Consider the following 115,343-nt stretch of genomic DNA (forward strand, 5'->3'; position numbering starts at 1 on the left):
TTGTCATTTAACACCTCAATATTAGAACATTGTCCATTATTAAAGTGTCCGGCTCAATTAAACCAGTTCATAAGTCGAATGTTTGGTATCAGTGAAGCTTCTCGAAAAATAAGGGGTGATGACTTTCATAGTCCATCGGTTATTGAGAAAAGAGCAGATGAACTTTCAATAGAGGCTTGGTTTACCTTTCCCGAAGTCGAATCTGAAGGTGACATGATCGCTGTTGCAGGAATATTTAACCAGTTATGTTTTAAGTCTTCAAACAATGAGATGATGCTTAGGCTGAGGCTTGAAGCAAAGTTAACAGTTGACGATATCTCTCCTGAAGGTGTCGTAGATGAAACCGTCTACTATATACTGAGTGATAGTAATACTTACAATAGCGATAAACGTCGAGAGCTGCGTAGATCTGATAGGAATAACATTCAGGTACATTACATTCCAGCAAGTAGAAACCCTTTCAAAGAAATTAGCTCATCTACCAAGATGCTATTGGGTCGATTGTTAAATGCAATTCAGTGGGACCAAAGTAAAAATGGTGAGCTTCAAAAGGCGCTGGAGCTTACTGAGAAAGCAAGTGAAGAGATTTCTAAGAACAGTGCAATAAAACTTATTGAAAAGCAGCTACAAACTAGTTGGCGAGAAATGTACTCTGGTGACTATCTTAGCAGGGCGAAGGTTAACTTCTTGCCATTGCAGACTGATGAGCTTTTGAAAACGATCACTCTCTCTTTCGAGTCTGAAACAAATAACAGAAAGGCTACGATGGATAGGTTGAGTGATGGCCAACGCTCGCTATTACATATCTCCATAATTCAAGCAGTGCATGAGCTTGAGTCAAAAGCACTTCGAGAACAAGCTAACCGAGTTCATTTTGATTCTAAAAAGCTAAATACTCCAATTTTTACCCTTCTAGCGTTAGAGGAGCCAGAAAACCATCTAGCCCCTCACTTTTTGGGGAGAATAGTTAAATCTATGAGTTCTTTGGCCAAATCAACAAATGCCCAAGTTTTAGTCACTACTCACTCCCCTAGTTTAGTAGGAAGAATCGAACCTACTCAAATTCGTTACTTTAGGTTGCATAAAGCAACTAGAAATACAGTTGTCTCAAAAATACCCTTACCAGATAAGCAAGATGAGTTGTACAAATTTGTTGCTGGTGCAGTTAAGGCTTACCCTGAGATCTACTTTGCCCGTTTGGTTATTTTGGGGGAGGGTGAAAGTGAACAGGTAGTCATACCAAAATTGTTATCCAAATTCGGTATTGATATTGATGATAGCTTCGTGTCTGTTGCTCCTTTAGGTGGTAGGCATGTAAACCATTTTTGGAAGCTTTTAGATGGGTTAGGTATCCCATATGTTACACTTTTAGATATGGATTATGGTCGAAGTGGTGGCGGCTGGGGGCGTATAAAGTACGTCGTTGATCAAATGGTTAAGCTAGGAAAAAGTGAAACCATTACGAGTATTCCCGGTTGGGACACGCACAACCCTAACCCTATGACTGATGAGCTATCCAACATACAAAATACTACTGCAGAGAGTTTATTGAATCAGCACGGTGTATTCTTTTCTACACCTCTAGATTTAGATTACTCAATGCAACAATCTTATCCTAAGAATTATAATGAAAAACTGGCGGGTGAGAATGGTCCACAAGATAAAAAATGGGAATCGTTAAAAGCCGCTGTTTTAAAGGCCAAGTATTCAAAGGATATTGCTGATAATTATTATGATGAGATGAAAGATAAAGATACTTTCCTATGGTACAACTACAGGTTCCTCGGTAGTAAAGGCAAACCAGTTTCACACATAAATGCTTTAGAACAGATTGATTTTAGTCTAGCTGAAAATATCGAACGAATCCCAAAAGGGATTAAGGAAATGATTAAGCATATAGAAAAAGAAATTTCTGAACTCTCGGAGTAATATTTAATGATTGATACTTCAATGTGGGAACCAAAGGACGGCCTAGAGTTTGATAAAAAATCTTTAGATATAATTAAGTGTGAAAATAACATTGCAATTATGGCTGGACCTGGAGCAGGCAAGACTGAAATTCTTGCTCAAAAAGCTTGCTTCTTACTTGAAACAGAACTGTGTTCGTGGCCATATAATATTTTATCTATATCTAGGAAGCGAGAATCTGCTTCAAATATAAAAGATAGAGTATCTCTTAGATGTGGTAATGTTCTATCTGATCGATTTTATTCGTTTACGATTGAAGCTTTTACAAAAAGCATCGTTGATAGGTTTATGCACATTTTACCTAAACACGAACAACCGAATGAAGATTACAAGTTAGTTTTTAATTCCAAACAAAGCAACTTCAAAGACAAGTTAACTTTTGACCAACTTACTATTATTGCTTTAAAAATTGTAAAGTCTTCTTCGACTTTAATGTCATCGATCAGAGCGACATACAAGTTTGTTTTTATTGATGAATTTCAAGATTTAAATGGCCATCAATATGATTTTGTAAAGGAGCTTTTTTGTGAATCACAAAGTGTTATCACGGTTGTAGGAGATACAAAGCAAGCGATAATGAAATTTGCCAACGCTTTGCCTGATGGATTTGTTAGGTTCGAGTCAGATTTTAATGCCGACTTAAAGAGAATTTATACCAATTTTAGGACAACTCCAGAACTTAAACAGTTTATTGATTACACCGGTAATAATTGGTGGCCTATTGATTCTAATAGTGTAATTTATAATACAGAAGGAATCCCATTGAACAAAAGAGATTACTCCTTACTTATATTTGATGACGAAGCTCATGAGGCTAAGCAGCTATCTTTGAAAATAAAGAAATGGATCGTCGAAGATAGAATAAAACCTGAAGAGATAGCTATTTTATTTAGAGCTAATACAAACAACACCTATAGTAAAAACCTAAATATTGCCTTATTAGAGCAAAATATCTTAAGTGTAAACGAAAGCAATATCCAAGACTATATTTCCGAACCCTTAGGCAAAGTCCTAGTCTCATTGTTGTGTTTATTGACCCGTCCTAGGGATGTGAAAGCGTGGGAGTGTCTTAGAGACTCTTATGTTTACTGCAGCTCTAGTAACTCTCGCCATAACGATTTTGTGCTAACAACAATACTCAATAAAATAGGAAAAGCTAATTTCTACGGAGAGGGTGAAGCTAAATCATTCGATGAGCTATTTGATATAACTACCAAAATTATGAATGAGTTCTTCGATGAGAACCTCAAGAAAAATTGGGTGCAATATCAACAAGGTACACTAATGAAAGAGACTTTTCATGGTGTGTTAGAAGAGCTAAAAGAAGCAAAAAAAATAAGTTGTTCGTGGGCAAGTGCCGTTGATCTTATTTCTGGAGTCGGAGCCGTTCGAATGATGACAATTCACAAAAGTAAAGGATTAGAATTTGAGGCAGTAATATTACTAGGACTGGAAGATTACTCATACTTTAGATTTGGTATGAATCAAAAGAAGTTGGACGAGGAGCGTTCTACTGTGTTTGTTGGATTGTCTAGAGCTAAGTCAAAACTATTGATATCGAGTGCTATTCACCGACAGCATTCTGGGCCTTCTTCATACGCACACGTAAATAGTATCATAAGTGATCTAGCTAAATTCGGCATGAATAAATTACGTGTTAATAAGATAGATATTTAGAATATAAGATGTTTAGTCGCGAACCAAGCTTCATTTGCCAGTCAGTGCTTAAAATGATCCTTATGAGGCCCGTTTAAAATCCCTGCCCTCATATATTTCCATAAATTCTCATTATGATAAATATCTAACTATCTTACTCTTATTTTGCGACGTAACTCGTTTTGGGGCAGAAACGAGTTACGCCAGAAGGTCTGATTTTGGCACAGATTGTGTGAAAACTGACCGTATTATCTTCACTGACGTAATCTTCCAACGATTCTGGAAATAACGTTGATTGGTCACGACTTTCACCGCTTATAAACTTTGACATATTGCCTCAACCCTCGACTGAATCAATAGTCTTATTATATAAATATCAGTATATTAAGTGAACTAAATGTATAGATTAATCGATCATAAGCAGCAGATACTTAGACCAAAAGGTGATCAGAGTTTTCACACAGTCTGTGCCATGAGCGGACAGTCAGTAGTTATAATGTCTGAAGTCAAGATTTGTCCCTTGGCTTTTGACTTTGATTTTTATACCTAACGGTGGATTTAGAGTATTGGATCCGCCGTAGGATAAGAATGTGCTACTGACGGCAATGACGCTTTTTATAAAGGTATAGCACGCACTAAAGTACGCAGTTTAATGAAATTGGGTTTTAGCGAACGACTTGCCATAGCCTGCGGTATCAACCGCAAGGGCCCTTGTAGAGGCTCAAAAAAAAGGAATTAACATTGCGCTAGATAATGACTATTTAGCGTCACAAGGTTTAGTGTCATTGAGAGATATTTGGATCAATATTCATTACGGGAGATGAAGCGCCCATTGCGGACCCGCATGATGGGTGGTGTGGGGGCTGGAGGTTAGAGACCTCCGGCTACCCGATTATGTGCTGGCTTAAAAAGGTAATTAACATAAATAATATTAATACATTGATATTTATATATTTAATTAGAATTTAAGTGATTTGTGTAAAGTTAAATGGAATTATTACACATTTACCATGTTAATTTTCAGCCCTTTCTTTACAAAAGTAAACTGTCTAGTGAAAACTGGGAAGTCCAGTCACACCATAGTTATAGATTACTTAAACTAACTTTTAACCTATAAAGCCTTGCCGCTGTTTAGCAGTATCAAGTTTATTTTTAAGCCCTACGGCATATCCATACTCGACTAATTTCGCATGGTTAACCAATCCCAACACGTGCTCTAGCATACCTAAAACTGAATCAAATTTTTTGTGCTTTGCGTGAGCAATAGCACCAAACTTTTCTACTCCTCGAATATGTGATTCCAGCCTCTTTTTGTAGGCTTTAGTTAGCTTAGGTTCATCATGATCAACATTAAAACCAAGTACTACTTTTCTAACTCCGGGAGGAATAATTTTTGTTTTTAATTTTTTGGTGGCGTAGCCATTGGCACGTAAAACACTTGAGCAATAGCTTACCACTTGTTGAGCACTTTCCCTGTTAAAGCTTTTTTCATGAGATGAAAAGCAAATATCATCAGCATAACGAGTATATATAAGGTTATTTTTTTCAGAAAAAAACTGAAACTCTTCATCTATACCTTTAAAAACCAAGTTTGAGATACTTGGGCTTGTTGGCGCTCCTTGAGGCAATCTGCCAAAGTACTTCACATTGCGACGTGAATAAGGCAATTCATCTGAACTAGTATTATAGTTTACCCACTTTGCAGCCATTTTTTTATTGATACGTAACGGCTCAATTGTACTAACTCTTGCTAACTCAAATGATAATAATGGATTATAGCCAAGCTCTCTAAACAATTTATAAACTGCAATTTCAGATACAGAATCAAAAAAGTTTTCTATATCCAATTTAATTATCCACTTAGAACCGCAATGCTCTTTTGCCGCATTATAAATAGAAGCTTCAGCATGATACGAAAAGCAACGCCAATGTGGCTTAACATTTGATAATACATACCTATTAATCCAGCGCTGAACGTCTTTTAATTCGTCTTCAGGTGCCGATATGTATCGACTACCACCACTTCTCTTTGCAATAGGATAAACATCATAACAGTCTATCTCTCTTTTTATTACACGTCGGAGATAATGGTAATTTACGCCCGAGAAATGACAAAGGTGACCTAAACTATGAATATAAGTCTGAAAATTACGTTTTTGTGGAAGTGAGGAATTATAAATAGCTAGAAGATTTTCTTTTTCTATCCCTTTTTCAATTCCCTTCTTCAAATATATATGAGCCGGTCCAATTGCCATAAAACTACCTTTGATGCTTGCATTTTACTGCTAAAGCAAATGACCAAGGCTACGACCGAAATTGCTTTAGCAGTAAAACGCGAATTAAAGCGAGGCCTTTTCCATTACTTTAAATTAACCTTAAAGCAAAACTGTATTACAAAGCGAACTTTGGAATACAGTTCATTTAACAAAAAGTTAAATGAGAACACTACAGGTTTCCCTGTAATGCACCATACGTAAGCCGCATGGTTAACACTAGTCTTCATGCCTCATGGCCCGACTCATACCGTTAGGGTAATAGTTATCTTCATTGTTAGCAATGATTTTTAACTTGTTAATTTTATTTATAAATCTTAGTTCTTTTTTACCATTTTCTGTTAGAGCCAAGTGTGCTCTATCTTCACGCAACCAGCCGAAATTTATACATCTATCTTTACACAAATTTAATTGAGCACCCGTTCCTGAAAATTGTTCATTTAATGAAATAACACTAATTTCTGGGTTTAATCGAACAATTTGAAGCAGTTCCATTAATAAGTATTTTATTGAAGTGACAGGCTTTACTGCTGATAACTCGGCTTTTAACGTTTCTACCAGTGCTCGCCTTGGAAATAAAGCTTTCCAAACCTTTACTTTGCTTCTTAAGCTAGTATCTTTTGCCTTTAATTTAGCTTTATTTCGATACAGAATTGCGGGTAAGTTATTTGGCGCTGAATGAGCGAAAACAACCCTAACAGGGTTACTTCCATATCCTATTGGCAACTTTTCTCCTTTATCTGCATATCTTTTACACAAACTTATAAGGTCTAGATCACTCATATTTAGCATAGGGCACTGGTTTAGTACGTGTAATGTTGAATTACGATATTGATTGCACCACTTATTTATCAGTTTTTCGCCTTTTTCAGATGCCATATAACTGACAATATGTATTTCAATTTGCTTTCCAGACAACCAACTCTTTATAGTTGGATGCTGATAAATTGATTCGAGAAATTCTTTAGTTCTATTTCCAGAACCAATTAAATCATCGACAAGAATAAGTGCATCGACCCGCTCTGCTCGTAGGTTATTTAAAGTCGGGTTTAAACCATTACCTTCAGGTGAAATAACTTTACCTCTATTCCTCCGACCTAACTGAGTAATTAAATTTGATACAAATGCTTCACTACCTAAAGGAATATTATTTGGTTGAACAACTGGTATTGCATCATCATCATCGAGTGGAAAATAGCTTTCTGTCTGTTGCTGTGCCTCTTCCAGCCCGTCAGTTTCATCCTCCTGCACCTGTATTAATTCTCTCACAGGAAAAATGGCTACTTTATTATAACCTTCAATTAGCTCATTAATACGAACCCCTAAAGTATTTATAACATCATCTGTGGTGATATAAACAAGTTGATCCAAAAGGTTTTCTGCTATTTTCCTATCAATAGGAAGAAACTGTTCTAACCAACTTTGAGCGCTTGGAATTGCCGATATTTTCACTCTAATGATACTCCATTAAATACCAAATTCATTGTCACTACAGATATACCACTTAAACAGATACTTTTCTTGACCGAATCATATGCTCTCGAAGGTAATAAGCCCTCGCAGAACCAGTCTTTACAATTCCATTAAGTAACTCCAGACATGAGTTATGGACTTCCCATAGTTTGCTAGACGGTACCCGCTAACTTACTTTGGGGCATAAACGAGTTAGTACCATAGTCCGGTTTTGGCACATAAACGCCCCCCCCAACATCGTCTCTTTAGTTATTGCCATTTGCCTTTTCAGCAAACTTTTTAGATACTAGTCAGGTACTACTACATTTTACGAATTCGTAGCACAAATCGTAGCACAACATTGTAACAGACTGTTTTAAAAGACTTTGGGTGGAGACTAATTAACTATCACAGTTAATGCATTTACTATTTATGAGTAAAGCCACTCTCTAACCTCATTAATTAGAGCTAGTACTTCTAGCACAAAATTACAGCCGCGAATTATGCCTATTCTCCTATGTTGTTTTGTTGATCTCAATCAATAAAAATCGCCGCAAGGCCTTAAGTTTAAACAGCATAAAATGTTCATTATTCATTGTAAAACCGCCATAAAAACATATAAATAAATCTCAATCTGCTGGTATACTGTTCTTAATCACAGGAGGTATTATTTTAGTATGGTTACAATTAAGCAAGTAGCAGCCCACGCTGGTGTTTCATTTAAAACTGTATCTCGTGTAGTAAATCATGATTCCACAGTAAAAGATGTCAATCGTGAGAAAGTGCTCAAAGCAATTAAAGAGTTAGGTTATCGCCCGAACAGAGCTGCAAGCCTAACAAGGCGGAAAAACTCCAATATTTATGCGATCATCGCCGATGAGCTGCTCAGTGTTCCGTATACATTTGATATAATCCGCGGTGCGCAAGAAATTGCATGGAAAACAAACAAAGAACTACTCATTCTTAATGTAAACGACAGCCAAGAAAGTATAGATAGAGCAATAGAAAGCCTCTTAGAATACAGAGTTGAAGGCGTTATATATTCAGCTATGTATCATCGTGCTGTTCAAGTTTCTGATGAATTAAAAAAAATCCCAACCATTTTAGCCAACTGTTTCCCAGTTGATAATAACTTACCCTGCGTGGTGCCCGATGAAGTGCAAGCCGGTGAAGAAATTGCCTCAGCATTAATAAGTAAAGGCTATCGTAGAATTGCGTTTCTAAATTTGAATGAAGACATTGTGGCTGCAAAAGGCCGAAAAGAAGGCGTAATAAAAGCATTTAAACAGCACGGTTTACCATTAAGCGATCTGTTAATAGAATCGGTTATAGTGACGCACGATGATGGCGTTGAGCGCTCAACATCTCGAGAGTCTGCGGCCAGGATTATTGATAACTTCAAGCCCGATGCAATAATTTGTGGACAAGACCCTATGGCGATGGAAATTTACTTTGTAGTCCATGACAAAGGCATGATTATAGGTGAAGATATTGGTATCGCTAGTTTCGATAACTGGGGCAGCATCCCTGAGTTATTACAACCAAATTTAACCACTATGGCACTACCACATCATGAAATGGGGCGCTGGGCTATGGAATATCTCATTGCATGCCGCACAGATATTGTTCATCAACATTTACCGTTTAAGTTGATCAAACGAGATTCTTTTTAGCAATATCAGCTTTTAACACAAAACACGATACCACAATGAACACACACACAATCATTCCTAAATATTGATAAGTTAGCGCATACCCTAACTGGTCATATATTCCGCCAACTATAATTGCTAATATTGATGCCATAAGCTGTACCGTAAATTGAAAACCAATAATATAAATCATGGCAGAGTACTTAGCCTCAAAGTGCATATTTATGTATTTAAATAGTGCAATCAACATCAGCGGAAGCTCTATTGCATGCGTTAACTTTAAAAAGCTTATACCCCATGCATCCTCAACAACTCCGGAAAAATAAATTCTTAACGCCATTAGCACGCCACTTAATAGTAATGAACTCTTTACGCCTAATTTATTGACCCATTTAACGGCTAAGTACATAGCAAAAGCTTCTAAAATCACTTGTGCGGATGTTAAGTAACCAAAGTATTCACGCCCTAGTTCTTGTGTTGCAAAAAATGTCGTGTAGTAAATTGCAAACTGCTGATCAAAAACACCATAAATACAACTAACACCAACCACAAATACACTTAACCGCCAAAGACCTGTTATTTCAATAAACTCTTTACATTGACGAGATATTGAAACAAAACAAGGTTGTGATACGTCTTGGTTTGGTAAGTTAACTTTAACAAAAAATAACAACCCGATTAAACAAACGGCAGCAATACTAGACAGCCAATAATTTAGATTGGGGTCAAGGTTAAACGAGAGTCCTGTAAAATAGCTTGCCAGGGCCCAACCAAACGATCCCCACATTCTTGCTTTTCCAAATTCAAAATTGGCAATTCGGCTTTGTTTATCAATATAACTTTCTAAAACACCGACGCCTGCTAAAAATGCAAATGAAAAGACCAGTCCCCCTAGTACCACTGCAACGTAAAAGTAGTTGTGTAATAAAGGCTCATAAACATAATTAACAAATGGGCCAATTAACAACATGAAAGATACAATAAAATACAGGAGCGTTTTTTTAAGGCCTAACTTATCTTGGAATATGCCGTAGTAAGGCATAATAAATAAAGCCATAAGTGAGTTAATACTAAAGACGATACCAACTTCTTCGCCACTAAGGCCAACTTCTTGACTAAGCCAAATAGGAAAGAGCGAAAATGAAAAAGACCATGCCATGAAATACACGAAAAAAATTGCACTTAATAGCCGGTAATTGCTACTCATAAATCGCATAGCCTCAGACAAAAAATAGCGGCGCTAAATTATTTTAGAGCCGCTCAAAAGTTAGTTATTTCCAATAATATTATTTAGTTGGATTTCACTCAGAGATACTTCCTGTGCTGCATTTACATTCACTTTATGATAAGCCTGCGTTGGAAAAACAATAGATGTCATTGTACCTATCCCTTGATTTACAAATACTTCTATTGAGGCTTTATCAACCCATACTTCAATATCATATTGCTCAAGACCTTTGTCGAGTGGCCCCGTTTGAATAGATGCAAAGCCTGGCTCAAAGTCACTTAAGCCTGCTTGCGTCCTATCTAAGGTCATAACTCCCTTCACAGGGTCAAGTGTTAGCACTGTCTGCTCACCTGAGTCAGCACTCAGTATAATATCAACAGCTTGGTTGTCATTTATAAAGTTAAAACTAAATTTAAACTGCCCTGGGATAATATTAAATAATTCATCAAGTTGATAACTATTTTTACCCGTGAGCTTAGTCTTAATTTGAGGCTCGGACAGAACACTTTGTAGTTCTTTAACTGGCTCTGATGCTACACGAACCCCTTGAGCCGTATCCACTAACTTTAGTTCTCGGGGAATTGTCATAGCGCTACGCCATGTAGTTGTTGGCACAACATTAGCGTATTGCCAATTACTCATCCACCCCATAAACAAATGACGGTTCTCTTGAGTATCAGAAAAAGTTACACCTGCATAATTATCAGTACCATAATCTAACCAAATTGAAGGTTCAACCTTTGCTTTGGCCGCTTCGTCTGAGAAAGTTATATCTGCAACTTTGACATGCCCCCAGTCACCTTCCTCGGTATCAATAATTTTTATTTGTCCTTGTTTAGCTTTAAGATTACTAACATCCCACGCTCTCTCAACCATATTACCTGAATTATTCCCCTTAGCACTTTTAACTATTTCACCATTAATTAATAGTTGCATTACGGTGCTATTTTCATGCTTTCCACCAGCTATTTTAAAATTGATATAGTCATGGTTGATTGTAAAAGGCTGAGATAATATCGTACCCGTTGCTTTATCTGATTGATTAAAAGAGCTGAGCACTGCATTTCCTTGCTGGTCATTTTCTACATGGAATGCATTACCTGTTACCTGCCATTTACTTAAGCCATTTTTAAAGTCTGAAAAATTTAGTCCTTTAGGAAAGACAGCAGGTGTAGAAGCCAGCTTCTGCTGATATTCTTCGTCTAAAGTAAATTGTTTTCCATCAAAATCGCCAACAAAGTACTGTGTTCCCGAGCCACCATTTGGTGCCCCTGGATTAATACTAACTAATAAAACATATTTATATTGATCCGTTCCCTCTACTTTCACTCGAATCAAGTCTGGACATTCCCATACTCCAGCGTGACTCCCCCACTCCAGTCCAAAATTACTTTCAAACTGCCAATCTTTTAGGTTTTTTGATGTATAAAAACCAATATGATCATCCTGGGCAAGCACCATTGTCCACTGCTGAGTTGGTTCATGCCAGTTTACTTTGGGGTCACGAAAATCACGAATGCCAGGGTTTTTTAAAACTGGATTATTTTCATATTTTTTCCACGTGCGCCCTTTATCTACACTGTATGCTAATCCTTGGGTTTGGAAATCAATCGCTCCTTGTGCAGCTTTTTCCTCATCATGATAGGTGTACATCGCAACCAAAGGTGGATTTTCTTTACTGCCAAAACCACTACTGTTTTGCCAATCAACTACAGCGCTACCAGAAAATATAGTTCCATGCTCATCTGGATAAAGCTTTATTTCTTGATGCTCCCAATGAACCATGTCTTTACTTATAGCATGCCCCCAATGCATTGGGCCCCAAACTGATGAATCTGGGTTATGTTGATAGAAAAGGTGATATTCGCCTTGGTAGTACACCATACCATTGGGATCATTCATCCAATTTTTAGGTGGTGTAAAGTGATATGCAGGACGAAACAACTCTGTATCAGGCTGCTCAACTAGTTTTTGGTTGCTATCATTAGTCTGATTATTCATACCACACGCCGTTAAAAATGATGAAATTAAAATTAAATTAACCGTTCGCATCTAATACTCCATGCTTATCTTTTGAATTAAGTGAAATGTCCTCTAATGAGCGCCCCTTTGTTTCAGGCATAAACCAAGCGACAAAAATCAATTGCCCTAACATCATTAAAGTGAAAAAACCGAAGACTTCTGCTGGGCTAAATTGCTCTAAGAAAAATGGCATCAGTAGTGTAATAGCAGCAGCAAAGAACCAATGTGTACCTGAGCCTAGAGACTGCCCCTTTGAACGTACTGTGTTAGGGAAGATTTCAGCAATAAAGACCCAAATCACGGTTCCTTGGCCTATCGCATGCGCCGCTATAAATACAAAGACAAACGCAACAACCGTCAAACCACCAGTCCCCGTACTAAACGCCCATGCGATAACAGTTAACGAAAGAACATAACCGATTGACCCTATGTACATCAGCGAACGGCGTCCAAATTTATCGATTAAAGATAAACCAAGCATGGTAAAGCATAAGTTAACCATACCAATACCAGCACCAGACAATAAAGATTGGTTCACATCTAGACCCGCGAGTTCGAATACACGTGGTGCATAATAAATAATGAAATTAATACCTGATAATTGGTTGAAAGCAGCAAATAGAAATGCAAACCAAGCAGCTTTTTTGTAAGCGCCACCAAACAGTTTTGACTCTGTATGCTGTTTTTTATCACTTTCAATCGCCGCTAAAACGCTATCAGGATTTGCTTCACCTAAGTCAATCAAAATTGCTCGCGCTTTACTTATTTGATTTTTCTTTTGAATCAACCAACGAGGACTTTCAGGTGCTTTTAAAATCATTAGTAAATAAATTAAAGCCGGAATAGCCTCAACCCCAAGCATTAAACGCCAATCAATCGCTGACGTACCCGCTATTAAGAAATTAGAAACAAACGCAACTAAAATACCAAACACAATTTGAAATTGATAAAGAGCGACTAAGCGGCCACGAAACTTGGCTGGCGCAATTTCTGAGATATAGGCAGGCACAACAATTGATGAAATACCGACCCCAACTCCGCCAATAAATCTTAGCAAGGCAAAAGTATAAGGGTCTTGAGCCATTGCAGATCCAAGTGCTGAAATAAAAAATAGCACGCCAACTAAAATTAACGTTGGTTTTCGACCCCACTTATCACAAGGATAATTTCCACCTAATGCGCCGAGTAATGTTCCCCACAATGCGGATGACATAATAAATAAACCGTGAAATAACGAACTTGTATTCCACAAGGCTTGGATCGGTTTATCTGCTCCAGATATAACCGCCGTATCAAAGCCAAATAAAAAGCCAGCTACAGCGACCGTTATTGACCAATAAATAATTTTTTTCATAATAACTCTTTTTGACTTAATGTTGCCGAAGGTGAGCTAGGCTCACCTTCGCCTACAGATTAGTAATTTGGGTTTTGTGTATAAGAGCCACCACTCAAAATCATTTGCTGATTTGGAATAGGTAAATACTCATGCTTCCCTTTGGTAAAAATAGCGTCAACTAAATAAGGTTTTCTTACAGCCTCAACTGATAAGTAACCGTCAATAGTTTCTTTTGCTATCCCCCAACGTACTAAGTCAAAAAAGCGATGGCCTTCTAATCCTAATTCAAGGCGGCGTTCAAATCGCAATGCAGTGCGCGCTTGCTCTTTAGAGTCAAAGCTGGTGTATAAGCCGATGTTATAAATACTCGCATTGTGTAATTTTCCTGTGCTCTGCTGAGCTCTTGAGCGGATGCGGTTAATGATTGTCAAGGCTTCGTCAAATCGATCTAATTCAATTAACGCTTCTGCTTTCCAAAGCAGAACATCTGAGTATCGAATTAATGGCGTATTAAGCGAGAAGATAGGGAAAGGACCATTTTCTCCACGGCAGCTACAATCAGGATGTTCTAAGTCTTTCATCGCTGTAAAATTGCCATAAATTCCTGGCGCCCTCGCCCAGCTATCCCCACCATGAATTAACGTTTCATCGTATTTAAACGGTTTACCTTCCATTGCGACGGTATGATCCAAACGAGGGTCAACAGAGTCACTGGTCATGTCATAATTAAAGTCATTAAATGTTTCAAATTGTGGTAAACCCTGTTCGTCGGTTTTAAAAGCATTGACAAAGTTTTCGGTTGGAACATGAAAACCACAGCAACCAAAACCTCCAGCCATTGGCGCGTTTAACGCACTCGGCCAACTTCCTCTGCCATCGGGTGAACCGTCATTTAAGGAGCGCTGAATGGCAAACACTGATTCTTTGCCATTTTCGCTTTCAAATAAAAAATTATCAGCGTAATCCTCAAATAAGTCGTATACGCCCGCTGCCTCAATTTCATCAACAAGCGTCACCACTTTCGCTAATTTATCCTTATTAATATTAACTACTTGGTGTAACTCATCTTGTTCATAGGCCTGATACAATAGTGTTTTAGCTAAATAAGATTTAGCAGATAAAGCTGAAGCTCTACCAACATCCTCTTGGGTATTTGGCAAGTTATTGGCTGCGAACTCAAAATCTGCTGCAATCTTGTCCCACAGTTCTTGGTCCGTGAAATCACGGTTAGTTGCAGTTAATATTTGATCTTGACTCATGCTCTCATCAATCCAAGGAATATGCTTGTGATGAATTTTCAGATCAAAGTAAAAAATGCTGCGGATAAATCGTAATTCAGCTTGTTTAGCTGCACTATCTTCGATCTCTGGTGAAGCATTTTGTATAACGGACAAAGCGGCATTGGCACGAGATATACCTGTATAATTCCGCGTCCACTTTTTGTTATTCAAGTCAATTAGATCTGGCGGAAAAGACTCCATATCAGGCACTAAAGGTTGATACAAGGATAAGGCATGATAAGCAAAAATATCTCCTGGCCCGTTTCCACCTTTATGAGCATCACCTGCACGTAGGTTACCTGTCGGCCAAAGAAAGTTTGGCGCAGTGTAATGGTCATTACCTAAATATGAGTAAGCTGCAATAATTAACGCATCTATATTTTCGCTATTAGAAACCTGCTCTTGTGTTAATACTCCTGATGGTGCCACATCAAGATCAGAACCACCGCACGACGCTACAGAAAGGGCCAATGCTGTCGCTGCAAAAACTGTTTTAATTTTATTCATAATTTGTGCTCGTATCGTTGTCGTTTTAATTAAAAAGAAAGGTTCACGCCTAACGTGATACGTCTTGGAATAGGGAAAGTACCATCTGGTGTCTCTGGATCTTGGCTAAGCATCCCAGAAGGTGTAATTGTTAATAAATTACTACCCTGTAGATAAATACGCGCAGAACTTATACCGTATTGGCTCAACCATTGTTCATCGGGGCTGTACCCTATAGATAAGTTACGTAATTTAAGGTAAGTTCCATCTTCCCAAAACAGGCTCGATTGACGACCTTCCCCATTATTATCAATGGCAGTTAAAGCAGGAACATTAGTATCAGTATTATTGATTGACCAAGCATCAAGTACGCGATCCCCGTAATTAGAACCTATATTGAGTGAAGTGAAGTCTGTGAACCCACGCCAACCATTACGAATTTGGCCGCCTTCAACACCTTGCCAAAACATCGTAAAGTCCCAACCTTTGTATTTAAAGTTCATATTCAAGCCATACATAAAGTCAGGATCGGTATCTGCAAAGAATGTCTGATCGTTCTCATCTATGACACCATTGCCATCAAGATCTTGCCAACGCACTCTTCCTAAGCCGGCACCAGATTGCGTTGCATGTGCATCAATTTCAGCTTGATTTTGAAAGAGACCATCGGCAACGTAGCCATATACAGAGTTAATGGAATGGCCAACAATTGTTTTATCAGCTCCATTGCCACCAAATGAATTAACAACATCTTCAGGAAGGGAAACAACTTTGTTTTTAGCGGAGGAAACGTTAAAACTTATATCAACATCAATATCATCATCCAAGCTATCGAATGTAAGATAATCAGCATAACCTATAATAAATTCAAAGCCGCTGTTTTCTATCGTGCCACCATTGACCCATTGCTGTGCACCTTCGCCAAGTGTCGCAATTGGGTTAGTAAGCGTTAAGATATCGTCAGTGGTTTTTTCAAACCAATCGATGCTGCCGTAAATCGTGTCATAACGCATACCAAAATCAATGCCGATATTTGTTTGCGTTGAAGTTTCCCATTTTAGGTCATCATTGCCTGTTTGTGCTTTAACAAAACCTGATGGTAGCGTTCCACCATTTGCACCGCCTATATCATAAGCGGTACCTTCATCTTGTAAGTCAGTAAACAATGATTGCGTAGCATAACGACTAAGATAGGTTGTATATGTTGCGTCAGTGGGAATTTCTTGATTACCTGTTTTACCCCAACTAGCTCGTACTTTTAAGGTGCTTAAAAACTCAATATCATAAAATGATTCATTACTTACAACCCAGCCAGCTGAAGCCGCAGGAAAATTACCATAACTGTTATTACTACCAAAACGTGACGACCCATCGCGACGAATTGTAAGCCCAGCGAGGTAGCGATCATCATAGTTATAGTCCATTCGAGCAAAGTAAGAATTAAGTGACCACTTGTCACCATCACCTTCAACACGCACATCTCCCGTTGCTTGTGATAAATGTGCATAGTCACGATCATCAGAGGCAAAACCAGAACCAAAACCTACCGAACCTTCGTACTCATAATCTATTTGTTCCGTGCCCGCTAAAAAAACAAAGCTGTGATTATCACCAACATCTAAATCATACTGTGCTGTATTTGTCCAAGTGAAGCTGCTATTCCAGTTTTCAGTCACTGAAAGCTGATCTCCATAGTTCAATGAACCAGCTTGAAAAGCGCGGGTATAGTTTCGAAAGTAATATTGACCATAATCAAGGCCCACGGTGCTTTTTAGAGTTAACCCTTCTATAGCCTCATATTCAACAAATATATTACCCATCAACTTATTGAAGCGACTAACATTATCGCGATTCATTTCAATTATTCTAACTGGATTATCACGGTCAGTAACACCTGGAACAGGCCCACCCCAGCCACCTTCATCATTGTAAACAGGCACAATAGATTGCTGTTCAATTGCCAGACCTAAAATCTCACCCGCTCGGGCATTTATTAAGTTAGATTCTTGATTAGTGACAGTGAAGTTTTCACCCACTTTTAATTTATCGGTTAGTTGGTAATCAGAGTTAACCCTAAAACTAATGCGTTCAAACTCCGATCCATCAACAACACCTTCTGAATTAAAGTAACCTAAGGAACTATAAATAGAGGCTTTTTCAGAGCCGCCTGATAATGAAAAATTAAGATCTGTGACCTTAGCTGTGCGAGTAACCTCATCAAACCAATTAGTATCAGCAGGACGCTGAACTTGTTGTGGGTCTGTATAGGTAGGAATGATCACTGAATTTAATTGAGGGTTATTGTAGTCACCATTCCAATCATAGCTGTATAAAGGGCTTGCTGCGTTTGGATCTGAACCATCGTTAACAGCCGCTTGCCATACAACCTGCCCACGCTGTTTAGTATTGAGTGGATTTAGATCATAGCTGTAGTCATCTTGAGACTGATTAACTGAAAAATTAAAATCCAGCCCTTCACTGCCCTTTTTTGTTGTAATAACAATTACACCGTTACCTGAACGCGCACCAAATATACTTGCGGCTGCGGCATCACGTAAAACCTGAATATCAGCAATATCATGACTATTAAGCTCATGCATTCCTGACTTTGTAGGAATACCATCAATTACATACAGCGGGTCGTTATTTCCAAGTGGTCCTAAACCTTGACCACGTATCCTTACCGTTGCAGTAGAGTCAGGAGAGCCATTAGTTGTAATTTGTAAGCCAGGCACTCTACCTTGTAGATTTTGCATAATATTACCAGAGGGCATATCAACGACATCTTCCAACTTAACCGTACTTATTGCGCCGGTTAAATCATCTTTTTTAACACTGCCATAACCATAGGAAACTTCGATAATTTCAATTCCATCATCCTCTGCTGGCTCTGGTGCTTCCTGTGAAGCTACTATAGAACTGTACGGTAAGATCAAACCTACTAATACAGTACTTATGCTCGTAGCAAGTTGCTTTTTGCGAAATCTTTGCATTGTGTGTGTCCCCATTTGTCAAATTCATTAAGGTAGATACTTACAGATTAACAACGTTGTCTTTTTGCTTTTTTATAATACCCAAAGTTAAAAGCTTTACTAGGTGAGTAAAACGATAATACTTCCAGCTCATTTTAAACAACGTTGTCTTTTTAACACTAAGAAAACATAACTTCAACATAAATTACAAATTCTTTTAGGATATCTTTACTCTAAGACGCTATTGTTCTTTATTGCGGTTCAATAAATGCATTTATTAATTGATGAGATAAAATTGGCGTAGCCCCTTGTTGTTGAGCGACCATTGCCCCAACAGCACAAGCAAAATTTATAGCTTGTTGTGGTGGGCTTTCCATGCAGAGTTGATATATAAGTGAGCCTAAAAAAGAATCCCCAGCTCCAACCGTATCAACTACATCAACGTGATAACCTGAGTTATAATAGTTTTTACCTTTTATAGACAGCAAAGCCCCGTGATTCCCTTTGGTAACACATAAATAGTCTGTATGTGTTTGTTTAGCTATAAATGCTAAATTCTGTTCAAGTGAATGATATTTACTCCCCATTAACTTAGCAATCTCATATAACTCATCGTCATTGAGCTTAATGAAATCAGCTTGATTCATTAAAGCGACTAATTTTTCTAATTGATAGTGAGGTGCACGTAAATTAACATCAAAAACTTTAAAGTTCGCGTCAGCTAGCAGTTGATTTAAGGTATTAAAAGACCCCTCAGTTCTAGCAATTAAGCTACCAAAAACAAAGATATCAGTATTTTTAACTGTATTCCTGATCTGCTCAGTTAAACTAATATTATCCCAAGCTGTATCTGTAATAATTTGATACTGAGCAGAACCATTTTTATCAAGTACCACTTCAACAAGACTTGTTGGCTTAGATTCATGAACAGAAATTAATTCTGTAGAGAGCCCTTTTTCGTTAATTTCAGATAGTAATGCTTGACCTAATTCATCGTTTCCAACCGCGCTAATCATATGCGCTTTTAAACCAAGTGAATTAAAGCGAAAACACATATTTAATGGCGCACCACCTAAACGCTTACCAGAATCAAAACAGTCCCATAGCACTTCACCAAAACATGTTAAATTGATTTCTTCAGCTCTTTTTTTGCTTATTACAATACTCACCGAGTTGCCCTCTTATATTATTTAGGTCATTTGCCAAATAAGTTTTTACACCATAAATCAGCAACGATATCTTCGAGCCAAGTCAAGGGAAATGGCGACGAATAGTAAAGTTGTTCTCGCAACATGATTAAGATTATTATGTAAAATTCATGTTGCAAAAAATAAAGATACCATCTACCTTAAAAAAAGACAACGTTGTTTATTTGCTGAATTAGCCTTTTATTAATGGCAAAAAAGCTACTCGCAACTAACGCAGCTCTTGTCTAATTAATTGATTAATAAAAACAATCACACACAAGCACAACAAAAAGTTGTCGAGGAATTAACATGAAAACAAAGCAAAACATCACTCTTTGCTGGAAAAAAACAGGGCTTGCGGTATTACTATCTTTAACAGCGGCTTGCTCTGGTGATAACAAAACCCAACAAGAAGATGATTATGCACTCATCATTCTTGAAGACGGACAAACTGTAGATGACGTCATAAATAAAAATGAAAATGATAGCGATGACGAGGCAAATACAGATGACATTCCAATAACCAGCAACCCAGAAAGCGAAGGTCAGCCATTATTTTTCAACCCAGAAAATTCTGAGCAAGCACTGTCTGGCTTTGAATTTTGTTGTGGTGGTTATAACACTTATCAAGCTCACGGGTTTGATAAGCTAACAGGTGATTTTGCACAGTTAGACGGTGGTTTTTGGGCTGCAGATATCTCAGGTCACTTAGGTGAGCGCGTATTTTCTAGTTTTGCAGATGGCTTTAACTTAGAAGGTGAGGCACTTGGCCAACTAGGCTTTGCGTCGACAGGTTCGATGGTAAGTCCTAAATTTACAATACAATCAAACTATATCAATTTTTTAATTGGTGGTGGTAATAATGGTGTAACAGACGCTAATACAACTGCAATTGCGCTTTTAATTGATAATAAGATAGTTCGCCAAGCAAGTGGAACCAATGCTGCTATGCAAGTTGATTGGCAAACATGGGATGTTAGAGAGTTTAACTCTCAACAAGCGCAAATTAAATTTATTGATCATCACTCTGATGATAATTCAGATACTGACTTACCTTATTTATTGGTCGACGAAATTCGCCAAGCTGACAGTGCAGCCAAAGTGCCTAGTCAAAATAGTAAATTAATAAAGGCTATACAAACAACCACTGCGCCTGCGAGTACGGGTCAAACCGCATTTTCTCGCGTGTCAAATGCAGAACAGAATATTGCGGGATTTGAATTCTGTTGCGGTAAATTTAATACCTATGCAAATCATGATTTTAGAGCGACTGGCGATATGGCCAAATTAGATGGTGGTTGGTGGGCTGCAGACATCACGAATCATGTTGGTGAAAGAATTTTTTCTAGTAGAGCGGATGGTTTCCTCGCTGACGGGACCCAGCTAGGTTGGATTGGAAACGAAGCCACTGGCACGCTATCTTCACCCCCATTCACGATTACACATAGTTATATTAACTTTCTAATTGGCGGTGGTACAAACACATTTGATAGTGAAAAAGCAACGGCAATTGTCCTACGAATAAATGGCAAAATAGTTAGGCATGCTACAGGTAACGGGCTATCAGACAAGCTCGACTGGTTTACTTGGGATGTTAATAGCTTAATCGGTGAAACGGCTGTTATTGAAATCATTGACCAAGATAACACTGCTGACGAAGCAGCACTGGCTTTTATTATGGCAGATGAATTTAAATTATCCGATTATGCCGCCGTTGAGCCTTCAAGTGAAAGTATCGTCACCCAACTGAATCAACACTCGATACCGTTACCATTAACTATGGCAGACCCTAACCCGGTATTTTTAAACGGTGAGTTTTATATTTATTACTTAATTGACACAGCATTTCATGATTGGTATCTAACGCGTACTACGGATTTAATTAACGGTACTTTTCCACAACGAGTGCTAGAAGCGACGGGCGATGCACAAACACAAGACCAGTGGACGGGCTCTGGGAGTGTTATTAAAGATAATGACAACATGGCTCATTTATTTTACTCAGGACATAACCTCGATTTCTCTCCTGTTGAAGCTGTTATGCATGCAACAGCAACAGATAACACGCTGACTAAATGGGAAAAGCAAGTTAATAACACATTCAGTGGTACAGGATCATACAGCGACTTTGATTTTCGTGATCCTGAAGTCTTTTATAATGAACAAACTAACAACTACTGGATGTTATTAACGAGCCGCTATAACGAAGATGCAGCTATTGCTCTTTATACTTCTAGCGATCTCAAAACTTGGCAGGCACAACAGCCGATTTATACTGCAGATAAACCACTTAACTTTGAAGTTCCTGATTGGGTGAGTTTCAATAACGGACAAGCAATCATTTATTCTGATCAAAATGATCATGAGCGAGATGTAAAATATTTAGTAAAAAATGAAGACTCGTGGATAACTGGTAAATACCCTTCACTCGATGGAGAATTTTACTATGCAGGGAGAACTACAAGCTCCCCTACTCAAACCTTGATGTTTGGTTGGGTTGCCCATAAAAATACTCGTTCGAATATAGGCCGCGCTGATTTTGGCGGTGACTTAGCAATCCATCAAATATCAATGACTGAATCGGGAGAACTAGCGGTATCAATACCTGAGCAGTACTTAAGCGCATTAGCTACACCAGTAGATGAAGATACACAAACCCAATCAGCACAAACCAATAATGATAATTCACTATTGGTTTCACCAGGTGATCAAGTGCTACTAGGTAGTAACAATAAAATCAACCGTCTTCATTTTAATATTTCAAGTGACGATACCGACAACCGATTTGCTCTGGTCTTTCCTGCCTATGAAGAGAGTACGCAAACGGCTAGTATAGAAATAAACACAGCCACAGAAACAGCCACTTTTTATTTCGGCGATTCACTCTCTCAATCAAGCTCTAACGTCACCCTCACACCTGAACTAGAAGGTGAACCTTTATTCCGTCGTGAAGAAGATCTAACTCAGCATATAGCTGGTTTTGAATTTTGCTGCGGCGGTTATAACACCCTAGCAGCCCACGGTTTTACTAATCTAACCGGAGACTTTTCTAAGCTAGATGGAGGTTGGTGGGGTGGCGATGTAAGCAACAATGTTGGCGAACGAGTTTTCTCGAGTTTTGCAGATGGCTTTGATGAAGATGGCACAGCATTAGGCTGGATCGGAAATTCTGCAACAGGAACAATGGATAGCCCGTCATTTGTGATCTCACAGCAATATATTAATTTCAAAATAGGTGGGGGTTCAAACCAGTTCGACCATCCAAAAGCAACTGCAGTTGTGCTTGTAGTTGACGGCCAAATTGTACGCAGTCAATCAGGTAAAGATACGCAACCCGATGAGAATAATAAACTCAGCATACAGTGGACAACCTGGGATGTTGAAGAGTTCATTGGAAAAACAGCCTTTATACAGTTTATTGATCTACATAATGACGACGGCTCAGACAACAGCTTAGCTTACCTTCTAGCTGATGAATTTAGAGCAGCAGCATTACCTGCGGTACTGGGTGAGCAATCAGCACCTACTTCAGAAAGCCGAATAGACTCACAAGTTGTCGTTCCAATTGATTTAAAACAGGGCATAACAGTGGATCTTCTTTTACAACCAGAAAGTGGCTTTGGCACCGCATATATCAATGATTTTAGAGCACTAAGCTTTAGACTTTATGATTTAGACAAACGTCAAGTTGGCATCTATAGTAAACAAGGCACACTTAATATAAGTGAAATGACGCGTTTCACTGAGGCAACAAAACCTTAATAAACTACCTCTGAGGTTTTTAACTAGAACCTCAGAGGTTTCTTAAGAGTTCAACTTTAAAACATTTAGTTCACCAAGCTAGCAGCGCTATCTACATGACCTTTTTATTTAAATCTACTTCTTAAACCCAATTTAAATATGACAATGATTTTGTTGATTAATATAATATATATGGAAATTCAAAATCCATTCACATTTATAGATCAAATCATCAGAACTAATGCACGCTCTAAGATTAACTTTACTGGCCAATAATTATGTTTATTTACTCTATAATTAAATAGAATTTTCGCTACTTAGTGCGAGAAAGCATTTATTAATTACTTATGACTAAGCAGAAGTGATTTGCTGCGGTAAATGCTGTACCATTACAAGGAAATCAAGCCTGTAGAGGTGGAAAATTATTAGCCATATTTAGCGATTAAAAGTGTTTAAAATGATAATAATACTTAATTAACTTAGATAATTTTAATCAATGCTAACGCCTTGTGTTAAATAAAAAACAAAAGCAAATTGACAAGGTAAAATAAGAAAGGTAACTTACCAATTAAGGTTGTTTTTTTACCAATTTATTTACCAATTAAGCGACGTAATTTTCTCTTTATCTGTCGCTTACTAATTTAACTCACTAACATGCAATCGCAGTATATAAAAAATGGGGAATGTAAAATGAAGAGGCGCAGACGTTTTTGGAACGTTGTTGATAAGTTAGAAGCCGCGATAGATCAAGGTGTCTATCATGTTGGTAGCCGCTTACCAGCAGAACGTGAATTAGCAGAAACTCACCAAGTAAGTAGGCCAACAATTCGCGAAGCGATTATCGCGCTTGAAGTCAGAGGTCGTGTTGAAGTAAAAACAGGCTCTGGGGTTTTTGTCACTGATAGCAACAAAGTTACCGTTAGCGACCAACCTATCAGTGCATTTGAATTGACGCAGGCAAGAGCATTAGTTGAGGCAGAGGCAGCTGCATTAGCCGCAGCAACAATTCAAGAGCACGAGCTGGCTGCTTTAAAGCAAAGCCTAGCCGATATGCAAATACCTGAGCTTGCTATTGAGGCAGATCAACGTTTTCATGAAATAATTGCAAAATCAACGCGCAATAACGCTATTGTTATGTCTATCCAAAATTTATGGAAGCTCAGGCGCACTGAATCGCAAATTATTGCGGCTTATGATGATGTATGTTCACAAAGTGATGAACAACGTTTACAAGAGCACACATCTATCTATGACGCTATCGCAAGTCATGATTCATCAGCGGCGCGTAAAGCGATGCATAATCACTTTAACCGCCTGATCAATGCGCTTTTCGCTGCCAGTGAGAAAAAAGCATTGGAAGAAATAAAGCGTAAAACCAGTGAAACACGTGGTTTGTATTCTATCTCTCATTTAACACAGTAAAAGAAATTTAAATCCCCTTAAAAGGCACATTACTGTGCCTTTATCTATTTGTATCCTTGTCGTTCTATATCTGCACTAAATCCCCTGATATATTCTGCGACTAAGCTAAAAATAATACCAATCGTGTTAAGTTACTGACCATTTATAGCGACAGATAAATGGAGTGATAACAAGGCATAAATTTTGACATGTAGTTGTTCTACATGAAAAATTTATAACGCAGTTAGCGCTTTATTTAGCCCGCTAGAATGGTTAAATATTTAAGTCGATTGGTATAAATCATTGTGCGACAGTAATACCTAGCAACTTGTGTTGCTATAACTGTTCAGTAACTTAATAGATTAAAAAGTGGTTTAGGGCTGAGAACAAAAAAAAGCAAGCCTTAATAAAGGCTTGCTTTAATATCAATTATCCTAATTGATACTCTCACACACTGTTTTTAAAAACGGTAGCTCACACCAAAGGTGATACGGCGGTCAGTTAAACCTTGGTAACACAATAGCGAACCACCATTTACACAAGACTGGCTTACTTCTGATTCAGTTAAGTTAACTGCTTCAACACCAATATTGAGCTGATCATTAACATCGTAGCTCACACTCGCATTCAGCTGCCCACGGTCTTCTTGTACCACTGGGAAACCCCATGGGTAACTTGATGTACTACCGAAGTCTTCTGAGCGATAACCTTCACGCCATGTATAACGTGCACGCGCTGAGAAACCATATTTTTCATAGTACAAAGTAAAGTTATAGGCATTTTCAGATAAATCTATCAACGGTTGTTTAGCTGAAACTTCAATGTCTGAGATACCTGTAGTCAGTGCGAATACTGCATTAGCACGGCTTATCGCATTATCAATTGCTTCACCACCTGATGACTCTTGATACGTATAATTTGCCATTACACCAAATCCAGATGCCCAGCCTAAGTCACTCTCAAAGCTAGATAAATCATACTGAAACGCAAGTTCAATACCTTGTTGTGTACGAGTATCTGAATCATTCACGGTTGTTTGTGTTGGTACACATACACCTACACCAGGCTCAGGACCAAATACATTGATATCGGCAATAGGGTTAAATGTACCACCACCTTCACAAGCAGGACCTGTGGTGTCGCGGAAACCCGTCGCTGGATCTTCGTATGGGTCAACTTGCTTAGTTACATGTAAGTCTTCACGTTTTTTATGGAAATAGCCTACACTCACTAATGCTGATGGTGCGAAATACCATTCAGTAGAGATATCAAATGAAGTTACTTCTTCTGGCTCTAAACCCGGATTACCAATAGCTACCGCTGTATTTGGGCTTGTGCTATATGAAACTGAGGTAGATAGGTCATCGTAATCAGGACGACGAATATCTTTTGACCAACCAAGGCGAACAATTAAGTCTTCAGCAACGTCAGCAATAATATTTATACGTGGTAATAAGAAATCATAATCAGCCTCAGACACAATCTGCGAAACGACTTGATCGCCATTGCCATCAATTGTTACTGAATTACCAGTAGAGGTGATATCTGTTTGTAAGTAACGTACACCAAAGTTACCGCGGAACATTTCATATTCAAAGTTTGCCTGTGCGTATAATGCATGTGTGGTCTCTTCAATATCAAAGAACGCACTAACTTGTGATGTAGGTGAACTGATTGGTGCACGATCAGAGCCTGTGATGGCATTGTTAGCAACGATTGCATCGTTTAATACATCAAGCACATAATCAGGGTTAGAGCCGGCCAGCTCAGGATTCACTAATAAGAAGTCTTTAATAAATAAAGAACGACCATCTGCAGCGTTAAAGTTATCAGGACCCGCTACCAATAGTTCTGCAAATAAGTCACCCGTTGGGCTCTCAGCCATACTTCTCAAACCAACATTATCACGAATTTGGTCTGATGTGCTGCTTGACTTGTTATAGCGATAACCAAAGTCAACAGATCTAATAAGCTCATCAAAATAATAAGTAAAATCAGCTCTGAATGCATCTTCTTGGTTTTCTGTGGTATCACGTCCTTGGTTAACATCACGTAATACAACATTAGCTGGGTCTAAAAGCTGAGCACTTGTTGGTGCATTTGCTTCACTTTGAGCAATACCAAACGCCAATGCCCCGCCACTTAAGTCATACTCAAATGGTGTACCATTTTCATTCGAATCGTTCACAGCAACATTAGGGTTAATAAAGTTTAATGTTGTGTTGAAACTCGGTGTTGTTGAATTAGAACGAGAAGTTGAAGCTTCTACGCTAAATAGTAAGTCATCGCCTTGCCACTCACCACCAAGTCTAAATATTTGGCTATCTGTTTGGCGTGAGTTTGTGTCACTTGAAAAACGTAAGTTAGCATCACCACCACCATCTTCAACTGGGATCACACCTTTTAATGCCGCTTTTATGCTGCCTAAGTCTTGACCATCTAAGACACCAAAATTAACATCTTCAAACTCAGTTGGCACAGATACATTGCGTAAATCACTTACGCCTGATGCTTGCACACGCGAGCTCTCTTGACGGCGGTCTTGGTCATTCACTACGGCATCAAAAAAGAATTTTGTATTACTAGTCGGCGCCCACTCTAAGCTACCTGCAAAGTTCATGGTTTCTGATTCATAGTTATCATAATCTTGAATCAAAAATTGGATTGGTAAGAAATCGAAAGATTGTGCACTTGCCGCACCACTATCAGCTGCTACAACATTGTCGCGGTCTGCACGTGGGCGAAATGCGGTTACATCTTGCTCGGCGTAGCTGGCACTCAATACCACACCAAATTCACCACCTGAGTCTAATTCCCAGTTATCTCCCCACGCAGCTGATACACGCGGTTTAATACCATCAGTTGATAAGCTGCTATCTTCACCTTGAATACGAAACGATCCTAGCGTGCCATCTAACTGCAGTGGGCGAATTGTACGTAAATTAATAGTTCCACCAACAGAGCCTTCGATTGTTTTTGCTTGTGGTGATTTAATCACCTCAACAGCAGAGATCATCGATGCAGAAACATCTTCAAAACTAATACCAGTACGTCCTGAACCTGAACCAACAGTCGATACCCCATTTATTTCTGTACGATTGGCATTAGTACCACGAATTTGAACGCCTGTACCAACACCCGCTTCACGGGTGATCTGTACGCCTGTAATGTTTTCTAATACCTCTGCTAAGTTTTGATCTGGCATTTTACCAATATCAACAGCTTGAATAACTTCAACAAGGCTATCTGCTGAACGCTTCTCTGCCAAAGCATTGGTGAGTGATTGTCTAATCCCTGATACTTCAATTATTTCGACATCATCTGCAACTTGTTTTTCTGTTTCTTGTGCTGATGCAACATTTAATGCCGTAGCTGAAAGTATCGCTAATGTAACGCTAGATAATTTGTGCTTCATAGTTTTTCCTGTGTGATCGAATGCTATGTTTATTTACTTGTTGTCTTGTTACCGTTTGCCTTCACAAAAGGTTAACCAAATAATTACACCTGAATGAAAAAAGATCAACCCCTTTGGTAATAACATTTTAAAAAAACATCAACCAATTGTTATTACCAATAATACAAACTAACAAAAACCTTTAATAACCAATTGATTATTAACATCAAATTAGGATTTGTTTTTTTGTGGAGCAGGAAAAGTTTTATGTTATAAGACTAATGTAGCGGTTATAAAGGCTTCACAACATAAATTGGCTAACCAATTATTTTTAGTTGTAAAAAAAGGCGGTTACCCGCCTTTTTTGTTTACTTTCAACTAATTAAAACTTGAAAGATACCCCTGCAAATAAGCGAGGGCCATAATCATTAACTTCACCTAGGTTACCTTCAGTAAAGTAATCTTGAGATTTAGGCTGGCTAAATAAGTTAATTGCTTCGAGTTTAACTCGTACATGTTCATTAACTTTATATGATGCACGCGCTTCCCATACACCAACCGCATCAACATAACGTAAACGGGTTGAGTTACTCGTGTAAGGTTGGAAATACTCACTACGATATTTATAGATAATCGCTGTATCGAAATCGCCAATTTGATAATACAACTGGCTGCTCAGTACATGCTTTGAGAAACCAGGTACCGATGCAGGTGATACAATACCAGCTGTTAGCTGAGTTGTATTACCATCTAAGTCAGTAACGTAAGTATCACCATATAAACTGTCTTCATACTCCATGTCTGTATCAGCATAGTTATAACCAAGCTTAATACCAATACCGCTATCCCAACGATAGGTGATTGAGGTTTCAATACCAAATAGGTCACTTTCTTCATCTGTGGTTACAGAGTTAGTAATTGGCAATGTTACCGTTTGCCCGCCAACGATAAAGTCTTCTAATACCGTTTGTTGCTGGAATCCACCTTGGAATTGTTTATAGTAAACACCAAAGGCGAAGATAGCATCTTCATTAGGATACCATTCAAAAGCAGCATCGTAGTTCCAAGACATTAACGGTTGCGTGTTAGGGTTACCAGAACCATTTACACCTACGAATAAGTCACCAAGTGATGTTGGTGCCGATTCTTCATCCGTTTGGAAAGTACGGCTATAACCTAAGTTCGCTGGATCAGGACGTGACATACCACGGTATATACCACCACGTAATAAAATATCTTCACTGTAATCGACTACAAGGTTGAAGCTGGGTAGTACTTCAGTGTAACCACCACCGCCTTCAATTTGCTCAAGCGATTCACCAGGCACGAGTGTCAATGAACCATCTTCATTCGTAACTACTTCAAAGGTGTTTCTAAAACCTAATGATGTAACATCAGTATCAACTACACGCACACCAAAGTTACCACGAATATATTTGCCGAACATTTCAGTGTCATAATTCGCCATTAAGTAAACTGAGGTGGTTTTTTCTGTTACATCAATAGTACCTGCATTTTCATACTCAAGTTCTGGGTAAGCAAACGCACCGCCATTAGATGCTGCCAGTGCTTGTGAAAAACAGACATTGTCATAGGTTGCCCATGATGAACCTGTGCCGCTAGCAACTACGTTACCATCGCTATCTACATGAGTCAGGATATCACCATCTGACACACTTGATAAAAAGCCTGATTCAGGGAAATCAATTTGGCAGCTTTGTAGTACATCTAACGCAGGCGTCACACTCTCATCCAGTGTATATTCAGTACGAGAACCATTACCTTGATTACCACCATATTGCACAAACGTCAGCTCTGAGGTTCTTACACCACCTTGGATACTGGTAAATACGTCGCCACCTAATGTGTATTCAAAATCAACGCGTGCACCGATAACTTCATTTTCACGCGCATTTTCGCGGTCAAGACGTGTACGTAGGCTATCGGTATAATTTGAAATATCCGTTACATCAAAATCAGTAAGTGTAAAGTGTGGAATATGCTCTCCCATATCCCAGCTAAAGAATGGGCGGTCAACAGTTCTACCACGGTTTGAAATTTGCAACTCTTCACGCTTAGTTTGTGAGTAAGAAACATCAAAATTTAAATTTAGGTTATCTGTCGCTTGATAATCTACATTCAAGCCATAGCCACGGTAATTTTCTTCACGAGAAAATTGCTCGCCTGCAGATTCAATTCGCTCTTCACCTTCCCAATGTAAAATACCACCTGCTTGGTTAGTCACCAACGAAGGGCCGGTGATGCCAGGTGTCGCACGTTTTTGTAAGAAAAGTAAATCATGGCGAGCTTCTGCTTGAGTTCTATCAGAAATCTGCGCATCTAAGTTGATATCCAATACATCTGAAGGTTGGTATTGTACCGCCATAAAGATTGCATCACGTTCGTCTGATGTTTCATTTTGACGGAAACTGCGGCTACTGCCGGTCCACGCATAAGGTGTACCATCGCTTTGAGCTTTTCCTGTATCTGGATCAATCGCGGTCTGATAGCCTTGATTGCTACTTCCACTTACCTGATCTTCACAATCACCAGCACTACTGCGATAGAAACCTTCATTGGTATTGGTTGGATCGTTTAAACACGCCCATAATGAAGAGCCAGTTGGGCTTGAACTTCTGTATTCCGCTTCTGGTTGACTGATGTCTTGACGCTGCACGCCAAACGACACACCTACAGCTTGACCATTATCAAACTCAAACTGATCTACATAACTAAAAGTACCGCGAAAGCCCACATCACTTTGTAATGAGTTCTCTACATTACTTTCATCAGGGTTGTAGTTGACTTTAACTTCACCTTGAATGCGCTGCTTACCAAAATCAAGTGGCTGAACTGTCTCAAGTGCAATAACACCCGCTACACCACCTTCAATCATTGATGCATCTTGGGTCTTATAAATCGCTATTTTTTTAACTAACTCTGATGGAAACTGTGAGAAGTTTACTGAGCGATCACCACTACCATTTGTCGCTTCACGACCGTTAATATGCGTTGCGCTTAGGAATGGGCCTAAACCACGAATCGTAATTTCAGTCGCACCACCATTTTCACGGTGTGATGCAGCCCCTGTGATTGACTCAAGTGCTTCACCGATAGAAAGCGCTGGTAAATCACCAATGTCATCAGCAGACAGACCATCTACTACAGTCGTTGCTTCACGTTTAATCGCGATTTGATTTTGAATCGTTCTACGTGAACCCGTTACACTAATAATTTCAATGCCATCATCTTCAGCCGCCACGTTTTGTGCAGGCGCTTCCTGTGCATGAGCGCTAAATGCAAGCGAACCTGCCACACCGGCAAACATTGTGGCTTTAACTAACTTAGCAACAGGACGCAGTGCAAACCGAGTGCGTTCCTGTATATGTAATTCAGTAATCTTTGTGTGTTCTTTGTTCAACGACATGTCGAGATCTCCGTTGTTATTATATAAGGTAGCTTGTCGCTACCTTTTTATGTTGTCTAAAAATAAGTGCGGTACTTACTCAGGTTGTACTTTCCAAGTAGAACCAACACCCACTTCTGAGGCTTGAATATAGTGTAGGCCTTTAGCACCAGCGATTGCTTGAGCACCACTAAGCTCTGTTTCAGTTAATGTATTATCTGCGGTGATAAGTGCGGGCGCTTCTTTACCGTTGGCTGCTGGGTCTTGGTCGACGGCACCATCAGAATCAAAATTACCATTGCCATTTTCTTTTCTAAAATCTACCCAGAAGTCATCTTCAACATCACCAGATGCATAACTATCTGTGAAACCATAGTTATTTGAGAAGTTAGAAACGGTGTGATTAATTAAGTCACAATCATATTCAAAAGCATGGGCGCTAGGTGAAGAAGCATAATCAAAGTTTAGAAAGTAACCTTGGCTTGTTGCTAGTGAATTGTCTTTTTCACCAACACCATTAGCAATTAAGTTAGCGTCAAAATTAATTTTAAAGAAGTTCTTTGTTAAGCCATAAAGTACGGCATTGTTATCAGGAGTTAGTTCATCACAGTCGCCAACCCCCGCTTTAGAGCCTACTTCAGTACTAAACACAATAGGTTGGATAGAGTTAAGCACAGTGTTATTTTTTACAGAAAGCGTAAAATCACCTGAGCCATCAAGAATTGCTTGGTTGCCCGAATTTGGCACACCACCCGTAGCTTGTGAGAATGGGTTTGGTGTAAATACAATGCCTCCTGTTTCTTTACCATCAGCACGAATACCCGCAATATAGTTATTAGTAATTTTATGACCTAAAGGTGTTACTAACACACCACTAGGACGATCATTACTATCTTTAACATCTGTAGTGCGAATGATAATGTTATCGCTTACGGTATTAAATGCACCGTCTTCTAACGAAATTGCGCCGTTAGGGTTGATAATTGTATTACCGTGAATTTTCGCGCCAGATGTTTGCACGCGCATTAAACGTCGGCCAGATACAAAGTTATCAATGCGATTGTATTGAATAGTGAAATTTGCTGTATCAGCTGCATCAGTACCTGTGGTACTACCTACATTTAATAATAATAAGCTAGAATCAGCATAATTAGGGTTAATACTCTCACCAAACAAATTGTACTGTACAAGGTGATTAGCACTCGATGAAGCCATTTTAATCACTGACCCTTTTGCCGCATTATTACGATTACTAAAGGTATTGCGCTCTACGAGTGCTGAATTACCTTTTAACACCAGCCAATGATAATCAGTTTTATTTAAATCAGCTTGGTCGCCATCCATGGTGTTTTCAGAGAAAACAAAGTTATCTCCTTCTGAATAGATAACCGCATTTTCTTCATTGGAACAAAATGAACTTGCTTTCGTATCTATGTTTTTAAAAGTAAGGCCAGTCACAGCGGCACCATCAACTCCCGCAGCTACATGGATACACGCTTCACCTAAAATAACCGGTGTTTGCCCTTCAACAGCACGAATAGTAACAGCGTTTGTTAATAGTATTTCAGCTGGATCGGCGTATTGATTTGAGTTCAAACCAATCACTGACCCCGCTACCACACCATTTAATGCGGTAGCCAACTCAGCAGCGTTATTAACCACTTGCGTATAAACTAATGAGTCAAGTGAGCCAGTCACTGTTTCTGGGTAGCCATCATTATCAGTATAGCTTGCAGTTACAGATATTATCGCTCCTGCATAATCAGTGGGTGTAAACGTTTTACTGTTACTGTTGGCAATCTCAACACCGTCAGCGGCCCATGTATAAGTGACACCCGCTTCATCAAAACCATTTTGCTCAACCAATTCTGCAGTTAACACGGCGTTTGATAAATATGGCGCAGAACCAATAATATTGAGCGTACCATCGATATTAACCGCTTCTTCCGATACCGCTAATGTCGCTGCCGAGACATTTTCTTCTGTAAAACCATTGTCATCGGTATAGCTAACTTTTACCGTAATGACTTGGCCTAATTGCGCTGGTGAAACAATATATTCGCTTGCAGTTTCACCACTAATAGCAACATCATCCGCTAACCATTGGTAAGTGATTGTGCCACTTGCACCGTCTTCATCGCTAACTACTGCAACCATTGTATTACCAATAGTGGGTGTGCCATTAATTGTTACCATTCCTTGAGCGTTAACTCGCTCAACCGCGCTGGTAGCAGCAGACGTTGCTGACTCACTAAACCCACGATCATCTACAAATGTTGCAGTTACCGTGATCACGGCACCGACATGTGCTTCAGTTAATACCAGCTCAGGTAATACTTCACCATCAATTTGCACACCATCAGCAAACCAAGCATAAGCAACGGTTTCACTATCAAAACCGTTTTGATCACTGACTGTGGCTGTAAGGGTAGAACCAATCAATGCATTACCAGTAATGGCGACTGCTGCATCATAAGCAATTGCGGCAACCTCTGCGGTAGCGTTACTAACGCGCGATTCATTCGTGCCGCCATTATCGGTGTAGCTTGCCTGAGCTGAAATCGCAAAGCCAACTTGTTCATCAGTAAGTGTGAATGATGCGCTGTTCGCACCTGCAATTAATTGACCATCTGCATACCAGTAATAATTGATATCTCCTGAGATACCATCAGCATCAGTAACAGACGTGTTTAACGTTTCGCCAGACAGGGGAGTACCAGTTAGAGCAATAGAGCCCAAAGTGTTATCATTATTTTTCGAGTCTGAATTACAACCTACAATTGCCAGCGCGACGGCACAAAGTGCAAAGTTTTTTAAGTTCATATGGCTCTATTCTCCAAATTCATGGTTTAATCTCTAATAGTTATTGTGTGTTATTACCAAAATACAGCTTAAAATTATTACCAAAAAGTCAATTTTATAATGAATTGTTAACTTGTTTGGTAATATAACCATAATCGAAAAGAATTTACCACTATATCCGCTCAAAAAACATAACATTTAATTCACACCACTGCTAAAAGTCAGAAAACCACTACAACATCGGGTATGACCAATAAGCAGTGACAACTCACCAACAAGGTAAGCACACTGTTATTACCAATTAATATTAACCAGAATGTAATTTTAATAATGGGATAAAACGCTTTTTGAACGGGGAGCTAAAAGGTAAACAGCGCACTCTGTACTTTGTTTACCTTTTGGAGGGCTTTTAGTGTTGGTTACTTAAATGATAAAAAGTAGCTTGAACATAATCTTGGGGGTTGCCTGTGTTGTTTTGGTTATAAACACCGGCTTTAAAGTACATATATTGATTGTTTTTGCTATAACCGCTATCACTCATATCCATAGATTTAGTAATGTTAGGCTTTCCTTGACGGATCAAGGTTACAAACAAAACATCATTTTCCACAGTAATTTTATAACTAAACTTTTCATTTAATTTAATACCGTCAGTGGGATCAGCCAAAGTGTGGGAGCGGCTACCAACAAGATCTACCCATACATCATCGCCGTCGTTGATCTCATGAGCAAAATAAATAGCGCCATGCTCATTATCAGGTAGCTTACGATAGTATAAGCGGATTGGTTCATCATCAGTCGCATGTATTTGACCAATAATAACGCGCCCTACTTTTTTTATGTCTCCGGTTACAGATACACGGTTAACTGCGAGCGTTGCTTCCAAGCTGCCTTCGACTGCCCCAGCTTTTCTTTTTACTGAGCTATGAGCTGAACTAAATACCCAATTATTTTCCGTGATCCCTTGAGTTTTTACTCGCGTGTTACCTCGTCTGAGCATTTCACGTAATTCAGTACGGGCATACTTAGTGTTTTTAGAGGTTTTGGCACCTTGGTTAGGACAGGCAAATACCATTCCACCATCTGCAGCCGTGTAAAATAATGGCTCTAGTTTAAAACCATCACTTAATGGCTTTTCCCAAACGATATCTGCTTTTTGATCTTTATTAAGATCTGTGGGTAAAGTTAAATACCAATTAAGTAAATCAAAGTTTTCGCTTGGTGTTTTACTTGCATCTAACTTAGTAAAATCACCTAACAATACACCTGCAGTTAATTGCTGGTGCGACTGTGGAATAGCAGCTGCTTGCTGTTGTGCATTCACACCACAATGCCACGCAACCGTCGCTAATAATGTTAATGCAGGCAGAAATATATTGTGTTTTATCATTGCATTCTCCGCGCGGATAAGCTGCTTTTGTTATTGCTCAAAAACAGCGTTATTGAAAACACTCACACTCGCAGGTGAGCCCATTACAACGGGTACACGCTGATGAAGGCTAGTCGGCTCTATGGTTAAAATTCGCTGACCGCGAGAGCTCGCTTGCCCACCGGCGTTTTCAATCAACATCGACAAAGGGTTGGCTTCATAAAGCAATCTTATTTTGCCATTTTCATTACCTTGTCGTTTATCTTCAGGGTAAAGAAATGTACCGCCTCTTGATAAGATTCGATGAACATCCCCCACCATAGCTGCACTCCATCGCATTGAGCTTTTTTCAAACTCAGGGCCTGCGTAGAGCACTTTATCAAAGTAAGCCTGGATCGTTTCATGCCAATAGCGGTAATTCGCCATATTGACTGCAAATTCTTTACTATCGGGTGCGACTGACATTTTTTCTGTTGTTAGTAAAAACCCACCGTGAGTTAAGTCCAACGTGTAACAACGAGTTGGGCCGCCGGTACTCATCACTAGTAAGGTAGCAGGACCGTACAGTACATAACCTGCACATAACTGCTTGCTACCTGTTTGCACAAACTGCTCATCACTGTCATAAGGCACATCATCACGTTTTTCGTAAATAGTAAAAATAGTCCCTATCTGACCATTTATATCAATGTTTGAGGAACCATCTAGCGGATCAAACGCGACAATATACCGACCAGCAGGGTTACCAGGAACAGCATGATCTTCTTCTTCAGATGCAACTGCTGCCACACAGTCTTCCTCAAGTAACATATCTTTAAGTAACTGATTGGCGATCACATCAAGCTTTTTTTGTACCTCACCTTGGATATTTTCATCCAAAGTCGATCCTAAAACCCCAGCGAGCTCACCTTGGCTTACTCGAAATGCGATTTCTTTACTGGTCGCTAAAATGGTGCGGATCAACATAATTAAATCGGTTTCCACACCATCGCTTTTTAACACTGGAATTAGTCGTTTCATGATGAGTACCTGTTAACACAATTAAGATCAGTAAAACACTGCAATAATCGCATCGTCATGTTTTGCTCTGCGTGACTTAGCCAAACTCGCGGATCATAATATTTTTTGTTCGGCTTATCGTCACCATCAGGGTTACCTATTTGTCCCTGTAAGTACTCTTTATTGTTTTGATAGTAATTCAGCACACCATCCCAACACGCCCATTGCGTATCGGTATCAATGTTCATTTTCACTACGCCATAGGTTAGTGACTCTGCAATTTTATCTTGCTCTGAGCCACTGCCACCATGGAAAACAAAATTTAAACTATTGTGCGGTAAACCAAACTTCTGTGAAACATAAGCTTGGGAGTCTTTCAAAATGCTAGGGGTCAACACAACGTTACCTGGTTTATAAACACCATGAACGTTGCCAAATGAAGCTGCAATAATAAAATTAGGGCTGATTTTTCTTAATTTTTCATATGCATAGGCAACTTCTTCTGGTTGTGTATAAAGAGAAGAACTATCGAGGTGGCTGTTATCCACTCCATCTTCCTCACCACCTGTGCAACCTAACTCAATCTCCAAGGTCATGCCTATTTTTGCCATACGTGCTAAATAACGTTCACAAATAGCTATATTTTCTTCTAATGGCTCTTCAGAAAGGTCGATCATATGCGAACTAAAAAGCGGCTTCCCTGTTTGCTGAAAGTAACGTTCGCCTTCATCTAACAAACCATCAATCCACGGCAGTAACTTTTTCGCTGCATGGTCCGTATGCAACATAACTGGCACGCCATAATGCTCAGCAACAGTATGAACATACTTAGCCGCACTTACAGCACCAAGCACAGCACTTTGTTGCTCAGGTAAAACAAGGCCTTTGCCACAAAAAAACTGGGCGCCACCGTTCGAAAGCTGAATAATAACGGGGGACTGTACTTTTTTTGCCGCTTGTAAAGTGGCATTAATCGAAGATGTGCCGATCACGTTAACTGCAGGTAATGCATATTGATGCTCACGGGCATGTTCATACACCTTTGTGACATCATCACCAACAATGACTCCTGGTTTTACTTGTGCTAGTAGATAACCCATTCTGCATAGACCCTTACGCTTTATTCGCCTCAACACAGGCATCAGTGATCGCCTGCCAATTCTCTTGTTCAACCCACTCTTTAGGTGCTATCCACGTACCACCTACAGCAATGACATTATCCAAGGCAAGGTATTCGTGTTTATTTTGTGCATTTACGCCGCCAGTCGGACAAAAACTGACACTTTGGAACACGGTTGAAACTGCTTTTAAAAATGGTGCGCCGCCTGATAGTGAAGCCGGAAATAACTTTTGCTCTGTAAAGCCAGCTTCTAACGCCAGTAAAATATCAGCCGTATTAGATACACCAGGAACAACCGGTACAGGGCATTCTTTCAACGCCGCAAGCAAGGTTGGAGAAACAGCGGGTGTAACAATAAAGTCAGAACCTGCGTCAAGTGCTTGCTGTAAAATTTCAGCATTGATCACTGTGCCAGCACCCACTTTTAACGATGGTACAGCTTCTTTTATAGCTTTAATTGCAGCTAAAGATGCATCGGTGCGCAGCACAACTTCAACCAAGCCTAATCCTGCAGCAGCCATTGCTTTGGCTATATTAACGCCTTGCTCAGCAGTATCAGCTTGAATTAAAGGAAGAAGTGTTTGTCCCGACATGAGTTCAGTAAAGCGAGTCATAGCTATATCTCTCTTAATATTTATTATGTGTTGAGACGAAAAGGCACCCCATTGAAGCCTTTTCGTTTAAATTCTATTACTGTGAGTCAACCATTGCCCGATTGAAAATATCTTTTGCGGTAATTGCGCCAGGTTGCTGAATAACAATGGCGGCGGCTTTAGCAGCTTTACTTACAGCATCGCTAACACAAGCCCCGGATAATCGTGCACCTAAGTAAACACCATTAAATGCATCGCCTGCCGATGTTGTATCAACTACATTTTCCACCGGTGTGATCTGATGACTTTGCAGCTGGCCGTCAACCAAGGTTAATACTGATTCGGGGCCATTTTTTACAACAATTTCGTTGATATCGAATTGACTCATATGGGCTAACACATCGTCTACCGAGTTCACCCCATACAATACCTGTAAGTCTTCAACACCCGGCAAAGTGATATCAGCAGACTTAAATGCAAGCTCATATTGTTGCTTTGTTTCTTCTACAGATTGCCACAACCTTGCTCTATAGTTAGGATCAAAAACTACTGTAACACCCGCCGCTTTTAAATCTCGAACGGTTTGCCAAAATATATCTCGTGCTCTAGGTTCAATCACGGCAAGTGAAATACCAGAGAAGAACAACATGTCACCAGAGGCGAGTTCATCAATGACTGCAGGATTGAAAAAATCTACAACTTTACGCGCTGCAGAATCGCTTCGCCAATAGGTAAAGCTGCGCTCTCCATGTTCGTCAGTTTCGATATAATACATACCAGGCACTTTCTCTGGGTGAGCAAAAACTAATTGCGTTCCCAGCTGCTCAGCGGCAAAACAATGTCGCATTTTCTCACTGAGTACATCTTTACCCAGCGCAGTAACAATAACTGAATTAATTTCATTAAAACAACGTTTTAGGTATACAGCAGAGTTATACACATCACCAGCAAATGCTTGGTTGAGAGTCGTATTATCAACCGCTCTCAGCTCGACCATACACTCACCTAAAAAGAATATTTTTTTCATTTTTTAACTTACCTTTGTTGTAAGTAAGCGGCAGACATTGGTTACTCTGCCGCTAAACGAACCGTTACTTAGGTTCTTTTAATGGTTCAATTTTTGGAATTAAAATCCACACAGCCAGCATTGCGGTAATAGCTAATGAAGCACCAATAACAAACGCAGGGGTATAGTTTCCGCCAGCAGTTAAATAAGGCACTAATGAAGTTAAACCAACAGCACCCAGCTTCGCTGCCATTCCAGAGAAACCTGACAATGTACCAACCGCTTTTTTACCGAATAAATCACTTGGTAAAGTCTGCACATTGCCAATTGCAGTTTGGAAACCAAATAGAATCACCGCCATAATTAAAACCGCTACAACAGGTGCACCAGGGTTTGCCATAGCAAGTAATGCAGGCAACATTATTAAACAGCCCAGCGTAATCGTTAGCTTACGGGTTTTATCTGTACTCCAGCCGGCTTTTAAACGATTTTGTGCCAATAAGCCGCCAAACCACGCACCAAACATTGCACCAACATAAGGAACCCAGCCATAGATACCTATCGATTTAACATCCATGCCATACACTTCATTTAAATAAATAGGGATCCAGAACACGAATAACCACCAAATAGGGTCAATAGCTGCCGATGCGATGATCACACCCCAGCTTTGCTTGCGACTTAATAGTTCTTTGGTTGAAGGGTTATATTCTTCTTCTTCCTGTCCTTCATCATTTATTTCACGACGTTGGCCAGATAAAATATAGTGCTTTTCTTCTTCAGTAAGCCAAGGATGAGAGCCTGGTGGTGCTTTAACTAATATTAACCAAGGTACTAACCACAAAAAGCCCATTGCGCCCACAACCACAAAAACCATTTGCCAGCTAAAATACACAGTCAAATAGGCAATCAGAGGAATAGCAATAATGCCGCCAATCGCAGCTCCAGAGTTAAAAATCCCCTGTGCTAAAGCACGCTCTTTAGTTGGAAACCACTCAGCATTCCCTTTGGCAGCACCAGGCCAGTTACCAGCTTCAGCAACACCAAGAATAGCGCGGAAAATACTCAAACTGAGTATCCCTTGTGCAAACGCATGAGCGACAGTAGCAAGTGACCACACACCTATTGATAATACAAAACCAAAGCGTGTACCGACCCAGTCAAATATTTTGCCAAAAATTGCCTGACCAAATGCGTATGCAAATACAAACACAATAGAGATATTGGCATAAATTTGCTTACGTTCAAGTGCCGACTCATCTGGGAATAATTCTTCAACTATATCAGGCCATAGAACACTTAACGCTTGGCGATCGATGTAGTTGATGATGGTTGCAAGTGCAATTAATGCAATCACCCACCAACGTAGTCCTTGGAGTTTCATATTATTCATCCTCTAAAAAATCTTCACGAGCAGGACTAAACGTATCAATTAAAATCCCGCCTGTAGGACACGTTGCACCGTGATCGGCAAACGGTGGAATAAAACAGCTATCGCCTGGCTTTAGAATTTTAGTCACACCATCAATATTAAAGTGAAATTCACCTTCAACTACATAAGTAACTTGTGAATGACGGTGTGCATGGTTATAGCCAATTGCACCTTCTGCAAACCAAATTTTTACCGCCATTAGCTCTTCGTTATAGCCTAGCATTTGGCGTTTTAAACCATTACCTAGGTCTTTAATTTCGGCTTCATTGGCAAATGTAAAATGCTCACTTTGCTTGCTCATCGCAACTACTCCTAAATGTTGTTAATCAAATAAACGCCTAAACGGCCGTTTAATGAATATGATTTATTTTGATATTTAAATGATTTCTTACTTGCAAGCTCAGCCTTGTTAATAGCGATCAAATAGTGCTTGTCGGCAATTTCCAGCTCAACAAATACCAGCTCACCTTGCTGTGAGTGTATTAAGTTTGTCACTCTACTTTCGGCCACTAGGGTATATTCCTTACTTGGGTTATATTCACCATGCGGTTCAAGTACAGAAATAAACTGATGCTGCTTTTTATCTGTTACGCGACGGATAAAACCATGCTCATTACGCAAATTAAAGTTAGGATCGTCGGCACCTAGTTGCGTGAATAAGAAGGCTTCATCACCTTTAACTAAGCTGGTTAAAGTGTAAAAACGGCCGTTGTCGTTAAGCCAAGACACGCGAGCAAGCCCTTGCTCTGGTTTTGCTGTGGCTTTTAACCAAAGGTGCTGGTAACCATTTTTGTCACCCAGCGCCGATAACTGTTTAGTGTTGGCTTTTAGCTTAAAATTGGTATCAATAAGCTGCCCTTTATAGTGTAGCGGTAAATCAAGTTGATGTGATTTATCAGCAGCCACGCTAAATAAATCCAGAGCGACAGTACTGTTCAACTCTTTTAGATTCACTAGCGCTAATGTACGTTCAAGTTCAACACCTTTATACACGGTGCTAATTTCACCACTTGATACTGTGCCGTACTCAGATGTTTCAAAGAAATTAAGTGTTGGCGCATTTTTATTGCCCACTTCTACGTCACCATTGAAGTGACTTGTTTCATCAACCACCACAGTATTATGAGCAACTGTTTGCTTAGCGTAGCTATTATTCTCTGGCAGATAGCGACCACCGAACTTAGCTTCAACATTTAAAAACCGTGCAGCACCGTAGTCAGAGACAATCTCTTCGCCTTTATCATAAAATTGCCATGTTAATTTATCGAAATGGCCATGCCCTAAACCTTGTGCTGCAGGCTTAAATAACAGTGCTTGGTCACCATCAAGTTGGCTACGCATAATAACTAATGCGCCTTCTTTACCATCACTACCGTCACCAAATGCCACTGACTTAAACGTGTAAGGTGTTGCTAAGCCTTTATCTAGCGCCTGAGCTACTTTTAGCCCATCACCCGATAAAATAATTTGCCCTTGTTGTTTGGCAATATCTAAGTAGCCTGTGTCATTCGTTAAGCTATACGCAACCGTAACACCATGAACAAGCTCAATGGTATCAATGCCTTTACTCTTAATAGCATCATTAATTGGGAAGAATAAACCGTTGTAGCTAAGTTGAATGGTTGTATCAATTGCTTTTAGCAATACACCGTCACGGTGTTCTGCAATTTTTCGTTCTGGCTCATTGTGTGCAATTGCTTGTGCAAAAGTTACAAATGGCAGCAACGCAAAACGTTGATAATATGGGCCTTCGTTATAATAACCTTGTGGTGAAAACAACATATCCAGTTGCTTTAAGAAACCACCTTCACCTGACTTATCTAAATCATATAACGCTTTTTCAACCCACTCAGGTTCATTCATAACGTAACCTGCCATGCCCACGCCAGCCGTAGCCCACGTACCATGGTTATGTACTTTATTGAAGGTTGTTGGCTGCCCTTCCGATAAGAATAAAGCGACTGGACGAAGTAGCTGCTTCTCAATGGTAGCACTTTGCTGATCTGTCAATGCATCATGGATCAGATCATACGCTTGAATGGTGTATACCAACCACATTGCCTCATTCAAGCTTTGCCAAAATAACTTACCTGGGTTTTGAGATTTTACTTTACGTTTAGGGTGAACATCTAAACTTGGGTAAAGCGTGGCATATTCAAGTAACATATCGCGAACATAATCAGCGTATTTTTGTTCTTGGCTAAGTTGATAAATGATCCCCGCACGATACATCAATTGGTAATTTTTCTTATGACGTTCGTGAGTGTAACCGCCGCCACCATCTTTTGGCACAGGGACAACGATAGGAAAGGCTATTTCTTGATCAACTTGCGCTTTTAAACTGAGATAGCGTTCACTAAAAAAACCCTTGTTATCAAGTGCGCCACGCATTTTGACAACATCATCTTCAGTGATCACTAAATTTGGATGCGCAGCTAAAGAACTAAACGTTGTGACAGCAAGCGCAATTGACATTACACCTGCTTTTAATTTTGTTTGTAGGCTTGAGAATGACATCAACAACACTCCACTAATTCTTAATTACTTTATTGTTTTTTAACGTGGCCGTGTGCGGCCCTGCAACTCTAAGCTCAGTAACACTTGGCTCTTCTGTGCTATCGAAGGTATTATTAACGATCAGAGTGTTTGGCTCACCCACCGTATGCTCAATCACAATAGGTGCTGATTTAACAAACGTATTGCTATCTATGTTAGTAACTTGCACACCATGTAGATAAACACTAGCATTACTTTTATTACGTTTTCCAAGCCCTACATTAGCCAAGGTATTATTTGTCATCGTAAGATGCGGACCAAACGTACTCTCGTCTGTACCACCGCGATAAAGTTTGATTAAGCTGCCACTTACATTACTGAAGCTATTATCTGTAAACGTAACGTAATCAGCATTGTAGATCCCTAGATCTTCAATCTCGCTATCAAGTCGTAAAATGTCGCCAGAGACTTTATTAAACTTATTATTGATGAGCGTTATTTCATCCGCGAGTGCACCTTTACCCGTGGTAAAAAAATCAAAGGTGTGATTAATGTCTAAATCAACGAGCTGACTATTCATCATTACTAAACGATAGTTATTAACCATTCCCCACTTCTTCGTTCTAACAACGCTGTTGCCAGCAGAATCAGGGCTGCTTTCTCCAGAGATTGATAACCCATCAAGCTTTAAGCTTCCGCCATCATGAATTTCAAATAGTGAGGAGCGTTGAAAAGTAAGTGTTACCTTAGCGTGTTGGCCTGCTTTGATAGTGAGGACTTTATCGATAATGACCAGTTTAGACACATCGTACTGGCCAGCGGCAAGTTCTAACACATCCCCTGACGCTGCATTTTCAATAGCGCTTAATAAAGCCTGTGCAGACCCCTTAACCGTATGAGTTTTGCCAGAATCAAAAGCAATAATCGCAGGAACTTTTGGATACCAAGTAACACCTGTTTCAGCCTTGCTAATAACCGTTAGATCAGTTTTTGCGCCCGCTTTTACTTTATTTGAGGTCGGTAACAGTAATCCTGCATCGTTACGCTTTAATGCTACTGCTTGTTGCTTAACGCCATAATTAACATTGCTCAACACCTTAGTATTGGCAACATTACCAGAGAATTTGATCCCACTTACATCGTCAAAAACAGTAAAAGGCTGCTGGTTGTTTTCATTAATAATTAAGTTGTTTTTCATTACGCTGTTAATTGGCACAGCGCTGCGCTCAGCATCGCTACCTGCCGCTAACTGAATATGACGCACGTTAACAAAGGTATTATTTTCTATTTGTGCGTTTTCTACTTGATGGTAACGGTTAATTGACGAGTTAGGCACACCATTCATCACAGTAAAACCACTGCCAAAACGAAAGCCTGTTAACCCTTCAAGGTAGTTATTGCGAATAATTTGATCTTTATTGATAACACGAATACCACCGGTATGTTCCACACCGTTACCAAAAAATACGTTTTCTTCAATTAAATTACCGTTGCCATGGCGCATGGTAAGTGTGCCACGCGCTTCAAAAAACACATTATTTCGAATGATGTTTTTACCAGATTTAATTGAAATAATTTCGACTTCACCATTGGTTTGCTCAAAATAATTATTTTCAACCAAAGTATGAGAGTCCGTTAATGAGTAATGACTTGTACCAATACGTAATGTTTCACCGCCATTAGAGCCAAAAGTTGGTCTGTAACCAAAGTAGTTGTGATCGATCTGATGATAATTCTGCTGACTCTGCTCACTATTTAAGCGCACGGCTACCGTAACACCTTTGTTACGCTTGCCCACTAAATGGTTATGATCAAAACGGTTATGTTGGCCATATAAAGCAACCCAGTAATCAGATTCACGCTTGTCAGGATTGTTGTAATTATCAATAACTATTTCAGAAACACGTGAGTGATAAGCAAGTTCACTCTTATTACGACGAAACTCAATCACTGCTGAAGTTGGCGTATAGCCGTTTTTAAATACCAAACCGCTCGCATGAAGATAGTGTCCAGCAAGACGTAAATTAGACTGCCCAGATAAAATAACTTTACCTTTCGTTTCTGCAATTAATTGTATAGGAGATTTTTCTGTACCTTGGCCTTGCAATAAAATTTCAAAATCGGTCCAAGTACCATTTTTCAGAATAACTTTATCACCAGCTTTTAAATTACTGGCAATGTCAATGTAAGCTTGTTTACTGTCAACAAAGTAGTCTTTGGCTATTGTCGCTGTTGAAATACAACCTAGGATGATTAGACTAAGCTTTATTATAGTTAAATTTATCAATCGCATAGTTAACTCTTTTTACTGGATCAAACAGATACCCACAGTGAGAGATTCTGCTATACCAACTTTTATAATGTGTGTGTTTAGACGCTAAACAGCGTGTCTAGCGTCTAAAATTTACAAGAATTACTTGTTTAGTTTTTTAAAGTAATCAAATATTTCTGGAACATTACCTTGACCCATACCCGCATCAAATGCAGCTTGTAGGTTAGCTGATGAACCTTCAGCAATTTTCGACTCTGTACCAAGGTCAGCAACCATTTGTAGGAAATAACCAAGATCTTTATTTGCATTAGCAATTGAAAAACCTAAATCACTGACATTATCTACAGCGTAGTTTTTACAGAAATGCATAAACGGTGAGTTAGAAGGACCAGTAGACATGATGTCGAATAACTGCTGACGATCAACGCCGGCACGATCTGCCACAGCAAAGGCTTGCGACATAGCGCACACAGTTGTCATACCCATAAAGTTGTTGATTAGTTTCGTTGTGTGACCAGCACCCAGCTCACCTAAATGAAACACATTTTCGCCTTGATCGTCTAACACAGGCTTCACTTTATTAAAGGTTTCTAGATCACCCGCAGCCATAATATTTAGCAAGCCATCTTTAGCATGCGCTGGAGTACGACCCAATGGCGCATCGATCATACCAACACCTTTTGCCGCTAGATCTGCACCAATTTTCTTGGTAGAAGCAGGAATTGATGTACCAAAATCAATGAGTACAGAGCCTGCTTTAAAACCAGCAAGCAAACCATCGTCTGCATAAACAACTTTCTCAACAATTGCTGACGTTGTTAAACAAAGCATAACAATGTCTGTAGATGCAGCGAGTTCTTTAGCAGTTGTGACTGTTTTAGCACCACGCTCAACACATTTAGCAACAGCATCTTTATTAAGATCCATTACAACCAGCTCATAGCCTCTATTTTGTAAATTTTCGACCATATTGCCGCCCATAAGGCCTAGCCCGATGAAACCGATAGTTGGTTTAGACATGAATAACTCCTAAATTATTGAGCGCTTATTCCCGCGCTATTAATCAGCTTAGTGACAGTGACACAGCTTCGCTTTATTAAACCTCTAATAAGTTGCCCCTCAATACGGCGCAACTCTGAATTTTTACTGTTAGGTAAAACACTCTTTCAAACAGACTTTACCAATCAGCTTGTAAAAACAGTATTATTTAGCGAACCAATTGTCAACCAATTTGTAAAAAAACAATTATTACCGGGTAAAAACAAAGTAACCAATTTAATATAGCTTCATGCTTAAAAGAGGGGGAATGGAAGCTAAAGGCAACATAAACAGCCCATAACATACTGATTAAAATAAAAAACAAAATAAAAACTTGTGATAAAGCCAATTAGCAAACACGGAAAAACAATTGGTAACAACAAAAATAAAAACAGGTAATAACACTTACACTTATTACCAATTTAGAGTTACGCTATGAACCATAACGTGATCTGAAATGCAGAAAGCGAGGATTTTACGTGGAAAAGTTAAGGTGTGAATGAACTAGTCAGCACCATTGCTGCTGGTGTGAGCCACTAATAACCAAGAGTCAGTTGTTCTTTCAGGTTAATTTCATCCCAAAAGAACAACAAACGCTGAATATAAGCGGCTATTTAGACAACTAATGCTTACGTAAGATGGTGTTCAAACCACAGTTTGTTTGAAAGGTTCACGTGTGTTTTGATTTTCATCAAGATTACGCATCAATATTGCGTGCTCTAGATGGATAGTGTCAGGTAATGGGATTTTTACAATATGGCCAGAGCCTTTGGCATCTGTAATTGCTTCGCCTTTTTTGTTTTCCATCAATTCAAGTACAAAGCTAATATTACCTTGTGGCGTCATCAGCTCTAGTGAGTGGCCTACGCAAAATTTATTTTTTACCTCGATTTCTACTAAGCCATTTGCATTTCGCTCTATAACTTCGCCAACAAACTGTTGTTTGTCTGATACTGAATGGCCGTATTCATAGTTTTGATACTCTTGATGGGCGTGGCGTTTTAAAAATCCTTCGGTATACCCACGGTGCGCTAAGTTTTCTAATGTTTTAAATAAGTTTGCATCAAATGGGCGACCCGCTACGGCGTCGTCAATTGCTTTGCGGTAAACCTGTGCAGTACGCGCTACGTAGTAAAAAGATTTAGTACGGCCTTCTATTTTTAAGCTGTGGACGCCCATTTTTGTTAATTGCTCTACGTATTGCACAGCGCGTAAGTCTTTTGAATTCATGATGTAAGTGCCATGCTCGTCTTCAAACGCAGGCATGTATTCACCGGGGCGACCTTGCTCTTCAAGCATCACAATATCGTCGCTCGGTGCGCCTTCGCCAAGAGTTGGGATCACTTTTTTAGGATCAAACTTATGCACCATTTCGCCTGTTTCACTCTCAACGCCTGTTTTTACATCATAGTTCCAGCGGCACGCGTTGGTGCAGGTGCCTTGATTTGGATCGCGTTTATTAATATAACCGGAGAGTAAACAGCGCCCAGAATACGCCATACATAATGCGCCATGGACAAACACTTCAAGCTCAGTGTTGGGACACAGTTGACGAATTTGTGCAATTTCTTCCAGTGATAATTCACGAGACAAAATCACCCGCTCAATTCCCTGTTTAGCCCAAAAATTCACAGTTGCATAGTTTACAGCATTTGCTTGTACTGAAAGATGAATAGGCATATTAGGCCATTTTTCGCGCACTAACATAATCAAACCAGGGTCTGACATGATCAACGCGTCCGGTTTCATGGCTATAACAGGTTCAATATCACGTAAATACGAGTTAACTTTGGCGTTATGCGGCGCAATATTTGATACCACATAAAACTTTTTACCCTGTGCATGCGCTTCGTTAATACCTATTTTAAGTGTATCAAGGTCAAACTCATTGTTTCTCACTCGCAAACTATAGCGAGGCTGTCCCGCATAGACAGCGTCTGCACCATAGGCAAATGCGTAACGCATGTTTTTTAAACTGCCCGCAGGTGAAAGTAATTCGGGCGTAAAAGGGGAGATCATTGACGACATGCGCGCTCCATACATCGAACTGGGATCAGGCCAGTTGCATGAAATAAGTAACCTGATCAGGTTAAGTAATAAAGCGCGGCAGTATAGGGTTAGTTAAATAACGATGTTTTGATCGAAATCATAAAACTCACTTTAATTGATTGGCAAATTGACTCACTGCATCAACCACTTGTTGTGCGCCTTTTTTAATACTCGTCATCACAGCTCCAGACTCTGTCGACAACTCGAGTCCTTCTCGCGCTTTGTTCTTACCTTGTTCAATTGCTTTTACAGTGGATTGGGTGAGTGTACGGTTTTGTTGCACCACCTCTACAATTTCTTCGGTGGCTTTACTGGTTCTTGATGCTAATTGACGAACTTCATCAGCTACTACAGCAAAACCGCGGCCTTGTTCACCTGCACGTGCAGCTTCTATCGCAGCATTGAGGGCCAGCAAATTAGTTTGATCGGCAATGCTACTAATACTTTGTACTATGCTGGCAATTAATTGCGACTGTTTATCCAGTGCTGCTATTTCATCTCCCGCTTGCGACATCTGCACCGCTAATTCATTCATCACTTGCACTGTTTGTTGGATCACCGCTGCCCCTTGGTCTGCAAGATGATCCGTTTCAGTAGAGGTACTGTATGCAATATCAGCCGCTTTTGAAATTGCTAGCTCACGTTCAACCTGCTCAGTGATCACCGTCGCAAATTTCACCACTTTATAGAGTTCGTTTTGCTCATTAAAAATCGGGTTATAAGATGCTTCAAGCCATATAGTCTGCCCATGGCGGTTTAAACGCTTAAACCTGTCAGCAACATACTTTCCTTTTTTAAGCTGCTGCCAAAAAGCTTCATACTCCTGCGAATTTGCCTCCTCAGGCTCACAAAATATTCGGTGATGCTGACCGACAATCTCTTTGAGCGAATAACCCATTCCCGCTAAAAAATTTTCGTTTGCAGTCAATACAATGCCATTGGTATCAAACTCAATAACTGCCATGGCTCGGTGTAACGCCTTGATTAAATCTTGATGCTCGCGAGAGGTTTCAATAGTGCGGGTTAATGCGCTAGAGTGCAGTGTAAATTCAACCAGATTGCCTTGTTCATCGACTATTGGTTGAAGAATACTCCTTAGCCATGCTTGTTCACCATTGGCATGTAGAAATTGCAATGCTCCAACCCAATGTTCATGTTGTTCCAGCGCATTTTTCAAACCAATAAAGTGCGCTGTCTGTTTCGCATTATCCGGCACAAAACTCAGCAAACTTTTACCAATAAGTTGCGATTGGGCATACCCTAGCTCATGTTTAAAATTATCATTTTGCGTAATTATTCGACCCGTCTTATCTATCGTTAACACGAGCATCTCTTCATCTAAACTTTTTTTAACCTGAGTAAGCCTAAAAAGCTTACTTTTTAATTCAGTTATTTGAGGGCTTAAAGATTTATTAAAAAACATACTCACTTCCTGATAAAAACATTGATCACTTGAGCCAAAAAAGCCACGCGGAAACTTATTAGCATACGTTAGTGTAGACGAAGTTGTTCAGTTTGATACACATTTTAGGTGATCAATGATTAAACCAAAAAATAATGACGGCTTATTTTGTCCTATCCCAACACCTTTAGTTTTCAGCGATTAATAGTTCCGTCGTTTCAAGCAAAATTTGCTGCTCATCAATGCCTATCTCTATATAAAATATATGGCTACTTTCAAATTCCGGTGCCTGATTGAGTTTTAAAGTAAAGTATCGAGGTGCATCAAACGGCAATGAATCTTGTAACTGAGCAAGCGTAGGGGCATCACCATCTTGATAATAGCTTTGGAGGTCTCCGGTATCAATACTTGCCACTGTGAATACCTGATTTAAGCTCGTTCCAGCAGTGAGTGCTGAATTAAAATCGGCGGTTGAGTATATATTGAATTGCGTCAAAGAATTGTTTGTGCCGATTATCACAGGCGCTGTGACACAATCAGTTCGATATTTTTGCTGCGGATCGTATTCGTTGCCTTTAGCGTAAACAGGCACACCATTTGTTTCAAAATCAAAGGTAAGCTCGTTAAATACAATTAAACTGTTTGCTTGATAGGCACCATCATTAATTGACAGATCAACAGTATTTACATCTATAGCAATCGGTGTCGGTGGACACGGCAGTTCTGAGTCTTTCTCAGAGCCAGAACCGCATGCCGATAATAGACCGACTAATAAACCAATAGTTATACTTTTGTTCATTTATATTTCCTTATAATTTTTATTTCATTAAAGTTGCATTAAATAAACCACACAATTTATTCTCGCCAAGTAAGAAGCTACCTTATAAATACTATATTTAGCAATTCATAAAATTGCCATCAAAGTGCTTTCTAATAAAATTAGGCTTTTTTGTTTAAAACACGTATAATTCGCGCCCGTTAATATTCAACCTTTTATTTAAAAATTATTGGAGCATAAAGATGGCTTTAGAGCGTACTTTTTCAATCGTAAAACCTGATGCAGTTGCTAAAAACCACATTGGCGCTATCTACAACCGTTTCGAAACTGCGGGTCTTAAAATCGTTGCAGCTAAAATGGTTCACCTTTCACAAGAGAAAGCTGAAGGTTTCTACGCTGAGCACAGCGAGCGTCCTTTCTTTGGTGCTTTAGTTTCTTTCATGACGTCTGGCCCAGTAATGGTTACCGTTCTTGAAGGCGAAAACGCTGTTCTTAAGAACCGTGAAATCATGGGCGCTACTAACCCAGCTGAAGCACTAGCAGGTACTTTACGTGCAGACTACGCTGATAGCATCGACGAAAACGCTGTTCACGGTTCTGACGCTGTTGAATCTGCTGCTCGCGAAATCGCGTATTTCTTCGCTGACGAAGAGCTTTGCCCACGTACTCGTTAATTCGAGTTTCACAGCTAACCCTGTGATGCAAAGTAAGAAAAGGGCTTTCGGGCCCTTTTTTAGTCATTAGCTAAGTAATTAAACAACTGTTTAGCTAATGACTATTTTGGTTGAATTGTGTACAATTCGCCTCCGTAAATTTTTATCACCACCGTCACTGATTAAGGTTGTTTCATGACCACTGAGCAAAAAAAGATTAATTTATTAGATTTAAACCGAGATGCAATGCGCGAGTTGTTTGTATCGTTCGGTGAAAAGCCATTTCGTGGCGATCAGGTGATGAAATGGATTTATCATTTTGGCGTTGATAACTTTGACGAAATGAGCAATGTTAACAAAAAGCTGAAAGAAAAACTCAAAGCTGAGTGTGAGATTGTTGCACCTGAGATCACCGTACGCCAACAAGCCAGTGACGGCACAATTAAATACGCATTGATCCTTGAAGGCGGACAAGAAGTAGAAGCTGTTTGGATCCCTGAAAAAGAACGGGCTACCTTATGTGTTTCTTCACAAGTTGGCTGCGCACTTGAATGTACGTTTTGTTCAACCGCACAACAAGGCTTTAACCGTAACTTAAAAGTATCTGAAATTATTGGTCAAGTGTGGCGTGTAGCAAAAGACATTGGCCTTGATGGCAACAGTGAAAAACGCCCAGTAACCAATGTGGTAATGATGGGCATGGGCGAGCCTTTGCTGAACCTTAAAAATGTTGTGCCGGCAATGGAATTAATGATGGATGATTGGGGTTTTGGCTTATCAAAACGCCGCGTTACCTTAAGTACGTCAGGTGTAGTGCCTGCACTTGATTTATTAAAAGAAAAAATCGATGTGGCATTGGCTATCTCTCTACATGCACCAAATAATGAACTGCGTGATGTACTAGTGCCAATTAATAAGAAATACCCAATTGAAGAATTTTTGGCAGCGTGCCGTCGTTATATTGATGGTTCAAAAGCAAATAAAGACGTGACCATTGAATACGTGATGCTTAACGGCATTAACGACAGTACAGATCAGGCCCATGAACTTGTTAAAACGTTAAAAGGCACCCCATCAAAAGTGAACCTTATTCCATTTAACCCGTTCCCTGGTAATGAATACACACGTTCGAGCAACAGTCGTATTGACCGTTTTTCTAAGGTATTACAAGCCGCCGGGATTACCTGTATTGTACGCCGTACGCGTGGAGATGATATCGATGCCGCTTGTGGCCAGCTAGTCGGTGACGTTGTTGACCGTACTAAGCGTTTAGCGAAAAAGAAAATGCGTGATGAGAATGCGATTGCTGTAAATATTCATCAAGCCTAACTCTTTAACCCGCCATAAGCCCTTAGTGTATGTTTATTTTTAAATAAATGATGCAACATAAGGGCTTTTCGGTAATATAGCGCCATGGACAATAATAAAGAGACGAAGTAATGCGATCTTTACTTGCTATAACTATCAGTGCATTAGCTTTAACAGGATGTGTAACTGAAAATAGTTATGATGGCAATGACAAACCCGTTGTTGAAAATAAAATCAATAATACCGGTGCAGCACGCACCCGTATTGCCTTAGCACTAGAGTATTTAAATACAGGGAACAGCTCGCAAGCAAAGTATAACCTCGAACGAGCCGCCGCATTTTCTCCTGATCTTCCTGAAGTCCACTACTCTTTTGCCTATTATTATCAACAGGTCGGTGAGAACGCACTAGCAGACAAAGCCTATCTCACAGCGATTAGAATTGATCCCAACGATCCAAACACACGCAATAACTACGGGGTATTTCTATGCGGTATTGGTGAGTACGACCGCGCCACAGAGCAACTATTAAAAGCCATTGAGATCCCAAGTTACATTCGTGTTGCCGAAAGTTATGAAAACTTAGCATTGTGCGCCATTGAGTTTGATGATTTTGATAATGCAGAAAAATATTTTAAGTCAGCAATTAATCACAGCTCAATGCGTGCTTCATCACTGATCAGCTTAGCCGCTTTGTATTACGCAAAAAGTGACTTACATAAAGCAAAAGAAGTACTGCAGCGTTATGAAAATAGTGGTCAAGTCTCCTCTCGTTCATTACTGCTGAGCTATTTAGTTGAACAACGTATGGGGCACATTGAAAAAGCCGAGACAACTGCTGCCACTTTATTACAAACCTACCCGACGTCCAGTGAAGCGGGCCTTATTCGTGAGCAACAGACCAAACGAAGTGAGTTTGAAATACTGCGCTCACAATATCGCCAAGCCAAATTAGATGCATTACAAGCAAGTAGCCCAGCGGGTGAGGTGGTCTCAGCCCCCAAAATACGCATTATAAAAAAGAAAAAAGCGCCCGCAACTAGCGCGCCGGCGCAGCTAACCCAAACCATGACTACGACACCGGTTACAGAACCGACAAGCAGCGATGAACTAAGTAACGTTTCCACTGAGGAAACTATTACTGCAAGTGATGCAAGCGCAATGACAGAACAGCCCACGACGCCTGCAGTTAATACACAAGCGCTTGCCGATACGGGGGCTATTCTAGCGGCCTTAAATAGCGCACAACCACACACAACAGCGTTAACGCAAAGTGAAGCGCCGATAAAACAACAGCATGACAGCGCAAGCAGTCATGATCCCGCTGCTGTTATGTCTGCACTCACAATTCAATCAGCATCAACGCAACACACAGCAACGGCACGTTCAGACCTTGACGTTGAAAAAACGCTGGCCGTCCCTACAGTGCATTTAGCTAAGGTGCCGGCAAGTTCAGCAAACAACACAACACCTACAGCAACTAAACAAGTAACAAATAAGTCGCAGCCTCAGGATGGGGTAACGATTGTCTCATTTAGCGCCCCAGCGCAACAACACACGAGCACTAAACAAGCGCAAAGCTCAGCGACTAAACCTGCGCAATTAAAAAATGAATTAGCCGATAATGAAAAAGTTGTTTTTTATCAAGCACAAAAGAACGAAGCTGTCTTTGCTGAACCAAGTTATAGCAGCCAACCTGCAGTTCGTTTTCAAGATCCGCAGTACAATAGCCAGGCACCGCTATTGAACCCGCAGATCCCGCAATTAACAACCCCTTACCATGTTTTACAAGATGGCGAAAACCTATTTAGCATTTCAGTGCGATACAATGTTAAACTACAAAAGTTACTGCAATGGAACGCGCTGAAAGAATCTGATCGGTTGGTCAATGGGACAAAGGTTTACCTCAATGACCCTAATATATATTACGAGATTACCCCTGGCGACACTTTATATAGTATTGCCACCAAGCGTCGCTTGTTAATTGATCAGTTAATGCGATGGAATAAATTAAGCCCAGATGTTGCACTTAAACCTGGGCATAGACTGTTACTAGTGGACCCTGAATCATACGCTTTATGAATGATGAAAATACAGAATCAACAACGTTAAGCCTCGGCCAAACTTTAAAAAGTAGCCGAGAGCAAGCGAATGTCAGTCTTGAAGAACTGGCGAAGAATTTAAAATTATCGGTGTTGCAATTACAACGTCTAGAAAACGACGAACACCATTTAATTGGCCCTGCAACTTTTGTTAAAGGGTATGCTAAAAGTTATTGTCGTGAGTTTAATTTGGATACGGCGACCATTCTCGCCTTATTTCCTGAGCCACAGGAAACCTTAAAAAAAACCAAAATGCAAAGCTTCTCTAAGCGAACGGAAAAAGAAGCTCATGATAATCGCCTGATGCTAGTGAGTTACGCTATTTTAGCGATTGTTATTGGTTCGTCAGCATTATGGTGGTGGCAAAACTCAGCTCCTATAGACAAACAAGTTATCACGCCCGCTTTAAACAACGTACCTGAAAGCAGTGCTGATTTACCTCAGCAAAAGCCGGTCACTGCGCCCTTAGCGCAACTGGAGCAAGCAGGTCCTGATGAGGCTGAAGATGATTTTTCGACAGCAACAGACGAACAGCTCGATGAGCAACAAGCAATTCACGCTGATACTACAGAGTCAGAAGTAATCGCGAGTGAGGCGACAAGCCAGCAGCCACACAGCGATGGACTCGGTACTATTGTTATGCATTTTAATGAAGAAAGCTGGGTTGAGATCCACGATGGTAAAGGCGATAAAGTCGCGTTTGGCGTCAAAAAAGCAGGCTATGAGATGACCGTTTCAGGGCACCTTCCTTTTTCTGTTGTGTTAGGAAAGCATCAAGTTGTTGATATCACGCTTGATGGGGAGAAAATTGATATTTCAAATTTCCCAAAAAACCGTTTAGCAAAATTTAATTTACCGTTAGCAGAGTAGTCGCTATGTTTTCAGAATCTCCAATTAAACGCAGAAAATCAACTCGGATCAATGTAGGCAATGTCCCTATTGGTGATGGCGCCCCCATAGCGGTACAGTCAATGACCAATACTGATACGATGGACGTTGATGCGACCGTTGCACAAATTCAAGCAATCCAAGATGCTGGCGCCGATATAGTTCGCGTCTCAGTACCGACCATGGATGCTGCGGAAGCATTTAAAAGCATTAAAGAGCAAGTCACTATTCCATTGGTCACCGATATCCACTTTGATTACCGGATTGCACTTAAAGTGGCGCAATATGGGGCCGATTGCTTACGTATTAACCCTGGTAATATAGGCAGTGAAGATCGTATTCGAGCCGTCGTAGACTCGGCCCGTGAACACAATATTCCTATTCGTATTGGTGTAAATGGCGGCTCTCTTGAACGAGATCTACAGGAGAAATACGGCGAACCAACGCCAGAAGCACTCCTTGAATCAGCCATGCGTCATGTTGAAATTTTACAGCGCCTCAATTTCGACCAATTTAAAATATCGGTAAAAGCCTCAGACGTATTCTTAGCCGTTGGCGCATACCGCCTACTGGCGAAAGAAATTGATCAACCTTTGCACTTAGGCATTACTGAAGCTGGCGGCATGCGCTCAGGTTCAGTAAAATCAGCGGTTGGCCTTGGCATGTTACTCGCTGAAGGCATCGGCGACACGTTACGTGTATCACTGGCGGCAGATCCTGTACAAGAGATCAAAGTCGGTTTCGATATATTAAAATCCCTGCGTATACGCTCTCGCGGGATTAACTTTATTGCCTGCCCCAGCTGTTCACGTCAAGAGTTTGATGTGGTTAGTACCATGAATGCCCTTGAAGAACGTTTAGAAGATATCATCGAGCCAGTATCAGTCTCAGTTATTGGTTGTGTAGTTAATGGTCCAGGTGAAGCCTTAGTAAGCGATATTGGTTTGGCCGGCGCAAATCGTCGCTCTGGGCTTTATATCAATGGCGAACGGCAAAAGGCACGTATCGATAATAATAATATTGTTGAACAGCTCGAAGGCTACGTACGTGATTTTATCGCCAAAAAAGAGCAGCAAACCCCAATCGATATTAAAATCGTTGAATAAAGTTAATATAGTCGGCAAACCGGGTGGTTTGCCGCGCGCATGCCAGCTATAATGGCGGGTCAATTTTTAGCATTCTTGTTGTGTAGTCGTTTTTTATTACACAAAAACAGTTTTTAGGATTTAGCAGTGGCAAAACAAATTCAGGCAATACGTGGTATGAACGATTGTCTGCCGGGCGATACTCAAGTTTGGCAGAAAGTAGAAAGCATCTTACGCGAGACTGTAGCATCTTTCGGTTATCAAGAAATTCGTTTTCCAATTGTAGAATCAACTGATCTTTTTAAACGATCAATTGGCGAAGTAACTGATATTGTTGAAAAAGAAATGTACACTTTTGCCGATAATAATGGTGATAGCTTAACCCTTCGTCCTGAGGGCACAGCGGTATGTGTACGTGCAGGTAACGAAAATGGTTTACTTTACAACCAAGAGCAACGCCTTTGGTATATGGGCCCAATGTTTCGCCATGAACGTCCACAAAAAGGCCGTTATCGCCAGTTCCACCAATTTGGTCTTGAGACATTTGGTATTGCCAGTGCAGACATTGATGCTGAGGTTATTTTATTAACAGCCCAGCTATGGCAACAATTTGGTATTAGTGAGCATGTTCGTTTAGAACTTAATTCGTTAGGTTCAAATGAGGCTCGTGCTCAGTACCGCGACGCTTTAGTTGCTTATTTAGAACAACACGTTGATGTCCTTGATGAAGACTCAAAACGTCGTATGTATACTAACCCACTGCGTGTATTAGATAGCAAAAATCCGGATGTACAAGCTATTTTAGGTGATGCACCTAAGCTATCTGAGCACTTAGATGCTGAATCAAAAGAACATTTCGAAAATTTATGTGAACGTTTAGACGCCGCTGGCGTCATATACACGGTCAATGAAAAGTTAGTCCGTGGCCTCGATTACTATAACCGTACTGTTTTTGAGTGGGTAACAGATAGTCTTGGCGCACAAGGTACTGTCTGTGCCGGTGGTCGTTATGATGGCTTAGTTGAGCAACTAGGTGGTAAAGCAACGCCTGCGGTTGGCTTTGCTATGGGTCTGGAACGTTTAGTGTTAATGTTACAAGCGTTAGAGTGTGTAGGTGACATTCGTCGCAACGCTGATGTATATTTAGCAACGATGGGTGATAAAGCCAGCATTCAAGCCCCAATTATTGCAGCAAAATTACGCGCAGAAGTACCAGGCTTACGCATAATGGTTCATGCCGGTGGCGGTAACTTTAAGAAACAACTCAAGCGTGCAGATAAAAGTGATGCACTCGTTGCACTCATTATCGGCGAAGATGAATTAGAACAAGGCGTCGTGACAGTTAAGTATTTGCGCGAGCGTAAAGAACAAGTCACCTTAGAATTAGAACAAATTAAAACGCTTTTAGCTGAGCTTGTGAACAGCTAAAAAAGACGAGGTAAGAATGGATATTTATTCAACAGAAGAACAACAAGCAGAAGCGATCAAACGTTTTTTTCGTGAAAATGGTGTATCGCTGGCACTCGGTGTAGTCATTGGTTTAGGGGGCCTGTATGGCTGGAAAGCGTATAACCAACACCAAATTACTACAGCAGAAAACGCATCTGATGCGTATACCCAGCTTGTTGAAGGTGGTGCAGTATTAGGTGCCGCTGATACCTTTATCACTGAGCACAAAGACACAAATTACAGCGTACTTGCAGCCTTTGTTGCAGCAAAAGAAGCCGTAGAAAAGAACCAGCTTGAAGTTGCTAATGAGAAGCTAACTTGGGTTATGGCAAATGTTAGCAATGCAGATTTAAAAGCGACTGCAACAACTCGTTTAGCGCGAGTACAAATAGCACAGAAGCAATACGATCAAGCACTAACTACGCTAAATGGTGAGTTTGCTGAATCATTCGCAGCAACTGTTGCTGAACTTAAAGGTGATATCTATACCGTTCAAGGTGATGTAAGCCAAGCACGTACAGCGTATCAAGCAGCCGCAGATGCGGGTGGCCTTGAAAATAACCCATTATTGCAAATCAAACTTGATGACTTGGCAGTAACTAGCCCAGCGGCGTAAGGGGTTACCATGAAAAAATTAACAGCGGCAAGTATAGCGTTATGTATGGCAACCTTAGTCGGTTGCTCATCTAGCGATGAAGAAGAACTCGTCTTGCCTGAAATCGTTAATCAGTTTGAAACCGATATTGTTTGGCAAGAAAGTATTGGTGATGGTGTTGAACATTATTTTTCTCGCTTAACCCCTGCGGTCTATAAAGATCGTGTTTTTGTCGCAAGCCGTGATGGTGAAGTTGAAGCACTATCACTTGCAAATGGCGACACTATTTGGGAAACCGATATTCGCGAAAATTCAAGCTTCTGGCCTTGGGAAAGCGATATTAGCGCCAAATTATCAGGCGGCATTTTACAAGCTTATGGTAAAATATTTATTGGCTCAGAGCATGGTTACTTACTCGCCCTTGACCGTGAAACTGGTGACATTGTTTGGCGGAAAAAAGTACCTGGCGAAGTGTTAGCAAAACCTGCAGCAGGCGATGGCCTTATATATGTTAATTTAGGCTCAGGTAAATTACTTGCCTTGCACCCAGATACTGGTGAAGAGCGCTGGAGCCATGAGCAGGAAGTGCCAGCATTAACACTACGTGGTCAAAGCTCGCCTATCGTCGCGAACGGCGGGGTATTAATTGGTCTTGAAACCGGTAAATTAAGCGTACTGATCTCTGACAGCGGTTATTCTGCTTGGAGTGCTGAAATCGCTACACCTAAGGGTTCATCTGAATTTGAGCGTTTGGTGGATGTTGATACCCAGCCTTTGATCAGTGGTCCTTATGCCTACGCTATCGCCTACAATGGTAACTTAGCGGCAGTTGATATTCGTTCTGGTAACGTTGTATGGAAACGTGAATACAGCAGTTATCGTGAAATTGCCATGGACGCACAAACTATCTATGTAGTAGATAGTGAAGGTGTTGTTTATGGATTAGATAAAACCTCTGGCATTGAACGCTGGAGCCAACCGGCCCTTCGTGGTTGGTACTTAACAGGGCCTGCGGTAGCAGGAAATTATTTAGCTATGGGCGACCAAGAAGGCAACCTACACTGGCTAAATAAAGAATCAGGCGAACTTGTGTCGCGCGAAGACTTTGACAGTTCAGGCTTTTTTATTGAGCCGGTTGTTGCAGACGACAAACTGATTTTATACACCCGAGATGGTGAAGTTAGTGCGGTAAAAATACCAGACTAATTTGCTAAAATAGCTATAAGTTATTAATAGTTAATTTATTTTTGTAAGGCTTCGCAACGCGAAGCCTTTTGTTGTTTTTTTAAGAGGTAGTTTATGCTTCCCGTGATCGCTCTAGTTGGGCGACCCAATGTGGGCAAATCCACATTATTTAACCGTTTGACACGTACGCGTGATGCGCTCGTTGCCGACTTCCCTGGCTTAACCCGTGATCGAAAATACGGCCAAGCTAATTACGATGGCTATGAGTTTATCGTAGTAGACACGGGCGGTATTGATGGTTCTGAAGAAGGCATCGAAATGGAAATGGCTGATCAATCGCTACTGGCGATTGAAGAAGCTGATATTGTTTTATTTTTAGTCGATGCCCGTGTCGGCATGACTGTCGCTGATCAAGCAATTGCTAATCACTTACGTAAGCAAGAGAAGAAAAGCTTTGTTGTAGCCAACAAAACTGACGGTATTGATGCCGATTCAAATTGCGCTGAGTTTTATCAACTATCATTAGGCGAAGTACACCATATTGCAGCCGCACATGGTCGTGGTATAACGTTACTGCTAGAGCATACTCTGCAACCTGTCATCGCTGAGCTAAGCGCGCTTAACGACGATGGTGAAGATGATGATGACGAACTGGTTGACCTATACGCTGAAGATGGCGAAGAAGTTGAGCAACAAGCCTTTGCTGACAAACCAGTTAAATTAGCCATTATTGGTCGCCCTAATGTCGGTAAGTCAACACTAACTAACCGTATCCTCGGTGAAGAACGTGTTATTGTTTACGATATGCCAGGAACTACTCGCGATTCGATTTACATCCCAATGACCCGTAACGAGAAAGAATACGTATTGATTGACACAGCCGGTGTTCGTAAACGTAAGAAAGTCAGTGACGTGGTTGAAAAATTCTCAGTGATCAAAACTCTACAAGCAATCGAAGATTGTAACGTAGTGCTACTCGTTGTTGACGCTCGTGATGGAATTTCAGATCAAGATTTAAGCTTACTGGGTTTTGCACTTAACTCAGGTCGTTCATTAGTGATTGCCGTAAACAAATGGGATGGCCTTGATGACTACGTGAAAGATCGTATTAAATCAGAGCTTGATCGCCGCTTAGGCTTTATCGACTTTGCACGTCTGCACTTTATCTCTGCACTGCATGGTACAGGTGTTGGTCATTTATTTGAATCAATTGACGAAGCATACGAGTCTGCAACTAAGCGTATTAGCACAGCTATGCTACGCCGTATTATGGACATGGCACAAGCCGATCACCAGCCACCGCTTGTACGTGGCCGTCGTGTTAAGCTTAAATACGCGCACGCGGGTGGTTATAACCCACCACGTATCGTAATTCACGGTAACCAAGTTCACGACTTACCAGACAGCTATAAACGCTACTTGATGAACTACTACCGTAAAGCATTAAAAATCATGGGCACACCAATCAAAATTGAATTTAGAGAAGGTGATAACCCATTTGCAGGGCGTACTAACAAAGTAACGCTTTCGCAAAAACGTAAGATCCGCGCGTTTAGCAAAGAAAACCGCAATAAATGATATAGCTGTAAGCTGTAAGCTGTAAGCTGTAAGCTGTAAGCTGTAAGCTGTAAAAAATTAAGCCTTGTAGAGTTGTCCTTTACAAGGTTTTTTTATGTCTAAATTAAGTAGTTTACTTATGGATTAGGTCGCGAAGGCGTTCAAAATGTGCTTTATTTATAGAATGAAGAACGGCAGAGAGTAATTAATGGAGTTAGTGAATCAGGTTATTTATGTTGATAACGTTGAAGAAACTTTAGATTTTTATTATCAAGCGTTTGGTTTGAGCACATCCTCAGTCAGTGATAACGGTGAGTATGGTGAACTTGATACCGGAAGCGTCAAAATAGCCTTTGCTAATCACCCCTACGCGCAAGCGCATTTTAAACAAGGGTACATTCGCGCACATCCAAAACAGCCAGCGCTTGGCTTTGAGTTGCGTTTTAGCTGTACTAATCTTTGTGAGAGTTACGATAAAGCCGTATTAGCGGGTGCCGAGCCACTTTGTCCGCCAAGCTTTAGGGAAACTCAACATTATGCCTATGTGCGGGCAATCGAAGGAACCTTGATTTGTTTAGTACAAAGTTGAGTGTTCTTGTCTTCATCAAAATAGCATTAAAGTTTAATCTAGTAGAAATATTAGAAACACTGTTTTGTCATCAAGTTTCCTTATCTTAGCGGTAATTTAAATAAGGAGATAAAAAATGAATACATTACTACTGTCAATATTGCTATTGAGCCCAAATGAAGTGCAATTAACAACACAAGTAAAGTTGCAAACAACGGAAGCAATTAAAGTCATACAAGCTGAGAGTGCGACGCAGTTGAAGAAACAAATAGCCGATAGCTTAGAAAACATGGAGCTGACGCTACCTATTATTGTTGATCAACAAACCTTAGCAAAAGTACACACTGTACAAAAGCAACTTAGCCAAGACTGAGTTGCTTTATTTATCAAACAGCGACGCCAACGCTAATTCAACTAAACTCTCAGTACTGTTATTATGATTTTTTTTAAGGCCCTGACGGCTAAATCTATTAGTTGGTATATCAAACTGAACAAAACCATGATCATTCATTTGTTGGTTTAGCAGTAACTGCTTTTCTCTCGCTGATAAGTGGTTTTCGTGGATTTTATTAAGCTCTTTTGGATCTAGCCAAATCCCCGCACAATTAGGACATTCATCTATTTCGACCACATGGAGCGGAGTGAAAAAGCGTCGCATCATTACAATACTAGGGCACTTAGGGCAATTAATGCGTGATGACAGATCAGCATCACTATCTGGCAAAGCAGCTAAATGCTCAGCAAGCACCAGCGCTCTTTTTAACGTTGGATCACTAAAATTAGTGATTTGACGATTATCAAAAAATACCCCGCCGTTGGAGGATGAGTAAACCTCAATTCCCCCGACGATTAGTTTAGTGAGCTCTATGTGTGTCCTTGGGCAGTGCATAGCCAGTTCCTTGCTATTGTTCATTTCTGTGCGATTTTAACTCGGGGTAAGCGCTTTTTCAATTAACGGTACTAGCGGCGAAGGTAACGTAATATTACCGGCTAGCACGAAACTATGTGCTTCTGTAGACATTTTTTGCCAAGTACGTTGCAAAATCCCAATCCACTTTTGTTCATCGTAATCCGGTTTGGTTTGTGCGAATGCCAACATATAATGCTCAATAAACACTAAACTTGCGATGTCTTCAACTAATTGACTATCAGGGTTTCGCTTGATTTGCTTTTTCGCCACCGCGTTATACACTCGTTGCTGTTCGCTCTCAGAGCAGCCAGCCTGTTGCATTAATTCAATCACAGTATCAGCATGAAATACATACAGGGCACTGCGCCACTGATGATACCCTTGTTTATCCATCGGGAAATTACTGCGCGGTGAACACCAACGTTTAATATGTTGGGCTCGAACAGCGATATGCATTAACTCATCAGCATCGGGTTTAAAGCGATTCAGCATCTCGGTCATACGTTCTGAATATAAACGTTCTTTAGGCCACATTTTACCATTATGCTGTTCTAGGTTTGGATCGTGGCTGTTTGCCTCATCAATTAAGGCGATTAGGTGTTGCGACATCGGTGACTCATTATTGTTATTTAGCGAATAGCTCTATTCTAATCAGCAAGTAGGTAATTAGCCAGAAGGAAAACTTTGCAACATAAAACAATTACGACTAGAGAGCTGATTAATCAAATTGGCTTAAATCTCTCGCAATAGACTCATTTGGCTTTTCCACTAAGCGGCCCAGTTCAATACCCGCGTTTGAGACTACAACTGTCGGTGTATACTTTAGCTGATAGTGTTTGGCGATGCCTTCAGGGTCTTGCTTGTCATAACCCACAGCAACCAATTGCAAACTTGCAAATGCCACATTAGTGCTATCAAGTAGTTTAAGTAAGCGAGGCACTTCACGTTGACTATCATGGCACCATGTCCCAAATAACACTAAAATATCTTTTCCAGCAAGGGATTGAATTGCTTGGGTGTCTGCTGTTGTAGGGGTGAATATTTCATATTCACTGGCAAATTTGGGATACTTGCTAAGTAAATCAGCGGCGCTGATCTGCCCTGTAAACGGTCTGTTATCAGCAGCAACAGACAAAAATGAAACAATACACAGTGATAACAGTAGCGCTATTTGTTTAAACATAATGATCTCAACAGTTAACTTTACACTGACTATACTCAAATTAGCGTATATTACGAGCGCTTTTATACACAATTCAGCACGTCAGTTTAACAATAAAAATTAGCTAAAATGATTGTTAAATTTTTAGTCTAAAATACAGAAGTTTGATCTTACCCATAAGCCAACAATACAGCATTGTTTTATCAACAAAAATGAAAATCTATGAGAATTTATTCAATATAGTCATAAATCTGAAATTAAAATAATGGATAATTTCTATCCAATTTAATTTATTTACAATAGATAGCTGACTTTAATGACAACCCCTTTAGTGCGTTTAAGCTTTGCACTGCAATCTTTTGAAGATCCCCTTTCGGCTGCCATGGCACATACTATGGAGTACGATACATTGCAGCTCAATGCCAATGCGCAACATGAAATTACACTGTTATGTGTATTACCTGACGATGCCCATGAAGGTGATGTTGTCTCGCTCAGCGCCTCACATATTGAAGAGCGTGATGCCCGCTACTTTATGCAATATAAATTAAGCCAAACAGATATTGAAATCGGCACAGTGCACCTCACACTCTCACACATAAGTCAGTGTGATGAAGGTGACGAGTATGTGCTACAAATGATGCTGCACGGCTTGCATGCAACACTCAAGGACAGTGCCGAGTTTGATGTCATTATACAGGCGTTTGGCGCAGGCTATATTGAGCAATATAAGCCCCATTTAGCCGCTAAAAGCCAATCACTACGCCAATTAATAACGAGCTTTAGCAGTTCATTTTTATCACTTTTTTAATCGGCAAAACTTATTTTCCCCATGGTGATCGTTGGTATTCCTTGAGCCTGATTACCAAACCGTTGCTGCCCTCCCGCTAAACATTCATTCGCTAAAATGGCAAATAACACAGCTTCCTTAGCATCGGGATCAATACCTAAAACTTGGGTATTCTTAATCTCATGCAAGTGCGGACATAGCGATAAAATATGCTGCATAAGTAGTGGGTTATGAATTCCACCGCCACTTGCATAAACCGCAACACCACCAAGCTTCGCGCTACAATCATTGATCGCCTTAGCAATCACTTGAGCTGAAAACCGATTGAGTGTCGCCATAACATCTTGATGGCTTAGCTCTGTGGTATGGGTTGCAGTTTGCGCTCGTGCTAGGTATTGCAAGTTAAATACTTCAGGACCGGTAGTTTTTGGAAACGCCAAACTAAAAAATTCATTATCGCAAAGCTCAGTTAGCAAGGCTTGATTAACCGTGCCTTGAGATGCGACTTGACTGTCTTTATCATAATGCAAAGGTGCAAAGTGACGCTGAATATACGCGTCCATAATAGTATTACCGGGGCCAATATCAGAACTAAACACCGCACTGGCATCAGCAGATTTTGGCAGGTAGGTTAAGTTTGCAATCCCCCCCATATTCAACAAAATACGGTTTTCATCACCACTGGTAAAAAATAAGTAATCGCCATAAACCGCTAAAGGCGCCCCCTCGCCACCAGCCGCAATGTGTTTTTGCCGAAAATCGCCAATAGTAGTAATACCCGTTGTTACCGCCAAATGGTCACTATCACCTATTTGCAAAGTACCGTGCTTAAAATCAACGTGTGCATGTTGGCTTTTAGGACAATGATAAATTGTTTGCCCATGACTGGCGATTGCATCAATATCATCTGCTGCTACATTCCATTTAGCTAAACACTGATTCACCATATTACCGTGCAATGTGCCTACCCAAGGATGTAGTAATGTGACCAGCTCAAGGTCACAGGAACGCTCAGCAAACACCTTTTTTATTTTTTGCTTGTAGTCATCATCATAATCAACTGTTTCAAAGGCTAAAACTTCTATTTGAGTATCCATACCTTGGCCTGAAACCTTGCATAATGCTACATCAAGGCCATCAAGTGATGTACCACTCATCAGACCAATTATTAATCTTTGTTGTTTCATAGCACTGTTATACAGCTTTAATATATGCTGATGCATTTTTTTACCTTTTAAAATCAAAACACTAATAAATATAGATTTATCTCGAGCCAAGGAATACTTTATACTTTAAAATAAAACATTGAAAGAATAATTATTGCAAAAACGTTGAAAATGCTTTAAAACTAGTCAACACGTTAAGTGTACTGACAACACCCCCCATAATAGCAAAAAATACATAACCACGGGAATCGACAATGAAATACTGCAAACATAACTCAATACGGCCACTGCATTTACTGTCTCCTATCGCACTGGCTATGCTTACCACGACCAGCCCTGCATTGTTAGCCGCGGAACAAACCGTAGAACAAACGAAACCTGAAGTGATCACTGTGACGGGTTCACGTATCCAACGCACTGAATTAGTGTCTAGCAGCCCTGTTGTAAGTGTTGACGAAACACAAATACACTTAGATCGTGCAGTAAATGTTGAAGACATTACCGCTAAGCTGCCACAAGCGGCAGCTGGCGCCAATAGCACAGGCGCAACGGTGGGTGACTCATTTGGTTCATCAACCATTGATTTACGTGGGCTTGGCCAAAACCGTACGTTGGTGCTTATTGACGGTACCCGTGCAGTGCCATTTAGTTTTCGTAACTCGGTTGATGTAAATACTATTCCTGCAGGGCTAATAAAGCGTGTTGATGTATTAACAGGCGGCGCCGCTGCAGTATACGGCGCCGATGCAGTTGCCGGCGTTGTCAATTTTGTGCTGGATGATAATTTTAGCGGCGCTGAATTTTCAAGTAGTTATGAAACCGCTGACGGCGGGAATGAAAAACTTAACTTTGAAGCCATTTTTGGTGGTGACATTGCCGATGGCCGTGGTCATATTACAGGCTACCTTGGTTATTCAGAACGTAAAGAGTTACTCGCTGGCGAACGTGATTATGCCTTAGAAAACGGCGCGACAATGATCAACAGCGGTGGTTACTACACCGATGTTGCTAGCGGCAATAGTTTAGCGATTAACGACGCAGGACAAGTCGTCACTGATCGTCAAACCAGTGATTTTACTGGTGACCGTTATTTAACGCAGCCAATGGATAGGTTTTCTGCAGGATTATTATTTGATGTAGATGCCAGCGATAGCGCCATCATTTACGGCCGTGCTATGTATTCAAAAGTGACCGTTAATGGCGCCGGCGCTAGCGGCCAAACGCCTATTCTTGTTAACGAACAAGTAACGTTAACCCAAGATAATCAATATATTCCTGATGAACTGCGTCAACAACTAAGCTTTGATGCTGATGGTAATACCTTAGTCAATGTTGAACGTAACTTAGGGTTAGGTGTTCAAAATACCGAAGCTGTGCGTGATTCACTGCAATTTCAACTGGGCTTAAAAGGCGATATTACCGATTACTTACGCTATGACATTTATGGCCAATACGGCCAAACAGATGAAGTCGCTACGCTTTACAATAACGGCTATAAAATTGATAACAGTGGTAATAGCCGCTTTGGTAATATTGCCAATAGCATGGATATTTTTGATCCTAATTTAGATCTAAGTGAATTTAGCGATCCACTCCTTTACACCACCCGCGAGCGTACCCAGAGCGTGTTTGCAGCCACTTTATCAGGGGACTCAAGCGCATTATTTGAATTACCAGCGGGTTATGTAGATTTTGCAATTGGCTATGAGTACCGTAAAGAAACCGGCAAGCAAACTCCAGGGGATGCGTTTAGAAATGGCACTAGCTTTGCGTCTGTCAGCGCGTTTGATATGGACGCCAGCTTTGATAGCAGCGAGTTCTATGCGGAATTGTTAGTGCCACTACTCGTTGATATGCCATTCGCCAAAGAGTTAAGCTTTGAAGGTGCTTATCGGGTTTCTGATTACTCAAATACCGAAGCAGAAGACACTTATAAACTTGGCATTAACTGGGCAGTAAATGACGATATACGTATTCGTGCTAATAAGCTTACAGCATTTAGAGCTCCCAACTTAGGTGAATTCGCAAGTCCAATCACGGCGTTATCATTAGCATTATTTGATCAAAATAGTGACCAATTTGTGCCACGTTTTGCCGGTCGCTTTAATGGCGATCCATGCTTACTAGGCACAGGTGATGCTGCGCAATGTGCCGCTTTCGGCGCACCGCCTGTCGGCACTGAGTTTGATTCAACAACGGCCGAATATACTTACGGCGGTAACCCAAACATCAAACCAGAGCAAGCAGAGTCAGATACCTTAGGCGTAGTTTATACCCCAAGTTACATTGAGGGCTTTGATCTATCACTTGATTACTACAGCATTCGCGTAACCGATGCGGTAAGCCAAATTCAACCAGCAGCGGCATTACAGAGCTGTTATATCGACGATCCAAACCCAAATAACCCATTATGTGGCGCCGTACTTCGCGATCCAAACACCGGCTTTATCAGCACTGCCATCGTAAACGACTTTAACCTTGCAGCGATTGAACAAGAGGGTGTTGATATTGCAGCTAATTATGTATTTGATGCACCAATGGATTTGGGCGGCCGTTTTAGATTTTCGTACCAAGGTAATTTTGTAACCAAGCAAACTCGCCAAAATAACAGCACAGTTGCCGAAGTAGATTGTAAAGGCACTTATGGCAGCGCGTGTTCTGGGGATTTTGCCAGTATTTTACAAGCTGATTATAAGCACCGTGCTACCTTTGATTGGCAACTAGATACTATGAACTTCCAATTAGGCTGGCGCAGAATTGGTGAAGTAGACTACGCTGTAGATAGATCAGAAACAATCGATGCGCAAGATTACATGGACTTTGCTGCATCGTGGCAAGCAACCGACAGTCTCGCTGTTAACTTTGGTATTGATAACTTATTTGATAAAGCACCACCGACACCTGAAATTGGCGCAAACCATTTCAATACTGTTAGTGATTATAGTGTAATTGGCCGCACCGTTGGCGTTGCTGTTCGTTACTCACCGAGTTTTTAGTTAATTCCAGATTGCCTCTAGCAACTCAGGATTAACCCCTTCAAGCGCGCCCTGCCCGGCGCGCTTTTTCTCACTATAATACTTTCCAATCCGATTCTGATAGCAAGCGTAAAGTTAACTGAGTGCTCACAATAACCCGACTAGAGAGCATTGTTGTATATTACTGTACTTGCTGATCAAAACATTACTTAAGTTGCACTTCCATCGGCTCGCTAAGCACTTCATCGCGGCTTACTGCTACAACTCGGACATTTGTCAATGGCTGTCCATTGTTGTTATTTTCAACAGTGATTGAGCGCATCATTGATGGATAAATTTTATATTGCCAATCATCGCCATATTTCAGGTAAACAATGGTTTTGAACACATGCTCTGGTTCTGTGTGGTGCCAACTCAATTTTGTTTGCTGTGCATACTGATTATAACTCACTGTCGGTTTACTAACCTGTTGAGCCGGTAACCAGTTTGATAGTGGCAGTAATGCTTGATGTTGAAAAACCCCCTTTTCAATCACCTGCGAAAAGTCAGCGTAATCGAGTGATTTTACATTCCAAAATACAACACCAGGCGAATTATTTAACATAGCCCGATTGATCATAATTTGGTTTACAACCTCGTCTATTCCGGCATCGGTATTTGCAATCAATGTATTGATACCAGGCCATAAATGACGATGTTGAGTATTTTGCGATTGCCACCACGCAACGAGTAATGGGTAGCTTTGCGAGTATTGATTGATAGGCCAATATAATTGCGGCGTAAAATAGTCAAGCCAGCCTTCATTTAGCCACAGCTTGGCATCGGCATAGAGCTTTTCATATTGATCTAAACCTCGGATAGTAGCCGGTTGCTTAGGACGATAAATACCAAAAGGGCTAATACCCACTTGAACATGTGGCTTGAGTTGCTTTACCTGCTGGTAGAGCGTTTTAGTAAATTGATTGACCGCTGCTCGGCGCCAATCACCTTTACTTAATTTGCCACCTTGCTTTTGGTAATCTAAGTATTGGCTTTGATCAGGAAAGTCTTCACCTTCGTTGTATGACGGATACGGATAAAAATAATCGTCATAATGAAGGCCATCAATATCATAGTTTTCTACTAACTCTAGTAACGTCGCAATACTATAATCAATAACAGACTGATTAGTTGGAATGAACCAGTGCATGCCATTTTTAAGCTGCACGACATCTTCAGCCATTTGCACACTCATTGACTGTTCGCTAACACTTCCACCTGATGGATGATGCACACGATAAGGATTAAACCACGCATGTAGCTTTAAACCCCGTTTGTGCGCTTGTTCAATCCAAAACTGCAGAGGGTCGTAAAAAGGGTCGGGCGCTTGCCCTTGCTGACCCGTTAAATAATAAGACCATGGTTCAGTAGAGCTTTGATAAAGTGCATCAGCTTGTGGCCGCACTTGAAAGATAACGGTATTAAAATTATTTGCTTGCAGCGTATCTAATATATTTATCGCTTGGCGTTTTTGCTCTTCAACAGAAAGACCCGGTTGCTGGGGCCAATTTATATTCGCAACAGTCGCAACCCATGCGGCGCGAAATTCACGAACAACCTCTTCGGTATGAATAGTTGCAAGCAATGGGTTGGCTTGCTGTTTGCTGATTGGGGTTGACGGAGCGGACTGACAAGCGACTAAAGCAATAGATAGGAGTAAAGAGAGAATGACTCGATGCATTATTTATTTCCTGACAAAAGAAAAATACAGCCGATAGTGAAGACTATCGGCTATTTATATCGTATCTGGGGGGAATTAAAATTTATATTGAGCGCCCAGTAAGAATCTACGTCCATAGTTATGAATAGCAAGTGGGCGATTGCTATCTGACATACCAGTGCTGTTACTTGACATAGAGCGCTGATCTTCATCGGTTAAGTTAATAGCTTGAAATATCACATTCAGGTTATCAGTGACATTGTAGCTAAGGTTCAAATCATATTGACCAAAGTCATCAATATACTGGTTTAACCCTAAATAAGTTGTGTAGAAGTATTCAGAGCGATACGTATATGAAACCCTAGCGCTAAAGCCCATATTCTCGTAATACACTGTGGCATTAAAGGTATCTTCTGAATTATTAGGCAGCACAGCCTCTTCACCAGCGGCAACTTGCTCTGCTGTTTGCTCAAGCTCTGCATCAGAGTAAGTGTAGTTAGTTTGAATACCAAAGCCATACCCTAACTTTTGCGTATAATTCACTTCAAACCCGGAGTTTTCGCCACCTAAGCCATTTAAAGGCTGCGTAATTAAAAAGGTGCGTAGCTCTTCAACGCCGGTATCTGGATCTGTCCACAGCCACTCTTTATCAACGGTGCTATTTGTAATGTACGAATCGATATCTTTATAAAAATAAGCTAACGATAAAATAGATGATTCGTTGAAATACCATTCAGCTGATAAGTCATATTGCGAAGCACGATAGGGTTCTAGATCAGGGTTTCCTTCATTGCCCTTACAACCAGTGGCCGCTGTGCAGTAGCCACTTTTGCGCGCTGATAAAAAGTCATAATCAGGGCGTGACATTACTTTTGCAGCAGCAAAACGCAGGATAATTTCATCACTGTAGTCATAAGCGATATTTAAGCTAGGGAGGAAGTCGTTATAACTATTAGAAAAGCCAACTTCTTCGATATTTTGTGGATCAAAACTACGGCCAGTATATTGTAGCGATTGGGAATCAACGTCTGTTTTAACCGCACGTACACCTAAGTTACCGCGAAAATCACTAAATGCAAATAATGCTTTAACGTAACCGGCTGTAATACTTTCTTGCAAGTCATAGGTGTAATCAAGATGCTCATACGGTGCAGTGGATGGCTCAGTAGTGGCAATCCAATTGCTATAAGCGGCATTATCAAATTGCCACAAAATAGCATTCTCCCCGCCCATGAAGTCATTTACTGTTGTCGTTGCAAATTGCCCTAAATTATTTGTACTGCCATCAGAGCTCGTTTTAGGGTAATTTGCTTTAATTAAGTTTGCGGCTTTACTGTGCTCACGGTACTTAACGCCGGTTTTTATTGCCGTAAAGTAATCATTATCGAGTTGATATTCAAAATCAAATTGAACATATTTTTCATCCGAATCATTCGCTATATCATTTTTATGATTGTAATCTAAGCGATAATCCGCAGGAGTAAGGGAATCTGATAATACAACCTCTGGAGTTCCATTTTCGATGCTGTACGAGGCGTCTGTGTTTGCGTAGTACTCTGAGTATACATCACTCACTGCCCCCTCCGCTTTACTATAGCCAAACTGTGTTGTCAGTGTGTAGTTATCTTTTGCATAGGTAACTTTAATATCGTGAGCTTGAGTTTTAAATTCACCTTGGTATCCGGCATTTCCGTAATAGCCTAAGTTATTATGCGCAGGTAACGTTCCAGCGACGACAGTACCATCGACAATATCGGCTTGCTCAATATTGCCAATGTTTTGTAATATAAAACCACTGGAGTAAGTACCGTATGACTCATGCTCAGATTTTGAATACAGATTATTAAAAACAATATCTAAATTTGCCGAAGGTGCGTATTGCAAGGTAGCCGTCACTGTATTTAAATCAGAGTCACTCGCGTAGCGGTTATAACCGACCGCCCCTGGGTAATACTCATTATTACCATCAGCATTGGCATCGGTACTACGGTAACCAAATCTGACTTCTTTACTGTCCCTTTGAGTTGCAAGTTCTTTGCGAACAAAGCCCACATTAAAACCAAAGTCTTCATCTTCATTTTTCCAAGAGTATAAACCCGAAATATAAGGCTTTGTTTCATCAGCATTTTCAAAGTGAAATGCTTTCACTGACAATGCCGCATAATTAGATTCGCTGTCTAACGGCTTACGAGTTCTCACCACGACAGTACCACCAATTGATCCTTCATCAACATCAGCTTCAGCGGACTTAAACACCTCTAAAGTATCAACTAATTCTGCAGGTAAAAGTGAATAATTAAAACCGCGGGATGGACGAGTGATAGATGCAGACGCCGTTGCTGAGGCTACACTCTGGCCATTCAATAGCGTAATATTTAAATGAGGAGCTGTACCACGAATACTTACTCGGTCACTTTCTCCGCCTAAGTCTTTTTCAACTTGAACACCAGGGATACGCTGTAAAGCATCGGCTACCGTTTGATCAGGAAATTTACCGATATCTTCTGCAGATACAGCATCAACAACACTGTTTGCAAATCGCTTCATATTAAGGCTTTTTTCCACTGACGCTGCGTAGCCTTTTACCTCGATACGTTCAATATCTTCTTTTGTTAATTTATCTTTGTCTAATTGCTCAGCATCATTCGCAAAAGCAGTACTAGAAGCTGAAATAACCAAAGTGGCGAGTAATGATTTTTTGAATTGAGTTGTAATTGTGTGGAATTTATTATTCATAGTATAAGCATTTAACCTTTTTTATATTTCAAATTACTTGTACAGCTACTACAGGTTTAAAGTTGTTAAACCAAGACATAAGTTATCGTTTTTACTTACAGAATGTTAACTTAGTCATAAAAACACACCAAGTCAATATAAATTACTCCAAACCAAGCTTGATTTTAAAATTTATAATTCCCTGAAAATCGTATTTTTTTGCACTTTAAATGGTAAGAAAACAAAGAATGGAATCATTTAAAACAAGGAAAACAACAGCCTGCCGCATGTAATAGCGAATACTATTTCACCACTAACACGAAACAATTTTATAGACTTAAATGAACTAAGATTGAGCTTAGGAAGAATAAAGCGGTATCAAGCTGCTTTTGCCAAGCGCACTGGGAGCATACCGACTTTGCATTAGGCGCAATTTAATTAACTGCGCTACATAGTCGGTATTTCGTTTTTACCATACACTTTTATAGCTCAATTACTTCTATCGCGCCGCGTTTTTGCATAGTAACGAACAACTTGGTTTGCTGCTCGTTAAACGCCACATTAGTGGGATGCTGCCCTGTTAACGTATAGGTGTTCAAGACTTCTCCCGCCGGACTGATTTTTAAGATCACGCCTGCGCCATAACGCGCCACAAACACATTACCTTGGTTATCTACACGCATGCCGTCCATACCATGATCAACAAACTTAATTAACGGCTGTTTATTACTGATGTTTAAATCACGATCAAGATCGTACTGCCAAATAACCCGCTGCACACTCTCATTTACATACAGCTTACTATTATCGTTATTAACCGCCACGCCATTGGTGGTGCCCATATTGTCTTCAAGTAATTGCGTACTGCCATCTGCATTAATGCGCCACAATTTACCGGTACTGTTTGCCCAATTAGGATCGCTGGCAAACAACACGCCTCGAGTGGTAATCGCTATATCATTCGGTTGGTTCATGGTTTTATTATGAGCAAAAACCTCAACACTTTGACTATTGGCAGGTACTTTTAAAATATTATGATTAACATAGTCCGCTATATATAAGTTGCCTTGGCTATCAAATTGCAAACCATTACCAACGCTGTCATTTGGCAGCTTAATAAATAACTGGGCTTTGCCACTGCTATCTACCTTGCCAATGGTGCCTTGCTCTGCAAAATTAACCGCGTATAAGTGTTGCTTATAAAATACTGGCCCTTCAATGCCTTGCGTGAAGATATTATCAGCAACAAAGTCACGACTGCTATTGGTGGTTGTATTAGTCGCTATATTAGTTGCTAAACAGGCGCTACTTAGCAAAACTGCCGCACAGCCTAATCCACAGATCATCGCTTTCATTTTATTATTATTCCTAATTTAAATTATTACTGGTGAAGATACTCAAGATGGGGTAAAAATCTACGCCGAATGACAGCGTTAATGAGCGCTGCTCACCATCTTCTAATTTAATATTATCAGCCAATGCCATAGGCGATATTCGTCTGCCATCGGCAAATAACGCCATTATATGCTCAGCCTGTAAAATTCGCGAACCCGACGCATCATTGCGAATTGTTACCACGGCAACTCGGCGGCCTTGCTCACTGCTCATCAATACAGTGTTAACTACACTAAAGTCACTCACTTTAGGTCTTACATTATTATCATTTTCAAAACTAAACGGTATTCCTTGCAGCGCAACCTGATCCACACGCAAGACCTCGTCATTTGCCTGCGCGACAAAACAAGTTAGGCCACTACTCATCAAGGCTAATAATATAAACAGTTGTTTTACCATGTCATTCCCTCGTTAATAGGATCAAATTACAGATTATTTTTAACACAACTTGTTCCCAAATTACAACAACTAACAGTCACTATTGCACAACTGCAAAAGTGATTCTCCATATAGCGATAAACTAAACTATGCTAAGTGTTGAATTTATAGCGCTTAGCCCTAAGTTCATTACTGTGTTCTCAATACGCTGCAACAACATAGCTACTGAGCATTTAGATTTACAGTAACTATGCAGCACTCTCTTAACTGGATATGGAAAACGATTATGCCAACTATCTCAAACAAACAATTTACCCTTAAGTCTCGCCCGCATGGTGCGCCAACACAGGATAACTTTGAACTAAAAAGCGTGTCACTCCCCGAGCTTAAACAAGGCGAAGTATTACTACGCACTATTTATTTATCGCTAGACCCTTACATGCGCGGTCGTATGAGTGATGCAAAATCATATGCGGAGCCTGTGGCAATTGGCGATGTGATGGTCGGTGCTACAGTGTGTCAAATTGAGCAATCGAATAATGAAAAGTTTGCTGTCGGTGACTGGGTGCTGGCTTATACAGGCTGGCAAGAATATGCAATTTCAGATGGTGAAGGATTAATGCCGCTGGGTAAAGAGCCCAGCCACCCATCCTACGCGCTAGGTATTATGGGCATGCCTGGCTTTACTGCATACATGGGGCTACTAGATATCGGCGCGCCAAAAACAGGTGAAACAGTGGTGGTTGCCGCGGCAACAGGCCCTGTTGGCGCGACAGTAGGGCAAATTGCCAAGCTCAAAGGCTGTAAGGTAGTCGGCGTTGCAGGTGGGAGTGAGAAATGCCAATACGCCGTTGAAAAGCTTGGTTTTGATGCCTGTATTGATCATCGAGCTGATGATTTTGCAGAGCAATTAACTTCAGCCTGTGATGCAGGTATTGATGTTTATTATGAAAATGTGGGCGGAAAAGTGTTTGACGCCGTATTACCTTTACTAAATACCGCAGCACGCGTTCCACTATGTGGTTTAGTGTCGCAATATAATGCCACCGAGCAACCACAAGGCCCGGATCGAATGGGTGCGCTAATGGGGCAAATTCTCACCAAACGAATTCGTATGCAAGGCTTTATTATTTTTGACGATTACGGCCACCGTTATGATGAGTTTGCAACTGATATGCAAAAGTGGCTTAGCGAGGGCAAAATTCATTATCGCGAACACTTAGTAACAGGCTTTGAAAATACCGTATCTGCATTTAACGATATGATTGACGGCAAGAACTTTGGCAAAACGGTAGTACAAGTAAATAAGCCACTTTAAATTTACCCTGCGCGGCAACGGCTGCGCTTATAAGGATCACCATGATCAAATTACATCACTTAAATAAATCACGCTCTAAACGTATTATTTGGCTACTTGAAGAGCTTGAGATTGATTACGAAATTATTGCCTATCAACGTAATAGCGAGACTTTCCTAGCACCAGATGAGCTGAAAGCGATTCATCCATTGGGTAAATCGCCAGTAATTGAAGACAACGGCCAAGTGATTACTGAATCAGGTGCTATTACTGACTATTTAATCACGCAATATGGTAATGGTAAGTTTGCACCAAACCGAGACAGTAAAGACTATATTGATTATCAGCAGTGGCTACACTTCGCTGAAAGCTCGGCCATGGTGCCGTTTTTACTTAAACTATTTATTACCAAAGATGGTTGTAAAACTAACTTTATCGCGGACTACGCTGATCACGAAATTGGCAAAATTTTAAGCTATATCAACTTAAGACTAACCGGCAAAAGCTACTTAGTGGGTGAGCAATTAACGGGTGCCGACTTTATGTTGTCGTTTGTGGTTGAAAAAGTAGCCGAAACGGGCGCTATTAGCCATTTTCCTGAAATTGCCCGCTACTTAGAGCAATTAAAGAGCCATGAAAAATATCACACCGCCGATGAGCTAGAAGCAAAATACGGTTAAGCCAGCATCACAGCTAGTTTAAAGGGGTGTAAAGCCCCTTTACACGCGAATCTTTTCAGGCAAGATTAATCAACTAACCGATACCCCACGGCAGGCTCTGTAAGTAAATGCTTTGGGCTGGCTGGGTTTGCTTCTAGTTTCTGCCTTAGCTGAGCCATATGCACTCGGATATATTCAGGCCGATTAATATATTGCTCTCCCCATACTTGGCTTAATATTGCATTGTGGGTGAGCACTTTGTCTTTGTTTTGCAGCATCAACAATAAAATTGCATATTCTTTTTTGGTAAGTTTAACTTCTTGTTGCGCCACCATAACCAGGTGTTTATGTGGATCAATGCTAATACTACCACAGCTTAAAGCTGCGCTCGTTTGCGTATTCGTGCGCAGTAACACACGAATACGCGCTAGTAATTCGTTGGCACTAAAAGGCTTTGTTAGGTAATCATTCGCGCCATTATCAAGAGCGGTGACTTTTTCAACTTCACCATCACGTGCTGAGAGCACGAGCACTGGTAACTGGCTCCACTGCCTAAGTTCTAATAGCCAATCTTGCCCATCCATATCCTGTAAGCCTAAGTCCAAGAGCACGAGATCAAACTGTTGCTCACTTAAAAGCGCAAAGCCATCAAGCCCTTTAGCACTCACACTCACTTGGTAGCCACTGGCAGCTAATAGGGTTTTTAAAAAGCTTTGCAGTGGCGGCGAATCTTCTAACGCTAGAATATTAATCATGTAACTTACTCCATGCTAAACAGGCACTGGCGCTTTGTTGTTGTTCATTGATTTCTAAAGTAAAACGCCCATGATGAAATTTAGCAACCACATCACAAATTACACTGCCCAAACCAACCCCTTGATCAGTGCTTGATGGCAATGAACTTGCTAATTGATTGGTGATCCGTAATTGATAGTCAATTTGCTGCGCATCTTGCTGATAGCTAAAACTGAGCGTCGCGTGGCCATTTCCGTAGCGGCTAGCATTTTCAAACATGTTAGCCAACGCAATTTCGAGTAGGGTGATATCCCCTTGGCAACTGTCTTGTTCACTGATCGCTGTGGTGAGCTCAAAATTAATTAACAACTGCTGGCGGCGTGCCTGAGCCTCACTGATCAAGGTTTGCAAACTGATGCTTTGCCATTGCAAGTCTTCGCCCATTTTATTGACCCGACTAAGCTCCATAACCTTATCAAAATGCTCATTGAGAATTTTACTTTGCTCAAAAATATTACGTGCTTGCTCTGCAGCCATTTCTTCATTAAGTACAATGTTTTCATCCGCGAGCATACTCGATGCCCCCATAATCGTAGCCAGTGGGGTTCGTAAGTCATGGGACAAACTACGCAACAAAGCATTTTTAGCACGCTCAAGCTCGGCTTGCACAGAGATAGCAGCCGATTGTTGGCGCAACTTCGTGTTCTCATGCGCCTGATATAGCACTGAAATAGCAGTGTTTAAAAATGCACTTCTCGCCTCATCCAGCGACTGTGATGCAGTAAAACCGCCCCAACAACTATCAATTTCACCGTTCACAAAATAACACCTTGATTGTGGCTGCTTAACCGGTATAACTTGCCACCAATCGAGAGTAATATGCAGATGGTGCTCAACAGTTGTTTGAAAATAGCCGCGCTGGCTATCAATTTCATCGAGGCCATTTAACCCTTTGGCAAGCTCGTATAGGCAACTTGTATTACTAGCATGCTGTTTAATGTCATTAATTTTACTCGTCAGTTGACCTGCTAATTGACTTATCACTAATCCTACTATCAGCATGACCGCAAAGGTCACTACATACTCAATATTTTCAATATGAAAAGTAAAATAGGGGGTTACAAAAAACCAATCGGTGCAAGCTACACTGACCAAGGTAGTAATTGCCGCCACACGACGATTGCTGCGCAGTGCCACCAACGTGACCCACACTAATTGCAACATCACAATATCGGTGGTGGTAAACCAATCCCGCACAGGAAAAATAGCCAGCACAATCAGTATTGGCATCAGTACACTCGCAGCAATAGCACTGAGGTATTGTTTTATCTTCATTTTTTGCTCTTCAAAAACGCATACCCTAGCTTACTGCGATAACTGAGCAGCGACTATAAAGTTTTTATAAAGTTTTTTACCCTGAGTATTAAATCTTTATAAAGCTTAACCCATAGCCACTGACTTTTATTTTTCGCGCCTTACACTCTGCGAGTCTTTTAACTTTCAATGAGTATTCAACATGGCGCAGTTTGCAGTAATTGGTTTAGGGCGGTTCGGTGTAACCGCTTGTTTAGAGCTGGCTCATCAAGGGCATCATGTTTGCGCTGCTGATATAAGTGACAGCACAGTAAATCATTATGCTCATCAGCTTAGCTATACCGTAGTGATAGACGCCAGTGATGAAGCGCAATTGGCTCGCCTTGATTTAATTAGCTGCCAAGCCGTTTTAGTCGCTATTGGCGAAAACATTGAAGCCAGTATTTTATGTGTATTACACCTTAAAAACTTAGGGGTAAAAGAGATTTGGGTGAAAGCCTGCACGAAAAGTCATCATCAAATATTGAGTAAGTTGGGTGTCTCTCGAATTATCCATCCAGAAGAAGAAATGGGCGTACGCGTTGCGCAAGCGCTTAATTACCCTATGGTAAATCAATATTTTGCTCTTACTCAGAGCACTTTTATTGTAGAGCTGGCGATTGATTTACATCTATCAGGGCGCACCATCGGCTGGTTATTAAAAGAGCGCGGTAGTGATATTAAACCACTTACCCTACGCCGTGACGAATATTTTAATACAGAATTAAATTTAGATACCGAGCTGCGCCACGGTGACAGTTTAGTGTTATTGGGCTCAAAAACCTACCTAACAAAACTAGCCAAAAGGTTCAAAGTACTATGATCAACTGGCAGGCAAACAGCTACCCTAAAACCTTTGTACAAGGAACTAACTATAAGCAGCGTAAATTAAATCCGCCGCTTATATTAACCTGTGGCTTTATTGTTTTAATTATTATCGGTACCGGTTTGTTACTTACTCCACTTGCCAGCACCAAGCCACTGAGCCTAATGCAAGCTATGTTTACCGCCACGTCAGCAGTGACAGTAACAGGGCTTGTGGTAATTGACACGGGGACCGCACTGACATTATTTGGCCAAAGTGTTGTTATGGTACTCATTCAAATTGGTGGCATTGGCTTTATGACGGTTGCAGTTATTTCACTCTTAAGCTTAGGTAAAACGCTGGGCTTACAACAGCGACTATTAGCAAGTACAGCTCTTGACACTAACGACTTATCGGGTGTGATAAAAGTGGCTAAATATGTGGTGGTTTATTCTTTAATTATTGAAAGTATCGCTTTTCTACTACTTTGGGCTAGTTGGTTTGATGACTACGGCATTTGGCACAGCGCTTATCAAAGCCTGTTTTACACCATATCAGCCTTTAACAATGCAGGCTTTGCATTAAGTCCTGACAGCCTGAGTCAGTTTCGTGGTGATTTTATGGTCAATTTAGTGATCACTGTGTTATTTATAACAGGCGGGTTAGGTTTTACTGTACTGATCGACATTTACCAGCAACGTCGCTGGCAAAAGTTAGCAACCAATACCCGTATTGTTCTACTTGCAACCTTAATCATTAATAGCTTAGCCTTTGTACTAATATTTTTATTTGAATACACAAACCCACTTACTTTAGCTAACTTGTCAATCAATGAACAACTTCTCAGCGCCTGGTTTCAAGCCGTCACACCTCGTACAGCAGGGTTTAATACACTACCAATTGACTCACTGACTACCGACTCAACATTATTTACTATGTTGCTAATGATGATTGGCGGCGGTTCAGTTAGCACCGCCAGTGGGATCAAGTTAGGCACTTTTGTCATTTTATTATTAGCCATGTACAGCTACCTACGCCAACACGCTACGGTGACTATATTCAACCGCCAGCTCAGTGACAAACTAGTTATCAAAGCATTAAGCGTGATGATTTTATATATGTTTATCGCCTTCACCAGCATTATGATCATCGCCCGCATCGAACCATTAGCCGTGATGGATATTAGTTTTGAAGTAATTTCAGCACTGAGCACCGTTGGCCTTTCAAGAGGCATTACAAGTGAGCTTGGCACCTCGAGTCAATGCTTGATCATACTATTAATGATTATTGGCCGCGTTGGCCCACTAACATTCGCCTATTGCTTTGCCAAACAAAAAAAGCAACCGCTAACCTACCCAGTCACCTCAATTCAAATTGGTTAATAAACAACGTTGATATTAATAGCAAAGACACCCACCTTTAATTCATGGAAGAATTAAAGGAAGTAAATTTTTGAAAGTGAAACTTCACTTTACAAGGCAATTCAGATCCCTGCGATATCACGCTCGGTGACACATTCGTCAGATGCCATTTCAAATTCGCGGCATACTAACGGACGATTTTCGTAAATTGAACACATTAAGGTATTACGATCAAGAGCTTGACACCAACCGTCTGCAGCGCGTTTCATCACTTCACTGCCCCATTTATCATATGCAATATAATGAAATGGCACGCCAGTATCAGTTACAATACGTACTTCCAACTGGCAACAACAAGCTTGGCAGTTCGCGCAGGTAACAAGTTCTTTAGCTGACGTAATATTTTTTACTGCAATGGCATTTTTGTCGGGGCGAACTATGTGGGGCATAAAGGCTTACTTTTAAGAATAAGCCTCTAGCATACCTGAGTGAGTTTAGCGTGCCAGCAATTTCGCTTTTATTTCACTGTAACGCTGTTGTTCACATAAGCCAAACCCGCTAAGCTGGCGAACTTTATTACGGGCAAATAACGGTACACTCATACCTGCTAAAAAGCGGCACTGGGTTTCAATACCTAGGTTATTTATACCTTTACTCGCGAGGTGACTAATTAATTCATCAACCTTTTGATAAATGACAGCATCGTCAGCAAAGTGGTGAGCGAGAGAGTATTCAAGTGTTACAGCTTGGCCTCTACATACCGAACAATGGCCGCATTGCTGCGGTGCTTGGTTATCATCAAAATAACGAGCAAGGTTATAGCTTAAACATGTTCTGAGTTCAAAAAAGCGAATTAATGCGCCAATACGTTTGATCTCTGCTTGCTCTTTACCTACAAAGTAAGCATGTAACTGCTGTGCTAACTCAGGGTTACTAATAACGTGACTATGTACTTGATAGACTTGGGTGATTCGCTTTGTTTCAAGGGCTATTAAATTTTTCTCGGCTAAGTAATCTAGGGCTGCAACTACCCGTTTTCGATCAACCTGAGCGGTTTGGGTAAGGGTATCAAAATTTAACGTACCCCAGATTTTTTTAAATTGAGTATGGCTGAATATTAAATTTAAAAACTCTTGGCGGGCTGCGTCAAAATGACTTAATAATGCGGCTTTATCTTCTAAAAACTTATATTTAAAGTCAGCGTAATAAGCGTATAGCGGCGTTATTGCACCTTGCATCTCCAGCTGTACGAGTAAGGTTTTTAGCGCTAACTGACGAATATTACTGTCGCTTGAGAGACTGTATTCCTGCATCTCCCACTGCTGTTGTTGATCTTGGTGTTGACGAATATCATTTATAACAAATTCAATACCATTAAGCTCAGGGGTGTCACCATAAACAAAGTTTTCAACCGTGTTTAAGCCATCTAAATTAGCCAACGTAAAACATTGTGATGACTGTCCGTCACGTCCTGCACGGCCAATTTCTTGGCTGTAGTTTTCAATCGATTTTGGTAAATCATAGTGAATAACAAAGCGAATGTCTGACTTATCAACCCCCATGCCAAACGCAATTGTGGCAACAACCACATTAATTTTACCCGCCATAAAGTCATCTTGAATATTGTACCGTAAGGTGTCTTCAAGCCCAGCATGATAAGCCACAGCATGTAAGCCTTGGCGGCTAAGTGCTTCAGCGACTTGTTCAGCGGTATGCTGCAAAGTCACATAAACAATGCCTGGGCCTTGTTGATCGCGAACAATTTTAGCGAGTGTACTGGCTTTTTCAGCCGTTTTAACACTCAAGACTGATAAATCTAAATTAGCGCGATAAAATCCAGTTTGAACAATACATTCTGGTGCAATTGCAAAACGTTCGCTCATATCACGCTTTACTTTTTTAGTAGCAGTAGCCGTTAATAGCAATACGAGAGGAATATTTAACTCATCACGATAACGTGGTAGCTTTAAATAATCAGGCCTAAAGTTATGGCCCCATTCAGAAATACAGTGCGCTTCATCAACCACCAGCATAGAAATAGCAATTTGATTAATAAACTCACGAAATCGCTCATTTTTAAAGCGCTCTACCGACACCATCAGAATTTTCACTTTACCTGAGCGCACATCAGCCATAACGGTATGGCTTTGCTCTGCTGTTTGGCTTGAATCTAAACTCGCTGCGTAAATGCCTTTGGTATTTAAAAAGCTGATTTGATCTTTCATCAAGGCCAATAGCGGCGAAACCACTAAGGTTAAATTTGGTAAATGTAACGCTGTCAGCTGGTAACACAAAGACTTACCAGAGCCGGTCGGAAAGATAGCCAGAGATGATTGATTATTTAACAGCTGCTCAATCGTTTGTTGCTGGCCTTGGCGAAATTGATTAAAACCAAAATGCTGCTCAAGCGAGGAAAGTAACGTATCGCTCATAATATTTCCTTTATTAAATTCCCTAATAAAGGAAATCATAGTTTGAAAATTCAATATTCGCTATGGTAACTTTATTTTAGTTTTGTTTCTTGGCTTATCTGGGGCGTGTTGATCTTTCGAAGTTACTTTTTCAGCGGTGTATTTGAGTTTAGGCAAGGCTGCAAAAATGCAGTTTAGTTATGGACGGTAATTGTTCCACGGTTATTCTGCATCATGCAGTAGTGCGATTGCACAGCTTATAGTTGTAAATGCAGTGCCAAGAAATTTAAATATCTCTTGTATTACTTGAATAGTTGGATGGTTGGATGGGGTAAGGAAGAATAATCGCCCTATATAGTTTTTCTACACAAGGCAATTATCACGTTACGATTAATTACAGCTATAATTTACTACACACTTTTGCCCCTCTGAATCACAATCCATTTTTTCGGCACGGCAAGTCTTTGAATCACCACCACTCCCACCAGAAATAGTAACCATCGTTCCAAGTGATTCAATATACCTAAAGAAAGCGTCTCCGTATGCGCCAGAAAATGACTTATCTCTTAATTCGAAAGAAGACATTGGCACAAGTTCATCATTTTCATCACGAGCTTGTCCAAGTCCTGTAACATCAAGTTCCACATTTCCATTAACAAGTTTTATCGAAAATTTAACTTCTATTTTCGTACCATCAGAAAAACTAACTATCACATAAGTATTATTAATTGCTGCTATCGCAACTCCCGCAACCACTGCACTGGCCGATATACTCGTATTACCAGCTAATATCTCAGCTATAGCTTTAGCATTGTGTATCTTTGTAGATATTCTACCGTCACTATAAACAAAATGTTCTATTTGAGATATAAAAGCGTTTTTATGTAAAAGGGCTTCATAAACACTTCTAAAAGCAAATGAATCATCTAACTGATACCCACCGTTAAGAACATTAGTGATACCATTATATTCACTTTTAATATCTTTAAGCCGTTGGTTGGAAGTTTGATCGTTTGAGTTTACCATTACGTCCAGTGTGGTTTGTTCGCTATTACCACCCCAACCATCACCTCCCCCGAAAGAAGCAGAGCTAACAGATACGGTAACTTTAGAATAAACGCCCCTTCCTAGATCGAGGTAAGCCATATTATACTCACCAATAGGTGCATGAAGATACATGGTTCTAGCATGAGTTCGAATATCGGTTTGACTACAGTAATCACATTTGACTACTGAACTGGCGAGTATTTCTGGGGTAGCTGCCTGTACTTTAAATAGAGTTAAAAATAAAACAAAAATAGTGATATTAATTAGCATCTTCATTTAAGTAATTCCCTTATACTTTTAATCATATCAAAGTAGCGAACTCACGTTATAACTCGATCCCGAAGCATAACAATAGCCCTTTGTACACTAACTTATTATTGAACGCTTACTATTCGTATATTGCCTTACTGCACTTCGAATTAATCTTCGAAATACCGCACACATTGAACAACAATTAAACAATTAAATAAGAAAATTGTCAAATTTAGCTTAACTCACTAACTATTTTAAGCCTTAAAATATCAGGGCGCGAACATGCTTTGTGAATGATATAAATCAAATAACAACTCATCTCTAAAAATAAGAAAAACAATCTATTAACATTTACTTCTTATAGTCTTTTGCTATTTATATATTGTTTTACCATGCTTCTTTTCACTCTGAAAAATACAGCTATATACTGCGCACTTAGTGATTCATGTATTGACTGACATCTTCTTTGAAAACCACAGCTAATATCCAGTACTATGGATTTCCTGTAAGCCTATGATGATTGATAACTTTGTTGTTTAGAATGATTATTTTACTGACAAATCAATTTAAAAGGCGCATTATTAAAGCGTTGCTTGAAAAGGTGTTTTAACGCTTCAGCCTGCTCAATACCTAAGTATTCTTTGCCTTGAGCCACCAAAAGAGTATTTAGGTATAATTCTTTTGAGGGCAACGTAATGATAACAACACATCCTAAAATCGTGATCATCGGTGGCGGTGCTGGCGGCTTAGAGCTAGCAACGCAATTAGGACATAAACTAGGAAAGAAAAAACAAGCCGATATTCTACTTATAGATAAAAACCGCACTCACATTTGGAAGCCGTTACTTCATGAAGTAGCAACGGGCTCTATTGATGCCGATTTAGATGGTGTAGTTTACTCAGCCCATGCAGCAAAGCACCATTACAACTTTCAATTAGGTACTTTTTGTGCTCTAAATAATGCTGATAAAACAATAACTTTAAGCGCTTTAAATGACGAGCTAGGCCATCAAATTTTGCCACAGCGTACCGTTCATTATGACTACCTAGTCATCGCCATTGGTAGTGTAAGTAACGATTTCAACACTCCTGGTATTAAAGAGCATTGTTTTTATCTTGATTCAAATCAACAGGCTGAACGCTTTCAACACGCGCTACTCGATAACTTTACTCGCCTACATCAAGATGACGACCCACAGCACGCATTAAATATTGCCATTGTGGGGGGTGGTGCAACGGGTGTCGAGCTTTCTGCTGAGCTGTATCATGTCTCTGATCTATTAAAGCTTTACGGCCTTACAAATATGTCGGCTAAACGCTTACATATCCACTTAATTGAAGCTGGTCCGCGAATATTACCGGCCCTACCAGATAGAATTGCTAACTCTGCAAAGCGAGAGTTATTAAAGCTAGGCGTTCATGTTCGTGAAAATACCCAAGTTAAACAAGCCACTGAACAAGGTTTTATCACCAAAGATGATGAGCAGATCGATGCCGATATTATGGTATGGGCCGCTGGTGTTAAAGCCCCTGATTTTGTTAAAGAATTGGGGATTTTTGAGCTGACTCGTAATAACCAAATAATGGTCAATGACTACTTACAAAGTAACTGTGACGAGCGAATTTATGTACTGGGTGATTGCTGTGCGTTTACCCAACAAGACGGAAAACTCGTGCCACCGCGCGCGCAATCAGCTCACCAAATGGCACAATGTGTTGAAAAAAATCTAATGGCGACATTACGTCAACAACCGCTTCGCAGGTTTGAATATAATGACCATGGCTCATTGGTTAATTTATCGCGTTACAGCACTGTAGGCAGTTTAATGGGTAACCTCACCAGCAACAGCTTTTTTATCGAAGGTAGGATTGCCCGTTTTATGTATATCTCACTCTACCGCATGCACCAACGTGCTATTCATGGCAGCGCAAAAACATTTGCTCTTTGGATAAGTGAAAAAGTGCTACGAGTGGTAAGACCAAAAATGAAGCTACATTAAACACTTAAAATATTGGTGGCAGGTTGCGCACACCTCGCCACCTCTTATAAAAGACATCCACCCTTTTATCACCTCTTATAAAAGACACCCACCCTTTTATAATAGACATCCACTATTAATAATTGACATCCATTTATTAATAAAGCGGCCACAACTTATCTGGTTAAGCAAGCTTGAGAGTAGGCGCGCTTTATAAAGTTAATAGAAATACGCTCTAAATAGGATTTTCAGGAAAATAGTGAAACATTTTACAACGCACATCAGCACAATATTTATTGAGGCAGGTTTAGGTGTATAACGGGCAAAAAATTATGCTAATAACTTTTCACAATTAGTAAGGTTTGAGCGCCGTTTAAAATACTTATGCTGGCAAAATAATTTTAATGACTCAGGCCGACCGACAGCTCCATGAAACACAGTAGTAAACTTACTTGTTAGCTTTAACCAATTTTTAGGCTCTATATGCAACCTTTCAAGCAGAGGGGGTAACTCCCTAGGAATATAGCCAATTTTTTCAGCACGAATACAACGTCCTGTCACATCAACCAAGGTTAAATACGAAGTTAATTCAAAGGGTAAGCCTTTAGTCATTTGCTTAGTTGTCATTCCTGAAAAACGTAATAAAAATTGAGACTGCTTCCCCTTTGCAGCAGAAGTAATGCGTTTTTGAACACTTGTAAAATTTGAACTTTCAGGTGTATCGGCAATACCGGCTCGAACTGGGTTTAAATCTACATATGCCATACAAGCTATTAATGCAGGCTCATCAAGCAAGGCTTGCGATTTGAATCGGCCTTCCCAAAATCGCCCTTTACAGTTATCTTCTTTATTAGCTCGACGTGCAATATATTCATTTAACGAACGCATAAACCAGCTGATATCCATCAACCTTGCACGATACTGTTTTATATTGTCTGAGGCAATTACGGTTTCGGCTTCAGAGAGCTTCCCCCCTTTAGCAAAACGGTGTGTAATATCAGAACCTTTAAACGCTTTATGCCAACGTATAGCTATAGCTCTATCATTTACCCGCCCAGCCTTTTTGTTATCAACATGCAACACTATGTGTGTATGATTGCTCATTACTGCATAAGCACAAATATCAATAAAAAATATTGAAGCTAGACGCATTAACTTATCTTCAACCCATTGCCTTCTATGCTCATATGATTGGCCTGTATATTTATCAACTCCACATAAATGAGCCCTTCTAACACAGCGTGATACGCAATGATAATAGCGTGTGTTTACTAAACTAATTTGGCGATGCCTTGCTGTAGCCATAAATATCTCAAAAACCACGTCCCTTTATCAATACTAGCCTATTACGCTAATGCTGCAAATTCAGCTGTTATTTTTATCTGGAAAAATGGGTGTCAGTCTAGACCGTCTTTTTAAATCATCGCTAGTACTAACAAAAGTGGGTGTCTTCTTACTATTAGAGTACAGTTAAGAGCATTAAATATTGTCTTCAAATTTTAATATTTCCCCTGTAAATTAGCATAAACCAACTGAAAGGAATGATGCTATGACGGCTAAAACGCTGATTTTCAACTTTGATGGTACCGGCAGTGAGCCCCGTGATGCTGAGCAGTTTAGTTCTGCTCATTTTAAAGAAGATGCCAGTATTTCGAACATTCTCAAGCTGCACTTATTATTCGGCGGTAGCTTGAATTTCAACCCCACAACTGTATTTAACACTCAACTTAGCTTCTATTATCAAGGAATTGGTACTAAAGGTAGTCGTTTAAAACGGTTACTAAATCAAACCTTAGCACCTCGTGATGATGACGTAGCTAGTATTTTAAAACATGCAATAAACGACTTTAAACAAAACTACACAGCAGGTGATACTGTACTACTCACTGGTTTTAGCCGCGGTGCTGCACTTGCGAGGCGTTTTGCTAAGTGCCTAGAGCCATTAATAAGTAATAATATACATTTATGCGTGTTTGATACCGTTGCATCTATTGGATTATCTAAAGTTACCAAGGCTACTCGAGGGGCTGAACATGTTATTTTTGAAAATCATACTTTAGCCACCAATATTGACCAAGCTTTACATTGTGTCGCGCTTGATGAAAAACGTAGAGCCTTTGAGCCAACCTTAATCAACCATCAAAACAATGTTCTAGAAGTGTGGTTTGCGGGCGCGCACTCTGATATTGGAGGTGGTTATTACCGTGATGGTTTAGCCGATATTTGCTTACGTTTCGCCATTGAGTGGTTGCTAGAACTCCCTATTCCTTTAACCTTTTTGTCAAGCCAAGCTATCGATTATGCAGCACTGTTTCCTGATGGGCAAAACAGTCTGATTGCCCAGGATGATATGACTATCACCCCAGATCCATTCGCCTTGAGTCATCAACAAAACTATTTTTGGTTTAACCCGTTATTTAAGCTCATTGATCGAGAATGTATTGTGTTAGTCGATGATGAACAAAGTGAATTACGCCCAACGATTCACCATAGTGTTGCTCATCGAATAAATAAATTGACCAGCTATCGCCCAGAGTCTCTAAAAAACTTAGCCTATCAACTGCTGTATGCGGATCACAGTATGCTTAGTTTTAATGGTTTATCTGCGCATATAGCATTGCAAAGTCAAAATATGTCGGTACTTAAAATAGGCCAAAGCCAAGATGTATTGGTATACGCCTCAGAGCAATACAATGCAACAGGACTGATGCTTGAGCAGGGCGCCACCTATCGGTTTAGCCCATACCCTGAACAACTTTGGTATGATGACGGCGTAAAATGCGGCCCTCAAGGTTGGCATCGAGACAATTTACAACTGGGCGTTAAAGAGATCCCCATGGCCTTGCTTGAGCCGTTTAGGCGCCTACCACATGCAAACTGGTTCGCTTTAATTGGTGCAATCGCTCACCGTGACAATGATGCCTTTGAAATAGCCGATGGCGGTGAGTTTAAAATGACCCATTCAGGGGAGTTCACGCCTTTTGCAAATGATCTAATGCGTTTTTATGGTGCCAATGCTGGGCGTATCAAAATACACATTACCCGGCTGGGCTAAATAGCTGTCGTGTAGTTCGCGATAACCTCTTTAATATTGCTTTGATTTGTCGTGATAGCAGCATTAATTCTATCCACCTCAAGCTGTGAAACGGTCTTGCGACTGAGCATAAAATGAATGGGGTTATCGTGAATAATACCAATCGTGTTAAGTTACTGACCATTTATAGCGACAGATAAATGGCGTGATAACAAGGCATAAATTTTGACATGTAGTTGTTCTGCATTAAAAATTTATAACGCAGTTAGCGCTTTATTTAGCCCGCTAGAATGGTTAAATATTTAAGTCGATTGGTATAACATAGGGGTTTAACGTTATACTAGGTATTTCTTCTTGGTTAATGAGGTATAGCCCTGAGATCTCATCATCAATCATAAAATCAACACGTTTGGCTTTTAATATATGCAATCGATGAGTAAGTAAAGGGACTCGTGCAATTAATTCTTTATAGTGAGTATCTTGACTTAACCGCTCAAACTCTGCGCCATAATACCCGCCACTATTAACTACAATGGTTTTTTATAGCCAGTAAATCCGATAAGCTATGCATTAAATAGCTGGTATTTTCATACCAAAACAATCGCATTCGTTCGCGCCTATAGGGGGTTGAAAAATAACTGTATGCGCCCTTGAGTCAGTGTAACTAGCCGCTGTAAGTAAGTCTACTCGGCCATTCTCAAGTTCCAACAAGCCCCGAGAAGATGATGGAAAACGTACAAATTCACTACAAAAACCTGCTTCAGTCAGTACTAAGCGGCTAATATCCACATCTATTCCTGTAAGTACGTGTTCGCCATCAAAACGAAAGGCGGCCAGGGTGACACAACGCCTACACGCAACGTTTTTTCGAAGCGAAATGCACCAGCGCTCAATAGTACGAGTAATAAATACATTAATTTGATAAATACAACCTGATCAGCGAGTAAAAGGGACTATTACAGTATTGAGTATCTCTATCAAAAAACAAAAAAAGCAGCTCGAAAGCTGCTTTAAAATCGGATTGTCACTTTAACTTATAACCTAAGAGTAGGCTTAGGCTACACATTAAATTAAAGTGCTTTCCATACATCCGCTACGCCTGGCTCATTTCCTTGAGTCCACCACTTAGCTTGGTATTTAGCACCTTGATGCGTTACTTCATCACCGCTATTGTAAACAGCCGCTGATTGCCATACCGCACTTCCTGTTTCATCTGTAGGTTGAGTAGTTGCTTCCCATACACCACCTAAATCAGGACGGTTACCCTGTGTCCACCACTTAGCTTTGTAAGTTACGCCATTGTAAACAACCGTATCGCCACCAACATATACTTTACTTGCATCCCATGTACCTGTAGGAGGCGTTGTAGTATCTGTGTTAGTTACTGTAACTGTAAAGCTTTGTGTCGTCGTAAGTTGACCATCACTTACCGCAACAGAGACTGTAAGATTAGTATCGGCATCTACCGTGCCGCCAGTTAGGGTCACATTAGCACCGCTGCCAGTTAATGTAAGGCCTGCCGGTACACTCCATGAGTAAGTTAATGCATCATTTTGCGCATCTGCGGCAACAACCGCAACGCTCGCTGATGTACTTTCTTCTAAAGTGATATCTGCAATTGCATCAACAACAGGAGCTGTGTTGTCCCCTCCAGATGTAGCAGCAATCACATTTACTACTACGTTTTTGCTTACCGTCGCTTTGCCATCGCTAACACTAACTGTTGCCGTAAATTGGGTGTCTTGCGTTACAGCTGGCGCTGTAATTGACAAGGTGTTTGTTGCTTCGCCTGATACGGTTAGCTCTGCTGATGCAGCCCACGAGAATGTAAGTGCGTCATTATCTGCATCTGTAGCAGATGCACTTACTGATGCAGACTCACCTGCATTAATGGTTACTGAGTTTTGTACGCTCAGTACTGGTTTTTGATTTATTGGTTGAACAACACCACCTAAACCATCGTGCATTGCATTTAAAATATCACCGTTGTCAGCATCAATTTCCCAAGCAAATAAACCACCTAGGTTATACTGATTAACATATGCACCTTTAGCAAGTACAGAGTCACGGTTATCGTAAGTGATTAATTTACCAGTCGAACGATTCCATACATATGCAGCTTGTGCTTGATGATCATAGCCAACCTCAAAGCCATTAATACCAGTGCCAGATGCACCAATCATGTGGGCTTTAATACCTTTATAATCAATTACACCATCTTCCCACACACCTTGTGCTGTAGTGCCCGTTAATTTGCCATTGCCTGGCGCCGTCATTGGGTTACCATCAATTGTCGCGTTTTGCGGGTATACACCTTCCCAACCACGGCCATACATAGCAGCACCAACAACTATCTTCTTCGATGGTACGTTTTGCGCTAATAACAGCTGAACTGCATTGTCGGTTGTGTATGCTGGCCCTTTGCGTGGCTCGCCATTTTCATCAAGGCCGGTACCATTACATTGGCCTGCGCTCATGTGTTCACCACAATAAAGTGCTGTTTGATGGCCAGTAACATTGCTCCATGCACCGTAGAAGTCATACGTCATAGCAAAAATGTAATCCATATACTGACTAGCAGCTTGGTAGTCTACATCTTCAATTTTATCGTAACCGGCACCAATTGCTGATGTTAGCTCATAAGTACGCCCTGTTTCAGCTTCGAGTTTATCTAGCATGGCGCGTAGCTCTTGCATTAATGCAACATATGCAGGACCATCATTTACCGGATCGCCAATGTTTGGGTTCGGGCCGTCACCACCAGGGAATTCCCAGTCGATATCAACACCATCGTAGAACTTCCAGGTTCTTAAAAATTCTTCCATTGAGGCTACAAACGTGTCGCGGTTAGCTTTATTAGTAAAGCCGCCAAATGGGTCTGATAATGTCCAACCACCCACTGATGGTAAAATTTTCAGATCAGGATAACGTTGTTTAAGTGCCATTAACTGTGAATAAGTACCACGAATTGGATCTTTAGCATCAACACCTGGTAGCGCTTTTTGTACTGCAGCCCACGGATCATGAATAACCACTTCATAATCAGCAGAGCCCGCACATGCAGTTTCAAGTGCACGTTTAGGCCCCCCCGTCAGTGATGCATTTTCACCACAAATTGGAATAAAACCATACAAAATATGACTTAAGTTTTGTGCTGGCACATTGGTTACATCGTAATCACGGCCATAAATGCCCCACTCAACAAAATACGCACCCGTTACTAAGCCCTGTTTGATACCAATATCACGGTTGTTAGGATCAACATCCATAGGCAATGGTGCTAAATGACCACCGTCAGTATCGGCAATTACAATTGGCTTACCAGCACTGCGCGCACAAGTAGTACCGCCTTCACACAACTCAACATACAATGTATGACGACCCGCTTTATCATACGGGAATGAGATGGTTCCAGTCTTAGTACCCGCTGCAAGTGGCCCTTCATTGACCAGCATGTCATCGAAGTAAACTTTATAGCTGTCACCGCCATCACCACTCCATGCACTCCATTCAATGTTGATATTTACTTGCTCAACACGTGTTACAAGTTGCTTATATGAGCCATTACCTTCAAGGTCCACTTCAACAAACGAATATTGCTGTGGCTCCCAGTTGATGCTTGGTGTAGATGGCGCAGCAGACACTGTGCCTGCAAATAAAGCAACACCAATGGCTGCGGTTAACTGTTTGATATTCATATTTCTCTCTTATCCATTATTAATGTAATTATTTAATAAGTTTGAACTACAAAACTTAAGCTTTTATTTAAAGTTGAGTCCATACATTGGCTTGTCCAGGAGTATCCCCCTGAGTCCACCATTTAGCGCTATAGCGCTGTCCTTGATAGGTTACTTCGGCACCAGCTTGATACGCTTTGCCTGCATTCCAGTCACTGTTTACATCAGAGGTCGATCTCCCTTGCCACGCATTTGAGTTATCAGGTTGTTCACCTTGATTCCACCATTTAGCGGTATAAACAACACCTTGGAAACTTGCTTGATCACCCGTTTGATAAATAGCACTACTGCTCCATGGCGTCACAACAGGATCCGTGATAGCGCTGTCATTAACGGTGACAGTAAAACTTGTTTGAGTGCTCAACTGGCCATCAGAAACCGACACAGAAACACTGTAATTTGTGTTTAGAGAAACTTCTGGCGCTGTGATCACAATGTTTGCATCGCCACCGGTGAAGCTAAGTGGCGCTGGCACTGACCAGTTGTAAGTCAATTGTGTTTGCTCATCATCAAATGCATGAAGGTGTAACGTAGTACTGGTATTTTCATCCAGCACTACATCATCTGGTGTATGAACAATTGGAGCCGTATTACTAGGTGCACTTTGCACACTTAATGTATAGGTGTAGTTCGCATTGCTGCTATAAACGTGATTGGTGAGTACATCACTGTTATTAAATACCACTTCACCAGCTTGATTTTGCACACCAATTTGTACTAAATGGGCATAGTCTAAGTTCAGCTGTGCTGCCAATGCTTGTTGCCAGTCGGCTTGGTTTTCAGCGGTTATTTTTAACTGCTGATTAATCACTTCTTGGCCATTTTCGTCAAACAAACGAGCCCATACGGTCTCACCTGCAATCGCATCTTGTCCTTGACGAACAAAATAACCGACACTCGTCCAAACACTCGGATCAGTTGGGCCAGCATCAGTCACAATGGTAATATCGCTACAGTTATAAAAACCTTCACCTACAACATCGTTACGTTGCCAGCGGCTATATAAAATAGCATCGCCGCTACGCCCTTGCGGGATAGCAACGCTCATTTCGTAATAACGTTTACCATCGGTATCTTTGATCACTTCAATATTGTCATGATCTTGCACCAATTCTAGATCAGCCCATGTCAAAACATCGGTCGCAGTATTAAAACCAGGCTTAGTTAAATAAAACTTCCAAAAGCTTGGGTTATGCGGCGTTGCTGCAAGGTAACGAATTTGAATATCACCATTAGCATTAGGCACTACATCACTGCGCTGCCAATGTGGCGAAGGTAAATCCATACCGCGTTTAGCATTGTCGCCACCGGCGCACAAAGAGCCATTTGGTACGCTCGTCTCTACCGCAGCTTGATTTAAGTAATCCGGTGTATTTACAGAAAACTCAATATCTTGCACAAACTGCACCGTGCCAGATTCTAAAAATGCAGCACGACAAGCAAGGTTTGGAATATTAGTGCCATCTTCGGGCCACCAATAACCGCCATCGGTTTGGCAAATAGCTTGGCGTGCTTTAGGGCTGTCCATATAGCCGTGTGCGCTAACATTCGTAGGCAGCAAGGTAAGTAATACGCTACTTGCTACAGCTGATAGCGATAATGTTTTCAATTTAATTGATGTCATTGTGTTGTCCTTTAAAAAGACGCAAGTTTAGGGGTAAATAATTACCCCTTATTGTTATTGTGATTTACAAGCTACAACTCTTTGTCCAATCAGCCGTTGTACCCGGCTCTGAACTTGTCCACCACTTCGCTTTATAAACAGCGTTGTTATGAACCATTAAGTCACCACCTGTGGCATGACTTGGATTGCCAGCCCAATCTGTTTGTGGGAAGTGTGGATAAACAGCAATTGCAGTAACTGCTACGCCTTCACATGTGCCTGACGTGTCGCCACCACCAGTACCTGGATCCGTAGTATTACCACCACCAGTTGTACCCTCAGGTAATTGCGGATACTCAGATTTGAATGCGTAAACTTTGCCATCTTTTTCAATAGTGAAGTTACTTGGGCCGGTAATTGGCATGTAGTACATCACTTGTGCATTTACTGTTTTACCAGCACTGAAGTCTTTTGGCTGACCGCCCCACTCATTGTTAAGTGTGATTGAGAAGCGATGGAACTCATTCTCAAAACCACCAATGTTGTTACCTGCCGCATTCGAACCACTTACTTCCACCGCCATACCCAGTTTTTCTTGCGCATTCCAATTTGATTTAAAAATAGCCGAGGTTGATACAGGCACATCAAATGAGATTTTCGCACCGCTTAAATCAAGGCCTGAGTTATTTGTAAACGCAAAGGTTGGGCTAATTGGGTAGTTATCATCGCCAATTGGGAAGTCTTTCGCTTCAAAGGTAATATCAACCGCTTCAGCTGGAACAACAAAGTTAGGATTGCCGCCATGCACATCATACGCCACACCACTTTGGTTAAACTTGTCATAAGCAAGTGAGGTTAAAGTAGAACCCATGAAGTACTCGCCTTTAACAGAGTCATAATCAAAGTCACCTGCAAGCTCCCAGAACATGATACCGCCAAGACCATTGTTAATGACGTAATCAACTTTAGTTGCCATCGATTCTTCATCTTCAATTGATAAGAATACTTTTTTCTGTGCATTCCATAACCAAGGTGCAACAGCAACGCTGTCATAATGACGCGTATAAGTGCCTGTAAGCTGATCATCAGGATCTGTATCTGGCGTTAAACCATAAACCCCCAAATACGAACCAACAATACCGTTTTCAAGGTTCTTCACATGCCATAATGGATTAGAACCCGCAGGCATTTCTTGACCAGCATCGTTTTTATCGTGCCAAAGGTTATCAATACCGAGTGCGCCATTGCCGCATTTATTCTTCTCACCAACGCCTGTACCTTTAGCACAATCTGCTTGATTTGGTAATGCAGCTTGGCCCCACAGACCATTAGTACCGCCACTTACATCTTTAAAACCACGCGTGTAATAAGGTAAGCCGATATTGATTCGACCCGCAGACATCGCACCACGGAAGTAGCGCACAGCCCAATCAGTATTTAAATAACCAATCCCTTCAAACTCTTTAGTACCGTATACGTTCCACTGAGCAAGCTCTGAATCTAAGCCGGTATCAAATAAAGCTGCATTGTGGCCAACATGTGAGTTCCATGCACCGTGTAAGTCGTAAGACATAATGTTGACGTAATCTAGGTACTTAACTGTTTGGAATGTTTCCATACCACGGAGTAAATAACCTGATGACGGAGACGCAATCGTTAATAAATAGTGTTTACCAGCTGCTTCGCCGGCAATATCTAATTCTTCACGAAGCTTTTTCATTAATACTTGATACGATGCATTCAAGCCTGCACGACGTGCATTTGAAATAGGAAAATCATCAGGATGGCCTGAGTCATTCATTGACGACGGGTATTCATAATCAATATCAACACCGTCAAAACCATACTTTTCTATAAACTCAACCGAGCTTTTTGCAAAAGCATTAATACCGGCATGGTTAACAGAGCCATCAGCGTTAGTGGTCATTGTATAAAAACCACCGCTTTCAACACGGCCAGTTTCATCAAAATATCCGCCAGTTTCAGCCCAGCCACCAACAGATACCAATGTTTTTACATGCGGATGCTGTTTTTTATATTTATTTAATAGGTTGAAGTGACCTTTATAGGCAAACTCAGGGTCCATTTCTGCGCCAACAACACCAGGCCATTCCATGTTTGTAGCAGGGTTGTTCGCCGCATTTGGATCCCCGATTGACACTTTATTATTGGCATCAACATGAGCAAACGCATAATTAATATGAGTAATTTTATCCCATGGAATATCATTCACTAAGTAACTAGGTTGACCATTTGCGCCATTTCGCCAGCTAGTGAAGTAACCAATAACACGACGCGGATGATCTGCACCCATGATCTCACGACCATCAGCATCATATACTGTACAATACGGAGTATTCACACCCGGAGTTTGATAAAGTCCTTGCGGGCGACAGTCAGTGCCAGTGATAGGACCGGTATTTTCTTCAATTACAGTCAATACCTTGGTCGTTTGCGCTGTTGCACCTTCGTTATCCGTTACCGTTAACGTAAAGGTTGCCTGACCTAAAGCAGTTGCTTGCCACGCGTAACTACTTGATGCAGAGCTCGCTTGATGCACATCAACACCATTAGCAGCAAAGCTTAGTGATGTTACTTGTCCATCGCTATCACTGCCTGACAGTGCAAATACCACTTGTGAGCCAACAATAAGCTGATCAGGTAATGTGCTAAACGAAATTGATGCCACTGGCGCTTGATTAACAGGATCAACAACATCTGACACACTGATTGTATTGAGCACTGGTGTTGATGTCGCACCTTTATCATCCGTCGCAACAGCACTGATCTGATGTGACCCCGTCACAGCCTGCCAGTTAGTGCTAAACGGCGCACTGTTATCAATCGCAATAGAAGTACCGTCAACAAAAAACTCAACGGCTGCAACAGTACCATCGGCATCCGTTGCTTGCGCAGATATGACAACGCTGTCTTTATCGTTAAATAAAGAATTATTCGCTGGTGTCAACACAGTAACAACTGGTACTTGGTTTTCTGTGACAGCGCTGTCACAAACACCCAAAAGTTTCCACTCTTGGTATTGACCAGCATTGTCCACCGGATTTGATTGTGTCCACCACTTAGCCTCATACGCACTATTTTGTGCTTGTACTTGGCTACCACCTGTATGGGTTTGACCCGCCTGCCACTGCGTTAATACACTGCAATCTACAGCCGCATGCGCACTTAGGCCTACAAAACTAAGTGACAGAGCACTTAGTTTAAACGCATTTTTTATTATCATTTGTGAGCTCATCAGCTCCTCCGCCCAGGGTTAAAATATAACATTAATTTTACAATTCGTTTTTAAAACTACCATAGTTTCCATACACGTCAACTTAATTTAAACACTGACAGTATAAAAAACAGGTATTTCACTAATAAAAAACAACTAAAAACAAACAATTTAATAGCTATTTATCATTAACAAAAATCACTTCCGTGTAAAGAATGGGTAATTTCGCATATAAAACATGAACGCAAGGTTAATTTATAGTTACAGCAATAAGGATGAGTATTTTAGCGCTACGCAGCCCTTTTACGGGAACGTAAAGTGAAGTGAAAATGAATGGAAATAAAAAAGTTGTGGGCTATATAACTACAAAACTCCGCATAGAAAAAAATTATCTAAGCGAGGTTTTGTTAAAATTGACGAGCTTGCTATTTTTGTAAAAAACTCAAAAGCCCTATTTGATCACAGCTTGATTAAGCAGCAATTAAATAGGACTCTTGTCCTGAATGTTTTTGGTTACGCTTGTATGCGCCTTTCCCTTTTTTCGCCTGTACAACTTGTGGTTTAAAAATTTTAGATGTAACCAGTGCTGCCAATGCGTTGTCACGAATAATACCTCGGCCTGTATCTACCAACGCAGTAGATTTAGCCACTTTAGAACGACGTTTACTCATTTTATTTCCTCTTTAAAAAGTATCGCAATTGTATGCCTGCTTGTTAAAAATACAAGTAGTTTTAATAAAAAAGCCCGCATTGTTGCGGGCTTTAAAAGTTTAGAAACTAAAGCTGACTTTTGCGTAGTAAGTCATACCATCAAAGCCATATGGCAGGGCTCTAACTGGGTATTTAAAACCTTGATTTGTAATGAAATCTAATACTTCGTCTTCACCAAGTTCATCAGGCGTGACATCAAATAAGTTATCCACACCAACATTCAATGTTAGTGACTCTGTAAGCTGATAACCAAAATTAACGTCAACTAACACCGCAGATTCAACCACACTGGTATCTTTAAACTCACCAGTTGGTGAAAGCTCATCTGGTAAACCAATATGGTCATTACCAAAGTACTTAACATCTGTTTTACCAAAGTAGTTAAAGCGCAGCATGGCGCTCATTGCATCACGTTCATAATCAAATGTCAGTGTACCACGCTCTCCTGGCTGGCCATCCGTTAAAAAGCTACGCTGAATATCATCTAAAGCAATATTTTCTGGGATCCCAGCAGGTGTATTTACATTATCAATCTTAGTGCTATTTAAATTCCCAGCAAACGTCGCCGAGAAACTACCGTCATACAGATCAGTGCGATAAGAAGCGATAATATCAACCCCTTGCGTGGTTGAATCTACTGAGTTTGAGAAGTATGCCGCTTGATCAGCGCCTGTTTCAGCTAATGCAGCCACCGCTGCAGGGCTGAACGCCACGTCACTTGCTGATAAGAAACTCCCTAAAGTAATGCGATCTTTAATTGCGGTATGGTAAAAATCAACAGTCAGTGATAACTCGCTACTTACATCATAAACAAAACCAAAGCTAAGGTTTTCAGAGCTTTCCAGCTTTAAGCTTTCTACCCCCAGCGCCACAGGAAAAGCAGATCCAGAAGTGGCAATAAATGATTGTTCCAGTACGCCACCAGCGCCTAAATTAGTGGTATAAGCTGTGTAAGCACTTTGTTGTAGTGAAGGCGCCCTGAAGCCCGTTGATACTGCACCACGAATAGCAAAGTCATCATTAAATTCATAACGAGAAGCAAGCTTACCAATTAAGTCATCTCCCGCATCAGAGAAATCTTCATAACGCATCGCTGCACTCACATTCCAGGCGTCTGTCAGCATGGTTTCTGCATCAATATAAAGTGCGTAGCTATCACGGCTTTGCTTATTAGACGCTTCCGGCCTTAACCCATTGTATGCTTGAAATCCACACTCGGCAAATTGGCTAGGATCGTTCACCGATGGGTAGGAAGTATCCATATTAGCTAAACCACAAGCATACGATGCTTCTTCACCTGGTACTATTTGGTAATTTTCTTTACGGTACTCTGCGCCGAATGACAGATAAATAGGTTCACTGCGGCCTATATCAATAATGCCATTAATATCAGCATTAACTGTGGTTTGATCAAACCTAAAGCCACCCGAGTAACCGCCATTAGGGCCTGAGTTTACAACAATATCAGCATCACTTGCACTAGGGTTATTCGCTACATACTCTGCAGCATAAGAAGCATTAATGGTATTGCGAGAAGTAAAATCATATTGGTTTTCACCGTATACCGCAGATACATCGTAGCCCCAGTCAGCATTTATCTCACCCTTAACACCTAATGCGAGCGAAATGTCCTGCGCTTCGTTATAAATTCGTGGTAAAAAACCATCGCTATATACTTGCGTTACATTCTTGCTGGCTTGATCAAAGTTACGATAAAAGCCGTTACCCAGAGCTGTACGCTCAGAGTAGCCACCAAATGAGTAAAGTTCAGTCGCGCCCATTGGCAATGACATATTGTAAAACAGTGAGGTAAATTCACTTTCAGAATTCCCCTGTCCCCAACGCACATCTTCAGACAAAGTACCATACGGCACATCAACCGAGCCACCAATATCACGCTCGGCACGGTTAGTACCATCAGCATCACGAAATTCAAGGGAGAGGTTAATGAAGCCGCCTTCATCACCTAAATCAAAACCACGATTTAAGCCCATTGATACCGTATCACCGTCCCCCTCACCAGTACTGCCGGCTTGCACATAACCGGTTGTGACCCCTGTTGAATCATTTAATGATAAGTTAATTACCCCAGCAATAGCATCTGAACCATATTGCGCAGCAGCGCCATCGCGCAATACTTCCACGCCTTTAAGTGCAGATAATGGAATGGCATTCATATCAGTACCTGCAGCCCCAGCACCTACGGTGCCCACCAGACCAAAAATAGATTGATTATGACGTCGTTTGCCATTAACCAACACTAAGGTTTGATCCGGTTGTAAGCCGCGTAACGTTGCTGGGCGAAATAAATCTGAGCCATCAGACACTTGTGTACGAGAAAAGTTAAACGACGGTGCTGTTGCTTGCAGGCTTTGGCCAAGCTCAGTAAAGCCGCCTTTATTTAGGGTATCTGCATCAATTAAATCAATCGGCGATGATGATTCGGTGGCTGTACGGTTAGAGACCCGCGAACCTAAAACGGAAATTTGTTCTATATTTTTTTCTGCTTGAACCTGTGCTTGCTCAGCAAAAACAGTTGAGCTACTAAATGCAAGCCCGACGGCAATAGCCAATGTATTTAAACGAAGTGTTGTCATGTGTGTTCGACCCTGTTGACTCATTACTTGCTGTAGCAAGCAAAGAATACTTAAAAATTATAATTGTCTGAGCGTTATTAACAAAGCTAACGCTATGGCAAACATCCTAGCAACATATGTATTAAAAAAGAAACATATTTAACTACAACAATAGTCTAAATATGCAAAAATTAGCCAATTTTTATAATAAAAGACAATTTTGATTGAATTTTAGACAAAAAAAAGCATGATTATTCAAATCATGCTAATTGTTAAAATAGTGTAGTCCGCGATATAACAGTCAGGGCTCAGCCCTCTTCTTCCCAAAGCGCTAACTTTTCATCTTCAAGCATCAATGCCATAGATGCAATACTCGTTAAGCTTTCATCCAATCCTTTATAAAGCAGAGGAAAGCCATCACTCAGTTGCGCTGGATCTGGGTGTTCTTTAATCGTATCAGGCCACATTGCAATGCTTGCCAATAAGTTTAAGGTGGCTTCAAAATTATCAATAAACAGCTGCCCATCCGCTTGATTTGCAACTTGCTGTTTATCTGCGGTTAATAAAAAGCCAAAATCACTTTGCCACACCTCTTGGTTAACCATATAGGCTGCTAAATACCCAACACACCATTGCTGCAACTGCTCACTCGGGGCTTTAGCATCATCGCCATGAGGATAAATCACGCTTAATAAATGCTGCTGCGCCACTTGTGCCTCGGTCACATTATCCAATAACGTGATCATCGCCTCATGTTCAGCTGAGCCTGTCATTAAGTGGGTATAAATAGGATCATTTTTATCAGCAATGTAATTTGCTATTTCTGACTCGCCATAAAACTCTGAGCACGCCAATAAACCACTAATAAAGCCAATTACACTGTCAGTGCTCACCACTTTTAATTCAGGGTGCTGACTTAAATAGTCACTCAAAACTAATATACTTTTTTCATTAAGCATTATTCACCCTCAGGTCGTTATTCAATTTGTTTATACACTAACCAACTATTGGTTTTTTTAAAAGCAAATTATTCGAGTCTTAGAATTGGGAAATGACACGCAATCTGTGTGCCTCGTCCTTGTTGGCTATCAATTTCAATCACCCCTTGATGATCATGAACCATGGCATACACTAAGGTCATGCCCATTCCTGTGCCCGTGCCAACTGGCTTTGTCGTAAAGAATGGATCAAAAATATGTGCTTTTACATGCTCACTCATGCCGCAACCATTATCCCCTACGGTAATACATATTTGTTGATTGATAAATGCCACTGTAACCATTATTTTTGATTGAATATCAATAAGGTCATCACATGCATGTTTGGCATTAATTAATAAATTGACCATCACTTGATTAATCGCGGCTAAGTTACACCACGTCATTGGTAATGGTTGATAGTCACAGTTAACCTCACAGTTACCTAATTGATTTGACAATAATTTCACTGCGTTTTTTACCGCATCTGTCATATCTGCTAGTTGCTTTTCATTATCTTTGGGTCGAGCAAAATCCAGCAAATTACGCACCGTTTGATTTATTCGCCTCAGCCCTTGACTGCTATCGGCTAATAATTCTTGAATATCATCACGCAAACCATGTAATGACTGCGATTCACTCAACACGTTTAACTGGGTCATTAACTCACGCTCACTTAAAGCGCCTTCTAAAAACAATTGATTAATTTCAAGTAAACGGTAAACCGTGCAATTACTGCTATGCAAACTTTCAATGTTGCTCATCGCATAAGCGAGTGGGTTATTGATCTCATGAGCAACTCCTGCACACAACGTGCCTAAAGTCGCCATTTTTTCAGCTTGCACAAACAATCCATGTTGATGCTCTAACGCCGCAACTTTTTTTTGCAGCTCTTGATTTAACGCAACCAGCACTCGGCTTTTATCTGCAAGTAATTGCTCCGCCTGCTGCCGAGCCGCCTGCTCGCGTAAAAACGCCTCTCGGTAATTACTCGGTGGTGGTGTCATAATGAATTGCTCCATCCCTCGCGCAGATAATTCGCACGTAACAGCATACTTATTTGGTGTGAGTAACATTACTCACTAATGCACTAAAACTAGCATAGTTTCTCCTTATTCGCTTTAATTCGAAAAACGCGCAGCAACAGGCTATGGTTAATAATAACCTTTAACTTTGCGAGGCTGCTGTGGAGCTAACAACGAATCAATCACAAACAAAACAAATATTATGTGTTGATGATGATGAAATTGTCCTGCGCTCGTTATCGCGGTTATTAAAAAATCACCAGATCAACGCCTTAACATGCAGTTGCCCTATAGAAGCATTAGCACTTGTAAAACAACATCAGTTTGAAGTGATCATTTGCGATATGCGAATGCCAAAAATTAATGGGGCGCAATTCTTCCAGCAAGCCAAGCAGCTTGCCCCTGACACACAACGCATTTTATTAACCGGCTTTGCAGATATAGACACCACACTTGCCGCCGTAAACGATGGGCAAATTCATGGTTATATGCAAAAGCCGTGGCAAAATGACTTATTACTCAGCTGTATTATCGATAGTATGGAGAAGTACCAATTAAAAAAACAAAATCACGCATTGCAACAGCAAATCAATACTCAGAATATCGCTTTAAAAGAACTCAATAACTCACTAGAGCAACGCGTCGAAAAACGCACTAAGCAGATCAAACAAGTGCTGAAACAGCTCGAAATCGCTAACGCCAGCGAAAAGAATGAGCACCGCTCTACGGTTGAATTACTGTATAACTTTATAAATGCCAACCCTTATTTAGACGGCACCAAAGCAGAGAATATAGCGAATACTTGCACGCAAATAGCAAAACAACTGCAGCTTCCCGAGAAAAATATCGAAATGGCCGCTATGGCAGGTTATTTAGCGCAAATTGGCTTACTAGCGATGGATCCGCAACTATATGAACATCCTTTACATGAACTGAGCGAACAACAACGCAAGCGCTATTACACTCACCCTAGTACAGCGCAATTGATGTTAATGCCCGCGACTCATTTACACGATGTATCCGATGCCATTTATCATCAATACGAACATTATAATGGCAATGGCCTGCCAAAAGGACTGAAAGGTAATGAGATCCCACTAAGTGCTATGATCCTTGCTTTAGCACGTGATTATTGGGATGCGTATGAACAATGCCAACAAACAGAGGCTAAAAAGCACCAACATGCTTTAGAAACGGTCACGCAATTTAGTGGAGCCTACTACCACCCCAAATTAGTACGCGCTTTAACCGAATGTAGCGTCAAGTGTATAAAGCAACAATCAAAAGTCGGCTCCATGCAAATCATCTCAGCACAACAGCTCGCTGTAAATATGGAGTTAGGCCATGCTTTACATAGCCATAGCGGTATTATGTTACTACCAAAAGGCCATATTTTTAGTGCCAAGTCGATCGAAAAACTGCAACAGCTGGAAGCTAAAAAACCTTCCCCATTTAGGATCATGATCAAATCATAACGATTTAGTGATCCTATTTAATCTCGCATTCGTTACAATAGCATTATTAAATTTATTCGTTCTTTGCTTTAAGGAGCAATCTGTGTCGCGATTTTCAGCCGTTACCGATAACCCTCATGATCAGCGTTTTCATCAAAAAACAGGCATTTTACTGACCAACTTAGGGAGCCCAGATGCACCCACAGCAAAAGCGTTACGTCGTTACTTAAAAGAATTTTTATCCGATCCACGCATTGTCGAGATCCCCCGCTTAGTCTGGATGATTATCCTGCACGGTATTATTTTGCGCGTACGTCCTAAGCGCTCAGCCAAATTATATGAAAGTATCTGGACTGAAAATGGCTCACCTTTAACTCATATTACGCGCCTACAACGTGACAAACTCGGTGCTCACCTAAAAAGCCAAGGCTATGAAAATACTGAAGTCGTAATGGCGATGCGCTATGGTAATCCATCGATTAAAGCAGGTTTAGAAGAACTACGCGAAAGAGGCTTCACGCGGATTGTTGTACTGCCTTTATATCCGCAATACTCAAGCCCTACAACTGGCTCAACTTTCGATGCGGTATCAAAAGTGCTACGGACGTGGCGCTGGGTGCCTGAGCTACATTTTATAAATGGCTATCATAAAAATACAGCTTATATAGAGTCGCTAGCTAACAGCATAAGTGAAGACTTACAAACCAACGGCACCCCACAAAAAATCGTGTTCTCGTATCATGGCATGCCTAAATTGTTTTTAGAGCGCGGCGATCCATACTATTGCTTATGCCTGCAAACCACTCGTTTAGTAATCGAAAAACTCGGACTCGATAAAGACTTGGTCGTGAGCACTTTCCAAAGCCGTTTTGGCAAAGCCGAATGGCTCAAACCGTATACTGATGCCACGTTAGAAAGTTTTCCTGCTCAAGGTATTAAAGATGTGGCTATCATCAGCCCAGCTTTTAGCGCTGACTGCCTTGAAACACTGGAAGAGCTAGAAACAGAAAACCGTGAAATATTTGAACATGCTGGCGGCGAAAAATACCGTTATATTGCAGCACTAAATGATCGGGACGATCATATTAACGCACTAGTTGATGTGCTAAAACCGATGCTATAACACCCTGAGTAGGCATTAGCTAATGCCTACTCAAAATTTAACACTTCCTCGTAATGCCTTGGTATTACCATGCTTGGTTTTTTTATCCATGCGTTTACGCTGTGAACTTCGGCTGGGCTTGGTGGCACGACGTGCCCTTTGTACTTTAGTAGCCGAGACAATCAACTCTTTTAAGCGTGCAAGTGCATCTTCTCTGTTTAACTCTTGAGTACGGTGACTTTGCGCTTTAAGCACAATCACCCCCTCTTTTGTAATACGGCTATCATTCAGCGCCAGTAAGCGTTCCTTATAAAACTCAGGAAGTTTTGAGCGGTTAATATCAAATCGCAAGTGGATCGCACTGGCTACTTTATTAACGTTTTGCCCACCAGCCCCTTGCGCACGAATAGCACTGAGCTCCACTTCCCACTCATCAATTGTTACAGCGTTTGAAATAATTAACATTAGATTCAGTTACATTTGGCAAAAATGCATTATAGCATTTGCAGCATACAGACCAAAATAGGCTAATATAAATAGCGGCTAAAGCTATATTAAACGTTTACACTATACTTAACCTGAATTCAGGTAACTCAGTTTTTTAGGCTATATTTAATCTTTAATGCAATAACGGGAATAAACAAAGGATCTAACTATGAAAAAATTATTATTATCAATCAGCTTATTAGCTATGAGCTTTTCAAGCTTGGCGATAGACATCACCGAAAGTGATCTGCAAGGGTATATGAAAGCACTGCCTGCAGTCGTTGACTGGTCACAAAATCAAGATTCTTTAAAAAGCATGGATCTAGGTAGCATGTTAGGTGGCTCTGAAGGCGGCACTGGCGCAATGGCATTAGGCGCGCTTGGTATGATCAAAGATAACGATTTATACAAAGAGTTTGCGGCATTAACGAATAAATATGGTTTTACTCCTGAGCAACTTATTTCTGTAGGCACAGAAGTATCAATGGCTTACTTTGAAAACATCAAGGGTAACCTATCACCAGAAAATAAAGAAAAAGTAAATCAGCTGATGGGTGGCTTACAAAGTATGAGTGGCTCAAAAGATAAAAGTGCCAGCTCAATGCTAGGCTCGGTCGCTAATTCAGCAAATGCTGCAAGTACAGACGCACCTGTTGTGAGCGAAAACAATTTAAACCTAGTGAAAGAATACATGCCACAACTGCAAAAACTATTTGCAATGGTACAATAATAACCACTGCTACCAATAAAAAAGCGACCTTGAGTCGCTTTTTTATTGGTTGTAACTAACATAGCTGAAACTTATACTGGCAGTAATTGCTAGCCACTTTAATTATTGATTTTATGCCACTTAACGCTCTGCCACACGCTACAACTGACGACCAAAAAAAGCAATTGTGCGTACTACTTGCACTTATAATCAGTCGTGCATCAAACGGCTATAATAATTCTACTCAGCAAATCACCAAGCGCCTCTTCAACCATATTAAGAAAGGTTACTCATTTTCTCTGGCAGAAGTAAGCAAATACACGAAACAGCTCGAAGCAGACGATCTCATTTGGAAATTGCCATATGGAAATAGCTTTCGTATCTCAATCAACGCTATTGCCCATGTCGTTGTTAATGTTTGCCAGCTGCCTAACTTATTAAATGCATTTGTTACAGAAGCAACACAACGCTGTTTTTACTACGATAGCCATTGCGATTTCTTGCAAGTACTATTTGATTACATTCGCCGAGAACGAAGTGGGGAGCCTCACTCCCCCATTGATTTATCAAAAGAAATTGATTTTAAATTTATTAATTTACTCGCGCAGTCACAATATAGCAGTCAAGTGTGGCACTGCTTACCCACACAATGGCAACAATTATGTTTAGAAAACTTTATTAGTGGGCAGTTTTTTAACCTTAGCGAAGAGCCGGCTTGGCCCACACTTGTTAGCCAAGCAAGTCCTGCACTTCTAACTAGAACACGCATTTACCTAAATGAAAACTTAGCCCTTCTATTACAAGATAATCACTTTGCGCAATTGCTCGATGACAAACGGGATCGTGTGTTAGCCACCTTTGTTGAGGCAAATACCAATGCCATTAAGGGTAATTGTATTGATGTCGCACTTATACAATATAAAAGTGCATTAACAGCATTTAGAAAGCTATTCGGAAAAGGAATATATCCAGCTGAACTGAGCGGGTTATTGTATTCGCTTTGCTTATTTATCAGCGGGAGTGCTGCTGATCTTAAACAGCTCAACACCTGCAATAAGTGGTACAAAAAAAACCTTGGAGAATTAAGTCATGCCAGCCAAGCTATCGATTATCTGCTTGAAGAAGACTTAGCTCATTATCAACATCATCGCCTAGTCAGTAGCTTACATTATTTGCTTAATAACCCTAATGCATTGGCACCTTTATTTTGCTTATTACTAGCGATTATTAAAAACGCCACAGACGAGCAAATAAACCAGCTCCGAGGTGAAACTGCGCTATTAACACAACTTAAAAGCACCGTAAGTCGCCAACAACACTGGTTAGCAACACAATGTATGCACCTTGTTAATTGGCTTAGTGATGATACTGCACTGCCTAGTAGCGGGCTGCTGCAGCATTTTACCCGTGTACCGCAATGGCAACGTTGGCTTGATGAAATTAGTCAAATAAACACCCCGACTTGCCAGCAACGCATAATTTGGCAATTGGATGTCACGCATTTAGATTTACCGATTATTCAAGCTAAAGTGCAACAACTCAATACCAAAGGCGAGTGGACCAAAGGCCGTAAAGTAAATGCCCATGAACTGATTTACAGCCAATATGAAGACGCATTAACAAGTGCCGACCGACAGTTAATTCAAGTACTCAATAACCACGCTGGGTTTGGCTATAATGATATACAGGCAACGGGTGCAGTATTGCAAGCATTGATTGGCTTTAAAGGGCTTGAAGATCATAACGCCCAACCACTGAGCCTAATTAAAGGTGAGTTTGTTATAGAAATTGCACAAGACATCAACGATTGCTACCGCCTTGTGATGCAACCGAATATCCTTGATGTGGATTGTGATTTTTTACTACTACATAGCCATGCTCACTGTTATCAGGTTTTCACTTTTGATGATAAACAACTAAAATTACAACAATTACTTGAACAACAACCTAACAACCTAACTGAAGAAAGGTTGCCGCAACTTAATACTGCTTTACAAGTACTGGCCAACGAGCACCATATAAGTAGCCAACGAACTGAATTTGCCCATATTAATAACGTACGCCAAGGCCTTTGTGACATCGCCGCTGTGATTTCACTCACTCAGTTAGGTATTAATGTTAATTTTTATATTATGCCAATTGGTGTTGATGGCCCTTGGCTCCAACCTGGGGTAGGTGCAGTAACATTAGCACACAGTGTGGATGAGCAATCCGACAGCATTGTTATCAAACGCGACTTAAAAGCAGAGCAAAAAGCACTACGAAAACTCTTAAAAAATATGGCTGGGATCTTTGCAGATCGACAAGCGCCGCATTACAACAAGTCACTGCAACAGTTTTACTTACCAGAAGATATAAGCCAAGCAATAGAGTTGCTTGAAACTGCGCAACAACAGCAGTCTTTACTATTAAGCTGGGATGAAAATAGTCAAGGCATGAAGGTCGCAAAGAGCAAACACCTATCACTTAACTTAAATGACGATAATGACTGGTTAAGTGTCAGTGGTAACATTGCATTGCCTAGCGGCCAAGTATACGAATTGCAAACACTACTCAAAACCCCACGACGCGGCAGTATTTTAGAGTTTTCAGAAGGGAACTCACTTTTATTGGATCAACGATTAACTAACTTGCTAAACCGCTTAGAAGGTATGCAACACCTTGACAAGCATAGCCCAACTGATGAGTTAAGGATTGCCAATACCCGCGCCTTACCATTACATAAAACCATTGCCGATTTAGGTGATGTCACATTTGGTGATAGCTGGCAAACTCGCTTAGCTAAGTTTGAACAAACAATAGAGCCCAGTTTACCAGTGCACTTAGTGAATGTGCTGCGAGATTACCAACTAGTAGGCGTTAATTGGTTAATGCAATTGGCAAACTGGGGACTCAATGCCTGTTTAGCCGATGACATGGGACTGGGCAAAACACTGCAAACCTTAACCGTGTTACAAATGCGTAGTAGTCAAGGGGCCAGTTTAGTCGTTGCGCCAAAATCAGTATGTCATAACTGGAAAGTCGAATCCGAGCGATTTGCTGCGGACTTACATGTAAAAATCATTGAAAACGCCACCGCATGCGATGACATTCTAGCAACGGCAGGCAAACACGACTTAGTGATCGTCAGTTATGGTTTACTACCACTGATTGGTGAGCAACTCGCGCAGTTTTCATTTGCAAATATAGTGCTTGATGAAGCACAAGCGATTAAAAACCCCTTAAGTTTACGAGCCAAAGCAGCATACGCACTCAATGGGCAATTTAAAATCGCACTCTCTGGCACACCTATAGAAAATCACTTGGGGGAGCTGTGGAGTCTATTTAACTTTTTAATGCCAGGCTTTTTGCACACGCTGCCCGTATTTAAGAAGCGTTTTGGCAATGCCGATAAAAATCAACAGCAAGCCGACACGTTAAAAACCCTTATTGCACCGTTTATTTTGCGTCGAACTAAGCAAACAGTGTTGACCGAATTACCAGAAAAAACCGAAATAAATTTAACCTTTGCACTGAGCGATAAAGAACAAGCGCTCTACGAAGCAACGCGCTTAAATGCACTTGAACAAGCGTCGCAAGGAGACAGCCAATACATCACTATCTTAGCGTCTTTAACTAAATTACGCCGCGCCTGTATTGCACCACAGTTACTGTTAGAGCACAGCAAGTTACCATCGAGTAAACTCGACACCGCAGAGGCAATAATTACAGAGTTACTAGAGAATAATCACCAAGCACTGATCTTCAGTCAGTTTGTTGATGTACTTAAACTCGTTGAACAGCGCTTACAACAACGCGGCATAGAATATTGCTACCTTGACGGCAGTATGAGCAGCAGCAAACGAAAACAACAAGTCGATAAGTTTCAGGCAGGCAATGCCCCGTTATTTTTAATTAGCTTAAAAGCTGGCGGAACTGGACTTAACTTAACCGCCGCAGATTATGTATTGCATTTAGACCCCTGGTGGAACCCTGCGGTAGAGCAGCAAGCCTCTGATCGCGCTCACCGCTTAGGGCAAACTCGTCCTGTCACTGTGTATAGGTTAATTGCACAAAACACCATTGAAGAGAAAATCCTACAATTGCATGAGCATAAACAAGCACTAGCAGACAAAGTACTTGCAGGAAGTGGCGATGCAGGGCAACTATCGAAAGACCAATTGCTGGCGTTATTAAGCAACAATGATCTTTAATGTAAGATTATTCTTGGTGTGCCAAAGTAACCGCAAAAGCACTGGCGTCTTCAAGCCTGCTCAGCATTTTGGCACTAGGCAGGCAAATATCTTGCACAAAATGCAACACGTGTGGCTCAGGCTCACAAAACAAAATATCCAACGCTAAGCGATCTTTACCGTATAAACCACGGTGGATCATATTTGCTGAAAAAATCAGTAAATCCCCCGCTTGCATTGCTATAATCTGGCCACTGGCTAGATCATCACTTGAGTGGTGCCCGTTTTCAGATAACCTCGTCGCCAATTCAACAGGGGTATCCCAACGACGGTGAGAGCCCGGCACCAGCTCAATTCCGGGTTCATCCTCAAGCGCCACCCGACAATGAATAACCTCAGGCCCCGATAACGCAGCTTGCTGTTCAAGCAAACTCAAATGGTACTGCATATCACGATGCCAATAGTTTTCTTGCTCAGGATTGACTGGGTTGAAAAATAACTGGGTATTCATAAATGCCGCTGGGTCTAAAATTGAATCAACTTGCGCCATCAACTTATGACTGGCGATAAATTTAAACAACAGCAGTCGTTGAGCATCATCTAAGTAAGTGTTAGCCGTCAAATAAGCACTATTAACCGCCTTAGTTTGATAAAACTGTTGGTTATCAGCAATCCATTGTGTATGAAAGCAATTGATCACCTCATGCACTTGCGCAAGCTCACGAGCAGTGTAAAAACCTTTAATATAAAAAAAGCCATGTTGCTCAAATTGCGTATTGATCATCAGGCTAATCACCCTTCGGTTTTAAGATGGATTGAACTGCTTGGGCTAATTGTGGCACCACCTCTTGCTCAAACCAAGGGTTTTTAGAGAGCCAAATATTATTACGCGGGCTGGGGTGTGGTAGTGGCAAAATAGTAGGCCAATACTCACGCCACGATTTTACTAACTCAGTAAGCGATAAATGTTTAGTCTGAGGAAGGTGGTACGCCTGCGCGTATTTACCCAGCACTATAGTCAGCTTAATATTAGGCAATGCAGCTAATAATTGCGCACGCCAAGCAGGCGCACACTCTTTGCGCGGAGGTAAATCGCCAGACTTGCCTTTACCGGGGTAACAAAACCCCATTGGCAAAATAGCAATTTGAGCCGCATCATAAAAATCTTCTTGATCCAACCCCAACCACTGACGCAGCCGCTGACCGCTAGCATCATCAAAGGGTACCCCTGTTTGGTGTACTTTGAGGCCTGGCGCTTGCCCTGCAATTAAAATCCGTGCGCTAGGGTTAAACTGGATCACCGGACGAGCCCCCAACGGCAAATCAGGTTCACAGATCACACAATTACTAACTTGAGTTAATAAGTTACTCTGGCTCACTATTTTGCCCTATTCGCCACAATACACCACTTGGATCATATACCACAAAATCAATCATATGCCATGGCTGTAAAGTAGGCTCTGTTATTGTAATACCATACTTTTGGGCCAAGCCTGCGCTTTTTAGCTGCGCATGCCATGCCTGCACATCCTCAACTAAAAGGTGCATCATAAAGTTTTCGGCATGTTGCTGATTATAAAAATTTTGTAGTAAGAAACTGCAATCACCCTGATAAAAATAAGCCATTTCAGGGCTCTGCCACGCTAGCTCAAAACCCATTTGCTGATAAAACTCGCAACTTAACGCGTAGTCTTTAGCAGGTACAAATACTTTGATCTCCTCACAACTCAAGTTTGCCATGTAACCCTTTTCCTTAAGTTAGTATAAATATGATCTGTAATAATCTAACTACGCTTGCTCAGACCACACTGCAAATTCATTGCCACTGGGCTCTGTAAAATGAAAGCGACAACCACCTGGAAACGAAAAAATCGGTTTAGTGATCGTCCCGCCGTGTTGTTCAACTTTAGCAAGTGTTTGACTAATCTGCTGGCTATAAAACACCAATAAAGCGCCGCCATGTTGCGTTAATGAACAAATAGGTGCTTGGTAAAAACCGCCATCAAGTCCCGCTGTCACAGCGCTAAACGCCGTATATTCAGGGCCATAATCAGTAAACTGCCAATTAAACACCGCTGCAAAAAAATCTTTCGTTGCAGCAAGATCTGCCGCAGCAAACTCAACATAATTTAACTTTTCATGTATAGCCATAACGGCTCCTAACCAAATTTATATAACTGACAACTAAGCATACAAGCAGCTGAAAAATTTGCGAACTTTTCAATTAAAACAACAGATAATAAAAAGCAGATCATAATTTTACTAAGTAATTATAATTAAATTTTGGGCAAGTAGCTTAGCACAAACAACAAAGTGAATACGAATCACTATCTTTTCTGTATCTAGAATATATAATACCCGCTTTATTCGCCCCCCCACTTTGGGCCTTTGAGGGATCATTATGCACGCTCAATCTGTCAAAAACAGTCAAACAGTCTCGATAACCTCGAAACTAAGTCATATTTATCAAGCTCATAGCTATCGAATAGCGGTGTTCTCACGATTTTTAGCTGCCATACTAGGTGGTTACACCTTTACAGCAGTATTCACCTCTTTACTGAGCATTACTTTGCCGCTAAAAAAGTCAGACGCTGTTTTACTTAGTGTTAGCCTCACTATTCTTATTTATAGCTGCGTATTTATTTGGGTGTTTGCAGTTAAATCACTGATCAGAATATGGATCACTATTTTACTAACTACAGCAGGGTTAGCGCTGCTCTTATCTGTACTAAAGGGCTGGTTATGAAAGAAAACTTTTTTCGCTCTATGACCTGGATGCATACCTGGGTTGGCTTGCTGGTATGTTGGTTACTGTATTTAATTTTTTATGCTGGTACTTTAAGTTTTTTCCGTGACGAAATAACGTTGTGGAATCAACCTGCGCTACATCATGTCCAAACAACTGAGACACGTATAGCACAACAAAAATCACAGATCATTGCCGGATTTGATTACCTACAAAATACCGCAGCAGATTCGCCGCGTTGGGGCATCTATTTACCCTCGCAGCGCGAGCCGCAGCTTAATTACGCCTATGAAAAACCACGCCCAGAAGGCCAGCGATTTGGCGGTTGGCAAGATCATTTTATTGATCCGCAAACAGAGCAAACCATCGAACAACCAAGAGCCACAAAAGGCGGGAACTTTTTTTACCGACTCCATTTTGACTTACACTACCTAGATGTACGCACAGCCCGTTGGATAGTCTGCTTTGCCAGCTTATTTATGTTGGTA

81 protein-coding genes (1 of these 81 running past the window's edge) are annotated in these 115,343 nt (G+C 40.7%); 30 read left to right on the plus strand and 51 right to left on the minus strand.

Annotated features, from left to right (window positions below):
• A partial coding sequence (locus tag PHAL_RS22635) for an ATP-dependent nuclease (RefSeq protein WP_016706337.1) occupies positions 1-1,929 on the plus strand: 1,929 nt, incomplete at its 5' end.
• Positions 1,930-1,935: 6 nt separating this feature from the next.
• Positions 1,936-3,645 carry a UvrD-helicase domain-containing protein gene (locus PHAL_RS0100010; protein WP_016706338.1) on the plus strand — a complete coding sequence of 570 codons (1,710 nt, stop codon included), beginning with the start codon at positions 1,936-1,938 and terminating at the stop codon, positions 3,643-3,645.
• Positions 3,646-4,730: 1,085 nt separating this feature from the next.
• On the opposite strand, the gene PHAL_RS23695 is transcribed toward PHAL_RS0100010, so the two are convergent.
• On the minus strand, positions 4,731-5,879 hold the full coding sequence (locus PHAL_RS23695; protein ID WP_029215945.1) for a reverse transcriptase family protein: 1,149 nt from the start codon (positions 5,877-5,879) through the stop codon (positions 4,731-4,733).
• Positions 5,880-6,116: 237 nt separating this feature from the next.
• The gene (locus PHAL_RS0100020; RefSeq protein WP_016706340.1) at positions 6,117-7,349 is read right to left on the minus strand and encodes a phosphoribosyltransferase-like protein; all 1,233 of its coding nucleotides are present in this window, start codon (positions 7,347-7,349) and stop codon (positions 6,117-6,119) included.
• A gap of 677 nt (positions 7,350-8,026) precedes the next feature.
• Between PHAL_RS0100020 and PHAL_RS0100025 the strand changes: the two genes are divergently transcribed.
• Entirely contained in the window at positions 8,027-9,022 is a 996-nt protein-coding gene (locus PHAL_RS0100025; protein ID WP_016706341.1) for a LacI family DNA-binding transcriptional regulator, read from the plus strand.
• On the opposite strand, the gene PHAL_RS0100030 is transcribed toward PHAL_RS0100025, so the two are convergent.
• The 6 genes from PHAL_RS0100030 to PHAL_RS0100055 form a co-directional block, all read right to left on the minus strand.
• Positions 9,003-10,208, minus strand: coding sequence for an oligosaccharide MFS transporter (locus PHAL_RS0100030; RefSeq protein WP_016706342.1), 1,206 nt, complete (start codon positions 10,206-10,208; stop codon positions 9,003-9,005). The two genes, PHAL_RS0100025 and PHAL_RS0100030, sit on opposite strands and share 20 nt — an antisense overlap.
• A gap of 60 nt (positions 10,209-10,268) precedes the next feature.
• Entirely contained in the window at positions 10,269-12,281 is a 2,013-nt protein-coding gene (locus PHAL_RS0100035; protein WP_016706343.1) for a glycoside hydrolase family 32 protein, read from the minus strand.
• The gene (locus PHAL_RS0100040) at positions 12,268-13,605 is read right to left on the minus strand and encodes a sugar porter family MFS transporter (protein ID WP_016706344.1); all 1,338 of its coding nucleotides are present in this window, start codon (positions 13,603-13,605) and stop codon (positions 12,268-12,270) included. Before PHAL_RS0100040 ends, PHAL_RS0100035 begins: the two co-directional genes overlap by 14 nt.
• Positions 13,606-13,664: 59 nt before the next feature.
• Positions 13,665-15,374 (minus strand): RagB/SusD family nutrient uptake outer membrane protein, encoded by a 1,710-nt coding sequence (locus PHAL_RS0100045; protein WP_016706345.1) that lies wholly within the window; start codon positions 15,372-15,374, stop codon positions 13,665-13,667.
• A gap of 29 nt (positions 15,375-15,403) precedes the next feature.
• Positions 15,404-18,346, minus strand: coding sequence for a SusC/RagA family TonB-linked outer membrane protein (locus tag PHAL_RS0100050; protein ID WP_016706346.1), 2,943 nt, complete (start codon positions 18,344-18,346; stop codon positions 15,404-15,406).
• A 230-nt stretch (positions 18,347-18,576) separates the two neighbouring features.
• The gene (locus PHAL_RS0100055; RefSeq protein WP_016706347.1) at positions 18,577-19,494 is read right to left on the minus strand and encodes a carbohydrate kinase family protein; all 918 of its coding nucleotides are present in this window, start codon (positions 19,492-19,494) and stop codon (positions 18,577-18,579) included.
• A gap of 327 nt (positions 19,495-19,821) precedes the next feature.
• Between PHAL_RS0100055 and PHAL_RS0100060 the strand changes: the two genes are divergently transcribed.
• Together PHAL_RS0100060 and PHAL_RS0100065 are read left to right on the plus strand one after the other, a co-directional pair.
• Positions 19,822-23,274: a hypothetical protein gene (locus PHAL_RS0100060; RefSeq protein WP_016706348.1), complete on the plus strand. Its 3,453-nt coding sequence runs from the start codon at positions 19,822-19,824 to the stop codon at positions 23,272-23,274.
• A gap of 669 nt (positions 23,275-23,943) precedes the next feature.
• The gene (locus PHAL_RS0100065) at positions 23,944-24,675 is read left to right on the plus strand and encodes a FadR/GntR family transcriptional regulator (RefSeq protein ID WP_029215947.1); all 732 of its coding nucleotides are present in this window, start codon (positions 23,944-23,946) and stop codon (positions 24,673-24,675) included.
• 439 nt (positions 24,676-25,114) lie between these two features.
• Here PHAL_RS0100065 and PHAL_RS0100070 read toward each other — a convergent pair whose 3' ends face one another.
• From PHAL_RS0100070 to PHAL_RS0100150, 16 genes are all read right to left on the minus strand, one after another.
• Entirely contained in the window at positions 25,115-28,069 is a 2,955-nt protein-coding gene (locus PHAL_RS0100070; protein ID WP_016706350.1) for a TonB-dependent receptor, read from the minus strand.
• A gap of 361 nt (positions 28,070-28,430) precedes the next feature.
• On the minus strand, positions 28,431-31,475 hold the full coding sequence (locus tag PHAL_RS0100075; protein WP_016706351.1) for a TonB-dependent receptor: 3,045 nt from the start codon (positions 31,473-31,475) through the stop codon (positions 28,431-28,433).
• A 75-nt stretch (positions 31,476-31,550) separates the two neighbouring features.
• Positions 31,551-34,277 carry a hypothetical protein gene (locus tag PHAL_RS0100080; protein WP_016706352.1) on the minus strand — a complete coding sequence of 909 codons (2,727 nt, stop codon included), beginning with the start codon at positions 34,275-34,277 and terminating at the stop codon, positions 31,551-31,553.
• Between the two features lie 388 nt (positions 34,278-34,665).
• The gene (locus tag PHAL_RS0100085) at positions 34,666-35,646 is read right to left on the minus strand and encodes a polysaccharide lyase family 7 protein (protein WP_016706353.1); all 981 of its coding nucleotides are present in this window, start codon (positions 35,644-35,646) and stop codon (positions 34,666-34,668) included.
• 30 nt (positions 35,647-35,676) lie between these two features.
• Positions 35,677-36,645: a class 1 fructose-bisphosphatase gene (locus tag PHAL_RS0100090; protein ID WP_016706354.1), complete on the minus strand. Its 969-nt coding sequence runs from the start codon at positions 36,643-36,645 to the stop codon at positions 35,677-35,679.
• The gene (fbaA, locus tag PHAL_RS0100095) at positions 36,642-37,724 is read right to left on the minus strand and encodes a class II fructose-bisphosphate aldolase (protein WP_016706355.1); all 1,083 of its coding nucleotides are present in this window, start codon (positions 37,722-37,724) and stop codon (positions 36,642-36,644) included. Before fbaA ends, PHAL_RS0100090 begins: the two co-directional genes overlap by 4 nt.
• Positions 37,725-37,737: 13 nt before the next feature.
• The gene (gene eda / locus PHAL_RS0100100) at positions 37,738-38,358 is read right to left on the minus strand and encodes a bifunctional 4-hydroxy-2-oxoglutarate aldolase/2-dehydro-3-deoxy-phosphogluconate aldolase (RefSeq protein WP_016706356.1); all 621 of its coding nucleotides are present in this window, start codon (positions 38,356-38,358) and stop codon (positions 37,738-37,740) included.
• 76 nt (positions 38,359-38,434) lie between these two features.
• The gene (locus PHAL_RS0100105) at positions 38,435-39,364 is read right to left on the minus strand and encodes a sugar kinase (protein WP_016706357.1); all 930 of its coding nucleotides are present in this window, start codon (positions 39,362-39,364) and stop codon (positions 38,435-38,437) included.
• A 64-nt stretch (positions 39,365-39,428) separates the two neighbouring features.
• Positions 39,429-40,727, minus strand: coding sequence for an MFS transporter (locus PHAL_RS0100110; protein WP_016706358.1), 1,299 nt, complete (start codon positions 40,725-40,727; stop codon positions 39,429-39,431).
• Between the two features lies 1 nt (position 40,728).
• Positions 40,729-41,076 (minus strand): cupin domain-containing protein, encoded by a 348-nt coding sequence (locus PHAL_RS0100115; RefSeq protein WP_016706359.1) that lies wholly within the window; start codon positions 41,074-41,076, stop codon positions 40,729-40,731.
• Positions 41,077-41,087: 11 nt separating this feature from the next.
• Positions 41,088-43,250 (minus strand): heparinase II/III domain-containing protein, encoded by a 2,163-nt coding sequence (locus PHAL_RS0100120; protein WP_374954825.1) that lies wholly within the window; start codon positions 43,248-43,250, stop codon positions 41,088-41,090.
• A gap of 55 nt (positions 43,251-43,305) precedes the next feature.
• Positions 43,306-45,564 (minus strand): polysaccharide lyase 6 family protein, encoded by a 2,259-nt coding sequence (locus PHAL_RS0100125; RefSeq protein WP_016706361.1) that lies wholly within the window; start codon positions 45,562-45,564, stop codon positions 43,306-43,308.
• 120 nt (positions 45,565-45,684) lie between these two features.
• Positions 45,685-46,563, minus strand: a complete 879-nt coding sequence (locus PHAL_RS0100130) for an NAD(P)-dependent oxidoreductase (RefSeq protein ID WP_016706362.1) — start codon at positions 46,561-46,563, stop codon at positions 45,685-45,687.
• Between the two features lie 663 nt (positions 46,564-47,226).
• Complete coding sequence (gene trhP / locus PHAL_RS0100140) at positions 47,227-48,609, minus strand: prephenate-dependent tRNA uridine(34) hydroxylase TrhP (protein WP_016706364.1); 1,383 nt, start codon at positions 48,607-48,609, stop codon at positions 47,227-47,229.
• A 127-nt stretch (positions 48,610-48,736) separates the two neighbouring features.
• Positions 48,737-50,053 carry a methyl-accepting chemotaxis protein gene (locus tag PHAL_RS0100145; protein ID WP_016706365.1) on the minus strand — a complete coding sequence of 439 codons (1,317 nt, stop codon included), beginning with the start codon at positions 50,051-50,053 and terminating at the stop codon, positions 48,737-48,739.
• Positions 50,054-50,219: 166 nt separating this feature from the next.
• The gene (locus PHAL_RS0100150; RefSeq protein ID WP_016706366.1) at positions 50,220-50,831 is read right to left on the minus strand and encodes a hypothetical protein; all 612 of its coding nucleotides are present in this window, start codon (positions 50,829-50,831) and stop codon (positions 50,220-50,222) included.
• Positions 50,832-51,052: 221 nt separating this feature from the next.
• On the opposite strand from PHAL_RS0100150, the gene ndk reads away from it, so the two are divergent.
• The 11 genes from ndk to PHAL_RS0100205 all read left to right on the plus strand — a co-directional run bounded on the left by ndk (position 51,053) and on the right by PHAL_RS0100205 (position 62,572).
• Positions 51,053-51,484 carry a nucleoside-diphosphate kinase gene (gene ndk, locus PHAL_RS0100155; RefSeq protein ID WP_008111339.1) on the plus strand — a complete coding sequence of 144 codons (432 nt, stop codon included), beginning with the start codon at positions 51,053-51,055 and terminating at the stop codon, positions 51,482-51,484.
• Between the two features lie 174 nt (positions 51,485-51,658).
• Complete coding sequence (locus PHAL_RS0100160) at positions 51,659-52,792, plus strand: bifunctional tRNA (adenosine(37)-C2)-methyltransferase TrmG/ribosomal RNA large subunit methyltransferase RlmN (RefSeq protein WP_016706367.1); 1,134 nt, start codon at positions 51,659-51,661, stop codon at positions 52,790-52,792.
• A gap of 110 nt (positions 52,793-52,902) precedes the next feature.
• On the plus strand, positions 52,903-54,852 hold the full coding sequence (gene pilW, locus PHAL_RS0100165) for a type IV pilus biogenesis/stability protein PilW (protein WP_016706368.1): 1,950 nt from the start codon (positions 52,903-52,905) through the stop codon (positions 54,850-54,852).
• Positions 54,849-55,742 carry a RodZ domain-containing protein gene (locus PHAL_RS0100170; protein ID WP_016706369.1) on the plus strand — a complete coding sequence of 298 codons (894 nt, stop codon included), beginning with the start codon at positions 54,849-54,851 and terminating at the stop codon, positions 55,740-55,742. The genes pilW and PHAL_RS0100170 overlap by 4 nt, the downstream gene beginning before the upstream one ends.
• A gap of 5 nt (positions 55,743-55,747) precedes the next feature.
• On the plus strand, positions 55,748-56,866 hold the full coding sequence (gene ispG / locus PHAL_RS0100175) for a flavodoxin-dependent (E)-4-hydroxy-3-methylbut-2-enyl-diphosphate synthase (protein ID WP_016706370.1): 1,119 nt from the start codon (positions 55,748-55,750) through the stop codon (positions 56,864-56,866).
• A 126-nt stretch (positions 56,867-56,992) separates the two neighbouring features.
• On the plus strand, positions 56,993-58,273 hold the full coding sequence (hisS, locus tag PHAL_RS0100180) for a histidine--tRNA ligase (protein ID WP_016706371.1): 1,281 nt from the start codon (positions 56,993-56,995) through the stop codon (positions 58,271-58,273).
• 16 nt (positions 58,274-58,289) lie between these two features.
• Complete coding sequence (locus tag PHAL_RS0100185) at positions 58,290-58,910, plus strand: YfgM family protein (RefSeq protein WP_016706372.1); 621 nt, start codon at positions 58,290-58,292, stop codon at positions 58,908-58,910.
• Between the two features lie 9 nt (positions 58,911-58,919).
• Positions 58,920-60,095 (plus strand): outer membrane protein assembly factor BamB, encoded by a 1,176-nt coding sequence (gene bamB / locus PHAL_RS0100190; RefSeq protein WP_016706373.1) that lies wholly within the window; start codon positions 58,920-58,922, stop codon positions 60,093-60,095.
• A gap of 93 nt (positions 60,096-60,188) precedes the next feature.
• Positions 60,189-61,652, plus strand: coding sequence for a ribosome biogenesis GTPase Der (der, locus tag PHAL_RS0100195; protein ID WP_016706374.1), 1,464 nt, complete (start codon positions 60,189-60,191; stop codon positions 61,650-61,652).
• A gap of 187 nt (positions 61,653-61,839) precedes the next feature.
• Positions 61,840-62,220, plus strand: a complete 381-nt coding sequence (locus tag PHAL_RS0100200; RefSeq protein WP_016706375.1) for a VOC family protein — start codon at positions 61,840-61,842, stop codon at positions 62,218-62,220.
• Positions 62,221-62,335: 115 nt separating this feature from the next.
• Complete coding sequence (locus PHAL_RS0100205) at positions 62,336-62,572, plus strand: hypothetical protein (protein WP_016706376.1); 237 nt, start codon at positions 62,336-62,338, stop codon at positions 62,570-62,572.
• A 6-nt stretch (positions 62,573-62,578) separates the two neighbouring features.
• Here the strand turns inward: PHAL_RS0100205 and PHAL_RS0100210 are convergent, their stop codons facing one another.
• The 3 genes from PHAL_RS0100210 to PHAL_RS0100220 form a co-directional block, all read right to left on the minus strand.
• Complete coding sequence (locus tag PHAL_RS0100210; RefSeq protein ID WP_016706377.1) at positions 62,579-63,088, minus strand: TFIIB-type zinc ribbon-containing protein; 510 nt, start codon at positions 63,086-63,088, stop codon at positions 62,579-62,581.
• 36 nt (positions 63,089-63,124) lie between these two features.
• The gene (locus PHAL_RS0100215; protein ID WP_016706378.1) at positions 63,125-63,718 is read right to left on the minus strand and encodes a DUF4202 domain-containing protein; all 594 of its coding nucleotides are present in this window, start codon (positions 63,716-63,718) and stop codon (positions 63,125-63,127) included.
• 109 nt (positions 63,719-63,827) lie between these two features.
• Positions 63,828-64,292: a TlpA family protein disulfide reductase gene (locus PHAL_RS0100220; RefSeq protein WP_016706379.1), complete on the minus strand. Its 465-nt coding sequence runs from the start codon at positions 64,290-64,292 to the stop codon at positions 63,828-63,830.
• A gap of 295 nt (positions 64,293-64,587) precedes the next feature.
• Between PHAL_RS0100220 and PHAL_RS0100225 the strand changes: the two genes are divergently transcribed.
• Positions 64,588-65,082: a hypothetical protein gene (locus PHAL_RS0100225; protein WP_016706380.1), complete on the plus strand. Its 495-nt coding sequence runs from the start codon at positions 64,588-64,590 to the stop codon at positions 65,080-65,082.
• Here the strand turns inward: PHAL_RS0100225 and PHAL_RS0100230 are convergent.
• The gene (locus PHAL_RS0100230; protein WP_016706381.1) at positions 65,079-66,284 is read right to left on the minus strand and encodes an anhydro-N-acetylmuramic acid kinase; all 1,206 of its coding nucleotides are present in this window, start codon (positions 66,282-66,284) and stop codon (positions 65,079-65,081) included. The two genes, PHAL_RS0100225 and PHAL_RS0100230, sit on opposite strands and share 4 nt — an antisense overlap.
• Positions 66,285-66,544: 260 nt before the next feature.
• Between PHAL_RS0100230 and PHAL_RS0100235 the strand changes: the two genes are divergently transcribed.
• Positions 66,545-69,223, plus strand: coding sequence for a TonB-dependent receptor domain-containing protein (locus PHAL_RS0100235; protein ID WP_374954826.1), 2,679 nt, complete (start codon positions 66,545-66,547; stop codon positions 69,221-69,223).
• Between the two features lie 184 nt (positions 69,224-69,407).
• On the opposite strand, the gene PHAL_RS0100240 is transcribed toward PHAL_RS0100235, so the two are convergent.
• From PHAL_RS0100240 to PHAL_RS0100255, 4 genes are all read right to left on the minus strand, one after another.
• Positions 69,408-70,922: a glycoside hydrolase family 10 protein gene (locus tag PHAL_RS0100240; protein WP_016706383.1), complete on the minus strand. Its 1,515-nt coding sequence runs from the start codon at positions 70,920-70,922 to the stop codon at positions 69,408-69,410.
• A 75-nt stretch (positions 70,923-70,997) separates the two neighbouring features.
• Positions 70,998-73,637, minus strand: a complete 2,640-nt coding sequence (locus PHAL_RS0100245; RefSeq protein ID WP_016706384.1) for a TonB-dependent receptor — start codon at positions 73,635-73,637, stop codon at positions 70,998-71,000.
• 461 nt (positions 73,638-74,098) lie between these two features.
• The gene (locus PHAL_RS0100250; RefSeq protein ID WP_016706385.1) at positions 74,099-74,971 is read right to left on the minus strand and encodes an SMP-30/gluconolactonase/LRE family protein; all 873 of its coding nucleotides are present in this window, start codon (positions 74,969-74,971) and stop codon (positions 74,099-74,101) included.
• Positions 74,972-74,984: 13 nt separating this feature from the next.
• Positions 74,985-75,410 (minus strand): hypothetical protein, encoded by a 426-nt coding sequence (locus PHAL_RS0100255; protein ID WP_016706386.1) that lies wholly within the window; start codon positions 75,408-75,410, stop codon positions 74,985-74,987.
• 265 nt (positions 75,411-75,675) lie between these two features.
• Between PHAL_RS0100255 and PHAL_RS0100260 the strand changes: the two genes are divergently transcribed.
• Both PHAL_RS0100260 and PHAL_RS0100265 read left to right on the plus strand, forming a co-directional pair.
• Positions 75,676-76,707 (plus strand): NADP-dependent oxidoreductase, encoded by a 1,032-nt coding sequence (locus PHAL_RS0100260; RefSeq protein WP_016706387.1) that lies wholly within the window; start codon positions 75,676-75,678, stop codon positions 76,705-76,707.
• A 41-nt stretch (positions 76,708-76,748) separates the two neighbouring features.
• Positions 76,749-77,366 carry a glutathione S-transferase family protein gene (locus tag PHAL_RS0100265; protein WP_016706388.1) on the plus strand — a complete coding sequence of 206 codons (618 nt, stop codon included), beginning with the start codon at positions 76,749-76,751 and terminating at the stop codon, positions 77,364-77,366.
• A 65-nt stretch (positions 77,367-77,431) separates the two neighbouring features.
• Here the strand turns inward: PHAL_RS0100265 and PHAL_RS0100270 are convergent, their stop codons facing one another.
• Entirely contained in the window at positions 77,432-78,100 is a 669-nt protein-coding gene (locus PHAL_RS0100270; RefSeq protein ID WP_016706389.1) for a response regulator, read from the minus strand.
• Complete coding sequence (locus tag PHAL_RS0100275) at positions 78,093-79,415, minus strand: DUF4118 domain-containing protein (RefSeq protein WP_016706390.1); 1,323 nt, start codon at positions 79,413-79,415, stop codon at positions 78,093-78,095. The genes PHAL_RS0100270 and PHAL_RS0100275 overlap by 8 nt, the downstream gene beginning before the upstream one ends.
• 181 nt (positions 79,416-79,596) lie before the next feature.
• Here PHAL_RS0100275 and PHAL_RS0100280 point away from each other — a divergent pair, with 181 nt between their 5' ends.
• Together PHAL_RS0100280 and PHAL_RS0100285 are read left to right on the plus strand one after the other, a co-directional pair.
• Complete coding sequence (locus PHAL_RS0100280; RefSeq protein WP_016706391.1) at positions 79,597-80,256, plus strand: potassium channel family protein; 660 nt, start codon at positions 79,597-79,599, stop codon at positions 80,254-80,256.
• Positions 80,253-81,620 (plus strand): TrkH family potassium uptake protein, encoded by a 1,368-nt coding sequence (locus tag PHAL_RS0100285; protein WP_016706392.1) that lies wholly within the window; start codon positions 80,253-80,255, stop codon positions 81,618-81,620. Before PHAL_RS0100280 ends, PHAL_RS0100285 begins: the two co-directional genes overlap by 4 nt.
• A 101-nt stretch (positions 81,621-81,721) precedes the next feature.
• On the opposite strand, the gene PHAL_RS0100290 is transcribed toward PHAL_RS0100285, so the two are convergent.
• From PHAL_RS0100290 to PHAL_RS0100300, 3 genes are all read right to left on the minus strand, one after another.
• Entirely contained in the window at positions 81,722-82,048 is a 327-nt protein-coding gene (locus tag PHAL_RS0100290; protein WP_016706393.1) for a YkgJ family cysteine cluster protein, read from the minus strand.
• A gap of 45 nt (positions 82,049-82,093) precedes the next feature.
• A complete protein-coding gene (locus PHAL_RS0100295) occupies positions 82,094-84,031 on the minus strand; it encodes a RecQ family ATP-dependent DNA helicase (protein WP_016706394.1) in 1,938 nt (645 codons plus the stop codon).
• Positions 84,032-84,400: 369 nt separating this feature from the next.
• On the minus strand, positions 84,401-85,333 hold the full coding sequence (locus tag PHAL_RS0100300) for a hypothetical protein (protein ID WP_016706395.1): 933 nt from the start codon (positions 85,331-85,333) through the stop codon (positions 84,401-84,403).
• A 671-nt stretch (positions 85,334-86,004) separates the two neighbouring features.
• Here PHAL_RS0100300 and PHAL_RS0100310 point away from each other — a divergent pair.
• A complete protein-coding gene (locus PHAL_RS0100310; RefSeq protein ID WP_016706397.1) occupies positions 86,005-87,309 on the plus strand; it encodes an NAD(P)/FAD-dependent oxidoreductase in 1,305 nt (434 codons plus the stop codon).
• Between the two features lie 309 nt (positions 87,310-87,618).
• Here PHAL_RS0100310 and PHAL_RS0100315 read toward each other — a convergent pair whose 3' ends face one another.
• Positions 87,619-88,593, minus strand: coding sequence for a transposase (locus tag PHAL_RS0100315; RefSeq protein WP_016706398.1), 975 nt, complete (start codon positions 88,591-88,593; stop codon positions 87,619-87,621).
• Between the two features lie 244 nt (positions 88,594-88,837).
• Between PHAL_RS0100315 and PHAL_RS0100320 the strand changes: the two genes are divergently transcribed.
• Entirely contained in the window at positions 88,838-90,343 is a 1,506-nt protein-coding gene (locus tag PHAL_RS0100320) for a phospholipase effector Tle1 domain-containing protein (protein WP_016706399.1), read from the plus strand.
• A 549-nt stretch (positions 90,344-90,892) separates the two neighbouring features.
• On the opposite strand, the gene PHAL_RS24205 is transcribed toward PHAL_RS0100320, so the two are convergent.
• The 8 genes from PHAL_RS24205 to PHAL_RS0100360 form a co-directional block, all read right to left on the minus strand.
• Positions 90,893-91,249 (minus strand): transporter substrate-binding domain-containing protein, encoded by a 357-nt coding sequence (locus tag PHAL_RS24205; protein ID WP_080571498.1) that lies wholly within the window; start codon positions 91,247-91,249, stop codon positions 90,893-90,895.
• Between the two features lie 143 nt (positions 91,250-91,392).
• Entirely contained in the window at positions 91,393-94,020 is a 2,628-nt protein-coding gene (locus tag PHAL_RS0100330) for a glycosyl hydrolase family 18 protein (protein WP_016706400.1), read from the minus strand.
• 67 nt (positions 94,021-94,087) lie between these two features.
• Positions 94,088-95,683, minus strand: coding sequence for a lytic polysaccharide monooxygenase (locus PHAL_RS0100335; RefSeq protein ID WP_016706401.1), 1,596 nt, complete (start codon positions 95,681-95,683; stop codon positions 94,088-94,090).
• A 64-nt stretch (positions 95,684-95,747) separates the two neighbouring features.
• Positions 95,748-98,918, minus strand: a complete 3,171-nt coding sequence (locus PHAL_RS0100340) for a glycosyl hydrolase family 18 protein (protein ID WP_016706402.1) — start codon at positions 98,916-98,918, stop codon at positions 95,748-95,750.
• Between the two features lie 449 nt (positions 98,919-99,367).
• Positions 99,368-99,568 (minus strand): ribosome alternative rescue factor ArfA, encoded by a 201-nt coding sequence (gene arfA / locus PHAL_RS0100345; RefSeq protein WP_016706403.1) that lies wholly within the window; start codon positions 99,566-99,568, stop codon positions 99,368-99,370.
• Positions 99,569-99,667: 99 nt separating this feature from the next.
• Positions 99,668-102,205: a TonB-dependent receptor plug domain-containing protein gene (locus PHAL_RS0100350; protein WP_016706404.1), complete on the minus strand. Its 2,538-nt coding sequence runs from the start codon at positions 102,203-102,205 to the stop codon at positions 99,668-99,670.
• A gap of 287 nt (positions 102,206-102,492) precedes the next feature.
• Positions 102,493-103,143, minus strand: a complete 651-nt coding sequence (locus PHAL_RS0100355) for a UPF0149 family protein (protein WP_016706405.1) — start codon at positions 103,141-103,143, stop codon at positions 102,493-102,495.
• A 68-nt stretch (positions 103,144-103,211) separates the two neighbouring features.
• Positions 103,212-104,168 (minus strand): sensor histidine kinase, encoded by a 957-nt coding sequence (locus PHAL_RS0100360; protein WP_029215949.1) that lies wholly within the window; start codon positions 104,166-104,168, stop codon positions 103,212-103,214.
• A 179-nt stretch (positions 104,169-104,347) separates the two neighbouring features.
• Between PHAL_RS0100360 and PHAL_RS0100365 the strand changes: the two genes are divergently transcribed.
• Positions 104,348-105,661, plus strand: a complete 1,314-nt coding sequence (locus tag PHAL_RS0100365; RefSeq protein WP_016706407.1) for an HD domain-containing phosphohydrolase — start codon at positions 104,348-104,350, stop codon at positions 105,659-105,661.
• Between the two features lie 82 nt (positions 105,662-105,743).
• Positions 105,744-106,763, plus strand: coding sequence for a ferrochelatase (hemH, locus tag PHAL_RS0100370; RefSeq protein ID WP_016706408.1), 1,020 nt, complete (start codon positions 105,744-105,746; stop codon positions 106,761-106,763).
• Between the two features lie 30 nt (positions 106,764-106,793).
• On the opposite strand, the gene arfB is transcribed toward hemH, so the two are convergent.
• Positions 106,794-107,207 carry an alternative ribosome rescue aminoacyl-tRNA hydrolase ArfB gene (gene arfB / locus PHAL_RS0100375; protein WP_016706409.1) on the minus strand — a complete coding sequence of 138 codons (414 nt, stop codon included), beginning with the start codon at positions 107,205-107,207 and terminating at the stop codon, positions 106,794-106,796.
• A 190-nt stretch (positions 107,208-107,397) separates the two neighbouring features.
• On the opposite strand from arfB, the gene PHAL_RS0100380 reads away from it, so the two are divergent.
• Together PHAL_RS0100380 and PHAL_RS0100385 are read left to right on the plus strand one after the other, a co-directional pair.
• Complete coding sequence (locus PHAL_RS0100380; RefSeq protein ID WP_016706410.1) at positions 107,398-107,958, plus strand: hypothetical protein; 561 nt, start codon at positions 107,398-107,400, stop codon at positions 107,956-107,958.
• Between the two features lie 86 nt (positions 107,959-108,044).
• The gene (locus PHAL_RS0100385) at positions 108,045-112,130 is read left to right on the plus strand and encodes a DEAD/DEAH box helicase (protein ID WP_016706411.1); all 4,086 of its coding nucleotides are present in this window, start codon (positions 108,045-108,047) and stop codon (positions 112,128-112,130) included.
• A gap of 7 nt (positions 112,131-112,137) precedes the next feature.
• On the opposite strand, the gene PHAL_RS0100390 is transcribed toward PHAL_RS0100385, so the two are convergent.
• From PHAL_RS0100390 to PHAL_RS0100405, 4 genes are read right to left on the minus strand one after another with little or no spacing between them, the layout of a single operon-like run.
• Positions 112,138-112,893, minus strand: a complete 756-nt coding sequence (locus tag PHAL_RS0100390) for a phytanoyl-CoA dioxygenase family protein (RefSeq protein ID WP_016706412.1) — start codon at positions 112,891-112,893, stop codon at positions 112,138-112,140.
• A gap of 4 nt (positions 112,894-112,897) precedes the next feature.
• Positions 112,898-113,488 carry a uracil-DNA glycosylase family protein gene (locus tag PHAL_RS0100395; protein ID WP_016706413.1) on the minus strand — a complete coding sequence of 197 codons (591 nt, stop codon included), beginning with the start codon at positions 113,486-113,488 and terminating at the stop codon, positions 112,898-112,900.
• Entirely contained in the window at positions 113,475-113,849 is a 375-nt protein-coding gene (locus PHAL_RS0100400; protein ID WP_016706414.1) for a VOC family protein, read from the minus strand. Before PHAL_RS0100400 ends, PHAL_RS0100395 begins: the two co-directional genes overlap by 14 nt.
• Before the next feature lie 48 nt (positions 113,850-113,897).
• Positions 113,898-114,260 carry a VOC family protein gene (locus tag PHAL_RS0100405; RefSeq protein ID WP_016706415.1) on the minus strand — a complete coding sequence of 121 codons (363 nt, stop codon included), beginning with the start codon at positions 114,258-114,260 and terminating at the stop codon, positions 113,898-113,900.
• A gap of 250 nt (positions 114,261-114,510) precedes the next feature.
• Here PHAL_RS0100405 and PHAL_RS0100410 point away from each other — a divergent pair, with 250 nt between their 5' ends.
• Positions 114,511-114,855, plus strand: a complete 345-nt coding sequence (locus tag PHAL_RS0100410) for a hypothetical protein (protein WP_016706416.1) — start codon at positions 114,511-114,513, stop codon at positions 114,853-114,855.
• Positions 114,852-115,343, plus strand: partial view of a PepSY-associated TM helix domain-containing protein gene (locus PHAL_RS0100415; protein WP_016706417.1) — the 5' end (the start) only. The gene runs 1,116 nt beyond the window's last position; the window shows 492 of its 1,608 coding nt (coding positions 1-492); the start codon lies at positions 114,852-114,854; the stop codon falls past the right edge of the window. Before PHAL_RS0100410 ends, PHAL_RS0100415 begins: the two co-directional genes overlap by 4 nt.

It is taken from the genome of Pseudoalteromonas haloplanktis ATCC 14393, from assembly GCF_000238355.1.
Lineage (GTDB): Bacteria > Pseudomonadota > Gammaproteobacteria > Enterobacterales > Alteromonadaceae > Pseudoalteromonas > Pseudoalteromonas haloplanktis.

Coding starts and splice junctions, on each gene's coding strand:
- PHAL_RS0100010 (WP_016706338.1), top strand. CDS start 1,936: ATGATTGATACTTCAATGTGGGAACCAAAGGACGGCCTAGAGTTTGAT.
- PHAL_RS23695 (WP_029215945.1), bottom strand. CDS start 5,879: ATGGCAATTGGACCGGCTCATATATATTTGAAGAAGGGAATTGAAAAA.
- PHAL_RS0100025 (WP_016706341.1), top strand. CDS start 8,027: ATGGTTACAATTAAGCAAGTAGCAGCCCACGCTGGTGTTTCATTTAAA.
- PHAL_RS0100030 (WP_016706342.1), bottom strand. CDS start 10,208: ATGAGTAGCAATTACCGGCTATTAAGTGCAATTTTTTTCGTGTATTTC.
- PHAL_RS0100035 (WP_016706343.1), bottom strand. CDS start 12,281: ATGCGAACGGTTAATTTAATTTTAATTTCATCATTTTTAACGGCGTGT.
- PHAL_RS0100040 (WP_016706344.1), bottom strand. CDS start 13,605: ATGAAAAAAATTATTTATTGGTCAATAACGGTCGCTGTAGCTGGCTTT.
- PHAL_RS0100045 (WP_016706345.1), bottom strand. CDS start 15,374: ATGAATAAAATTAAAACAGTTTTTGCAGCGACAGCATTGGCCCTTTCT.
- PHAL_RS0100050 (WP_016706346.1), bottom strand. CDS start 18,346: ATGCAAAGATTTCGCAAAAAGCAACTTGCTACGAGCATAAGTACTGTA.
- PHAL_RS0100060 (WP_016706348.1), top strand. CDS start 19,822: ATGAAAACAAAGCAAAACATCACTCTTTGCTGGAAAAAAACAGGGCTT.
- PHAL_RS0100065 (WP_029215947.1), top strand. CDS start 23,944: ATGAAGAGGCGCAGACGTTTTTGGAACGTTGTTGATAAGTTAGAAGCC.
- PHAL_RS0100070 (WP_016706350.1), bottom strand. CDS start 28,069: ATGAAGCACAAATTATCTAGCGTTACATTAGCGATACTTTCAGCTACG.
- PHAL_RS0100075 (WP_016706351.1), bottom strand. CDS start 31,475: ATGTCGTTGAACAAAGAACACACAAAGATTACTGAATTACATATACAG.
- PHAL_RS0100080 (WP_016706352.1), bottom strand. CDS start 34,277: ATGAACTTAAAAAACTTTGCACTTTGTGCCGTCGCGCTGGCAATTGTA.
- PHAL_RS0100085 (WP_016706353.1), bottom strand. CDS start 35,646: ATGATAAAACACAATATATTTCTGCCTGCATTAACATTATTAGCGACG.
- PHAL_RS0100090 (WP_016706354.1), bottom strand. CDS start 36,645: ATGAAACGACTAATTCCAGTGTTAAAAAGCGATGGTGTGGAAACCGAT.
- fbaA (WP_016706355.1), bottom strand. CDS start 37,724: ATGGGTTATCTACTAGCACAAGTAAAACCAGGAGTCATTGTTGGTGAT.
- eda (WP_016706356.1), bottom strand. CDS start 38,358: ATGACTCGCTTTACTGAACTCATGTCGGGACAAACACTTCTTCCTTTA.
- PHAL_RS0100105 (WP_016706357.1), bottom strand. CDS start 39,364: ATGAAAAAAATATTCTTTTTAGGTGAGTGTATGGTCGAGCTGAGAGCG.
- PHAL_RS0100110 (WP_016706358.1), bottom strand. CDS start 40,727: ATGAAACTCCAAGGACTACGTTGGTGGGTGATTGCATTAATTGCACTT.
- PHAL_RS0100115 (WP_016706359.1), bottom strand. CDS start 41,076: ATGAGCAAGCAAAGTGAGCATTTTACATTTGCCAATGAAGCCGAAATT.
- PHAL_RS0100120 (WP_374954825.1), bottom strand. CDS start 43,250: ATGTCAATTGCGCTTGCTGTCACAACGTTTAGTTCTTTAGCTGCGCAT.
- PHAL_RS0100125 (WP_016706361.1), bottom strand. CDS start 45,564: ATGCGATTGATAAATTTAACTATAATAAAGCTTAGTCTAATCATCCTA.
- PHAL_RS0100130 (WP_016706362.1), bottom strand. CDS start 46,563: ATGTCTAAACCAACTATCGGTTTCATCGGGCTAGGCCTTATGGGCGGC.
- trhP (WP_016706364.1), bottom strand. CDS start 48,609: ATGTCGTCAATGATCTCCCCTTTTACGCCCGAATTACTTTCACCTGCG.
- PHAL_RS0100145 (WP_016706365.1), bottom strand. CDS start 50,053: ATGTTTTTTAATAAATCTTTAAGCCCTCAAATAACTGAATTAAAAAGT.
- PHAL_RS0100150 (WP_016706366.1), bottom strand. CDS start 50,831: ATGAACAAAAGTATAACTATTGGTTTATTAGTCGGTCTATTATCGGCA.
- ndk (WP_008111339.1), top strand. CDS start 51,053: ATGGCTTTAGAGCGTACTTTTTCAATCGTAAAACCTGATGCAGTTGCT.
- PHAL_RS0100160 (WP_016706367.1), top strand. CDS start 51,659: ATGACCACTGAGCAAAAAAAGATTAATTTATTAGATTTAAACCGAGAT.
- pilW (WP_016706368.1), top strand. CDS start 52,903: ATGCGATCTTTACTTGCTATAACTATCAGTGCATTAGCTTTAACAGGA.
- PHAL_RS0100170 (WP_016706369.1), top strand. CDS start 54,849: ATGAATGATGAAAATACAGAATCAACAACGTTAAGCCTCGGCCAAACT.
- ispG (WP_016706370.1), top strand. CDS start 55,748: ATGTTTTCAGAATCTCCAATTAAACGCAGAAAATCAACTCGGATCAAT.
- PHAL_RS0100185 (WP_016706372.1), top strand. CDS start 58,290: ATGGATATTTATTCAACAGAAGAACAACAAGCAGAAGCGATCAAACGT.
- bamB (WP_016706373.1), top strand. CDS start 58,920: ATGAAAAAATTAACAGCGGCAAGTATAGCGTTATGTATGGCAACCTTA.
- der (WP_016706374.1), top strand. CDS start 60,189: ATGCTTCCCGTGATCGCTCTAGTTGGGCGACCCAATGTGGGCAAATCC.
- PHAL_RS0100200 (WP_016706375.1), top strand. CDS start 61,840: ATGGAGTTAGTGAATCAGGTTATTTATGTTGATAACGTTGAAGAAACT.
- PHAL_RS0100205 (WP_016706376.1), top strand. CDS start 62,336: ATGAATACATTACTACTGTCAATATTGCTATTGAGCCCAAATGAAGTG.
- PHAL_RS0100210 (WP_016706377.1), bottom strand. CDS start 63,088: ATGCACTGCCCAAGGACACACATAGAGCTCACTAAACTAATCGTCGGG.
- PHAL_RS0100215 (WP_016706378.1), bottom strand. CDS start 63,718: ATGTCGCAACACCTAATCGCCTTAATTGATGAGGCAAACAGCCACGAT.
- PHAL_RS0100220 (WP_016706379.1), bottom strand. CDS start 64,292: ATGTTTAAACAAATAGCGCTACTGTTATCACTGTGTATTGTTTCATTT.
- PHAL_RS0100225 (WP_016706380.1), top strand. CDS start 64,588: ATGACAACCCCTTTAGTGCGTTTAAGCTTTGCACTGCAATCTTTTGAA.
- PHAL_RS0100230 (WP_016706381.1), bottom strand. CDS start 66,284: ATGCATCAGCATATATTAAAGCTGTATAACAGTGCTATGAAACAACAA.
- PHAL_RS0100235 (WP_374954826.1), top strand. CDS start 66,545: ATGCTTACCACGACCAGCCCTGCATTGTTAGCCGCGGAACAAACCGTA.
- PHAL_RS0100240 (WP_016706383.1), bottom strand. CDS start 70,922: ATGCATCGAGTCATTCTCTCTTTACTCCTATCTATTGCTTTAGTCGCT.
- PHAL_RS0100245 (WP_016706384.1), bottom strand. CDS start 73,637: ATGAATAATAAATTCCACACAATTACAACTCAATTCAAAAAATCATTA.
- PHAL_RS0100250 (WP_016706385.1), bottom strand. CDS start 74,971: ATGAAAGCGATGATCTGTGGATTAGGCTGTGCGGCAGTTTTGCTAAGT.
- PHAL_RS0100255 (WP_016706386.1), bottom strand. CDS start 75,410: ATGGTAAAACAACTGTTTATATTATTAGCCTTGATGAGTAGTGGCCTA.
- PHAL_RS0100260 (WP_016706387.1), top strand. CDS start 75,676: ATGCCAACTATCTCAAACAAACAATTTACCCTTAAGTCTCGCCCGCAT.
- PHAL_RS0100265 (WP_016706388.1), top strand. CDS start 76,749: ATGATCAAATTACATCACTTAAATAAATCACGCTCTAAACGTATTATT.
- PHAL_RS0100270 (WP_016706389.1), bottom strand. CDS start 78,100: ATGATTAATATTCTAGCGTTAGAAGATTCGCCGCCACTGCAAAGCTTT.
- PHAL_RS0100275 (WP_016706390.1), bottom strand. CDS start 79,415: ATGAAGATAAAACAATACCTCAGTGCTATTGCTGCGAGTGTACTGATG.
- PHAL_RS0100280 (WP_016706391.1), top strand. CDS start 79,597: ATGGCGCAGTTTGCAGTAATTGGTTTAGGGCGGTTCGGTGTAACCGCT.
- PHAL_RS0100285 (WP_016706392.1), top strand. CDS start 80,253: ATGATCAACTGGCAGGCAAACAGCTACCCTAAAACCTTTGTACAAGGA.
- PHAL_RS0100290 (WP_016706393.1), bottom strand. CDS start 82,048: ATGCCCCACATAGTTCGCCCCGACAAAAATGCCATTGCAGTAAAAAAT.
- PHAL_RS0100295 (WP_016706394.1), bottom strand. CDS start 84,031: ATGAGCGATACGTTACTTTCCTCGCTTGAGCAGCATTTTGGTTTTAAT.
- PHAL_RS0100300 (WP_016706395.1), bottom strand. CDS start 85,333: ATGAAGATGCTAATTAATATCACTATTTTTGTTTTATTTTTAACTCTA.
- PHAL_RS0100310 (WP_016706397.1), top strand. CDS start 86,005: ATGATAACAACACATCCTAAAATCGTGATCATCGGTGGCGGTGCTGGC.
- PHAL_RS0100315 (WP_016706398.1), bottom strand. CDS start 88,593: ATGGCTACAGCAAGGCATCGCCAAATTAGTTTAGTAAACACACGCTAT.
- PHAL_RS0100320 (WP_016706399.1), top strand. CDS start 88,838: ATGACGGCTAAAACGCTGATTTTCAACTTTGATGGTACCGGCAGTGAG.
- PHAL_RS0100330 (WP_016706400.1), bottom strand. CDS start 94,020: ATGAATATCAAACAGTTAACCGCAGCCATTGGTGTTGCTTTATTTGCA.
- PHAL_RS0100335 (WP_016706401.1), bottom strand. CDS start 95,683: ATGACATCAATTAAATTGAAAACATTATCGCTATCAGCTGTAGCAAGT.
- PHAL_RS0100340 (WP_016706402.1), bottom strand. CDS start 98,918: ATGAGCTCACAAATGATAATAAAAAATGCGTTTAAACTAAGTGCTCTG.
- arfA (WP_016706403.1), bottom strand. CDS start 99,568: ATGAGTAAACGTCGTTCTAAAGTGGCTAAATCTACTGCGTTGGTAGAT.
- PHAL_RS0100350 (WP_016706404.1), bottom strand. CDS start 102,205: ATGACAACACTTCGTTTAAATACATTGGCTATTGCCGTCGGGCTTGCA.
- PHAL_RS0100355 (WP_016706405.1), bottom strand. CDS start 103,143: ATGCTTAATGAAAAAAGTATATTAGTTTTGAGTGACTATTTAAGTCAG.
- PHAL_RS0100360 (WP_029215949.1), bottom strand. CDS start 104,168: ATGACACCACCACCGAGTAATTACCGAGAGGCGTTTTTACGCGAGCAG.
- arfB (WP_016706409.1), bottom strand. CDS start 107,207: ATGTTAATTATTTCAAACGCTGTAACAATTGATGAGTGGGAAGTGGAG.
- PHAL_RS0100380 (WP_016706410.1), top strand. CDS start 107,398: ATGAAAAAATTATTATTATCAATCAGCTTATTAGCTATGAGCTTTTCA.
- PHAL_RS0100390 (WP_016706412.1), bottom strand. CDS start 112,893: ATGATCAATACGCAATTTGAGCAACATGGCTTTTTTTATATTAAAGGT.
- PHAL_RS0100400 (WP_016706414.1), bottom strand. CDS start 113,849: ATGGCAAACTTGAGTTGTGAGGAGATCAAAGTATTTGTACCTGCTAAA.
- PHAL_RS0100405 (WP_016706415.1), bottom strand. CDS start 114,260: ATGGCTATACATGAAAAGTTAAATTATGTTGAGTTTGCTGCGGCAGAT.
- PHAL_RS0100410 (WP_016706416.1), top strand. CDS start 114,511: ATGCACGCTCAATCTGTCAAAAACAGTCAAACAGTCTCGATAACCTCG.